Origin of the sequence: Tibeticola sediminis (genome assembly GCF_003843835.1) — a bacterium.
Classification (GTDB): Bacteria; Pseudomonadota; Gammaproteobacteria; order Burkholderiales; family Burkholderiaceae_C; genus Tibeticola; species Tibeticola sediminis.
This window is the reverse complement of the sequence record NZ_RKQL01000004.1, coordinates 172,230-284,329: the sequence shown is the minus strand read 5'-3', so window position 1 is coordinate 284,329 and position 112,100 is coordinate 172,230. Positions and strand designations below refer to the sequence as shown.

Genomic DNA, 112,100 nt, shown 5'->3' with positions numbered 1-112,100 from the left:
CGGCATCGACCAGCGGGCGGATCAGCGCGATCGCCCCCGTCGCGTAGCACCCCGGATTGGCCACGCGCTCGGCTCGCGCAATCGCCTCGCGCTGGCCGGCGCAGAGTTCGGGAAAACCGTAAACCCAACCCGGCTCCGTGCGGTGCGCCGTCGAGGCGTCGATGATGCGCGGGCGCCGGCTGCCGATCGCGTCGATCAGCTCGACCGAGGCACGCGCGGCGTCGTCGTGCAGGCACAGCACGACCAGATCCGCCTCGGCCATGAGCGCCTGCTTGGCTTCGTTGTCCTTGCGCCGGCTCGGGTCGATCTGCAACAACTCGACTCCCGGCACCGACTGCAGCCGCTCACGAATCTGCAAGCCCGTCGTGCCTGCCTCGCCATCGATGAAAACTTTCGCCATGGGCTGGTCCTTTGCAGTGCGTTGCCCTGGCCATTATGCCCGCGGCCCCGGCGCAGGCCACGCTGATGATGCAGTGCAGCATGCTACAGTTCGCCCCGGCGACGTCCCGCTCAGCGATGACCTCGGTGTGTTCCTCGGGCGGCGACGATTCCTCCACCCCCTGAGAGAGACCCATGAAAATACACGAGTACCAAGGCAAGGAAATCTTGCGCAAGTTCGGCGTGCCGGTTCCCCGTGGCATCCCGGCATTCACGGTGCAAGAGGCGGTCGAAGCCGCCCAGAAACTCGGCGGCCCCGTCTGGGTCGTCAAAGCGCAGATCCACGCCGGCGGACGTGGCAAGGGCGGTGGCGTCAAAGTCGCCAAGTCCATCGACGATGTGCGTCGACTTGCCGGGGAGATCCTCGGCATGCGGCTGGTCACGCACCAGACCGGGCCAGAAGGCCAGATCGTCCGACGCCTCTACATCGAAGAAGGCGCCGACATCCAGAAGGAATACTACGTCTCGGTGCTGACCGACCGGGCCACACAGAAGGTCGCGTTCATCGCCTCGAGCGAAGGCGGCATGGACATCGAAGAAGTCGCCCGCGTCTCACCCGAGAAAATCATCAAGGTCTTCGTCGACCCCATCATCGGGCTCACCACCGAGCAAGCGCAGGCGGTCGCCAGCGGCATCGGCCTGCCTGAAGCCTCTGTGGCGCAAGCCGTCGACCTGTTCCAGAAGCTCTACACCTGCTACATGGAAACCGACGCGTCGCTGCTCGAAATCAACCCGCTCAACCGCGACAGCAAGAATCAGCTGATCGCGCTCGACGCCAAATTCAACTTCGACGACAACGCCCTGTTCCGGCATCCCGAGATCGTCGCGCTGCGCGACCTCGACGAGGAAGACCCGGCCGAGGTCGAAGCCAGCAAGTACGACCTCGCCTACATCAGCCTCGACGGCAACATTGGCTGCCTCGTCAACGGCGCGGGCCTCGCGATGGCGACGATGGACACCATCAAACTCTTCGGCGGCGAGCCCGCCAACTTCCTCGACGTCGGGGGCGGCGCGACGCCCGAAAAGGTGACCGAGGCCTTCAAGATCATGCTGCGCAACCCCAAGGTCAAGGCGATCCTCGTCAACATCTTCGGCGGCATCATGCGTTGCGACACCATTGCCACCGGCGTCATCACCGCCTGCAAGGCGGTCAACCTCAGCGTACCACTGGTCGTGCGCATGAAGGGCACCAACGAAGACCTCGGCAAGAAAATGCTCGCCGAATCGGGCCTGCCGATCATCAGTGCCGACACGATGGCCGAGGCGGCTCAAAAAGTGGTCGCCGCCGTCAACGCCGCCTGAGCCCGAGAGGAACCCAACATGTCCATCCTGATCAACAAAGACACCAAAGTCATCACCCAGGGCATCACCGGCAAGACCGGGCAGTTCCACACCGAAAAGTGCCTGGAATACGCCAACGGCCGCAACTGCTTCGTCGCCGGCGTCAATCCGAAAAAGGCCGGTGAGAAGATCTTCGACATTCCGATCTACGCGTCCGTGAAGGAGGCCGCCGCCGACACCGGTGCGACCGTCTCCGTGATCTACGTGCCGCCCGCCGGTGCCGCCGACGCCATCTGGGAAGCCGTCGAAGCCGACCTCGACCTCGTAATCTGCATCACCGAGGGCATTCCCGTGCGCGACATGCTCATGGTGCGCAACAAGATGAAGCACAAGGTCGCCGCCGGTGGCAAGGAAACGCTGCTGCTCGGCCCGAACTGCCCCGGACTCATCACGCCCGATGAAATCAAGATCGGCATCATGCCGGGCCATATCCACCGCAAAGGCCGCATCGGTGTCGTCTCGCGTTCGGGCACGCTCACCTACGAGGCGGTGGCGCAATTGACCGACCTGGGCCTGGGGCAATCGAGTGCGGTTGGCATCGGGGGCGACCCGATCAACGGCCTCAAGCACATCGACGTCATGAAGATGTTCAACGACGATCCCGACACCGACGCCGTGATCATGATCGGCGAGATCGGCGGCCCCGATGAGGCCGACGCTGCCCGCTGGTGCAAAGAGCACTTCAAAAAACCCGTGGTCGGATTCATTGCGGGCGTGACCGCCCCACCCGGAAAGCGCATGGGCCACGCCGGCGCGCTGATTTCGGGCGGCGAAGATACGGCCGAAGCCAAGCTCGCGATCATGGAAGCCTGTGGCTTCAAGGTCACGCGCAACCCGTCCGAAATGGGCAAACTCCTCAAGTCCCTGCTTTGAGCGCGTGACAAGGTCCAAAAAACGGGCTCCCCTGGGGAGCCCGTTTTTTTGCGCGCGAAACCGGCGTTTGCGCGGGAATAGTGGACAAAACGGTCCGGTTGCGCTCAAGGTTCAAGCGCAACGGCCGTTAATATCCTCATCCACAAAAACAAACGTGCCTCGCCGGGTTCGCGCCTTGGGGCCGCACGAATCCTGGAGGAGGCGGTCCATGCACCGAAACCTGGCCCACCCGAAGTCCGCGGCCTGCCATGCGCTATGAATTCGATGGATTGACCGACGTCGGGCGCGTCCGTGCCAACAACGAAGACTCCATCCGCTACGACGGTGCGGCCGGCGTCGCCGTGCTCGCCGACGGCATGGGCGGCTACAACGCCGGCGAGGTCGCCGCGGACATGGCCACCTCGATCATCCTCGCCGACCTCCAGCAGTGCGCACGTTCGCCGGGCGAAGCCGCACCCCCCGCGCGCGAAGCCCTGCAAAACGCCATCGCGCGAGCCAACCTGGAAATCTTCCAATCGGCCGAGCGGGAGGTCACCCACGCCGGCATGGGAACCACCGTCATCGCTGCCTGGTTTCGCGGGCCCAAACTCTGGCTGGGCCATGTCGGCGATTCGCGCTGCTATCGTTGGCGCCGCCACCAACTGGTCCAGATCACCCGTGATCACTCCTTGTTGCAGGAGCAGCTCGATGCTGGCCTGATCTCCCCGGAGGAAGCCGCAGTCGCCGACTATCGCAACCTCGTCACCCGCGCGCTCGGCGTGGGCCCCGAGGTCGAAATCGATATCGCCGAGCACCCCGTCGAAGCGGGCGACCTGTATCTGTTGTGCTCCGATGGCTTGACCGACATGTTGACCGACATGGAGATCGCCCAGATGTTTCGCGCCGGTGCCGAACTGTCGCATTTGGCGCACAAACTCGTCGCAGCCGCCAACGCCCGTGGCGGGCGCGACAACATTTCCGTTATGCTGGTGCGCGCTCGCGCCGAACGACCGCCCCAGGGTCTCGTCGCGCACTTGCGGTAGTACTCCCTCGTCCGCAACCCAACTCCGCGTTGCTTCGCACCCAGAATTTGTGAGAGGAGCCTCGGCCATGCCGAAACTGATCATTTCGATCGACGGCGTCGTGATCAAAGAAGCCGAATTGACCGGCGAGCGCACCACGCTCGGCCGCCGCCCGTACAACGACATCGTGATCGACAACCTCGCCGTCAGCGGTGAACATGCCGTGCTCTACCTGAACGGAGCCGAAGTCTTCATCGAAGACCTCAACAGCACCAACGGCACCTACGTCAACGGCAAGGCGATCAAGCACCAGCTGCTGCAGAACAACGACATCATCGAGGTCGGGAAGTACAAGATCCGTTTCCAGGCAGACCCCGTCGGGGTCGCCGCGGCAGCTCCGGCCAGCCCAGCCCCCCACGCCGCGCCCGTGGGGGCGGCGACAGCGCCATCCGCCGCAAGCGCTCCAGCATCGGCTCCAGCCGCGCCCGCGGGCGCCGCGGTACGGTTGCTCAACGGTGCTGCCGCCGGCCGCGAGGTCCCACTGGTCAAGGTCGTGACCACCATCGGCAAACCCGGAGTGGCGGTGGCAGCCATCACGCGCCGCGCCCAAGGGTTCATGCTCAGCCACGTCGATGGAACCCAGCCCCCGACCGTCAACGGTACGCCGATCGGCAAGGAGCCCGTCAACCTGCACGACGGCGACCTGCTCGAACTCGCCGGCATTCAAATGCAATTCGTCGCGCCATGAGCTCGTGGTCGAGCGCCCCCCGCTGAAACCCCGGCGCCGAGCCGGGCCGTCCCCTCTGACGCCACGGCTGCTCGGCCTTGCGCTCACGGCGCTCGCCTGGCTGCACATCCTCGGCTACTGGACGCTGCCGGGGCTCGACGCCCTGGATCGGGCCCTCGTCGACGCGCACATACGGCTCGCCGCACCCGTCGAGCCCGACCCCCGCATCGTCATCGTCGACATCGACGAAGCCAGCCTCGCAGCGGTCGGGCGCTGGCCGTGGAGCCGCGCCCAGCTCGCCGCCCTGGTCCAGGAACTCTTCGAGCGCCAGCGGGTTTCGGCTCTGGGCTTCGACATGGTGTTTGCCGAACCCCAAGCGCAGGACGACGCCGTCTTCGCCGAAGCGCTCAAGCGAGGGCGCTCGGTGCTCGGCTATTACTTCACCAGCGACCGGCGGGCGCACCGCAGCGGCCAGTTGCCCGAGCCGGTCCTCGATGCGGCCCGCTTGGCGGCCAGCGGCCTGAGCCTCTTGCCATGGGACGGCTTCGGCGCCAATCAACCCGAACTGGCCCAGGCTGCCAGCGCCGCAGGCTTCTTCAACGCCATCGCCGACCCCGATGGACGGGTACGCCGGCTGCCAGTGCTGGCCGAACACAAAGGGCAAGCCTATGAATCGCTGGCGCTCGCCGTCTTCCGCCAGACGCTGGGCCAGCCTGCCGTTCGGGTGGGGGGAGAAACCGATGGGCAGACCGCTCCCAACCACTTCCTGTTGCTGGAGCCGCTCGGCAGCCCCGGCCATCGCGCCCGCCGCATTCCGCTGCAGCGCGACGGCACCGCCTATGTTCCGTTTCGCATCGCAGCAGCCCCAGAGAGCCGTCCATTCGCATCGGTTTCCGCCGCAGCGTTGTTGGCCAGCCGCGTTCCCGCGGCGCAGCTCTCCGGCAAAATTGCGCTGGTCGGATCGACGGCGCCGGGCCTCATGGACATGCGCGCAACGCCCGTGGGTCCGGTCGTGCCCGGTGTGGAAATCCATGCCCACATGCTCAGCGCCTTTCTCGATGGCCGCGCCTTGACGCGCCCCGACTGGGCCAGCGGCCTCGAGTGGCTCCTCGTTTCCACCGTCGGTCTGCTGCTCACCCTTCTGCTGCCAGGCCAAAGTCTCCTCGGCTCCGTGCTGCTGACCACCGGGGTGCTGGGTGGTCTTGCCGCACTCGACCTGGCGCTCTTTTTCCAGGGGCATTGGCTGTCTCCCGTGGCCAGCGCCGCCACCTTGGCACTGGCCCTCTTTTTGGCCATGGTCGGGCATGGATACTTCCGCGAGCGCGTCGCGCTCCAACGGCTCACCCGGCTGTTTGGAACCTATGTGCCCAAGGAGCGCGTCGCTGAAATGGCGCGCGACGACATGGTGGCCGAGACGCGGGAAATGACCGTGCTCTTCTGCGATCTTCGCGGCTTCACGAGCCTGGCCGAGACCCTCCCGCCCGAGGCGGTCCAGGCCCTGCTCAACCGCGTGTTCGACCGCCTCACGGCGGCGATCCAGCGGCATCAGGGCACGGTCGACAAATACATCGGGGATGCGGTCATGGCGTTTTGGGGCGCCCCCCTCGACGACCCCCATCATGCCGCCCACGCGGTTGCCGCCGCACGCGATATGGTCGACGAGATTCGGCAACTCAACGCCGAGCGGGCGGCGCACGCCGAGCCCCCGATTGCGATCGGCATCGGCATCAACACCGGGCCGATGTGCGTGGGTGACATGGGTTCGCCGTTTCGCCGCAGCTACACGGTCATTGGGGATGCCGTGAATATCGCGGCGCGGCTCGAGGCGCTGACGCGCAGCTACGGCGTCGACATCATCGCCAGTGAATCCACCCGGAACCAGACGCCGGACATCGAATGGCTCTTCCTCGGACCGGCGCAACTCAAGGGCCGGCAAGCCAGCGTCAAGCTGTACTGCCCCGCCCCAGCACCCGACAGCGCGCACGCCAACCGTCGCACGCCCGCCGCGGCTGCTGATTCAGCGTAGCCTTGGAATTCAGTGACCTGAGAAATCGACCAGCGTGAAGAGCGGCAGGCCCGACTCCCGCAAGCGCTGCGATCCGCCCAACTCGGGCAAATCCACGATCGCCGCGCCCTCCGACACATGGGCGCCGAGGCGCTCGAGCAAGCGACGCCCAGCCATCATGGTGCCGCCGGTGGCAATGAGGTCATCCACGAGCAACACGCGATCGCCCGGCTGCACCGCATCGGTGTGGAGTTCGACGGTCGCGCTGCCATATTCCAGTTCGTAGGTTTCCGCAACCGTCGTGAAAGGCAGCTTGCCTTTTTTTCGGATGGGCACGAAACCCACCCCGAGTTCAAACGCGAGCACCGCTCCGATGATGAAGCCTCGCGCGTCGAGGCCCGCGATGACATCGGGCCGAAGGTCCCGGTCCATGTAGCGATGAACAAAAGCGTCGATCAGCACGCGAAAGGTCTTGGGCTCCTGCAACAGCGGCGTGATATCCCGGAACTGCACGCCCGGCGTCGGCCAGTCCGGGACCGTCCGTATGCGTTCGCGTAGATACTGGTTGACGTTCAGATCGAGCATGATGGTTTCCGTCTTTCTACACTGGTCATTGTTCGATGGATGGCGGCACAGCGTTTCAGCCTCGCAGCAGCCGCTCCTCGGCGCGCAGCAGCGCGTCGGCCCGACCGCCCAGCACCAGGACGTCGCCAGCGTCCAGAAGCTCCTCGCTGTCTGGACGCTCGGCTCGTCCCCCTGAGCGTCTCCAGCTCACGAGCCTAACCCCGAGTTCCTCGAGAGCCAGTTCGCCCAGAGTTTTGCCGATCGCTGCGGCAGCCGGCGGAAGCACGACCGTCTCAAGCCGCTCCGCCGCCAAGTCCTCCGCCCCGCTGTCATCGGTGCCATGAAAGTAGCCGCGCAGCAGACTGTAGCGGCGGTCACGTTGCTCCTGGACGATGCGAATCACGCGACGCATCGGCACACCCACCAGGGCCAAGGCGTGGCTGGCCAGCATCAACGAACCTTCGATCGCCTCGGGCACCACCTCCGTGGCACCGGCCGCATACAAGCGCTCGAGTTCACGATCGTCCTGAGTCCGCACGATCACCGGCACATGCGGGGCATGCGCACGAACGAGCGCAATGACCTTGAGCGCGCCGGGCAGATCCAGGTAAGTGACGACGACCGCGCTCGCGCGCGACAGCCCCGCTGCAATCAAAGCCTGTGGCCGGCTGGCGTCGCCAAAAACCACCGCATCGCCCGCGGCCGCCGCTTGCCGTACCCGGTCAGGGTCGAGATCGAGTGCGATGAAGTCGATGCCCTCAGGCTCGAGCATCCGCGCCAGGTTCTGGCCGCAACGCCCGAAGCCGCAGATGATCACGTGCTTTTGTACGTTGATGGAGCGCCGTGCGATCGCCGTCATCTGCAGGGCGCTCTGCATCCATTCACTGGAGACGAATCGCAGCACCAGCGCATCGCTGTAGGCGATGATGAACGGCGTCATGAGCATGGACAGAACCATGCCCGCCAAGATGGGATTGAGCAGCGACGCCGGTATCAGGCCCACATCGCTCCCTAAAGACAGAAGCACGAAGCCGAATTCGCCCGCCTGCGCGAGGTAAAGCCCGGTGCGAACCGCCACGCCCGTGGAGGCGCCCAAGACCTTGGCCAGGCCCGTGATGAGAACGATCTTGAACGCGACAGGGACGGTCACCAACAACAAGACCAAGCCCCAGCGCTGGACCACGAGATGCCAGTCGAGCATCATGCCGATGCTGATGAAAAACAGGCCCATGAGCACATCATGGAACGGCCGGATGTCGCTTTCGACCTGAGCCTTGAACTCGGTTTCGGAAATCAGCATCCCGGCGATGAAGGCGCCGAGCGCCAGGCTCAGGCCGAAGTGCTCGGTCAACCATGCCATCCCGAGCGTGATGAGCAGCAGGTTGAGCACGAACAATTCTTCGCTTTTGCGCCGCGCCACCAGCGTGAGCCACCAGCGCATGATCCGCTGCCCGCCCCAGAGCAGCAAAACCACCAAGCCGGCGGCTTTGAGCATGGCCAGGCCCAATGCCTGCATCAGGTGCTCTTCCTTCGACCCGAGCGCCGGCACGAGCACGAGCAAGGGAACGACGGCAAGGTCCTGGAACAACAACACCCCGAGCACCCGTTTTCCATGCTCCGAGTCCAATTCCAGCCGCTCAGCCATCAACTTGCCAACGATCGCCGTGCTGCTCATGGCCAGCGCGCCCGACAGAGTCAAACCGCTGCGCCAGTCGAGCGCCCACCAGCCGGGCGCCCAGCGCCCCAGCAGATGCAGGCCCAAGGTTGCGACCGCCATCGTGACCACCACCTGGGCCAAGCCGAGGCCAAAGACATGACGCCCCATCGCGCGTAATTTGGGCAGACTGAATTCCAGGCCGATGACGAACATCAGAAACACCACCCCGAACTCGGCGAGGCTCGCAATCGCCGAAGTGCTCTGGGCGAGCGCCAGCGCGTGGGGCCCGATCACGACGCCAACCACGAGGTAGCCGAGCATCGGGGGCAGCCGCAAGCTGCGAAAGACCACCACCCCGAACACGGCGGCGCAGAGATAAACCAGGATCAGTTCCAGGGTGGTCATCGGCCGATCCTATCAAGCCTCGTCCATGACCGCCGGTCGATAAAATGCCCCGATGACCTTGGATTCCCATCAGGCCTTGCGCCTCGGCCGCGAGACGCTGGAAATTGAAGCCTCGGCTTTGCTGAACCTGCGTTCGCGCATCGATGAACGCTTCGTCCAGGCCGTCGAACTCATGCTCCATGTGCGCGGGCGGATCGTCGTCATGGGCATGGGCAAGAGCGGCCATGTCGGACGCAAGATCGCGGCCACGCTTTCGTCGACGGGAACGCCGGCGTTCTTCGTCCACCCGGCCGAAGCCAGCCATGGCGACCTCGGCATGGTCAAACCCGTCGACGTGGTTCTGGCGATCTCCAACAGCGGCGAAAGTGAGGAACTCACCGCCATCCTTCCCATCCTCAAGAGGTTGGGCGTCCCGATCATCGCGATGACCGGGAATCTGGGCTCGAGCCTCGCGCGCCATGCAACGGTCTGCCTCGACAGCAGTGTCGACCGCGAAGCCTGCCCGCTCAATCTGGCGCCGACCGCCAGCACGACCGCACAACTCGCGCTTGGCGACGCGTTGGCGGTGGCTTTGCTCGACGCTCGGGGTTTTCGTGCGGAGGACTTCGCGCGCTCTCATCCAGGTGGCGCCTTGGGTCGGCGCCTCCTCACCCATGTTCGCGATGTCATGCGTCAGGGACCCGCAGTTCCCAAGGTCCCCATGAATGCATCGTTCGTCGAACTCATGCGCGAGATGAGTGCGAAAGGACTGGGCGCATCAGCCATCGTCGATGGCGCAGACCATGTCGTCGGGATTTTCACCGACGGGGATCTGCGCCGGCTCGTCGAGCGCGGTGTCGACCTGCGCCCGCTACGCGCCGCCGATGTCATGCATGCTTCGCCCAAAACGATCCCGGACACTGCACTAGCTGCTGAAGCGGCCGCACTCATGGAGCAACACCGGATCAACAGCGTGTTGGTGGTCGACAGCGCAGGCCAGCTGTGCGGCGCGCTCAACAGCCACGACCTGATGCAGGCCAAGGTCATCTGAGAGGCTGACGCCGCCATGAAGCCGATCCTGCCGGTTCTGAACTTCGACCCTTTGCTCTTGCTCAAAGCGCAGCCGGTGCGACTGGCCATCTTTGATGTCGATGGCGTCCTCACGGACGGAAGCATCTATCTTTCGGACCAAGGTGAGACGCTCAAACGTTTTCATACCCACGACGGGCTCGGGATGAAGCTGCTGGCGCGCGCCGGCATCGTGCCCGCTGTCATTTCCGGCCGTGACAGTGCGGCCCTGCGCGCGCGACTGGCGGCGCTGGGCGTCGAACACTTTACCCTGGGGACCGAGGTCAAGCTCGGCGCCGCCGAAACCCTGCTCGACACCCTGGGAATGGACTGGAGTCAAGCGGCCGTCATGGGGGATGACTGGCCGGATCTGCCCCTGATGCAAAGAGCCACGGTCTCGGCCGCCCCGCCGCAAGCCCACCCGCAAGCGCTCGCCTGCGCCGATCACGTCACGCACGCACCGGCGGGATTTGGAGCCGCGCGAGAATTTTGTGACCTGCTGTTGGTCGCCACAGGCCGATACCCCGCGCTGCTCGATGCGCTCGATGGGGGGGCTTCGTCATGAAAGCCTGGCTGGGTCTCATCTGGCAGCGGCTCGGCCCTTACCTACCCATACTGATCATGGCGGTTTTTGCCCTGGCCACCTTCTGGCTGGTCCGCAGCATGCCCACCGAACGCGGCCTTGCACCGGAGGGACCGCCAAGCCACGAACCCGACTATTTTTTGGTTCGCTTCGGTTGGCGCAATTTCGGGCCCGGGGGAGAGCTCGTCCGTGAGGTCATCGGCGACACTTTGCGCCACTATCCCGACACGGGCAGCGTCGAAGTCGATCAAGCCCAATTGGCAACCTGGAGCCCCGAAGGTCTGCGAACCTCCGCGCGCGCGCGGCACGTCGAAGTCAATCAAGACCGCAGCGTGATTCGGATGGAAGGTGCCGTCCATGTGACGCGGGACTCGGCACCCGCGACCGGCCCGCTCGCCCAGCGCGAGCGCGAACCCGCTGCGCCCTGGGAATACTTCAGTGAAGCGCTGGTCATGGAAAGCCAACCCGAACGATGGAGCAGTCCCGTTGCAGTGCTGATTCGGCGTGGCCCACAACAGTTTCGCGCCGACGCGATGGTCTATGAGCGCCCCTCCGGCACGCTCACGCTGTCCGGCCGGGTCCGTGGCGAGCTGTGGCCGAATCGATCCCCGAGGTAGCTCATGTCGCCCCCGCATCCCCCCGTCTCACCTCCACCCTTGGAGACGCCGCTGGCCTTCATCACCGGCGCTTCCAGCGGGATCGGCCTCGCGCTTGCGGAGCACTATTACCGCTGCGGTTGGCGTCTGGCACTGGTTGCCCGACGAACCGACGTCCTCGAAGAGCGGCTGCGGGAACAGCGGTGGTCAACCGACCGCTACCGTATCTACCGTGCCGACGTGTCGGTTCCAAACGAGATCGTCGAAGCCGGCCAACAATGCCTGCGGGAGTTCGGAACGCCGGATCTGGTGATTGCGAGCGCCGGCATCAGCATCGGCATGGACACGCGGATTCGCGAAGACTTGGAAACGCTCCGGCGCACCTTCGAGACGAACAATTTGGGACTCGCTGCGACCTTTCATCCCTTCATCGATGCCATGTGCGAACGCGGCAGCGGTCGCCTTGTGGGCATTGCCAGTGTCGCGGGCATACGAGGAATCCCTGGGCATGGGGCCTACTGCGCGAGTAAAGCAGCCGTCATCGCCTACTGCGAAAGTTTGCGTGGCGAACTTCGCGGTACCGGCGTCTCGGTCGTGACGATCCTGCCGGGTTACATCGACACCCCGCTGACCCAAAAGAATCCTTATTCCATGCCGTTTTTGCTGGCACCCGAGGTCTTTGCGGTGCGCGCCGCCCGCGCCATCGAAAAAGGGGCCAGCTATCGGGTCATCCCCTGGCAAATGGCCCTGGTCGCCAAGATCCTCCGAATCCTGCCCAATGGGCTCTTCGACCGGCTCTTCGCCGGCCGCCCTCGTAAACCTCGCCAGGGCAAGTAACAAGGGGCCAGCAACCACGCCTGGCTTGCGGCCGGGCGCGAAGCAAAAGGGGCGCTCGCGGCGCCCCCTGGGGTTGATCAGTTCCCGTAACCGTCGTTGCGTCGGCCACCCCCCCGCGGCCCCGAGCCATAGGGGCTACGGAAGCCGCCCTCGGAGCCACCGGAACCGTAGCCGCCTTCGCGGCGACCGCCGCCGTACCCTCCACCGCTGCGCGGCGGCCGAGGCTCCATCGGGCGGGCCTCATTGACGACGACATTCCGGCCGCCCATCGACTGACCGTTCATCCCTTCGATCGCGGCTTGAGCCTGCGCATCGTTCCCCATTTCCACGAAGCCAAAACCCTTCGAACGACCGGTTTCACGCTCCATCATGACCTTGGCGCTGTTCACCTGGCCGAAAGGCGAGAAAGCCTGCTCCAGATCCTGATCCCGCACCGAATACGGCAAATTGCCGACATAAAGCTTGTTGCCCACGAAGGACTCCTCTAGACACGTTTACTCAGCGATGGAGTCCCACCAGCGCCAGCGCACCCGCTCAACCGGAGCCAAGCACACGCCGCAAGAGCCTTACACCGCAACCTCCCCCAGCCATTTGCCCGAGGGTTCGCAAATTATGGAGCATGCCCCGAAAAAACGCACCTCTGGCGCGGTGCTCTGCTGTGCGCCTGCGACGCTCTGCCAGCGACCGCCAACCCGCACCCACCCGAGGGCTCTGGGCCCAAGCGGGGATCCGGTCAGCGCAGCGATCCGTGATGTGAGGCAAAAACCCCATCTGACGAATCGGCGAAAGCGTGTGCGCGCTTCGCTCGCCCATGAAAAAAGCCCCCTTCGGGGGCCTCTTTCTATCGTGCCGGGATCTTTCCCAGCATGGATCAGTAACCGCCGCTACGACCGCCGCCGTAACCGCCGCCGCTACGACCACCGCCGTAGCCGCCGCCATTGCCGCCACCGTAGCCACCGCTGCGGGGAGGGCGGGCTTCCATCGGACGGGCCTCGTTGACCACGAGGTCACGACCGCCGACGTTTTGGCCGTTCATGCCTTTGATTGCAGCTTGCGCCTCGGCATCGCTGCCCATTTCGACGAAGCCAAAACCCTTGGAACGACCGGTGTCGCGCTCCATCATGACTTTGGCACTGGCGACATCACCGAACTGGCTGAAAGCCTGTTGCATGTCTTCGTCGCGGAAAGAATAAGGCAGATTGCCGACGTAAAGTTTGTTGCCCATGAGGGACTCCTAAATAACACCAAAACACGCGATGGAGTCCGCTAGCGCAATCCACAAACCATTGAAGAATTTCGAGACGCAAAACTGACCAAATCACCGCAAACCTGCGCCAGCCCTTCCGGGCCAGCGCGACGCCGATTATGGGGCATAAAACGATCGCGTGCGGAATTTATTTTTGGGCAACGCTGAATCCTCTCCCGTGAGGACACACAAGGGCAGGATTCAGCGTTGCCGTTCGAGGGCTTGCGCGAGGCCTACCAGCTCACTTCGCGCTCGGGCGATGCCGTGATCCGGTGGATGCTGAGGTCTGCGCCGTCGTACTCTTCCTCCTGGCTCAGCCGCAGGCCCAGGGTGCGCTTGAGCACGCCATAGACGAGCGCACCGGAGGTGAGCGCCCACAACACGCCGAACCCCGTTCCAATGAGCTGGGCGCCCAGGCTCACACCACCCACGCCGCCCAGCGCCTGCTGACCAAAGATCCCAGCAGCGACACCGCCCCAGGCACCGCAGAGTCCGTGCAGCGGCCACACCCCGAGCACGTCGTCGATCTTCCAGCGGTTCTGCGTGAGCGTGAACATGCCGACGAACAAAGCACCGGCGATGCCGCCGACCGCGAGCGCGCCGAGCGGATGCATGAGGTCGGACCCCGCACACACCGCGACCAGGCCCGCCAGGGGGCCGTTGTGCACAAAGCCCGGGTCATTACGGCCGACCAGCAACGCCGCGAGCGTCCCGCCGACCATAGCCATGAGTGAGTTCACCGCCACCAGCCCCGACATGCCCTCGACGGATTGGGCGCTCATCACGTTGAACCCGAACCAGCCGACGACCAGGATCCAGGCCCCGAGGGCAAGAAACGGAATGTTCGACGGTGGGTGGGCGGAGATGCCACCGTCACGGCGGTAGCGGTTGCTCCGCGGTCCGAGCAACAACACGGCCGGCAGCGCCATCCAGCCGCCCATGGCATGCACGACGACGGAGCCGGCGAAATCGTGAAACTCCTGACCGGTCCATTGCTTGATGGCTTCTTGCACCCCGAAGTGTCGGTTCCAGATGATGCCTTCGAAGACCGGATAGGCGAGGCCAACGAGCACCGCGGTCGCGATCAGCTGTGGACCAAAGCGCGCACGCTCGGCGATGCCTCCCGAGATGATCGCCGGAATGGCCGCAGCGAAGGTCAGCAAGAAGAAAAAGCGCACCAGTTCAACCCCGTTGCGCGCGGCCAGCTCGCCGGCCCCAACGAAGAACGTGGTCCCATAGGCCACCGAATATCCCACCAGGAAATAGGCCAAAGTCGACACGGAAAAATCCGCAAGGATCTTCACCAGGGCATTGACCTGATTCTTTCTGCGCACGGTGCCCAGCTCCAGAAAGGCAAATCCCGCGTGCATCGCAAGCACCATGATGGCGCCCAACAAGAGGAACAGGGCGTCCACGCCCTGTTTGAGTGCATCCATGCGTCGCTCTCCGATCAAAAAAGTCTGTTTTGGTGCAATACGCCCCGAAATCCGGGCCTCGCACCAAAGAAAGCAAGTTCTGCACCAGGAAGTGGCATGGCGCCCTGGGGGACAATCCGGCCCCCCCCCTTGTCCGAATCTCCCCGTTATGGAAGCCTTCCTCGTCTCCACCGGCATCGTCGCCCTCGCCGAGATGGGCGACAAGACGCAGCTGCTCTCGCTCGTCCTCGCCGCGCGCTATCGCAAGCCCTGGCCCATCGTCTGGGGCATCCTGATTGCGACCTTGGCCAACCATGCGCTGGCCGGCGCGCTCGGGGCTTGGGTGACCGCATGGGTCGGGCCGCATACCTTGCGCTGGGTGCTGGGAGGCTCATTTCTGGCCATGGCGGTGTGGATGCTGATTCCCGACCGACTCGATGACGACGAGGGCACCGAAAACGCCCCCCGCTTGGGCGTGTTTGGCACCACCGTGGTGGCTTTCTTCCTGGCGGAAATGGGCGACAAGACGCAGATCGCCACCGTGATGCTGGCCGCGCAGTACCAAAGCTGGACTTGGGTGGTGGCCGGCACCACGCTCGGGATGATGCTCGCCAATGCGCCGGTCGTCTGGATGGGCGAGCGCATCACGCGACGCGCACCCCTGCGCGCCGTGCATCTCATCTCGGCCGCGATCTTTGCAGCGCTGGGCCTGGCCGCGCTGCTGGGCTCAGGCTGAGCGACGCGCGAGGAACTTGTTCGGCGTTGCCCTATACTTGCGCGAGCGCCGATTTGTTCCTGCTTGCGGGCGCCGTGGTCCATCAGGGCTCCGAAACCAGCTAAAGAGGGTACCCGCAACCCGGTTCCGCCTCTTCGGCGCAACCGGGTTTTTTGTTGGCAGACCACCACCATGCGATTGATCGCCACGCCGCAGACGATGTCATTCCAGGCACCCTTGCGCTTGCAGAGCGGCGCCGTGCTGCGGGATTACCAACTCGCCTTTGAAACCTACGGCACGCTCAATGCGGATCGCTCCAATGCGGTGCTGATTTGCCATGCGCTCAACGCGTCGCACCATGTCGCTGGGGTGTACGAAGGCCAGGCCCGCAGCGAAGGCTGGTGGGACAACATGGTGGGCCCCGGCAAGCCGGTGGACACCGATCGCTTCTTTGTCGTCGGCATCAACAACCTCGGCTCGTGCTTTGGCTCCACGGGGCCGATGCATGTCAACCCGGACACGGGGCGCATCTACGGCGCGGATTTTCCGGTGGTGACCGTGGAAGACTGGGTGAACGCGCAGGCGCGCCTGCTCGATGCGCTGGGCATCGAGACGCTCGCCGCCGTGATGGGCGGCAGCCTTGGGGGGATGCAAGCCCTCTCCTGGACGCTGCAATACCCCGAGCGGGTCCGCCACGCCGCGGTAATTGCGAGCGCGCCCAACCTCACGGCCGAGAACATCGCCTTCAACGAGGTGGCGCGACGCGCCATCGTGACCGACCCCGACTTTCACGGCGGGCGCTTCTACGAGCACGGCGTGGTGCCCAAGCGGGGCCTGCGCATCGCGCGCATGATCGGGCACATCACCTACCTCAGCGACGACGTGATGAACGAGAAGTTCGGCCGCACGCTGCGCGAGGCGGTGGCGGGCAGCGCCACCGGATACAAGTATTCGACGCAGGAGGTGGAGTTCCAGATCGAGAGCTACCTGCGCTACCAGGGCGACAAGTTCAGCGACTATTTCGACGCCAACACTTACCTGCTCATCACCCGCGCGCTCGACTACTTCGATCCAGCTGCGGCCTTCGACGGTGATTTGGTGCGTGCGCTCGCGCCGGCCCGTGCTCGTTTCTTACTGGTGAGCTTCACGACCGACTGGCGCTTTTCCCCGGCACGCAGCCGCGAGATCGTCCGCGCGCTGGTCGCCAACCAGCGCGACGTCAGCTATGCCGAAATCGATGCGCCCCACGGCCATGATGCGTTCCTGCTCGACGATGCCCGCTACCATGCGGTGGTGCGTGCGTGGTTCGAGCGGATTGCCCGGGGAGCCCAAGCATGAGTGATCCCGTGCTCATGGAAACCCTCGGCGCCCTGGTACCGAAAGGGGCGCGCGTGCTCGATCTGGGCTGTGGCAACGGCGCCATGCTGGAGTGGCTGCGGGTCCATCGGAACTGCTCGGGCTATGGCGTCGAAATCGACGACACCAACGTGCTCGCCTGCGTCCAGCGCGGGGTCAATGTGCTGCAGCTCAACCTCGAAGAGGGTCTCGCCATGTTTGGCGACCAGTCGTTCGACGTGGTGCTGCAAATCGACACGCTGCAACATTTGCGCAATGCGCAAACCATGCTCCGTGAAACCGCGCGCGTGGGCCGCATCGGCATCGTCGCCTTTCCGAACTTCGCACATTGGCCCAACCGGCTCAGTGTGCTGCGGGGTCGCATGCCCGTGACGAAACGCCTGCCCTACGAGTGGTACGACACGCCCAACATCCGAGTTGGAACCTATGCGGACTTCGAGGTGCTCGCGGAACGCAACAGCCTGCGCATCCTCGACGCCTTCGGCTTGCAAAATGGGCGCAAGATTCGCTTCATGCCCAACCTCTGCGCCTCGACAGCGGTGTTCAAGTTCGAGCGCGGTTGAGGGCGAGCCCCTTCAGCATGGAAACGACGGAAAACGATCGACCGGACTTGGCCGCGTCCCCGTGGCTGGGCCCGTTCGATCTTTGGCTACTGGCCGAGGGCCGACATCTGCGCCCCTGGCAAAAGCTCGGCGCCCATTTGGCCCGCGAGCAGGGCCATGAGGGCACCGTTTTTGCAGTCTGGGCTCCGCACGCGCAGGCCGTCAGCGTGGTCGGGGACTTCAACGCTTGGGACCCGGCGCGCGACCCGATGGGGCGGGTGGGTGAGAGCGGCATTTGGCAGGCGTTCGTCCGCGACGCGGCAGCGGGTGCGCTCTACAAGTTCGCCGTTGTCGATGTCCACGGCCATTTGAGCTTACGAACCGATCCCTATGCGCGAGCGACCGAGGGACCGCCGGGCCTCGCCGCGCGCGTGTGTGCCCCGGCTGCCTGGCGGCCACATCGCTTGCACGCGCGGCCTGAAGGCGGGCGACCCATCGCCATCTACGAGGTCCACGCCGGCTCCTGGAAGCGACCAGGGGGACACATTCCGGATTGGGACTGGCTCGCCCGCGAACTGCCGCCCTACGTCGCCCAGCTCGGATTCACACACATCGAGCTGTTGCCGGTGGCTGAGCATCCGTTCTACGGATCCTGGGGCTATCAATGCACCAACCTCTACGCCCCAGCGGCTCGCTATGGCAGCCCCGACGCTTTGCGGCGCTTCATCGATGCGGCCCATGCGCACGGGCTGGGCGTAATCCTCGACTGGGTTCCGGGCCACTTTCCCAGAGACGGCCACGCGCTGGCTCGTTTCGATGGCACGGCCCTCTATGAGTATGAAGACCCTCGGGAGGGGGTTCACCGCGACTGGGACACGCTGATCTATAACTTTGCACGTCCGCAAGTCCGCAACTTCCTGATCGGCAACGCGCTCTATTGGGTGGAAGAGTTCGGCTTCGACGGTTTGCGTTTCGATGCGGTCGCCTCCATGCTCTACCGGGACTACAGCCGGCCTGCCGGAGAGTGGATCCCCAACGCACGGGGTGGGCGGGAAAACCTCGAAGCCATCTCGTTTTTGCAGGAGGTCAACCGCACGCTGCACGAGCAAGCCCCGGGCGTGCTGACCATTGCGGAAGAATCGACGGCGTTTCCGCATGTCAGCCGCTCGCCCGAGGAGGGTGGCCTGGGCTTCGACGCCAAATGGAACATGGGGTGGATGCACGACACGCTGCGGTATTTCGCGCTCGACCCCGTCCACAGACGCTGGCACCACGACGCCCTGACCTTCGCGATGATGTACGCCTACAGTGAGCGCTTCGTTCTGCCGCTGTCGCACGACGAGGTCGTCCACGGCAAAGGCTCATTGCTCAACAAAATGGCGGGGGATCCCTGGCAGCGGCGAGCCAATCTTCGCGCGCTACTGGGCTTGATGTATGCGTTTCCAGGCCGCAAACTGTTGTTCATGGGCGCGGAGCTGGCAACACCACGGGAGTGGAATCACGACACGGAGCTGGACTGGGGCCTCTTGAATCAGGCCGACCACGCGGGCGTACAGCGGCTGGTGCACGATCTCTGCCACCTGCTGCGCGAACTGCCGGCGCTGTTCGTTCAGGACGACACTCCGGAAGGCTTCGCTTGGATCGAGGCCAATGATGCGGCGCACAGCGTCTACAGCTTTCTGCGTTGGGGCACCCGGCCTGATGAAGTCCTTGCGGTGGTCTGCAACCTCACGCCGGTCGTTCGGCACGACTGGCGGATTGGCGTACCCCTGGCGGGCGCCTGGGTCGAGCGGCTCAACACCGATTCGGCCCACTATGCCGGGAGCAATGTCGGCAACTTCGGACGCCTCGAGGCCGAGCCCATCCCGATGCACGGCCATCCCTGGTCGGTCCAACTGACACTTCCGCCGCTGGGCGTCCTGTGGCTTGATCCCGAGAAGCCACTGCCATCATGAACCCGCGAGCCCTCGACCGCCTGAGCGAGCCTGGAAAGCCCTGGCCGATGGGTGTGACGCCGCGAACCGTGGCCGGGCAGGAAGGCGTCAATGCCGTCGTCTTCGCGCCGCATGCCCATGCCGTCATGGTTTGCGTCTTCGACGCAGAAGGGCATCGCGAGATCGAACGATGGCACTTGCGTTGCCACGGTGACGGGCTGTGGTGCGGTTGGATACCGGGGCATGGCGCGGGCATGCTTTATGGCCTGCGCGCCGACGGCCCGTGGAAGCCCGAGCAAGGCCACCGCTACAACCCGCATCGTTTGCTCATCGACCCTTGGGCCCGGGCCCTCGTCGGCTCGACGAGCGCTTTGGCGCTCGAATGTGACGACCCGCAAGGGCGTGGCTTTCCGCCGCTGCCACGCGACAACGCCGATCGCGTGCCCAAGGCCCGTGTGATCGACCTCGAGCAAGAGCTGTGCCGCGCACGCTCGATCGCCGCGCGACCCTGGGTTCCCTGGTCCCACACGGTCCTCTATGAGGTGCATGTCAAATCGGCCACGGCCTTGCACCCGGATCTCGAGCCCGAGCTTCGCGGCACCTGGCTCGGGCTTGCGAGCAAGCCCATGCTCGAGCACTACCGCAAACTGGGCATCACCAGCTTGTGTCTGCTGCCGGTGCAGCTGCACCTCGATGAACGCCACCTGATCGAGCGGGGCATGAGCAACCTCTGGGGCTACAACACGCTCAACTACTTTGTCCCCGACCCCCGATTCGCTACGCTGCATGCCCGGGGCGAACGTCACGACGATCAGCGGATTCGCGACGAGTTCCGGCAAATGGTCGACGGTTTGCATCGGGAAGGGATCGAGGTCATCCTGGACGTGGTCTACAACCACACGGCCGAAGGCGGCGCGACGGGGCCCACCCTTTCCTGGCGAGGACTCGACCATGCTGCCTGGTACGCGCTGGACGAACACGGACATCCGATGAATTTCAGCGGCTGCGGCAACACGCTGAACCTCGGTGAACCCCACGCCGTCCAACTCGTCATGGACAGCTTGCGCTGGTGGGCGGAAGCATTCGGCGTCGATGGGTTCCGTTTCGACCTTGCGGTGTCCCTCGGCCGCGACCCCAGGCTCGACTGGCGCTTCCATCCGGCACATGCCCTGTTCACGGCGATGGCACAAGACCCCGTCCTGGCGCCCCTCAAGCACATCGCCGAACCCTGGGACCTCGGGCCCGATGGCTACCGCCTCGGGCAGTTCCTGCCCGGCTGGCATGAATGGAACGACCGCTTCCGAGATACCGTGCGCGCCTGGTGGCTCGGACACGAGTGCACCCGCGGCGAGCTCGCGCGGCGCTTGGCGGGCTCGAGCGACCGTTTCGAACATGACGGACGTCTTCCACTCGCCTCCATCAATCTCATCACGGCGCACGATGGCTTCACGCTCGCCGACCTGACCAGCTACCGGCACAAGCACAATGAAGTCAACGGGGAAGACAACCGCGACGGTGCCGATGCCAACTTCAGCGCCAACGCCGGCGTCGAAGGACCGAGCGAAGACCCGACCGTCCTCGAGCGGCGGCAGCAGTGGCGGCGCGCGTTGCTGAGCACCTTGTTCTGCGCCCAGGGCGTACCCCAGCTGCTCGCCGGCGATGAAATCGGCCACAGCCAACGCGGGAACAACAACGCCTACTGCCAGGACAATCCGATCAGTTGGATCGACTGGGCGCGAGGCGACGCCGATCTCTGCAGCTTTGTCGCCGCGCTGACGGCCCTGCGGCGCGAGCTGCCCGCGCTGCGCCATCCACTCTGGTTTTCGGGGCAATGGTCAGAGGCGGATCTGCCGCCAGACATCGAATGGCGAACCGCGCAAGGGTATCCGCCTGGGGTGGACGAATGGGAGCAGCCAGACAGCCGCATCCTGGCCTGTGTCATCACGGTCGGTGAGCCAGGGGGCTTGCCGCGCGAGCGGGTGATGACGATTTTTCACGCCGGTTCGGAGCCGGCTTGCGTGCGGCTGCCCGAAGGCATGTGGCACACGGTGCTCGACAGCCGAATCGGCGCGCGCTTTCCCCGACCGGCAAGCCCCGATGCCCCAACCGCCGGCCCCCCCGGGGAGCGTGGCTGGACCGAGGTGGTTCCGCCCTGCCTGAAAATCCTCGTCCAGCCCCTGCCCAGCGGAGACCCGAGCCCATGACGGCACCCCCAGCGAAGCCACTGCACCGGCGCAGCAGCGGCATCCTGCTGCATCCGACGAGCCTGCCCGGCAGCGCGTCCTGCGGGGATCTGGGCGCCGCGGCGCGGCACTGGGTCGACTGGCTCCAGAGTGCTGCGCAATCCTGGTGGCAGGTTTTGCCCCTCACGCCACCAGGACCCGGCTTCTCACCGTACCAGAGCCTCTCGGCATTTGCCGGCAGCCCCTGGCTCATCGATCTCGGGGCTCTGCGCGAGCGCGGATGGCTGCGCGACGACGAGCCCGTACCGCTTGTCGATGGGCAGAGCTGCGGAACGCCCGAAGGCGTCGCCGCCCGCCAGCGCCTGCTGATGCAGGCTTGGCAGGGGTTTCAGCGCGCAGCCACCGAGCCCGAGCGCAGCGATCTCGAAGCCTTCGTTGCGCGCGAACGGAATTGGCTCGAGGACTATGCGCTGTTCATGGTGCTCGACGCGCGTCATGGGCAGCCCTGGACCCGATGGCCCGAACGACTGGCGCGACGCGACCCGAGCGCGCTGGCCGAGGTCGCGGCAGCCGCGCAAGACGAGCGCGGCTTCTGGTGCTTCACCCAGTGGCTGTTCGAGCGCCAATGGCAGGCGCTTCGGGCCTATGCGCGGGAGCGGGGGATCGGCGTCATTGGCGACCTGCCAATCTTCGTCGCCCATCACAGTGCCGACGTATGGGCTCAGCCGTCGTGGTTCGCGCTCGACCCCTCGGGCGAGCCCGAGGTCATTGCGGGCGTGCCCCCCGACTACTTCAGCCCGCAGGGTCAGCGCTGGGGCAACCCCCTCTACCGCTGGGACCGCATGGCCGAGGACGGCTATGGCTGGTGGAAGCGGCGATTGCAGCGCACGCTCGAGCAGTTCGACGTCGTGCGCATCGACCACTTCCGGGGGTTCGCGTCGTATTGGGAAGTCCCCGCGCAGGCGCCCACCGCGATCGACGGGCGTTGGCGTCCCGGGCCTGGGCTGGCGTTTTTTCAAACGCTCCAAGCGCAGCTGGGGCCGCTGCCCTTGATCGCCGAGGACCTCGGCGCCGATCTCGGCGAAGCGATGGCGCTGCGCGAGGCCTGCGGCTATCCCGGCATGCGGGTGCTGCAATTTGGCTTCGACGGCCATGCCGACAACCCCCACCTGCCCCACAACTACGAGCCCCACACCATGGCCTACCCTGGCACGCACGACAACGACACCGCCGTGGGCTGGTGGCAGTCACTCGAGCCCTCGGCGCAGGCGTTGGTGCGCCGCTACCTCGGCCCGGGCGTGGACGGTGAAGGCATCCACTGGAGCCTGATCCGCGCGCTCTCCCTCTCGGTCGCGCGCACGGTGATCGTGCCGTTTCAAGACGTGCTGGGCCTGGACGGCCGGCACCGCATGAACACACCGGGGCTCGCCGAAGGTTGCTGGCGCTGGCGCTTCGACTGGCCGATGGTGGGCCCCGAGCCCGCGGCGCGCCTGGCCGAAATCGTGCGCGCCCACGGCCGCGCCCCCTGATCCCCCTGCCCCGACGGACCCGCCCCACCCGAGGAGAACTGCCATGCCCCCCAACGATCCCCAGGCCCCGTATCAACTGGCGCGCCAGACGATTGCCCTCGTGCTCGCCGGCGGCCGCGGCTCGCGCCTGGGCGCGCTCACCGATCGACGCGCCAAGCCAGCCGTGTACTTTGGCGGCAAGTTCCGGATCATCGACTTTGCGCTCTCGAATTGCCTGAACTCGGGCGTGCGGCGCATCGGTGTGATCACCCAATACAAGTCCCACAGCCTGCTGCGGCATCTGCAGCGGGGTTGGTCTTTCCTGCGCAGCGAGTTCAACGAGTTCTTGGACCTCTTGCCCGCGCAGCAGCGCATCGACGAAACCTCCTGGTACCAAGGCACGGCCGATGCGGTGTTCCAGAACCTCGACATCCTGCGGCCCAACCGCCCGCGCTACATCTTGGTGCTCGCCGGGGACCATGTCTACAAGATGGATTACGCACGCCTCATCGCCGATCATGCGGCGCGCGGCGCCCCTTGTACCGTGGCTTGCATCGAGGTGCCGCTGGCAGAGGCGAGCGCCTTTGGCGTGATGGCCATCGATGAGGCGCGGCGCATCGTGCGCTTCGACGAGAAGCCCGCGCACCCGGCGCCGATGCCGGGGCGACCCGACCATGCGCTCGCCAGCATGGGGGTGTATGTGTTCGATGCCGACTATCTCTACGCCGCGCTCGAGGCCGACGCCGCCACACCGGGCTCGAGCCGCGACTTCGGCCGCGACCTGATCCCCAAGGCCGTGGCGCGCGGCGAAGCGGTCGCCCATCCTTTCGGGGAGTCCTGCGTCAAGAGCAGCCCGGAGGCACCGGCCTATTGGCGCGATGTCGGCACCGTCGACTCCTATTGGGCTGCCAACCTCGACCTGACGAACACCATCCCCGAGCTGGACATGTACGACCGCAACTGGCCGATCTGGACCTACCAGGAACAGTTGCCTCCGGCGAAGTTCGTGTTCGACGACGAAGACCGGCGCGGCTGTGCGGTCGATTCGCTGGTTTCGGGCGGCTGCATCATCTCCGGCGCGCAGCTGCGCCGCTCGGTGCTGTTCTCGCGGGTGCGGGTCAATTCCTACACCCGGGTCGAGCAATCGGTGCTGCTGCCTGCGGTCGAGGTCGGGCGTCATTGCCGGCTGCGCAAGGTCGTCGTCGATGCCGGCTGCCACATCCCCGAGGGCATGGTGATCGGCGAAGACCCCGCACTCGACGCGCAGCGCTTCGCGCGGACCGATGGCGGCGTCGTGCTGGTGACTCCGGCAATGCTCGCGCGGCTGGGCTTTCCTTCACCCGGCCCTGGGGTTCGTTCATGAAGGTCCTGCATGTCTGCGCCGAGCTGTATCCACTGGTCAAGACCGGGGGGCTCGCCGATGTCTGCGCCGCGCTTCCCGCCGCGCAACGGTCGCTGGGCATCGATGCGCGGGTGTTGCTGCCGGGCTTTGCCGGCGTGAAAGCGGGTGTCGAACCCACAGGCCCGGCGCTGAAGTTGGCGACGCGCAACGCCCCGCCGATCGTGCAGGCCTTGGGACCCGAGGTTTCGATCATCCCCGCCCGATTGCGGGGCGCGGGATTGCCGCTGTGGTTCATCAACGCCCCGGCGTGGTACGAGCGCCCCGGCGGCCCGTATCTGGACGAAAAGGATCGCCCCTGGCCCGACAACGCCGAGCGCTTTGCGCTGCTGGGCTGGGTCGGTGCCCAACTGGGGCTGGGCGGCGACCCGTCCTGGACCCCGGACGTGGTCCACGCCCACGATTGGCATGCGGCGCTCGCTCCGGTTTATCTGGCGACCACACGCCGGGGGCCTAAATCCGCGGGGTCGGTGCTCACGATCCACAACCTGGCGTTCCAGGGACGATTTCCGGGCGAGCTCTGGCCGCGGCTGGGGCTGCCAGCGGCGCTGTTTGGGATCGAAGGGCTCGAGTTTTATGGCGAGGTTTCGTTCCTCAAGGGCGGGATTCTGTTCAGCGACGCCTTGACGACGGTCAGCCCCCGTTACGCGCAGGAAATTCTCACGCCCGAGCAGGGATTTGGCCTCGACGGCGTACTTCGCCGAAGAGCTCAGGCGCTGCACGGCATCCTCAATGGTGTGGACTATTCGGTGTGGAACCCCGCGACCGACGCGTGGCTGGCGCAACCTTACGATCTGGCGCAGCTCGACGGAAAGGCGCGCAACAAGGCCGTGCTTCAGCGAGAACTGGGCCTGGCACCGCGCGCAGATGCCGTGCTGTTCGGCGTGGTCAGCCGGCTCACCGAGCAAAAAGGTGTCGATCTCATCGCGCCCGTGCTCGGCGATCTGGTGGCCCGCGGTGGCCAGCTCGCGGTGCTGGGCCACGGGGACGCGGCGATCGAGCGCGCGCTGGAAGCGGCCTGCGCCGCCCACCCGGGCCAGGCGCGCCTGCGCGACGGCTACGACGAGGGGCTGGCCCATCGCATCATCGCTGCAGCCGACGTGATCCTCGTGCCCTCGCGCTTCGAGCCCTGCGGCCTGACGCAGCTCTACGGTATGCGGTACGGCGCCTTGCCGCTGGTGCGCGCGGTGGGCGGGCTGGCCGACACGGTCGTCGACAGCAGCCTCGAGGCGATCGACGACGGTCGCGCCAGTGGCTTCGTGTTCCATGAGGCCACGCCCGCTGCGCTCGACGCCGCCATTCGGCGCGCCTTCGCGCTGCACCGCCGCGGCGCCGACTGGCAACGGGTCCAGACACACGCCATGAGCCTACGGTTCGACTGGGCGCGCGCCGCGCGGCAATATGGCACGCTGTACGATGGCATTCGTTCTTCTTCCGCAAGGCTGGCCTCATGAACGCCCCTGACGCTGCCCCATCGCCCCTCGCGCCGAGCGCATCGGCGTCGTTCGATTTCGACCGACCCGTCAGCACGGTCGAGGCGCTCAAGCGCTCGATCTCGAACCGGTTGGTGTATTCGGTGGGCAAGGACGTGCGCTCCGCGTGTGCGCGGGATTGGCTGTTTGCGGTCTTCTACGCGGTTCGGGACCGCATCATGGACCGCTGGCGCGAGACGCACCACGCCGCGATCGACCAGGATGCCAAGCGCGTCTATTACCTGTCGATGGAATTTTTGCCCGGGCGCATGCTCACCAATGCGCTCGCCGCGGAAGGCTTGCTCGAAGACATCCGCAAGGCGTGCACGCAACTGGGCGCGGATTTCGACACGCTGGTCGACCTCGAGGCCGATCCGGGACTCGGCAACGGCGGCCTCGGGCGGCTGGCCGCGTGTTTCCTGGACTCGATGGCCACACTCGCGCTGCCGGGCATGGGCTACGGCATCCGTTACGAATACGGCATGTTCGCGCAGCGCATCGTCGATGGCCGTCAGGTGGAGGAGCCCGATCAGTGGTTGCTCAACGGCAACCCCTGGGAATTCATGCGCCCCGAATACAGCTACACGGTGCGCTACCGCGGGCATTTGGTGCCTGACGGCCAGAGGGTGCGCTGGGTGGACACGGAAAACGTCATTGCCGTCGCCTACGACAGCGGCGTGCCGGGCTATGAGCTGAGCTCGGTCGCGACGCTGCGGCTGTGGTCCGCGCGCGCCGAGAGCGCGCTCAACCTCGAGCAGTTCAACCGGGGCGACTACATGCGCGCGGTCGAGGCCAAAAACTGGTCCGAAAACGTCTCGCTGGTGCTCTACCCCGAAGACAAAACCGAGCAGGGCCGGCAGTTGCGTCTGCGTCAGGAGTATTTCTTCGTCAGCGCCTCCTTGCAGGATTTGTTGCGCCGCTACCTCAAGACGCACGGGAGTTTCGAGCAGTTGGCCGACAAGGTGGCCATCCACCTCAATGACACGCACCCGGCGCTGGCGGTGCCCGAACTGATGCGCCTGCTGGTCGACGAGCATCGGGTGCCCTGGGACGAGGCCTGGGCGCTGTGCCAGCGCATCTTCAGCTACACCAATCACACGCTGATGCCCGAGGCGCTGGAGGTCTGGCCGGTGGACCTCTTGGGCTGGCTGCTGCCGCGGCATTTGCAGATCATCTATGACATCAACGCCCGCCACCTCGCCGAGGTGCATGCGCGCTTTCCCGAGGACATGGATCTGCTGCGCCGGGTCTCGCTGATCGAGGAAAACGGGCAGCGCCGGGTGCGCATGGCTTGGTTGTGTGCGCTGGCCAGTCACAAAGTCAATGGCGTTTCGGCGCTGCACAGCGACATCATGGTGCGCACGCTGTTTGCCGACTTCGCACGCCTGTGGCCCGAGAAGTTCTGCAACGTCACCAACGGCATCACGCCGCGGCGCTGGCTCGGGCAGGCCAACCAGGCCCTGTCCGAGCTGATCGACGCGCGCATCGGGCCGCTCTGGCGACGGGAGCTCTCGCATCTCGGCCAACTGCGCGCCCATGCCGACGACGACGCCTTTCTGGCCGCTTTGCGACTGGTCAAGCAACGCAACAAGCGGCGTCTGGCCGATTATGTGGGGCGGGAGCTCGGGATCGAGATCGACCCCGAGAGCCTCTTCGATGTGCAGGTCAAGCGCATCCATGAATACAAGCGGCAGTTGCTCAATGTGCTGCATGTGATCACGCGCTACCACGCGATTCGGGCGAACCCCAAAGGCAACTGGGTGCCGCGCACGGTGATCTTTGGCGGCAAAGCAGCCTCGGCCTATCACATGGCCAAGCTGATCATCCGGCTCATCAACGACGTGGCCCGCACGGTCAACGCCGACCCCTGCGTCAGTCCGCTCCTCAAAGTCGTCTTTGTCCCCAACTACCGCGTCACGCTGGCCGAGCTGATCATCCCCGCGGCCGATCTGTCGGAGCAGATTTCGCTGGCGGGAACCGAAGCTTCCGGCACGGGGAATATGAAATTTGCGCTCAATGGCGCGCTCACGATCGGAACCTGGGACGGCGCGAACATCGAGATTGCGCAAAACGTCGGTGAAGAGCACATGTTCATCTTCGGCAACCGCGCCGAACAGGTCGCCGAGCTGCGCGCGCATGGCTACGTCCCACGCCGCTACTACGCGAGCAATTACGAGCTGAAAATGGCGATCGACCGCATCGCCGACGGCGCGTTTTCACCGGAGGAGCCGCAGCGCTACCAGGACCTCACGCGGTCCTTGCTCGAATCGGACTACTACCAACTGCTGGCCGACTATGCGGATTACATCGCCACGCAAAACCGCGTCGACGAGCGCTACCGCCTGCATCGTGACTGGTCACGTTCGTGTCTGCACAACATCGCGGGCGTGGGCATGTTTTCGTCGGATCGCGCCGTCTCCAACTACGCCGAGGGCATCTGGGGCGTCCGCCCCTTGTTCGAAGGGGGCAGGCCGGCGACACCACCATGGTCGCCCGCCCTGGCAGCAGGAATTTGAACCTAAATCCGGCAGTTGACCGCTACTCGCGAAAAGGTAAGGTGTTGATGTTTCAACAATTTTCGGTTCAGAGGCCGTTCACCGTTTGGGTGAGCGCTGCGCACCCGTTCGAGTCGCCCTCGGGCGCGGGGGCGGCGTTGCAAATCCTCGCCATGGCGCCCGCCATGGCTGTGGTTTGCGCCTTGCCCACGCGCCCGATGACGACCCGCCCGGGTGCGCCCAACTGCCGGATTTAGGTTGAAGCGCTCAAGACCACGAGATGAGCGTCGCAACGATCCGCCCATACACCGCCTCGGACGGCGCGCGCATCGCCTGTTATGACTGGGCGGCTGAGCCCGCGCACGGCGGTCGGGTGCGCGGGGTCGTCCTGCTGGTGCATGGCCTCGGGGAACATGCCGGGCGCTATGACGCGCTGGCCGAAGAACTCAACCGCTGGGGTTTTTCGGTGCGGGGATACGACCAATACGGCCACGGCGACTCGGATGGCCCGCGCGGCACGCTGCCCCACGAGCGCCGCCTGCTGGACGACCTGGCCGACCTGATTGGTTACACGCGGGCGCAGCACGCGCTCGCACCGCTGATCCTGCTCGGGCACAGCCTGGGTGGCCTGGTCGCGGCGCGGCTGCTCGCCGAACAGCCGCGACTCGCCGATGGACTGGTGTTGTCTTCGCCCGCGTTCGATGCGGGTCTGGGGTTCGCGCAGCGCGCGCTCATCGCGCTGCTGCTGCGCCTGGCGCCCGACTGGGCCGTGAGCAACGGTCTGGATCCTGCCGCGCTCTCGCACGACCCGGCGGTCGTGGCAGCCTATCGCCAGGACCCTTGCGTGCATGACCGCATCAGCGCGCGGCTGGCACGTTTCATCGACGCATCCGGCCCCATCGTGCAAGCCGCCGCGGCGCACTGGGCCGTTCCGACCTTGCTGCTGTATGCGGGCGCCGACCGGCTCGTCGACCCCCGCGGGGCGCAGCGCTTCGCCGCAGCCGCACCGCCGGCCCTGGTGGAAGCGCACCGTTTTGAGCCGCTCTACCACGAGACCTTCAACGAAACGCACCGCCAAAGCGTGTTGTTGCAACTGCGACGCTGGCTGGATGCGCGGTTTCCTTGAGTGTCCCCTCGTGCGGCGCCTCATCGTCGCGGCGCTTGCCGTGCCAGCCATAGGATCGCCAATCCCAGCAGGGCGACCGGGATCAACGACCCCCAGTTGAGCAGCGCCCAGCCCTGCGTCGTCACGAGGGCGCCCGAGGCGAAGGAGGTCACCGCCATGGTGCTGAACATGCAAAAGTTGATGAAGGCTTGCGCACGGTCGCGCTCCTCGGGCCGATAGGCTTGCAAAGCGAGCGTGGTGCTGCCGGTGAACAGGAAGTTCCACCCCACACCCAGAAGAAACAAGGCCACCAGGAAGTGCTGCAGCTCCACGCCCGACAACGCCAGCGCCATGCATGTGGCGTTGAGCAAGACGCCCACGCCCATGATGGGCAGCGTGCCGAACCGGCGGATCCAATGCCCGGTGAAGAACCCCGGCGCGTACATGCCGATGACGTGCCACTCGAGCACCAGCGCCGCGTCGTCGAAGGGAAAGCCGCACACATCCATGGCCAGCGGCGTGGCCGCCATCAGCAGGTTCATCACGCCGTAACCGAGCGCGGCACCGGCGGTGGCGACGATGAACACCGGCTGGCGCACGATCTCCGACAACGGTCGGCCCGGGGCATCGCCGTCCGACTTCGGCGGCACCGGCGGAAAGCGCACCCCGGCCATGAGCGCCATGGACAGCAACGCCACGACGGCCAGCGCAAGGTAAGCACCGACGAAAGGCGTCTCGGTCAAGGTGCGCGTGCGCGCGGCCAGGTTTGGGCCGATCACCGCACCCAGCAGACCGCCCGCCAACACGAGCGAGACGGCGCGCTCGCGAAACGCAGGCGCGGCGAGCTCGGCGGCAGCGAACCGGTAGAGCTGCCCGTTGGCGCTGTAGTAGCCCGCCAGCACCGTCGCAGCGACGAGCAAGCCAAAATTCCGGCTCCAGGCGGCATACGCGCACAACAGCGTCGAGACCAGCGCCACCACCAGCCCGAGCTGAAAACTGCGCTGCCGCCCCCAGCGCATCTGCGCGCGCGCCACGAGCCCGGTCGAGAGTGCACCGCCAACCACATAGCCCATCACCGGCAGGGTCGCCATCCATCCCGCCGGCGCCAGTTGGTAGCCCACCAGGCCGTTGATGGCGATGAAGACGACGTTGTTGGTGAGAAACAAACCCTGACACAGGGCCAACAACAGCAAGGAAGCGTTCATTGGGGCAGTCTAGCAGCGGCCTGGCTGCTCAACGTGCACGGGCGGGCGGCGCAGCCCCGCGGAACCCGTGAGCCTAAATCCGGCAGTTGGGCGCGCCCGTACGGGCCGTCATCGGGCGCGCGGGCAAGGCGCAAACCACAGCCATGGCGGGCGCCATGGCGAGGATTTGCAACGCTGCCCCCGGGCCCGAGGGCGGCTCGAACTGGTGCGCAGCGCTCACCCAAGCGGTGAAGGGCCTGCGCACCGAAAATTGTTGAAACATCAACACCTTGCTTTTCGCGAAAAGCGGTCAACTGCCGGATTTAGGGTCAGCCCAGGGTCGCCAGCGCCAGCGCCGCCAGCGGCGCGGTTTCGGCGCGCAGCACGCGCGGCCCCAGCGTCACGGGCACGAAGCCGTAGGCCCGCGCCTGTGCGTCTTCCTCGGCCGACAAGCCGCCTTCGGGGCCGCTGAGCAGCCACACGGGCTGCGTGGGCGTCGCGCTGCGCAGCAGCTCGCCCCACGGCCGCGCGCCCTCGGCGAGCGAGAGCACGCAGCGCAGCGCCGCGGCGGGTGCCTGCGCTTCGGCGCTGCCGAGCCAAGCCGAGAGCGTGCGCACGGGCTCGATCGTGGGCACGCGGTTGCGTCCGCACTGCTCGCAGGCGGCCACCGCCACCTGCTGCCAATGCTGCTGCTTCTTGGCCGCGCGCTCGGCGCTCAGGCGCAGCACGCTGTGCGCGGTGTGCAGCGGCTGCACGCGCACCGCCCCGAGTTCGGTGGCTTTTTCGACCAGCCAGTCCATGCGCTCGTTGGCCGGCATGCCGCAGGCCAGATGCACCGGTCGCGCGGCCTCGCGCTCGAGCGGCTCGAAGCCGCCGATCCGCACCGTCACCTCGCTGCGGCCCATGCGCTCGATCGTGCCCTGCCATTGACCGCCTGCGCCGGTAAACAGGGTGAGCGCATCGCCCGGTTGCGCGCGCAACACCTGAACGTGGCGCGACGCCGCCGCGTCCAGCACCACGAGCGCGCCCTCGGACAGCGGCAGGAAGCAGTAAATGCGCGGCATCAAGCAATCACTTTTTGATAGCAAGAAAAGACCGAAACACGCCGGCGATTGGATCACATTCGGCCCAAAGCCCAGCCGCTGGCCGCCTGCAAGCCCTCGACCTCGTCGATGAGGCGCAAAAGCGGCGTGAATTCCCGATAACGGGCCGCCGTAGCGCGGATGTAGCCGATGAAGCGTGGCGCATCGGCCAGGTACTGCGGCTTGCCGTCGCGCAGCGTGAGTCGCGCAAAAATGCCCGCCACCTTGAGGTGCCGCTGCAGCCCCATCCACTCCACCGCGCGCCAAAACGCGCCAAAGTCGCTGTGCCAATCCTCGAAATCCATCAGCCCGGCCTTGCGCGCCTTTTCCCAATAGCGCACGGTGACGTCGAGCACGAAGGCTTCGTCCCAGCTGATGAAGGCGTCGCGCAGCAAACTGGCGATGTCGTAGGTGATGGGGCCTTCGACCGCATCCTGAAAGTCCAGCACCCCGAGCCGAGGCGCGGGCCCGTCGCCGGACAGCACCATGAGGTTGCGCGGCATGAAGTCGCGGTGCACATAGACCCGCGGCGTGGCCAAGGCCTGACGCACCAGCAGCTCGTCGGTCCGCGCGAGCACCTCGGCCTGCGCCGGTGTGAGTTCGAGGCCCCGATGCCGACGCAAGTACCAGTCGGGGAAGAGCGCGAGTTCGCGCCGCAACAACGCCTCGTCGTAAGGCGGCAGCATGTCGGGGCGGCTCGCGCGCTGCCATTGCACCAGCACATCGGTGGCAGCGGCAAAGAGCGGCGCTGCGGCTTCGGGGCGCGCCGAGTCGAGCTGCGACATCATCGTCGTCGGCCCCAGGTCGCTCAGCAGCAGGAAGCCCTGCGCCTCATCCCATGCCCAGATCTCGGGCGCCACCAAACCCGCCTCGCGCAGCAGCGCGGCCACCCGCACGAAGGGCACGCTGTTCTCGTACTGGGGCGGCGCGTCCATCACGATGCAGCTTCCCCCGCCCCGCCGATCGATGCGGAAATAACGCCGGAAACTCGCGTCGGCCGATGCGGACCGCAGGCTGTCGACGGCCAGGTCATGCACCGGGGCCAGCGCGCCCAGCCAGCGCGCAAACGCCGCGCCCCGTTCGGGGTCGGACCAGAGGATGGGCGAGGGCTGGGGAGTCGCAGGGGTAGGTAGATCGCTCATGGATAATCGATTCTATGCAGACGGGCTCTCCCCTTGTTGCACCGCCGAAACGACCCCTCCATGCTCCCGCGCGCGCCGGCCTCTGGCCCGGAAGAATCCCCTCGATGCTTGACGCCGCTTGCGGCCGAGCGGCTGCGCGCCGCGCTGCTGTGCCTGCTTGCGCTCGGTGCCAGCTGCGCCCGCGCCCAGTCCGAATCTGAGCCCGCGCCCGCCCTGCGTCCGAGCGAGGCGCTGGCCGAGCCGATCAGCGCCGAGGCGCGGCGCCAAGCGCCCACCTTTCTATTCGGTGATGGCCTGCACGGCCAGATCGACGGCGAGAGCGTGCTCGAGGGCGATGCGATGCTGCGCCGCGTCGACACCGTCATTCGCGCCGAACGCCTGCGCTACGACCGCGCCACCAACACGGTCCGCGCCGAAGGCGACGTGCGGCTCAACCGCTACGGCAATGTCTATCGCGGGCCCGAGCTCGAGCTGCACCTCGACGACGGCAGCGGCTTTTTCACCCAGCCCAGCTTTTCCTTCCTGAAGAACGGCGGCTACGGCGAGGCCGCGCGGGCCGAGTTCATCGACGACCATCGCAGCCAGGTCCACGACGTGCGCTACAGCACCTGCCGCCGCAACGGCCCCGAATGGCTGCCCGACTGGGTCTTGCGGGCCGCGCGCATCGACATCGACAACGAAGCCGAAGAAGGCCGCGCGCACGGCGGGGTGCTGGAGTTCAAGGGCGTGCCGATCCTGCCGGTGCCGGGCTTTGCGTTTCCCCTCGGCGACCAGCGCCGCTCGGGCTTTTTGCCGCCCACACTCGACCTCGACAGCGTCGGAGGCTTCACCTACGCGCAGCCCTATTACCTCAACCTCGCCCCGAACTACGACGCCACACTCACGCCGACGCTGATGAGCCGCCGTGGCGTGGCCGTGGGCGGCGAGTTTCGCTACCTGGCGCCCGTCGCGAGCGGTCAGGTCCTGGGCAACCTCATGCCCTCGGACCGGCTGCGCGGCCGCGACCGCTGGGGTCTGTCGACCCAGCATCAGGCCACGCTGGCTGCCGGCACGGGCCTGAGCCTGAACCTCAACCGCGTGAGCGACGCGGACTACTGGCGCGACTTCACGCGCGGCATCCCGGCGCTGACGCCCCGCCTGCTGCCCGCCGACGGCCGGCTCTCGTGGAGTCAGGGCGCTTGGTCTGCGCAGTGGCGCAGCCTCAAATGGCAAACCCTGCAGACACCCGACGCGCCGATCATCCCGCCCTACGATCGCCTGCCCCAACTCACGGCGCGCTATGGCCTAAGCCCCAGCCGCGGCTGGCAGTACACGCTGGACGCCGACTACAGCCGATTCCGCGCCGATGCGACGCGCACGCTGCAACCGAACGCCGAGCGCAGCGTGCTGAGCGCGCAAATCGGCTACACCTGGCTCACGCCCGGCAGCTTTCTCACCCCGACACTGCGCACCAACCACACCCACTACGCGTTCGACGCGCCCTTGGTCGACGGACGCACCCGCGCCACACGCAGCCTGCCGACCTTCAGTCTCGACGGCGGCCTGATCTTCGAGCGCGACACGGCCTACTTCGGCCGCGCCGTGCGCCAGACCCTCGAGCCTCGCGCGCTCTATGTCTACACCCCCTACCGCGACCAGCAGGCGCTGCCGGTCTACGACACCGCCGCCAAGGACTTCAACCTCGACAGCATTTTTTCCGACAACCCCTACGTCGGCTCGGATCGGATCGCCGATGAAAACCTGCTCACGCTGGGCCTGGTCAGCCGTCTGTATGACGCGGACAACGGCGGCGAGCTCGTCCGCCTCGGGCTCGCGCAGCGTTTGCGCTTCTCCAGCCAAAAAGTCACCTTGCCGGGCGAAACCCCGATCGACGAGCGACTCAGCGACATCCTCGTCGGCGGCTCCTTGCAGTGGAGCCCGCGCTGGCGCGCCGACGCCGGTTTGCAATTCAACCCGAAAACCGGCCGCTCGCTGCGCACGACGCTCGGCGCACGTTACTCGCCGGGCAACTATCGGGTGCTCAGCGCCGGCTACCGCCTCAAAAATGGCATCAGCGAACAGCTCGACATGGGCTGGCAGTGGCCGCTCAACGACCTCTGGAACGACCCGGGCCTAGACCTCGGCCCCGGCCGCGGCCTCGGGGCCGGGCGCTGGTACAGCGTCGGGCGGCTCAACTTCAGCGTGATGGAGCACAAGCTGGTCGACGCGATCCTCGGCTTCGAGTACGACGCGGGCTGCTGGATCGGCCGCGTCGTGTTCGACCGGCTCCAAAGCGGTGCGGCGAGCTCGAGCAGCCGCATCATGTTCCAGCTCGAACTCGTGGGCTTCTCGCGTCTGGGCTCCAACCCCCTCAAGACGCTGCGCGATAACATACCCCGCTATCAATACCTCCGCGAGCCGGCGCCCCCGCCGAGCCGATTCAGCAACTATGACTGAGGCCTCCCTCCCACCTTTGCCGCACGCGCGCCGCCTTCCGGCCTTGAGCCAGGCCCTCACGGCGCTGCTGTGCGTCGGCCTGCTCGCGCCGACTTTGGGTACGGCACAGGGCTTACGCCTCAAGCCCGGAACGTCGGCCTCGACCCTGGCCCCGGCAGTGGCGGCGGCCACGCTGCCCCCGGCGGTTCGCGGCCCCCAGCCCGCCGACTTCATCGTGGCCGTGGTCAACGACGAGCCGATCACGAACCGCGAGGTGCAGCGCGCCGTCGAACAGTTGCAGGCCCAACTGGCCGCGCGTGGCGGCCCGCAGCCCGATCGCGCCACCCTCGAGCGCGAGGTGCTCGAGCGCCTCATTTCCGAGCGCGCCCAACTGCAACTGGCCGCCGAGCAAGGCATCAAGGTCGATGACACAGCGGTCGATCAAGCCGAGCAGAACGTCGCGCGGCAAAACGGGCTCAGTGTCGAGCAACTGCACCGCGAACTCGAGCGCCGCGGCGTCAGCCTGCGCGAGTTCCGCGAGAACCTGCGGCGGCAAATCATCCTGACGCGGCTGCGCGAACGCGAAGTCGCCTCCCGCCTGCAGGTGACCGAAGCCGACGTCGACGAGTTCATCGCCTCGCTCCAGGCCGCGCAGGACGGCGCGCCGGAGCTGGTCAACCTGGGCCACATCCTCGTCGCCGTGCCCGAGCAGGCGAGCCAGCAGCAGGTCGGGGCGCTGCGCCAGCGCGCGCTCGAACTGGCGCAGCGCGCTCGGCAGGGCGAGGATTTCGCGGCCCTCGCGCGGCAGTTCTCCCAGTCGCCCGAAGGCCGGGAAAGCGGCGGCATGCTCGGCCTGCGGCCGCTCGACCGCTATCCGGAGCTGTTCGTCGAGGCCATCCGCGGGGCAGCGCCGGGGGCGGTCGTCGGGCCCATCCGCTCCGGCGCGGGCTTCCACATCCTCAAGGTACTCGAGCGGCGCGTGCCCGATGCCCTGCCCACCCAGGTCACGCAAACCCATGCGCGGCACATCCTGCTGCGTCCGGGTCCGAAACTCAGCGAAGCGCAGGCGCGCGAGCGCCTGGCCGAACTGCGGGCCCGGGTGCTGCGCGGCCAGGCCGACTTTGCAGCCCTCGCCCGCGAATACTCGCAAGATGGCAGCGCCCGTGAAGGGGGCGATCTGGGCTGGGCCAGCCCCGGGCAGTTCGTTCCGGAATTCGAAGAGGCGCTGGCGCAGCTCGCGCCGGGCGAAATCAGCCCGCCCGTGGTTTCGCGCTTCGGCGTCCACCTCATCCAGCTGCTCGAGCGGCGCGAAAAGACCCTGACACCCCAGGAACAACGCGAGATCGCGCGCAACCTCGCGCGCGAGAAAAAGCTCGAGGAAGCCTACGAGCGCTGGGCGCGCGACGTGCGGGCCCGTGCCTACGTCGAGTTGCGCGAACCGCCCCAGGCGCCGTGAAGCACATCGCCCGCAAGCGTTTCGGCCAGCATTTCCTGGCCGACCCCGCAATCCTCGACGCCATCGTCGATGCGATCGATCCCAAACCCGGTGAGCCGCTCGTCGAAATCGGCCCTGGGCTTGGCGCGATGACCAACCCGCTCGTGGCGCGCAGCGGGGCTTTGACGGTGATCGAACTCGATCGTGATCTCGCGGCGCGGCTGCGCCAACGCAGCGCACTCGAGGTCATCGAAGCCGACGTACTGCGCGTGGATTTCCGCGCACTCGCCGAGCGCAAAGGTGCGGCGCTGCGCATCGTGGGCAACCTGCCCTACAACATCTCGAGCCCGATCCTCTTCCATTTGCTCGAGGTGGCCGACTGCGTCCGCGATCAGCACTTCATGCTGCAAAAAGAGGTGGTCGACCGCATGGTCGCGGCGCCCGCCACCGCCGCTTATGGCCGGCTTTCGGTGATGCTGCAGTGGCGTTATGCGATGGAGTGGCTGCTCGACGTGCCGCCCGAGTGCTTCAACCCGCCGCCCCGCGTGGACAGCGCGGTGGTGCGGATGCGCCCAATCGAATCCCCGGCGGCCGTCGATGCGGCCTTGCTCTCCGAGCTCGTGCGTGTGGCTTTCAGCCAGCGCCGCAAACTGCTGCGGCACAGCCTCGGCCGCTGGCTCGAAGCGCGGGGCAGCACCAGCAGCTTCGACCTGCACCGCCGCGCCGAGGAAGTGCCCGTGGGCGACTACCTCGCGCTGGCACAGGAACTGGATCCGAAACCGCGCTGAATCGGTTCCCGCGATGGCGCTTCATCGCGGGAACGGGTTCTCAGCGTTGCCTCAGAGGCTGAGAGGGAATTGGGTGTGCCCGAAGGGGCGGGCATGTTCGATCCCCTCTCAGCCTCTCAGGCTGCGTTGAGCCAGTAGCCGGCATTGAAAGGGCTGCTCATGCGCAGCGCCTCGACCGAGACATCCACCAGCAGACTGGCTGCCACGGCGGGGTCGGTCTTGTCTTGGGGGGCATGGATCCCCGGCGCAGCGACACTGGTGTGCTGCGCTTTGGCCTCATCCGCCCGTTCCGCTTGGCCCATGGATGCGGAACGGGCTACTGAAAAGAATAGAAGACCCTGAAGGGAACCTTGCGGTCGGCCCAGTAGTCCGCCGCGTCGCGGAAGATGTCGAGCAACTGTTCGCGCGCTTCCTTGTCGAACTTGCCGTTGGCCGGAATGTGCTCGAGCACCACGACAAAGCCCGGCTGCGGCCCGGACTTGTGCACCGGATCGGTGATCGAATCAAAGAGCGCGTCGAAGTTCTTGCCGAAATGCGTGGGCAACGTGAACTGCTGCGCGATCATGTCGAGCACGTCCTGCTTGCTCTGTGCGTTCGCCAGGTTGGCGTAGAGGAAGTGGTGGCCCAAGGCCTGTGCCGCCTCCTGCAGATCCTGCACACGGTAGGCCCGAATCGACTGCACGATGTTGGGCCTGACGTTACGAAGTGGTGTTTCCATCTCCGCGGCTTTCTAAAAATGTGAAAGAGACTGATCCATCGATGCCGAAACGGCACGGGCCCTCGTCATTCGACGATGCGGCGAAAGCTCGCGTAATGGTCCTCGGTGTAGTAACACACCTCGGGCCGCCGCGGCTCCCCGCCGCAGACGATGCGGCGCGCGCCCCGATCCCGACTTCCAGGCGTTTTCACGGTGTATTCACGGTAATATCCCCGAACGCGCAACGGAAGCTGCCGCTCGCGGTTGCCAAACACCGACCCGTCCTTCTCGAACGGAAACGGTCCGCCCTGAAGGATCAAGCGATAGGTTTCAACCGCTTCGGCGGGCAACTGCTCCAGGCGAACCGTTGCCACGGCTTCGGCCTGGTCTGGCACTGGGGAACGCGCCTGCGCCCAGTCCCCCAAGCCCGCAGCGAACAGCAGCAGGGCCGCCAGTATCCATGCGCCCCAAGGGCTGCGCCGCGGCCGAGTCATGTGTTGCGCGTCCGTCGTTTTGACCGTGAAAACCCCGGGTAAACCCGGAAAGTAGGCGCGTAGTGTGACGGAAACGCGACAAAAACGCAAGCCAAAACACTGGAAAACCCTAGGCCGGGCCGCCGCCTCAGCGGCCGGCGTTCGCGTCGGCGACGGTGAGCGCCGTCATGTTGACGATGCGCCGCACGGTGGTGCTGGGCGTCAGGATATGCACCGGTTTGGCCGCGCCGAGCAAAACGGGGCCAACGGCGATGTTGCCGCCCGCCGAGACCTTGAGCAGGTTGTACGCGATGTTGGCCGCATCGATGTTGGGCAGCACGAGCAGGTTCGCGTCCTCGAGCAGCGTGGTGCGCGGCATGAGGGCGCGGCGAGCGGCGGTGTCGAGCGCCAGGTCGCCGTGCATCTCGCCGTCGATCTCGAGCCAGGGCGCGCGCTGCTGCACGAGGGCCAGCACCTCGCGCATCTTGGCCGCGCTGGGCTGATTGGAAGATCCGAAGTTGGAGTGCGACAGCAGTGCCGCCTTGGGCGTGATGCCAAAGCGCCGCATCTCCTCAGCGGCGAGCACGGTGATTTCCGCGAGCTGTTCCGCGCTCGGGTCGTAGTTGACGTGGGTGTCGACCAGGAACACCTGCCGCCCGGGCAGCATCAGCCCGTTCATCGCCGCATAGACCGAAACGCCCGGCCGGCGACCGATGACCTGATCGATGTACTGCAGATGCATCGCATGGGTGGCCCAGGTGCCGCAGATCAGTCCGTCGACATAGCCTTTGTGCAGCAGCATCGACCCGATGAGCGAGAGGCGGCGACGCATTTCGATTTTGGCCATCTGCACCGTCACGCCCTTGCGTTCGGTCATGCGGTGGTAGGTCTGCCAGAAGTCGCGGTAGCGGTCGTCCTGCTCGACGTTGACCACGTCGTAGTCCCGCCCTTCACGCAGCCGCAGGCCAAATTTCTCGATGCGCTGTGCGATGACGGCCGGCCGGCCGATCAGCGTCGGGCGCGCCAGGCCCTCGTCGACCACGATCTGCGCGGCGCGCAGCACGCGCTCCTCCTCGCCCTCGGCATAAGCGACACGTTTGTGGGTCGCGCGCTTGGCCGCCTCGAAGATGGGCTTCATGATGGTGCCCGAGGCGTAGACGAAGCTCTCGAGCCGCTGCCGGTACGCGGCCATGTCGGCGATCGGCCGCTGCGCGACGCCGCTGTCGGCAGCGGCTTGCGCGACCGCGGGTGCGATCTTCATCATCAGCCGCGGGTCGAAGGGCTTGGGGATCAGATATTCCGGGCCGAAGGCGAGTTTTTCACCCGCATACGCCGCCGCCACGACCTCGTTTTGCTCGGCCTGCGCAAGCTCGGCGATCGCGCGCACCGCGGCGAGCTCCATCTCGACCGTGATGGTGGTCGCGCCCGCGTCGAGCGCGCCGCGGAAGATGTAGGGGAAGCACAGGACGTTGTTGACCTGGTTCGGGTAGTCCGAGCGGCCGGTGGCCATGATGGCGTCGTCGCGCACGGCGCGCACCTCCTCCGGGCGGATCTCCGGGTTGGGGTTGGCCAGCGCAAAAATCAGCGGCCGCGGCGCCATGCGCGCGACCATTTCGGGCTTGAGCACGCCGCCCGCAGACAGGCCCAGAAACACGTCGGCCCCGTCGATGACCTCGGCGAGCGTGCGCGCCTCGGTCTTTTGCGCATAGACGACCTTGTCCGCGTCCATCAGCTCGGTGCGGCCCTCGTAGACCACCCCGGCGAGGTCGGTGACCCAGATGTTCTCGCGTGGGATACCCAGCTTGACGAGCAGGCCCAGGCAGGCGAGCGCCGCGGCGCCGGCGCCGGAGGTGACGAGCTTGATGCGCTTGGGGTCCTTGCCCGCGACCTTGAGGCCGTTGATGATTGCCGCGCCGACGACGATGGCGGTGCCGTGCTGGTCGTCGTGAAAGACCGGGATCTTCATGCGCTCGCGCAGCTTGCGCTCGACGTAGAAGCAGTCGGGCGCCTTGATGTCTTCGAGGTTGATGCCGCCGAAGGTCGGCTCGAGCGCAGCGATGATGTCGACGAGCTTGTCCGGGTCCTTCTCGTTGATTTCGATGTCGAACACGTCGATGCCGGCGAACTTTTTGAACAGCACCGCCTTGCCTTCCATCACCGGCTTGCCCGCGAGCGGCCCGATGTCGCCCAGACCGAGCACCGCCGTGCCGTTGGTCACCACGCCCACCAGGTTGCCCCGGCTGGTGTAGCGAAACGCCGCGGCCGGGTCTTTGACGATTTCCTCGCAGGGGGCGGCCACGCCGGGCGAATAGGCCAGCCCCAGGTCATGCTGGTTGATGAGCTGCTTGGTCGGGGTGATGCCGATCTTGCCGGGCTGGGGAAACTCGTGATAGTCGAGCGCCGCGCGGCGCAACTGCGCCCGTCGTTCTTCGAGTGCTTCGGGCGTCGGGGGGTTGTTTTGCGTCATGAGGTCTCCTGCATCGACCGGACCGCCGTGCGCGGGTCTGCACGGGTACGAGCGCGGGCCGGGAGGGCATTCTAGACCCGGGTCCTGACCTCCTCCGCCGTGATCTGCCCAGGTTCAGGGCGCCGGGGCCGGCAGCAACCACTGCGCCACCAGCGGCTGCAACCAGCCCAGGCCCGAGGCCACCAGCACCAGGACGCCGAAGCCCAGCGGAGCGATGGCCAGCGCGACGAGCCAGCGCTTGGGGCGCGCCCAACGCCGCGGCAGCACGAGAACGATCAAGGCCGCCAGCACCGCCAGCAACACCGCCGAGGCCGCAACGACCCCCGCCACCGCGAGCAACGCTTCCCCAGCGCCAGGTGAGCCCGTGCGCAGCCCCTCGGCTGCCGCCGCACCCGGTGCCGCGTAGACCGCCCAGCGGAGGCGGCGCAAGAAATGCTTCTTCTGGTCCATGGCCGCGATGGTAGCCGCAGGTCCGATGGGGTGCGGGCCCCGAGAGGGAGGCGATTGCGCAGCCTTACCGCCGCCCACCCAACAGCGCCCAAAGGCCGATGGCGCCGAAGGTGGCGGTGCCGATGCCGCCGAGGGCGAAATCGCCGAACTTGAGGGTGAAGTCGCCGGTTCCGAGCACCAGCGTCACGGCCGCGACGATGAGGTTGCGGTTGTCCGAGAAGTCCACGCGGTTGTCGACCCAGATCTTCGCGCCGGCCACCGCAATGAGGCCGAACACCACGATCGAGACACCCCCCATCACCGGCAGCGGAATGGCCTGGATCAGCGCGCCGAACTTCGGTGAAAAACCCAGCAGCACGGCGATGAGCGCCGCGACGAGGAACACCGCGGTGGAATAGATCTTGGTCGCGGCCATGACGCCGATGTTTTCCGCATAGGTGGTCACGCCCGTGCCGCCGACCGCGCCCGAGACCATGGTGGCGATGCCGTCGCCCATGAAGGCGCGGCCCATGTAGGGGTCGAGGTTCTTGCCGGTCATGGCGGTCACGGCCTTGAGGTGGCCGAGGTTTTCGGCGACGAGAATGATCGCCACCGGCGCGATCAACAGCATCGCCGGGCCGCTGAACACCGGCGCGGCGAACTGCGGCGCGCCGAACCAGGCCGCGTTGGCAATGCCCGAGAGGTCCAGCGGCTTGCCCAGCCCCAGGCCGTTGGTGAGCACCGCGTAAAGGATGCTCGCCACGATCAAGCCCACCAAAATCAACAGCCGCTGCACCATGCCGCGCGTGCGCACAGCCACCAACCCCACGCAGACGAAGGTCAGCGCCTGCATCCAGCTGTCGAAGTTCGACGCCGCCATGTTCTTCACCGGGATCCCCGCGAGGTTCAGGCCGATGACGGCCACCACCGCGCCCGTCACCACGGGCGGCATGAGCCGCTCGATCCAGCCCGTGCCGATGGCCTGGACCAGCGCGCCGATGAGGGTGTAGAGCGCGCCGCAGGCGATGATGCCGCCGAGCGCCACCGCGATGTTGGCGTTGGGCCCCTTGCCCGCGTAGCCGGTGGCGGCGATCACCACGCCGATGAAGGCAAAGCTCGAGCCGAGGTAACTCGGCACCTTGCCACCGGTGAGCACGAAGAAGATCAGCGTGCCGATGCCGCTCATCAAAATGGCGACGTTGGGGTCGAAGCCCATGAGGATGGGCGCGAGCACGGTGGCGCCGAACATGGCCACCACATGCTGCAGCCCCATCACGGTGGTCTGCGGCCAGGGCAGGCGCTCATCCGGGCCGATGACGCCGCCGGTGGCAAGCACCTCGGGGCTTTTTTCTTTCCAGTCGAACAGGGGCATTTTCTTCTCCGGGTGATTGAACCGGCGCGATCGTAGTGGCAAAGCCGCCGCTGTCCATCGTGCAGCGCAACAAAAAGGCCCCTCGCCGGCAGGGCGCCGCGCAGCCCTGCTACGCTTGCGCCCCATGGACACACGCATGAAGTGGGGCTTGGGCGCGGCAGCGGTGCTCGTGGTGCTGGCCGCGGTGGCGCTGGGGACCACGCGCGGCGTGCCGGTGCGCACGGTGGCGGTAACGCGCGGCGCGATTGCGCAGTCGGTCGTGGCCACGGGCCGGGTCGAAGCGAGCGCGCGCATCGACCTGGGCTCGGAAGTAACGGCCACGGTGCGCGAGGTGCGGGTGCGCGAGGGCGACCGCGTGCGCGCGGGGCAAGTCCTCGTGCGGCTCTCCGATGACGAGGCCCGCGCGGCGCTGGCGCAGGCCGAAGCGGCGCTGCTCGAGGCACGCGAGCGCGCGCGCGAGCAAAGCGGCGTGACGGCGCCGGTGAGCGCGCAGGCGCTCGCCCAGGCCGAGGCGAACTTGAAAACCGCCGAGCGCGAGGCCGAGCGCGCCCGCGCTTTGGTCGCGCAGGGCTTTTTCGCACCGCAAAAGGCCGATGAAGCCGAACGTGCGCTGGCCAACGCCCGCAGCGCCTTGGAAGCCGCGCGGGTGCAAGCGCGCGCCAACGCACCGGGCGAGGTGGGCGCGCGGCTGGTCCGCACCCGCGTGGAACAGGCCGAATCGGCACTGGCCGCTGCGCGCGCGCGCCTCGCGCGGCTCAACCTCGCCAGCCCCGTCGACGCGATGGTGCTCACGCGCCATGTCGAGCCGGGCTCGATGGCGCAGCCGGGCCGTGCGCTGCTGGGCCTGGCCGCCGAGGGTCCACTGCGCATCGACGCGGCGATCGACGAGAAAAACCTGCGGCTCGTCTCGGTCGGCATGGCCGCGCAGGCGGTGGCGGACGCCTACCCCGGGCAAAGCTTTGCGGCCACCGTGTCATGGATCGCGCCGGCGGTCGATGCGCAGCGCGGCACCGTGCCCGTGCGGCTCGCGGTGCCGCAGCCGCCCGGCTTTTTGCGACCGGACATGACGGTGTCGGTCGAGATCCTGGGCGGCGAGAAGAAAGATGCGCTGGTGCTCTCGGCGGCGGCGGTGCGTGACGCCGACCGCGAGGCCCCGTGGGTGCTGGTCGTGCAGGAAGGCCGGGCTGCGCGCGTGCCGGTCAAGCTCGGCCTGCGCGGGATTGGTGCGGTGGAAATCACCGAGGGGCTGGCCGAGGGCGCGCGCGTGATCCCGCAGACCGAAAAAGCCGCGCCGGGCGACCGCGTGCGCGAAGTCGCCCGCAGTGACGCCCAGCGGCCCATGGACGTGCCGCAGGGCATGATTTCGCGCTGAAACGCCGAGCACCCTCCGCCTTGCCGACCACCGCCATGGCCCCCGCCCGCACCCGTCCCGCGTTGAGCCCTTGGGCACGTCGCCTGCCGTTCGAGGCGCTGGTGGCGCTGCGCTTTCTGCGCGAGGGGCGCATGCAAAGCGCCTTGATCCTGGCGGGCGTGACCGGGGGTGTGGCGGTCATCATCTTTCTGACCCAGCTCATCAACCAGCTGCAAGATTCGATCATCGACCGGGTGCTGGGCTCGCAAGCGCATGTGGTGATCCGTCCGCTCGAAGAGACGACCCAGCGCGTGCTGCAAGCGGACGCGCAGCGCGCCATTGCCGCCATCGTGCAGCCGCGCGAGCAGCGGCTGCGCTCGGTGGATCAGTGGGAGCGCATCGCGCGGCTCGCGGCGGCGCACCCGGGGGTGCTGGCCGTCTCGCCCGTCGTCAGCGGTCCGGCGTTTGCGCTGCGCGGCAACTCGAACAAGAGCGTGGCGCTCATCGGCATGGTGCCCGACGCGTACCGGCGCGTGGTGCGCATGGACGACAAGATGGTGCGCGGCCGTTTCGAAGTCAGCGGCAGCGAGACGCTGATCGGCACCGAGCTCGCGGCCGACCTCGGCGTGACCGTGGGCGACAAGATCCGTGTGACGACGGCCAACGGGCGCAGCGAGACGCTCACCATCACCGGCCTGTTCGACATGGGCAACCGCGATCTCAACCGGCGCTGGGTGTTCGTGCCGCTCAAGCTCGCGCAGACGCTGCTCGACCTCTCGGGCGGGGTCTCGAACCTCGACCTCACCGTGCGTGACCTCTTCGGTGCAGACGCGGTCGCCGATGCGCTGCGCGCGCAGACCGGGCTGACGGTCGAGAGCTGGATGCAGACCAACTCGGGCCTGCTCACGGCGCTGTCGAATCAATCGGTGTCGAACAACCTGATTCGCAGCTTCGTCGTCATCATCGTCGCGCTGGGAATCTCCAGCGTGCTGGTGGTGAGCGTGGTGCAAAAGCAGCGCGAGATCGGCATCCTGCGCGCCATGGGCGCGGGGCAGCGGCAGATCATGGCGGTGTTTCTGCTGCAGGGCGGTATCGTGGGGCTGGCGGGCTCGGCGCTGGGTTCGGGCCTGGCTTACACGCTGCTGGTGGTGTTCTCGCGCGTGTTCAAGAACCCGGGCGACGGCGGGCCGCTGTTCAGCGCCGAACTCGACCCGAGGCTCGTGGTGCTGGCTTCGCTGGTGGCGTGTGGGGTGGGCCTGCTCGCGGCCTGGATTCCCGCCCGACGGGCCGCACGCATGGACCCGGTGCAGGCGATCCGCACATGAGCACAGCCCTGGCCACGAACCCTGCGCGCGAAGACGCGGTGCTGCAGCTCGACGGCGTGCGCAAGAGCTACAACGTCGGCACGCCGGTTGAGACCGAGGTGCTGCACGGCATCGACCTGAGCCTCTCCGCGCACGAGTTCGTGGCGCTGACGGGGCCCTCGGGCTCGGGCAAGAGCACCTTGCTCAACCTCATCGGGCTGCTCGAGCGACCGAGCGCCGGGCGGCTCGTGATCGACGGGCACGACACCGCTGCGCTCGACGATGCGGCACTCACCGCGCTGCGCGGCCACACGATCGGCTTCGTGTTCCAGTACCACCATCTGCTGCCCGCGTTCACGGCGCTCGAGAACGTGTTGCTGCCGTCCATCATCACGCATGGCGTGGCCACGCCGGAGGCCGAGGCCCGCGCGGCCGAGCTGCTTACGCGCGTGGGGCTGGGCGCCGCGATGGCCAAGCGGCCGGGCGAGCTCTCGGGGGGCATGCAGCAGCGCGTGGCGATCGCGCGGGCGCTGTCCTTGCGGCCCCGGCTCATCCTCGCCGACGAGCCCACGGGCAACCTCGACACCGCCAGCGCCGACGCGGTGTTCGAACTGCTGCGCGCCTTCAACCGCGACCACGGCAGCGCCTGTTTGATCGTCACGCACGATCCGCGGCTGGCCGCACGCTGCGACCGCATCATCGAACTCGTGGACGGCCGTATCGTCGGCGAAGCCGAGCGGCGCCCCAACCCCAACACCCCCAACACCCCCGGCAGCCTGCTCACCCCACCCACGGTGCCCCACTGACATGAGTTACCCCACACAACCCGTCGCGCGCATCGCCGTCATCGCCGGCGACGGCATCGGCCGTGAAGTCATGCCCGAAGGCTTGCGCGTGCTCGAAGCGGCCGCGCGGCGCTGGGCGCTGCCGCTGGAATTTCACGCCTTCGACTGGGCGCACTGCGACTATTACCTGGCGCACGGGCAGATGATGCCGAGCGACTGGAAGGCGCAGCTCGCGGGCATGGACGCGATTTATTTCGGCGCCGTCGGTTGGCCCGCCACCGTGCCCGACCATGTGTCGCTCTGGGGTTCGCTCTTGAAGTTCCGCCGCGAGTTCGACCAGTACATCAACCTGCGCCCCGCGCGTCTGTTCGACGGCGTGCCCTGTCCGCTGGCCGGACGCAAGGCCGGCGACATCGACATGCTGATCGTGCGCGAGAACACCGAGGGCGAGTATTCGAGCGTGGGCGGCGTGATGTTCGAGGGCACCGAGCGCGAGTTCGTGGTGCAGGAGTCGGTGTTCACGCGCACCGGCAGCGAGCGGCTGCTGAACTTCGCCTTCGCGCTCGCGCGCAGCCGGCCGCGCAAGACGCTCACGCTCGCCACCAAGAGCAACGGCATTTCGATCTCGATGCCCTGGTGGGACGCGCGCTGCGCCGAAGCCGCGGCGCGCTACCCCGACGTCGCCTGGGACAAGCAGCACATCGACATCCTGTGCGCGCGCTTCGTGCTGCAGCCCGAGCGCTTCGACGTGGTGGCCGCGACCAACCTCTTTGGCGACATCCTCTCCGACCTGGGTCCGGCGTGCTGCGGCACCATCGGCATCGCGCCCTCGGCCAACCTCAACCCCGAGCGGCGCTGGCCGAGCCTGTTCGAGCCGGTGCACGGCTCCGCGCCCGACATCGCGGGCCGCGGCATCGCCAACCCGATCGCGATGATCTGGTCGGGCGCGCTGATGCTCGACTTCCTTGGCGGCCGCAGCAGTTGCGACGCGCGCTGGCGCGCCGCGCACGACGGCATCGTGCGCGCCATCGAAACCGTGCTGCGCGACGGCCCGCGCACACCGGATCTGGGCGGCAAGGCCCGCACCACCGACCTCGGCAGCGCCGTGGCCGCGGCGCTGGCCTGAGAGGCTGAGAGGGAATTGGTCATGCCCGCTCTGACGTCCCAAAACACGCCAGAGGGCGTTGCAAATGCGCGCCGTAGCCCGAGCTACGGCTGTGCTTTGCGCCTACTCGGACGCGCTTTGTGGCGCCTCTTCGGGCACGCCCAATTCCCTCTCAGCCTCTGAGAAGCCGTGAACGGGTGAGAGAAAAATGGCCGTGCCCAAGATGCGCCCCCAGCAAGCAGCGCGGGGGCTCTGCGCACACCTTGAGGAAACCCGCCACGCCCGCGGGGGCTGCGCAAAACGGGGATCTCGAGGTTTTCTGCCGAAATCCCAGCGCCATCTGGTCAGGTATTGCTATGAATATTGAAGCCACTTCAACGCCCACCGCCCGCACCGGCCGGCTTGCCTGCCCGTCCTGCCGCGGCGCGATGCAGGTGCTCGACCTGCACAGCCAGCGCGGCGAGGCCTTGGAGCTCGACCTGTGCTTCGCCTGCCAGCTGCTTTGGTTCGACCCGCGCGAGAACCTGCTGCTGTCGGCTGCGTCGGTGGTGCAGCTGCTGCGCGTGCTGCATGCCCACCGCGACGAAGGCCACCATTCGCTGGCCGCCCGGCTGGCCTGCCCGCGCTGCGCCAGCGCGCTCACCGACGGCTACGACGTGGTCAAGCACGGCCGCTACCTCACCCACCGCTGCCCGCGCGGGCACGGGCGGGCAGCGACCTTCTCCGCGTTCATGGTGGAGAAGGGCTTCGCGCGCCACCTCACGCGGCCGGAGATCGAGGACATCGCGCAGCGTGTGGGCGTCATTCGCTGCGCGAGCTGCGGCGCGCCGGTGGATGTGCGTCGGGAGGATGCCTGCAGCCACTGCCGCTCGCCGCTGGCGCTGCTCGACCCCAAGGCCGTCGAGGCCGCGCTCGGCGGTTACGCCCGCATCGCCGCACAGGCCGGCACAGTGCAGCCGCTGGGCCTGGCCGATGCGCTCATCATGATCGAGCGCGACCGCGAGCGCGTGCTGCGCGAAGAACGCGCAGAGCGCCGCAGCAGCCTGCTCGGCACCACCGGCGACGGCGCCGCCGGCACCGACCTTTTCGCCGCCGGACTGGAGATGGTCTGGCGCTTGCTGACGCGCTGAGCCACCCCAGCGTCGCCCACGCGACGGCGGCTCGGGCCAGCCCCGGTGCACAGCGGGACGCAGCTGCGCTATCGTTTTCCCCGCGCTGCTTCGGCCCCCTTGCCCCCCCCTGCCCCCGCTTGCCCGCATCCGCCATGTCCGCTGCCCTCACCCCGTCGAGCCCACCGCCCTACGTGCCGCAGATTCGTCTCTACCAGCAGTGGCTGGCGCGCGAACGCGGCCTGGCTTTTGCCGACTACCACGCGCTGTGGCGCTGGTCCACCACCGAGCTCGACGCTTTTTGGCAGAGCATCTGGGATTACTTCGATCTTCAGTCGCCCACGCCCCACCACGCGGTGCTGGCCCGGAACGTGATGCCCGGCGCGGTGTGGTTTCCGGGCGCGCAGGTCAACTATGTGCAGCAGGTGTTCCGCCATGTGGCGCCCGCGCATGCCGCGGGTCTGCCGGCCGTCGTCGCGCGCAATGAGCGCGGCCGGCACACGGAACTCTCCTGGCCCGAGCTGCGCCGTCAGGTCGCCTCGCTCGCGCTGGCCCTGCGCGAAGCGGGCGTGCAGCGCGGCGACCGCGTGGCCGCGTATTTGCCCAACGTGCCCGAGGCCATGGTGGCTTTTCTCGCCTGCGCGGCGATCGGCGCGGTCTGGAGCATCTGCGCGCCCGACATGGGTACGGCCGCGGTGCTCGACCGCTTCCGCCAGATCGAGCCGGTGCTGCTGATCGGCTGCGACGGCGTGAGCTACGGCGGCCGCGACCACGACCGCCTCGGCGTGATGGCAGAGCTGCGCGCCGCCCTGCCCAGCGTGCGCCGGGTACTGCTGTGGGACAACCTCGGGACGAGCCAGAGCGCTCCTGATTTTGGATTGCCCTGTGACGACTTCACGCGGGCAACCGGCCGAAACAATGCCGAAGCCGCGGCCTTTGAACCCGAATGGCTGCCGTTCGACCACCCGCTGTGGATCGTCTACAGCAGCGGCACCACCGGCCTGCCCAAGCCGATCGTGCACGGCCACGGCGGCACCGTGCTGGTCGCGCTCGCGCTCAAAGTGCTGCACAACGACGTGGGCTGCAGCTATGCCGCGAACAGCTTTGGCGAGCGCTACCACTGGTACAGCTCCACCGGCTGGGTGATGTGGAACGCGCAGATGAGCGGCCTCCTCAACGGCACCACCTGCGTCATTTACGACGGCAACCCCGGCGGCAGCAAGGAGCGGCCCGACTGGACGACGCTGTGGCGCTTGGCCGCCGACACGGGCGTGAGCTTCTTTGGCGCGGGCGCAGCCTTCTACGCCAACTGCCTCAAGGCTGGGGTCGACCTCTCAACCTGCGGCGACCTCTCGCGCATCCGCGCGCTCGGCACCACCGGCTCGCCCTTATCGGAGGACGCGCAGCGCTGGGGCACCGAGCAGTTCGCGGCGCTGGCCCAGCGACAGCCGCGACCCGACGGCGGCGACATTTGGTGGTGCAACATCAGCGGCGGCACCGACTTTGCCGGCGCCTTCATCGGCGGCCACCGCGAGCTGCCGCAAACGCCCGGGCGCATGCAGTGCCGACTGCTCGGCTGCGCGGTCGAGGCCTGGAACGAGGCCGGCGAGCCCGTCATCGACGCCGTGGGCGAACTGGTCTGCACCCAGCCCATCCCCTCCATGCCGCTGTATTTCTGGGGCGACGCCGACGGCTCGCGCTACCGTGCGAGCTACTTCGAAGCCTACCCCGCTGGACACGGACGCAAACCCGGCGGCGGCGATCTCGACGCCTCGGCCGGCGCCGTCTGGCGGCACGGCGACTGGCTGCGCATCTTCCCCGACGGCTCCTGCGTCATCTACGGCCGCAGCGACGCCACCATCAACCGCCACGGCCTGCGCATGGGCACGAGCGAGATCTACAGCGCCGTCGAAGCCCTGCCCGAAGTGCTCGACTCCATGGTGGTGGACCTCGAATACCTCGGCCGGCCGAGCTTCATGCCACTGTTCGTGGTGCTGCGCGAAGGGCAGGTGCTCGATGAAGCGCTGCGCGCGCGGATCGCCGACGCCATCCGCCGAGCGCTCTCGCCGCGCTTCGTGCCCGACGCCATCGAGCAGGTCGCCGAGATTCCGCGCACCCTCTCGGGCAAGAAGCAGGAACTGCCCATCAAGCGCCTGCTGCTCGGCCAGCCCTTGGACAAAGTCATCAACAAGGAAGCCATGGCCAACCCCGGCTGCCTGGCTTGGTATGTGGACTATGCGCAGCGATACCTGGCGCGCACGAGGGGGGATTGAGGAAACATGAAATGAGTCCCTCGCGCGCCGAACCTCACGGGAACTGATTCAGCGTCGCCCTAGACGCGCCGCCGATTCACCGCAACGATGCCCGCGGCCACCAGGACGAGCGCGGCGAGCAGGCTGGGCGTCACCGGCTCCTGCAGCCACAACGCGCCTGTGAGCAGCGCGAACACCGGCGTGAGGAACACGAACACCGACATCTTCGTCGCCGGGTAGCGCGTCAGCAGCCACATCCACGCGAGGTAGCTCGCGAACGCGCCCACGACGGTTTGCAAAGCCATCGACGTGGCGGCAAACGGGCTCCACGCCCAGCTCCAGCGCTCGCCGAGGGCAAGCGACAACAGCGGCAGGGCCAAGCCGCCCACGCCCAACTGCCACAACAGCACCCGCGGCGCGCTCGCCTGCGCGAGCCGCGTGGCGCGGATCGTCACCGTGGTCAACCCCCAGAGCAGCCCGGCGGCCAGCGCGAGCAGGTCGCCGCGCCAGGTCGCTGCCGCCCCCTGCCCGGCAAAGCCCTCGCGCAGCGCCAGCAGCACGCCGGCAAACGCCAGCGCCATGCCCAGCCACTGCGGCGTGCGCAGCCGCTCGCCGCGCACCCACAGCGGCAGCAAGGCTGCGACCCAGAACGGCGAGGTGTAGAGAAACACCGTCAGACGCGAAGCGGTGGTGTATTGCAAGCCCAGGTAGATGCACGCAAACTCCGCCGCGAACAAGGCGCCCGCGAGCAGCCCGGCCGCAGCCGTACCGTCCGCCGTCCACAGCGCCCAACCGCGCGCCCGCGCCCACAAGAGCAACAGCACCGCCGCCCCCACGAGCCGCAAGCCCGCCTGAAACACCGGCGGCAATTCGGACAGCGTGGCTTTCACCAACACCTGCTGAAAGCCCCAAAACAGGCTGCAGGCCAGCAACACCGCCACCGCGGTGGCGTCGAGATGATCTTTGCGCGGTGCGGTCATGCAACAAGAATAGATGCGGATGCACGGCTCGCCCGTCGGGCAGGCGACAGCGCGCGAGGGACTGGCTCAGCCTTGCCCGAAGCTACAACGGATGCTCGGTGTAGAACCGCCCGCCGTGGTAGAGCAGCGGCGAGGCGCCTGGCCGGTGGCTGCAGCGCTCGACTTCGCCGACGAAGATGACGTGGTCGCCCTCGTCGTAGCGGCTGCGGTTGAAGCATTCGAAATGCGCGGCGGCACCTTCGATCAGCGGCACGCCACTGGCGCCCTCGGTCCAAGCCACGCCGGCAAAGCGGTCCACCCCGCGCGTGGCAAAGCGCTCGGCCAGCGTCTTTTGATCAGCGGCGAGCACATTGATCGCGTAGTGCGTGCCCTGCGCGAATGTGGCCAAAGAACTCGCCGCGTGCGAAAGGCTCCAGAGCACCAGCGGCGGCTGCAGCGAGACGGCGTTGAAGGAGTTGGCCGTCAGCCCGACGAGCGTGCCGTCGCTGCGGCGCGCAGTGACGATGGTGACGCCGGTCGCGAACATGCCCAACGCCGCACGAAACTCGGGCGTGGAAAACGCGGGGCTGCGGGCGTCGGGATGGGGCTCGGTCATAGCGGCGCGGGCGTGGACGGCCGCGCAGTATCGCGCATCGGCGCCGCCCTGCCCCGGCCTGGGGCCAATGCACCCGCTGGCCTCGCCGGCATGCGCGGCGCACCATCGCGGGAACGTATTGCGCGTTGCTTGAGAGGCTGAGAGGGAATTGGGTGCAGAGGCCGTTCACCGTTCGGGGGAGCGCTGCGCCCACGTGCCCGGCTCCGCTATCCTCGGGCGCGTCGCTGGCTGACCCGGGCCTTGCCCCATGTGTTCCTCTGCCCTTCCGGTTTCTTCGGTTCTTCGATGGCTGCTGGTGGCCTGCGGGGCGCTGGTGCTCGCGCACACGGCCCACGCGGGCCCCGCTGCGGTTGCGGCACCCGCGACCTCGACGGCTTCGGCTGCGGGTTTGTCCGCGGGCGCCGACGTGGCGCAGCGCGGCTGTTTGGCGCTGTTGCCGCGGCTGCCGCGCGTGGCGGCCGCGCTGTGCCGCACGCTCGGTCTGACGGCAGCGCCCGTGCGATCGGTGCAGGGCGGTGTGCTGCTGCAGGCGGACGCGCACACCGCCGGCACCGAGGGCGAGGCCCGCGGCGGTGCGCCCGAGCGCGGCCGCGGCGCGGCGCTGCGCGTGCTGGTGGTGGGCGCGATTCACGGCGACGAGCTGTCCTCGGCCTCGGTGGCGCTGCACTGGCTGCATCTGGCCGCGCGCGAGGGCGTGCAGCTCGCACGGCCGGTGCACTGGCGCTTCCTGCCGGTGCTCAACCCCGACGGCCTGGTGGCCACGCCGCCGCGGCGCACCAATGCGCACGGGGTGGACCTCAACCGCAACTTCCCGACGCCTGGCTGGGCGCGCGAGGCGCCGCGCTACTGGGAGCAGCGCACCCGCCGCGACCCGCGGCGCTGGCCTGGCCCGGCCCCGCTGTCCGAACCCGAGAGCCACTACCTGCACGAGCAGATGGAGCAGTTCCGACCGCATCTGATCGTGAGCATCCATGCGCCCTACGGCGTGCTCGATTTCGACGGCCCAAGTGTGCCGCCCTCGCGCCTGGGGCGGCTGTACCTCGACCAGGTGGGCATCTACCCGGGCAGCCTGGGCAACTACGGCGGCGTGCACAAGCGCGTGCCGGTGGTGACCATCGAGCTGCCCAACGCGCTGCGCACGCCGCTGGACGCCGAGATGCGGCAGATGTGGCTCGACCTGCTGCGCTGGATGGGCGAGCGACTCACCCAGGGGCTGGGCGAGAGCTCCTGAGCGTTTTTTTGGAGGTTTCCCCCCGGACCCCAGCGCCAAACGGTCAGGTAGCGCTATCTTTTTTATTCTTGGGATCGGTCGCCGCCGCCAGCCGTGCACTGTTCCAGTACACGTCGTCGCCCACGCTGCCGTCGGGGCGGTGACGATTGAGCACGCGGGCGAGAACGAACAGCAGGTCCGAGAGGCGGTTGAGGTACTGCCGCGGGGCGGGCCGCAGCGCGTCTTGCGCCCCGAGCGCCACCACCGCTCGTTCGGCGCGGCGCGCCACCGTGCGGCACACATGGGCTTGCGCGGCTGCGCGCGTGCCCGCGGGCAGGATGAACTCCTCGAGCTTGGGCAAGGTGGCGTTGTGCTGGGCCAGCGCGGCGTCCAGCCCGGCCACCGCCTCGGGTTTGAGCAGTTCGAAGCCGGGAATGGACAACTCGCCGCCGAGGTTGAACAGCTCGTGCTGGATGCGCACCAGCAGCGCGCGCACGTCGTCGGGCATGGGCTCGCACAGCAAGAGGCCGATGTGCGAATTGAGTTCGTCCACATCGCCCATGGCGTGCACGCGCAGGCTGTTTTTGGAGACGCGCGTGTTGTCGCCCAGGCCGGTGGTGCCGTCGTCCCCGGTGCGGGTCGCGATTTGCGTGAGGCGTTTTCCCATGGTGGTGCTCCTGGCAGGGTTCGGGCCGCGCGGTGCGTCGCGGCCCCGGGGGCGAGTATGCCGCGGCCCGTGCGACGGGCCATGCGAAGGGCCATCGACTCGCCGTAAACTGCCGCCATCGCCGCCGCAAGGCTGAACCGGAGCCCTCGATGAACGCACCCTCCACCCCCACCCATCTGCTGCCCGAAGTTCACCAACGCCCGGTGCCGCCCGCGCTGATCGAAGCGCTGCGCGCGCGCTTCGGTGCGCAGTTGTCCACCGCGCAGGCGGTGCGCGAGCAACACGGGCGCGACGAGTCGCCATTCACCAATGTGCCGCCGCCCGCGGCCGTGGTGTTTGCCGAGAGCACCGCCGACGTGGCCGACACCGTGCGGCTGGCGGCGCAGCATGAGGTGCCGGTGATTCCGTTTGGCGTGGGCTCTTCGCTCGAAGGGCATTTGCTGGCGGTGCAAGGCGGCATCAGCCTCGATGTATCGCGCATGAACCGGGTGCTGGCGGTCAACGGTGAGGATCTCACGGTCACGGTGCAGCCGGGGGTCACGCGCAAGCAACTCAACGAGGCCATCAAAGACCTGGGCCTGTTCTTTCCGATCGACCCTGGCGCAGACGCCAGCCTCGGCGGCATGGCCGCCACGCGCGCCAGCGGCACCAACGCCGTGCGCTACGGCACCATGCGCGAGAACGTGCTCGCGCTCGAGGTCGTCACCGCCAGCGGCGAGGTCATCCGCACCGGCACGCGCGCCAAAAAAAGCAGCGCAGGCTACGACCTCACGCGCTTGTTCGTCGGCAGCGAGGGCACGCTCGGCGTCATCACCGAACTGAGCCTGCGCGTCTACCCGCTGCCCGAGGGCATCTCGGCTGCGATTTGTTCCTTCCCCACCATCGCCGACGCGGTGCAGACCACCATCGAAACCATCCAGCTCGGCGTGCCGATCGCGCGCTGCGAGCTGATCGACGCGAACACCGTGAAGATGGTCAACGCGCACAGCAAGCTCGGGCTGCGCGAGGCGCATCTGCTGCTGATGGAGTTTCACGGCTCGCCCAGCAGCGTGAAGGAACAGGCCGAAACCGTACAGGCCATCGCCCATGAAAACCACGGCCAGGACTTCGAATGGGCAAGCACGCCCGAGGAGCGCACACGGCTGTGGACGGCGCGGCACAACGCCTATTTCGCCGCGGTGCAAAGCCGCCCGGGTTGCCGCGCCATTTCCACCGACACCTGCGTGCCGATCAGCCGGCTGGCCGACTGCCTGCTCGACTCGGTGGCCGAAGCCGACGCGAGCGGCATTCCGTATTTCCTCGTCGGCCATGTGGGCGACGGCAATTTCCACTTCGGCTACCTGATCGACCCCAACAGCGCCGAGGAGCGCGCCCAAGCCGAGGCACTGAACCACCAGCTCGTGCGGCGCGCGCTCACGCTCGGCGGCACCTGCACCGGCGAGCATGGCGTCGGCCTGCACAAGATGGATTTCCTCGTCGAAGAAGCCGGCGCCGGCACCATTGAGGTTATGCGCACCATCAAACGTGCACTCGACCCGAAGAACATCCTCAACCCGGGCAAGATTTTCCAGCTGTAGGAACACGCGGCGCCCCTGGAAGGGCAACGACGCTCAGGCAAGGTGTATGAGTCCTGGGACGGCGCGCCCGGCCGTGGCCTCGAAAGAACTGGGCGACGCGGCTCCTCGCGGCGGACTCAGGCCGCGCGCAACCGCTCGATGAGGCCGTTGAGCTCGTCGAGCGAGGCAAAGTGCAGCACCAGTTCCCCCGCCTCGTCCACCCGACCCGCGCGCTTGACGCGTTTCTTGATGCGCACTTCGACCTCGGCAGCGAAGTGGTCGGACAGTTCCTCTTCGACGCGCTTCAAGTCGCGCGACTTTTCCTTGCGCGCCTTCTGCGGCGCCAGCGCGAATTCGGCGCCGATCTTCTTCACCAGCGCCTCGGCCTCGCGCACCGAGAGCGACTTGGCCACGATCTGGTTCGCGGCCGTGATCTGCGCTGCGCGCTCGAGGGCGAGCAGCGCGCGCGCATGGCCCATGTCGAGGTCGCCCGCCATCAGCATGGTCTGCACCGGTTCGGCCAGATTCAGGAGCCGCAGCAGGTTGGACGCCGCCGAGCGCGAGCGGCCCACCGCCTGCGCGGCCTGCTCGTGGGTGTAGCCAAATTCGCGGATCAGCCGCTGCAAGCCCTGCGCTTCTTCGAGCGGGTTGAGGTCCTCGCGTTGCATGTTCTCGATCAGCGCCATCGCCGCCGCGGCCTGATCGTCCACCTCGCGCACCAGCACCGGCACTTCCGCGAGGCCTGCCAGCGCCGCAGCACGGAAACGCCGCTCACCGGCGATGATTTCATACAGCGGCGTGGCGGCGTTCGCTGCATCGGCAGCGCCGCCCTGCGCGCGCCGCTGCGCAGCGTCCTCGGCGCTGAGGCGGCGCACCAGAATCGGCTGCATGATGCCCTGCGCCTTGATCGACTCGGCGAGTTCATAGAGCGCGCCCTCGTCCATGCGCGTGCGCGGCTGGTAGCGGCCGGGCACGAGCCGTTCGAGCGGCAAGCTCGCGGGCGCCGAATCGGCGGCCGGCGCGGCGGCATCGCTCCCGGAGCGCTCCTGAACGGTCGGCCCAAGCAAGGCTTCGAGCCCGCGTCCGAGCCCTTTGGGTTTTTTGGTGGCCATGGGAAATTCCTTGAAAGTCAATCGGGTGCTGATACCGCAGCTTCGCGCAGCGCCTGCAACAAGGCGACGCCTTCGGGCCAGTCGGCCAGGCCCGAGTCGGCGTTGAGGTGGCCGCGCGCGCCGGCGATGAAAAGGCCGCTGCCCCAGGCCAGCGCCAGCGCCGCGGCGTGTTCGGCCGAGCCATAGGGGTCATCAATGCTGGCCACGACGGTGGACGGAAATGGCAGCCGCGTGCGGGCAATCGGCGCCCAGCCGGGGATCTGCGCCCGCAGGTCCTCGCGCTCCACCTCGGGCGGCGCAACCAGCAGCGCGCCGCGCACGCGGTCGGTGTGGCGCGAGTGCGCGGCCCACCAGGCGACCAGGATGCAGCCCAGGCTGTGCGCGGCCAGCACCACGGGCTCGCGCTGCTCGAGCAGCACCTCGTCGAGCCGCGCGCTCCAGTCGCCGCGCAGCGGGCGCAGCCAGTCGTGCTGCTCCACGCGGGTGAAGCCGTACAGCGCCTCCCAGCGGCTTTGCCAGTGGTCTGGGCCGCTGCCGAGCCAGCCGGGCAGGGTCAGCACGGGGGCGAGCGGGCTCATCGACCACCCCGTGCGTTCACTTTTTGATAGCGCAATCTGACCATTTGGCGCTAGGGTTCCGGCGAAAAGCTTTGAAACCTACTGAAAATCGGGCCGCTGCGCGCGCGCGACCATCTCGCGGGCGAACTCGACGAAGGCCAGGCTGCCACGGGCCGAGGGGTCGAACACCACGCCCGGCAGGCCGTAGCTCGGCGCCTCGGCCAGGCGCACGTTGCGCGGAATCACGGTGTCGAACACCTTGGCGCCGAAATGCGCCTTGAGTTGTTCGCTGACCTGTTGTTGCAAGGTGATGCGCGGGTCGAACATGACGCGCAACAGACCGATGATCTTCAGTTCCGGGTTCAGGTTCGCGTGCACCTGCTTGATGGTGTTGACGAGGTCGGTCAAGCCTTCGAGCGCGAAGTATTCGCACTGCATGGGCACGATCACGCCGTGCGCGGCGCACAAACCGTTGAGCGTGAGCAGGCTCAGGCTCGGCGGGCAGTCGATCAGCACGAAATCATAGTCCGCATCGACGGCGGCGAGCGCCGCTTTGAGGCGCTTCTCGCGCTGGGGCAGCCCGACGAGCTCGACTTCCGCGCCACTGAGTTCACGGTTCGCGCCCAACACGGCGTAGCCTGCGCGCTCCGCAGCCAAGGCGGCCTCGCGGACCTCAGCGGCCCCGAGCAACACGTCATAGACGCTCAGACGCAATTCCCGCTTATCGACGCCCGAGCCCATGGTGGCGTTGCCCTGCGGGTCGAGGTCGACCATGAGCACGCGCTGGCCGACCTTGGCCAGCCCCGCCGCCAGGTTCACGGTGGTGGTGGTCTTGCCGACCCCGCCTTTTTGGTTGGCTACACAGAAAATCCGCGCCACGCGACCCTCCCCCTCTGTTGCGCCCGTCGGGCTTTACTTCGACAAGGCCAGCTTCACGCCAAAGCCGATCAGGAACACCCCGGCGATCTTCTCGAGCGTGCGCCCAAGCACCGGCATCGCGCGCAGCCGCGCGGCCAAAACATGCGCGAGCAGCACGACGACGGCGCCGTAGACGAAGGTCAACCCTGCAATGGTGGCGGCCATGACGCCAAAGGTCAGCAGCCCCTGATGATGCGCGGGGTCGACGAACAAAGGGAAGAAAGCCATGTAAAACACGATGGCCTTGGGGTTGAGCAGCGTAATCGCCGCCGCCTGCCGGAAATAGTGGTGCGGCTCGATGTGCAGCACGGGCTTGGCGCCGGGCTTGGCCATGAGCATCTTCCAGCCCAACCAGGCCAGATACGCCGCGCCCAGCCACTGCACCGCCGCAAACGCCACCGGCCAGGCCGCCAGCAGCGCGGCCACGCCGGCCACCGCCATCCACATCAGCACCTGGTCGCCGGCGATGACGCCCAAAGTCGCCGCCAGCCCACCGCGCACGCCGCCCTTGGCGGTCGAGGTGATGAGCGCAAGATTGCCCGGCCCCGGAATCGCCAGGAACAACACAACCGCGGCAACGAAGGCGCCGTAATCCGCAATGCCGAACATGCTGGGAACTTTCCAAAGAGCGGCCGCCGGGGTCGGTTCGGCCAGAACGCCGAGTTTACGTGAGTGCGGCGTCGTGCAGCGAGGCGGGCCGCATCCAAACGATGCAACGCTCGGCGTCCAAGCCCGGCACGGTGAGACGTTCCACGTGAAACACCGACACCTCGGGCGGCAGCGCGGCGATCTCGTCGTCGGGCACGCGCCCCTTCATCGCCATCCAAAAGCCCCCTTCGGCCAAGGCCGCCCGCGACCAGCGCGTGAAGTCGGAGAGCGACGCAAACGCGCGCGAGGTCACCACGTCATACGCCTGGCCGCGCGCGGCGGACAGCGTCTCGACCCGTGCATGCAGGCCCCGCAGGTTCGGCAAGCGCAAGGCCACCGCCGCCTGTTGGATGAAAGCCGCCTTCTTCGCCACCGTGTCCACACAGCTCACCTCGAGCTCAGGCGCGCACAAGGCCAGCACGACGCCCGGCAGGCCGGCTCCCGAGCCCACATCGAGCACCCGCCGCGGCCCCGCCAGACCCTGCGCCTGAAGCTGCCGCCGCAAGGGCCCGACGACCGCCAGGCTGTCGAGCACATGGTGGGTCAGCATTTCGGCCGGTTCGCGCACCGCCGTGAGGTTGTAGACCCGGTTCCACTTGGCGATCAGCTCGAGGTAATCCAGCAAGGCCTCGAGCTGCGCCTCGGTCAGCGCCCAGCCCAGCGCCTCGGCGCCTGCGCGCAAAGGCCCGCGCAGCGCGGCGACCGCCTGGGTGCGAGGCGTCGCCGTCACGAGGCCGCCACCCCGGGCACGGCCGCGGGCTCAGCCGCATCCTGCGCCAAATCCACCGGCGAAGCCACCTTCGGCCCGCGCGCACCGCCAAAGTCCTTGTAGCCCTTTTTCTTCAAATGGATCAGCAACAACGAGATGGCTGCCGGGGTCACGCCCGAGATGCGCGCGGCCTGGCCCAGCGTTTCCGGGCGGTGTTTTTGCAGCTTTTGCCGCACCTCGATCGACAGCGCGCTGACCTGGGTGTAGTCCAGGTCTTCGGGCAGGCGCAAAGACTCGTGGCCCGCCGCCCGCTCCACCTCGTCCTTCTGCCGCTCGATGTAGCCCGCGTATTTGGCCGCGATCTCCAACTGCTCGACCACGGCCGCGTAAAGCTCGCCCAGTGTTTCACGTGAAACCAGCGGGCGCCCATCCGCATCGTCGGGCTGCGGCGCCGGCGCCCAACGCCCCCCTTCGAGACCCATCAGTTCGGCATAGCCCACACCCGGGCGGCGCATCAATTCGAACAAGGGGTATTCGCGCTCGATGGGTTTGCCCAACACCCGCTCGGCCTCCGCGGCGCTGAGGATGCGCGGGTTCACCCAGGTCGACTTGAGGCGCTCGGTTTCACGTGAAACCGCATCGCGCTTGCGGCAGAACGCCTCCCAGCGCGCGTCGTCGACGAGGCCCAGGCGACGGCCGGTCTCCGTCAGACGCAGGTCGGCATTGTCCTCGCGCAGTTGCAGGCGAAACTCCGCGCGGCTCGTGAACATGCGGTAGGGCTCGGTCACGCCCTGCGTGACCAGGTCGTCGACCAGCACTCCGAGATACGCCTCGTCGCGCGCCGGCACCCAGGGCGCTTCACCCCGGACCTGAAGCGCCGCGTTGATGCCGGCGTACAAGCCCTGGGCCGCGGCCTCCTCATAGCCCGTCGTGCCGTTGATCTGGCCGGCGAAGAACAGACCCGAAATCGCTTTGGTTTCGAAGCTGCGCTTGAGCCCGCGCGGATCGAAGTAGTCGTACTCGATCGCGTAGCCGGGCCGCAGGATGTGGGCGTGCTCCAGCCCCGGCAGGCTGCGAACCATCGCATACTGGATGTCGAAGGGCAGACTGGTGGAAATGCCGTTGGGATAGAACTCGTGGGTGCTCAGCCCCTCGGGCTCGAGGAAGATCTGGTGGCTGTCCTTGCCCGCAAAGCGGTTGATCTTGTCTTCGACGCTCGGGCAATAGCGCGGCCCCACGCCTTCGATCTTGCCGGTGAACATGGGGCTGCGGTCGAAGCCCGAGCGGATGATGTCGTGCGTGCGCTCGTTGGTGTGCGTGATCCAGCACGGCAGTTGCCGCGGGTGCATGTCCGGCCGGCCCATGAAACTGAACACCGGAACCGGCCCGGGCAGGCCACCGGGCATGCCGTCACCCGGCTGCTCCGTGCACTTGGAGAAATCGATGGTGCGGCCGTCGATGCGCGGCGGCGTGCCGGTTTTGAGCCGGCCTTGCGGCAGCTTGAGCTCCTTGAGGCGCGCGGAGAGCGACACCGCCGGCGGGTCGCCCGCGCGGCCCGCGGCGTAGTGCTGCAGCCCCACATGAATCTTGCCGTCGAGAAAAGTCCCCGCCGTCAGCACCACCGCACGCGCCCGAAAACGGATGCCGATTTGCGTGACCGCGCCCGTCACCCGCGCCCCATCCCCATCGCCCTCGACCATCAGGTCGTCGACCGCCTGCTGGAACAGCCACAGGTTCGGCTGGTTCTCGAGCCGCCGCCGGATCGCCGCCTTGTAGAGCACGCGGTCGGCCTGCGCGCGCGTGGCCCGGACCGCCGGGCCTTTGGAGCTGTTGAGGATGCGGAACTGAATGCCCGCCTCGTCGGTGGCCAGCGCCATCGCGCCGCCAAGCGCATCCACCTCCTTGACCAAATGCCCCTTGCCGATGCCGCCGATGCTGGGGTTGCAGCTCATCTGCCCGAGCGTCTCGATGTTGTGCGTGAGCAGCAGCGTGCGGCAACCCATGCGCGCGCTGGCCAGCGCCGCTTCCGTGCCGGCATGGCCGCCGCCGACGACGATGACGTCGAATTCTTCGGGATAAAGCATGTCGAGCACCAAGGGAGAGGGGGGCTGACGCGGCAGCAAGATGGCGCACGCCCTGCCGGATGAGGGGCGCCAATTTTATCGGTTCGCCGGCGTTTGGGGGAACTGTTGGGGAGGGAAAGCTGAAGAGGGAAGGGCCATTGGGCGCGCGCTAAGCACCCCGGGGGAAACCCGCAGGCCCGATTTTTGCGGTCCGAAGCGGATTAAGCTTGCTCGGCGCGACCCGCGCCGAGCGCGCGCACACCCGCGCGAACCCTTCATCCCAAAAGGAAACCCATCGCATGTCACAAGCAGCATCCCACACCCCCGCGCACGCCCTGCCCTCGTATCTGCACAGCGACCGGCTCGGTCCCTGGGGCATCTACCTGCAACAAATCGACCGCGTCACCCCCTACCTCGGCCATCTCGCCCGCTGGGTGGAAACACTCAAGCGGCCCAAGCGCGCGCTGATCGTCGACGTCCCGATCCACCTCGACAACGGCACCGTCGCCCACTTTGAAGGCTACCGGGTGCAGCACAACACCAGCCGCGGGCCCGGCAAAGGGGGCGTGCGCTTCCACCAGGACGTCACCTTGTCCGAAGTCATGGCCCTGGCCGCCTGGATGTCGATCAAGAACGCTGCCGTCAACGTGCCCTTCGGCGGCGCCAAGGGCGGGGTGCGGGTCGACCCCAAGAGCCTCTCCCTCGGCGAGCTCGAACGCGTCACGCGCCGCTACACCAGTGAAATCGGCATCATCATCGGCCCGAGCAAGGACATTCCAGCGCCCGACGTCAACACCAACGAACAAGTCATGGCCTGGATGATGGACACGTACTCGATGAACGAGGGCACGACGGCGACCGGCGTCGTGACCGGCAAACCCATCGACCTCGGCGGCTCCCTCGGGCGCCGCGAAGCGACCGGTCGTGGCGTCTACACGGTGGGCGTCGAAGCCGCCCGCCACCTGGGCCTCGAAGTGGCCGGCGCACGGGTGGCCGTGCAGGGCTTTGGCAACGTGGGCAGCATCGCAGCCAAGCTCTTTGCCGAGGCGGGCGCCCGCGTCGTGGCGGTGCAAGACCACACCGGGACGCTGTACCGCGAGTCGGGCATCGACATCCCCGCGTTGATGTTCCACGTGAAACAGCACGGCAGCATTGCCGGCTATGCCGAGGCCGAGCCGCTGCCGTCGGACGCGTTCTGGGACGTGCCCTGCGACATCCTCATCCCCGCCGCGCTCGAAGGCCAGATCACCACCGCGAACGCCGCGCGGATTTCCGCTCGCCTCGTCATCGAAGGAGCCAACGGACCGACTACACCCGAAGCCGACGACATCCTCGCCGAGCGCGGCACCCTCGTCGTGCCCGACGTCATCGCCAACGCCGGCGGCGTGACCGTGAGTTACTTCGAGTGGGTGCAGGACTTCTCCAGCTTTTTCTGGACCGAGGATGAAATCAACGCACGCCTGGTGCGCATCATGAAAGAGGCCTTCGGCGCCGTGTGGTCGGTGGCCCAAGACAAAAAAGTCAGCCTGCGCACCGCCACCTTCATCGTGGCCTGCACCCGCATCCTCCGTGCGCGAGAGATGCGCGGCCTGTACCCCTGACCCGGACGGAAAATTGAGCCGCGTCAAGTCTGCCGCCCGCCACCCCGGCACAATGCCCCCACGCGCGGCGGCGCCATCCGGCCCGCCGCCCTTCCCCTGAAAGGACCCTGACCATGTTCAAACACATCCTACTGGCCACCGACGGCTCCGAAGCCGCCAGCCACGCCGCCCACCGCGCGGTTGAGCTTGCCCGCATCCACGGCGCCCAACTCACCGCCGTCTTTGTCGTCGACCCCTATCCTTACCTCGGCATCGGCGAAGTCAACCCCATGGGTTTTCAGGCCTATCTTGCCGCAGCGCAGGAAACGGCCACCCGGGCCTTCAATGAAATTGCCGATCTCGCCGAAAAAGCCGGTGTGCAGCTCAAGACCTTGCTCGTCGAAGACGCGCATGTCGCCGCCGGCATCCTCAAAGCCGCCGAGGACGTCGGCGCCGACTTGATCGTCGTGGGCTCGCACGGCCGCAGCCGGCTCGAAAAACTCATGCTCGGCAGCGTCGCCCGCAAGATCGTGGATCAGGCCACGCGCCCGGTGCTCGTCGTGCGCTGAAGTCCGGGGTTTCTCACGCTCTCAGACCTGAGCCAAGGGACGCTGGCGCGTCGCCAGCAAGGCACCCAGCCACAGCGCGCCCGCAGAAAATCCCAGCCCACGCGCCAGCCCGCCGGGCCCGTCGGCGATCCAGCCGACGATGGTCGGCCCCACGATCTGGCCAGCCGCGAACACGATGGTGAACGCGCTGATGCCGCCTGCCCACTGCGCAGGCGGCAGGTTGTGCCGCACGAAAGCGGTCGTCGACGCCACGACCGAGAGAAACACCGCACCAAACAGCAGTCCCGAGGCCAGCACCACCGGCCAGGCCCCGGTGAACACCGGCAAGACCGTCGCCAGACCCAAGAGCGCATTGAGGAGTGCGAGCGCACCGCCGCCGCGGGCACGGTCGAGCAGACCCGCCCAGATGCGCGAAGACGCCATCACCGCGACCCCGAGCAGCGCGTAAAACAGCGTCACCTCGCCCCCGCTGGCACCGCGCTCGCGCAGCAGCGCAATCACGAAGGTCATGTAGCCGATGTAGCCCACGCCAAACAGGCTGTAGCCGGCGAGCGCCGCCGCAAAGTGCCGCCAGGCCATACGCCCTGCCCGCCGGTTTGCGTCCTCAGCAGAACCGGGCCGGCTGGAATCGGCCTTAGGTTGCTCCTGATCGTGTAGCGCTTTGGCCGGCCATCGCAGCCCCACCGTCGCGGCCGCACACACGAGCGCGAGCGCCCACCAGGCCCAGGCCCAAGCGTGCGGCTGCGCCCGCACCGCGTCGAGGACCAGCGGCACCAGCAGCGCCGAAGCCACGATGCCCAAACCCGTGCCGCCGTAGTACAGGCCGAGCAACAAGCCCGCGCGCCGCGGCTGCAACGAGCCGAGCCGCGCCGCCAGCACGCCCCCAGCGATGAACACGAACGCGCTGGCCACGCCGGCGAGCAGCCGCTGCACCAGCAGCAGCGTCGCATCGGTGAAAAAGCCGCTCAGCCCCATGAAGACGCTCGCCGCCACCGAGCCCCAGAGCAGCAACGCCGCCGCGCCCCAGCGCGCCAGGAGCCGCGGCGTCAGCAGCGCACCGAGCAGATAACCCAGCGCGTTGGCGGTGTTCATCGAGCCCGCCAGGGCGTAGCTCCAACCCAGGTCGGCGCGCATCGGGGGCAACAGCAGCGCATACGCAAACCGCGTCACGCCCAGCGACACTGCAGCACCCAAGGACAAAGCCAGCGCCCGCGCCAGCACCACGTGCGTCGGCGGCTCCGGGCTGGGACGCTCCGTGATGGACTCTGCAGGCGCAGCGGCGCGCGCGGTCGAGGCGGGCTTCGATGGCGACATCGCCCGAGTGTGGCGCAATCCGACGCGCGCTGTATGTCGCACAGGCGCTGTCCAAAGCGTCCATCCGCGTTACCCTATGCCCAAATTCACTGACCCGGAGCCGTCATGTCCAAGCTCTTCACCCCCTTTCGCGCCGGCGCCCTGGCGCTGCCCAACCGCATCGTCATGGCGCCGCTGACGCGCAACCGCGCACCAAACGGCACGCCCACGCCGCTCATGGCCGAGTACTACCGCCAGCGTGCCAGCGCGGGCCTGATCGTGAGCGAGGGCACCGCCATCAGCCCGCAGGGGCAGGGCTACGCCGACGTGCCCGGGCTTTACAGCACCGAGCAAATCGACGGCTGGCGGCGCGTGACCCGCGCCGTCCACGAAGCCGGAGGGCGCATCGTCGCCCAGCTCTGGCATGTCGGGCGGGTCTCGCATGTCGACCTGCAGCCGCACCATGCGCTGCCGGTCGCGCCCTCGGCCGTGCGCGCCCACACCAAAACCGTGCTGATCCGCGACGGCGCGCCGGTGTTCGTCGAAACCTCCATCCCCCGCGCGCTCGACGCCGAGGAAATTCCCGGCATCGTGCGCGACTACGCCCATGCCGCGCGCTTTGCCATCGATGCGGGCTTCGACGGCGTGGAAATCCACGGCGCCAACGGCTACCTGATCGACCAGTTCCTCAAAAGCAGCGCCAACCACCGCAGCGACGACTACGGCGGACCGATCCCGAACCGGGCGCGCTTCCTGCTCGAGGTCGTGCGCGCGGTGATCGAGGCGGTCGGGGCAGGGCGCACCGGCATCCGCCTCTCACCGGTCACGCCCGCCAACGACATCGACGAGCCCCATCCACAGCCACTGTTCGAATACGTCGCCCGCCACCTCGGCCCATTGGGACTGGCCTATATCCATGTCATCGAAGGGGCCACCGGCGGCCCGCGCGTGCGCGAGGACCGCCCCTTCGACTACGACGCCATGCGCACCGCCTGGCGCAGCCACGGCGGCGACGGCGCCTGGATGGTCAACAACGGCTACGACCGGGCACTGGCCGAGCAGGCGCTCGAACACGGCGCCGACCTCGTCGCCTTTGGCCGCGCCTACATCGCCAACCCCGACCTCGTCGAACGCCTGCGCCGCGGCGGCCCGTTCAACACGCCCGACCGCAGCACCTTCTACGGCGGCGGCGCGCATGGCTACACCGACTATCCAACCCTGGCGGATGCCGGGGGTCAATAATCCTATATTGATAGCAAAAAATCGCCGTTTGACGCCGGCTTCCAGGCAAAAAGCCTGAAAAACGGTGCTCGATTGCCGGCTCGCGCGGCGCCGCGCCGCCGCGCCGCTCAGTCTTCACCGAGCCCGATCGGCGCGGGCGCTTTCATCACGATGCGCGTGAACAGGCGCTCGTAGGCTGGGTCGGGCGGGTACTTGCCGGTCAGCGGGTCGCGGTTTTGTTCGAAGGCCGCGTCGAGTTCGGCCCAGTCGGCGTCGCTGAACTGCTGCTCGGCCTCGGGCAGGATCACCTGCTCCTCGATCCGCATGTGCTCGAGGTAGAAATCCACGTATTTGCGGAACGCCTCGGTGAACGCTGCGCGCCGCGACTCGCCCAGCAGCTCCCAGGCCAGCAGCAAGTGTTGCAGCTCGCGCACCAGGCGCTCTCCGCTCTGGTGGTCGCGCTCGAGGCGCTCGATCGTCTCGGCCACCGCAGGCGCCTTGCGCGCGACGCGCGGGAACAGCAGCTCCGACTCCTTGGGGTGGTGCAGGCGCTCGGGAAACTCGTCGATGTAGAACAGCATGGCGCGCAGCACGTCGAAGAATCGCTCGGGGTGGTCGCCCGGACCGCGTTCAACCAGAAGCCGCATGGACTGCAGCATGGCCGCGAGCGACGAATGCTCGTCGCGGATGATGGTGAGGCTTGGGTGTTTCATGGTCGCTCAGGGTCGAAACCGCACAGGACTGCGAGGATGCGGATTGACGACCCGGTCCATCCTGATCCATGTCAACTTCCCGCGAATTCGACGCCCAAGCGCCGGCCCGGCGGACGGTGGGCTCACTCACCGCCCGGCGTCCGCCCACACGCTGGGGGAGTGCGCCTCCAGCCGCGCCAACGCCGCTGCCGCATCGACATGCGCGCGCTCGGCCGCCAGCCGCGCCTCGGCCGCCGTGCGTTGCGCCAGCAGCACATCCGACAACGTGCCCTCACCCAGCGTCCAGGCGCGTTCCTGCAACTGGGCGCTGCGCACCAGCGCCTGCGCCGCCACTTGCTGGCGCTGCGCCTGACGCACGCCCTGCAGCGCTTCCCCGAGCATCCGCCACGCCTCGGCCTGCACACGCTGGCGCGTCTGCGCCTGCTCACGCTCGGCGCGATCGGCCTGGGCCAAAGCCGCAGCCACCGCCGCCTGCCGCGCCGCGCCGCCGATCGGCACCGACACATACACGCCCCACACCCGCTCCTGCCCGCCGCGCTCGCGGGCAGTGCGCACGCCCACGGTGGGGTCAGCCAGCCGGTCCTGCTCGGCACGCCTGGCTTCGGTGCGCGCCAGCGCGGTGCGGATCCCAGCAGCCGCCAAGTCGGGGTGCTGGGCCATGAGCTGCTCCACCCAGGCCGCCTGCGCGGCCGCGCTTTCGAGCGGCTTCATGCGCGCGACCAGCGCCTCCAACTCCGGTACCGCCGCGGCGTCGGGCAGCAGCACGCCCGGATAACGGCGCAGCCAGGCAGCCGAGCGTTCGGCAGCCTGGGCCTGCGCGGCTTCGGCCGCGGCCTGCACGCGCGCCAAATCGGCCCGCGCGGCCAAGGTTTCGAGCTTCGCAGCCTCGCCGGCGCGCTCGCGGCGCAGCGCCACCTCCAACTGCCGCTGCGACACCGCCACCAGCTCGGCCTGCACCGCCGCCTCGCGCTGCGCGGCCAGCAGCGCATAGGTCTCGGCCAGCAGCTCGTGCAACACCTCGCGCCGCGCCTGCGCCAAGGCATGCACCTGTTCCTGCACGCCGAGCGCGGCGAGCTGCCCATCCGTCTGCGCCTTTCCAGGCAGGCGCAGCCCGGTTTCCAACGCGATCTCCTGCTCGCTGAGCCGCTGGTCGGCCGCGCGGTCGTCGCGCCGATTCAGCGCGAGCCGCGCCGTCCATTCATACGGCCCCGCCTGCAGCGCCTCGCCGCGGGCCCGAGCGGCGGCCAGCGCGGCCTCGGCCGCCGCGACGCGCGGCTGCGCCTGCACCGCCGCGCGCAACACCTCCACGGGCAGCGGCAGGCCCACTTGCGCCGCGGTCTGCGCCCAGCTGCTGCCCGCCGCCAGACCCCACACGACGGCCAGCGCCCCGCGCCGCACGGCCTCAGCTGCCTTCATACCGTTTCTCCCACATGTCCAAAGTCCAGCAAGGGCACGATCCAGTACGCCATCCGCGCACGCGGCAGCGCCTCGTGCAGCGCGCGCAGCAAGGCATGCGCTTGCGCCCGCGTCAAGGCCACCTGCACGAACACCCGCCGCGCGCGCCCCTGCACCTGCTCCATCGCGCTCGCCAAGGCCACATGCGTGCCCATGCCCTGGCCGTGCAGCACGGTGAACCCACGCGCAAGCTCGAGGTGGCTCATCAAGGTGTCGAGCACTTCTTCCTCGAGTGCACGCGGCAGCGCCAGCGTCAGCAAGCAGTCGGGCGGCGTGGCCGCGGCCTCGGGCCGTGCCTCGGTTGCAGATCCGTTCATGCGGGGTCCTTCCCTGCGGTATCGAAAAAGCGGGCATAGACGATGGGCAGCAACACCAGCGTCAGCAATGTGGAGCTGATCAGCCCGCCGATCACCACCACCGCCAGCGGCCGCTGAATCTCCGAGCCCGGCCCGGTGGCCAGCAGCAGCGGAATCAGCCCCAGCGCGGTGATGCTCGCCGTCATCAGCACCGGCCGCAGCCGCCGCACGGCGCCTTGGCGCACCACCTCGGCGATGGGCAGGCCGCGTGCGCGCAACTGGTTGAAGTGGGTCACCAGCACCAGGCCGTTGAGCACGGCAATACCCATGAGCGCGATGAAGCCCACCGAAGCCGGTACCGAAAGGTATTCCCCGCTCACCGCCAGCGCGGCCACGCCGCCCACCAGCGCCAGCGGTATGTTGGCGAACACCAGCAGCGCTTGCCGGAGCGAGCCCAGCGTGGCAAACAGCACGCCCACGATGAGCGCCAGCGCCACCGGAACCACCAGAGCCAGCCGCTGGGCCGCGCGCTGCTGGTTCTCGAACTGCCCACCCCAGGCGAGGTGGTAGCCCTCGGGCAGCGCCACCTCGCGCGCCACCGCGGCCTGCGCGTCACCGACGAAGCCCACCAGATCGCGGCCGCGCACATTGGCGCGCACCACCGACATGCGCGAGGACTGCTCGCGCTCGACCTTCACCGGCCCGTCGTCCTGCACCAGGCGCGCGATCTGCGCCAGCGCCACCGACTCGCCGCCCGCGAGCGGCAGCCGCAGCTGCGCGAAGCGCTCGGGCGAAAGGCGCAACGGCTCGTCGCCGCGCAGCACCAGCGGCACGCGCCGCGCCTGCTGCATCACCGTGCCCACGCGCTGGCCTTCGACCAGGGTGCGCAAATCGTTTTGCACCTGCTCGACCGTGAGGCCGAAGCGTCCGGCGGCGGCGCGGTCGATCTCCACCCGCAGGTACTGCACGCCATCGTTCTGTGCCGTCACCACGTCTTCCGAACCCGGCAGGCCCTTGAGCACGCCGACGATTCTTTCCGCCAGCGCCGAGAGCTCGGCCGGGTCGGGCCCGAACACCTTGACCGCGAGGTCGCCGCGCACGCCGGAGAGCATTTCCGAGGTGCGCATCTCGATGGGCTGAGTAAAGCTCACGTTCACGCCGGGCATGCCCGCGGCGGCCTCGCGCAGCGCATCGATCAGCGCCTCCTTGGTCTTGAACCGCCATTCGCTGCGCGGCTTGAGCACGAGGAAGGTGTCGGTTTCGTTGAGCCCCATGGGGTCGAGACCCAGCTCGTCGGAGCCCACGCGGGCCACGATGCCCGCCACCTCGGGCACGGCCTTCATGATGCGCTGCTGAATCGCCAGGTCGGTGGCCATGGACTGCGCGAGGTTGATCGACGGCAGCTTCTCGACCTGCATGATGATGTCGCCCTCGTCGAGCGCGGGCATGAAGGACTTGCCTATGCTGCCAAACGCCGCTGCAGCGGCCACCAGCGCCGCTGCGGCCAGCAGCCCCACGGTCTTGGCATGGGCCAGCGCCCAGTCCAGCAGCGGCGCATAAGCGGCCTCGAGCTTGCGCACCACCCACGGCGTGGCATGGTGACCCCGCTTAAGCGCGACCGACGCCAGCACCGGAATGACGGTCAACGACAGCAGCAGCGAAGCCGCCAGCGCGAACACGATGGTCAGCGCCACCGGCGAGAACAGCTTGCCTTCGAGCCCCTGCAAGGTCAACAGCGGCAGGAACACGATCATGATGATGAGCACGCCCGAGGCCACCGGCGTCGCCACCTCCTGCGTGGCCCGGTAGACATTGTGCAAATGCGCCAATTGCGCGCTGCCGCCGGTCTGACCCGCGCGCGCCTCGATGTTTTCCACCACCACCACCGCCGCATCCACCAGCATGCCGATGGCAATGGCCAGCCCGCCGAGCGACATCAGGTTGGCCGACAAGCCCCATTGCTGCATCAGCACGAAGGTGGCCAGCGCCGACAGCGGCAGGATCAGCGCCACCACCAGCGCCGCGCGCAGATTGCCCAGGAACAGCAGCAGCAGCGCGAGCACCAACACGATGGCCTCGGCCAGCGCCTTGCTCACCGTGCCCACCGCGCGCTCGACCAGCGCACCGCGGTCGTAAAACGGCACGATCTGCATGCCCTTGGGCAGGCTGGGCGCGAGTTCGTCGAGCGCGGCCTTCACGTCGCGCACCAAGCTTTGTGCATTCGCGCCGCGCAGGCCCAGCACCAGGCCTTCGACCGCCTCGGCCTCGCCGTTGCGGGTCACCCCGCCGTAGCGCGTGAGGCTGCCCAGGCGCACCGTGGCCACGTCGCCCACGCGCACCACCTGGCCGTCCTTCTGCGCCACGGCGATCGCGCGCACATCGTCGAGCGTGCGGATGCTGCCGTCCGCGCGCACCAGCAACGACTCCTCCCCCGCCGAGAGCCGGCCCGCGCCATCGTTGCGGTTGTTCGTGGCCAGCGCCTCTTGCAGCTGCGCCAGCGACAGCTTGCGCGCCGCGAGCGCCCCCAAATCGGGCGCGACCTCGAAGGTTTCCACCACGCCGCCCAGGGTGTTCACGTCGGCCACGCCGGCGATGCCGCGCAGCCGCGGGCGCACCAGGGTGTCGAGCACGCGCCGCTTCTCCGCCAGCGACTGCGGGCCTTCGAGTGTGAACATGAACATCTCACCCAGCGGCGTGGTGATGGGTGCGAGGCCCCCGGAGAGCCCCGGCGGCAGTTCGCCCATCACGCCGGCGAGCCGCTCGCTGACCTGCTGCCGCGCCCAATAAATATCAGTGCCGTCGGCAAAGTCCAGCGTGATGTCGGCAATCGCATACTTGCTCTGGGAGCGCAGCATCACCTGCTTCGGGATGCCCAGCAGCTCTTGCTCGATGGGCGCGACGATGCGCGTCTCCACCTCCGCGGGCGTCATGCCCGGCGCCTTGAGGATGATCTTGACCTGCGTGGTCGAAACATCGGGGAAGGCGTCGATCGGCAGCGCGCGAAACGCCACCCAGCCCGCGCCCATCAGCGCCAGCGCCAGCACCGCCACCAGCAGCCGCTGCGCAAGCGAAAACGCAATCAGGCGCGCCAGCATCACTGGGCCTCTCCCGCGCCCAGGCCTTGCCAGGCGCCCTTGAGCGCGGCCGTGCCCTGCACCGCCACCTCCTCGTCGCCCCGCAGGCCGGCCGTCACCTGCACCAGGCCTGCGCCCTGGGCCTGCACCTGCACCGGCGTGGGCACGAAGCCCTTGGCGGTGCGCACGAACACATAGGCCTGCGTGCCCTGGCGCACCACCGCCTCGGTCGGAAGCGCCAGCGCCGACGACGCCCGCCCGCCCAGCGCCGTGCGCCGCGCCTGCACGAACTGGTTGGCGCGCAAACACTCGGGCGCCTTGCCTTCCACATCGGCGCGCAGCACCACCGCCTGGTTGCCTGGCATGAGCTGCGGGTTCAGCGCCATGAGGCGGGCCGTCACCGGCGAGCCATCGGCACGGCGGCAGCCGAGGATCTCAAATCGGTCGCCCACGCGCACGCTCGCAGCCTGCTCGGGCTGCGCCTGCAGCTCCAGCGCCAGCGCGCCGGCGCGCGCCAGCCGCGCCACCGGCATGCCCGCGTCAAGCCGCTGGCCGGGGCTGGCCAGCAGCTCGATCACCGTGGCCGCCACCGGCGCGCTCAGTGTCAGCCCGGCCTGCAGTCCCTCGCCCTGCGTGCCGGCGCCCACAACGCTCAACACCGCGCGCCGCTCGGCCAGTGCCAGCCGCGCCAGTTCGGCCTGGCTGCGCGCCTCCTGCACGCGCATTTCGGCAATCAGGCCCTCGGCGAACAGCTTCTCGTCGCGCGAGAGCCGCGCCTCGGCCAGTTGCAACTGGTTCTGCGCGCTCAGCCGCTCGCGCTGCCATTGCAGCAGCTCCGCGCTCTGCAGCCGCGCCACCGGCTGGCCGGCGCGCAGGGCCTGGCCTGGGCTCACCGTCACCTGCTGCACCACGCCCGCCAGCGGCGCACTGAGCACCAGCTGCGCCTGCGGCGGCAGCACCACCGTGCCCGAGAGTTCCAGCGCCTGGGCTGCGGCGGCATCGGTGCGGCTCACCCGCTGGGTGCGGATGCCCGCAGCACTCAACTGCTCGGGGCTCAGCGTGACCGGCGCAGGCGCCGCCTGCGCCCAGACGGCTGCCGCGCTGCACAGCGCGCCGCCGAGCGCCGCCGTGGCCAGCGCCTGAGAAAGTTTCAGCATGTCGTTCTCCCTGCCGGCGCACCGGCTCGTAGCCAAAAAGGGGAAAAAATAGGAAAGGTTGAAGGCCCCATGAAGGCAGCCCGCGCGGGCCGGTGACGCGGCCCGCAAACGCCGACGATTATTGTCGGGCAAAGATGAATCCCAGCTTAAGCCCCTGCCCTCAACCCGCCTTGGACGCGCCGCAGCCGCCGCTGCGCCCGTTGAACGAACCTGAATGGCCTCCGGAGCCTGGGTTCTCGAAAAAACTGCCGAAACCCCAGCGCCGTTTGGTCGATCCATGCTATCTTTTTTGACATTCTGGCCGCCAGCGCCGCAGCAGCAGGGCGTTGGCCATCACGCTGACCGAACTCGCCGCCATCGCGCTGCCGGCGAGCACCGGGCTCAGATAACCCAAGGCCGCCAGCGGGATGCCGACGATGTTGTAGATGAACGCCCAAAACAGGTTTTGCCGGATCTTGCCGACCGTGCGCGCCGAAATGTCGAGCGCTGCAGGCACCAGCGCCAGGTCGCCGCGCATGAGCGTGATGCCCGCGGCGTGCATGGCCACATCGGTGCCGCTGCCCATCGCCAGCCCCACATCGGCGGCCGCGAGCGCAGGCGCGTCATTCACGCCGTCGCCCACCATCGCCACCACGCGCCCGGCGCGGCGCAGCGTGGCAATGTGCCCCGCTTTTTGCTCGGGCATGACCTCGGCCACCACCTCACCGCGCTCGGGATCGAGCCCGAGCGCCTGCGCCACGGCCGCTGCTGCGGCGCGGTGGTCGCCGGTGAGCATCACGACCTGCAAGCCCCGCGCGCGCAAGCGCTCGATCGCCTCGCGCGCCCCCGGCTTCACCGCATCGGCAAAGGCCAGCAGCGCCCGCACCCGCGCCGCGGGGGCTTCCGAGCCCTCACCGCGTCCACATTCCGCCAAGGCCGAAACGGTCGCGCCGCTGGCCAGCAGCCGCCGCGCCTCGCCCTCGAGCGGCCCGAGCGTCGCCCCCATCTCCTCGAGCCAGCGCAGACTCCCCAAGCGCCAGCACACCCCGTCCACCACCCCTTCGGTGCCCCGGCCGGGCACCGCGTGCATCTGTGTCACCGGCTCGAACGCGACCGACCGTGCCTGCGCTGCGGCCACCACCGCGCGTGCCAAGGGGTGCTCGCTGCCGCTTTGCAAACTGGCCGCTAAAGCAAGCCACGCATCCTCCGCCTGCGGCTCGTCGGTCACAAACGCGGTCAGCGTCGGCCGCCCCACGGTCAGGGTGCCTGTTTTGTCGAACACCACCGTGTCGACCGCACGGGCGCGCTCGAGCGCCAGCGGATCCTGAATCAGAATGCCGTGCTGCGCCGCGACGCCCGTGCCCACCATGATCGCCGCCGGCGTCGCCAGCCCCAATGCGCAAGGGCAGGCGATCACCAGCACCGACACCGCATGGATGGCCGCCGCCTCGAAACCCACGCCCGCAGCGAGCCAGCCGGCCAACGTCAGCACCGCTAACCCCAGCACCACGGGCACGAACACCGCAGCCACGCGATCGACCAGCCGCTGGATCGGTGGCTTCGCGGCCTGCGCATCCTCGACGAGCCGGATGATGCGCGAAAGCACCGACTCCGCCCCCACCGCCGTCACCTCCACCATGACGCGGCCCTCGCCGTTGATCGCGCCGCCCGTCACCGCGTCCCCTGGCCCTTTGGGCACGGGCAGCGACTCGCCGGTCAAGAGCGATTCGTCGGCCTGGGTGTGGCCTTCGACCACGCGGCCATCGGCCGGGAAGCGCTCGCCCGGCCGCACCACCACCCGGTCGCCGGGCAAGAGTTCGGCCACCGGCACATCGACCTCCCCATCGGGCCCGAGCCAATGCGCCTGCTCAGGCCGCAAGGCATGCAGCGCCCGGATCGCCGAAGTCGCCCGCCTCTTGGCGCGCGCTTCGAGCCACTTGCCCAGCAGCACCAGCGCAATCACCACCGCCGAGCCCTCGAAATAGAGATGCGGCGTCTCGCCCGCCGGCGCCGTCCACCACAGCCAGACCGACAGCAGCCAGCCCGCGGTCGTCCCGATGGCCACCAGCAAATCCATGTTGCCGCTGCCATGCCGTGCCGCCGACCAGCCCGCCTTGTAGAACCGCGCCCCCAGCACGAACTGCACCGGGGTGGCGAGCAAAAACTGCAGCCAGGGCGGCAGCATCACATGCACCCCGAACACCTGCAGCAGCATGGGCAACACCAGCGGCGCGGACAAGGCCAAGGCCAGCGCCACCGGCCCAAACCCCGCCCAGGGGCCCTCGTCGGCCGCCGCCTGCATCTGCTCGGGCGTGCGCGGCTCATAGCCCGCCTCGCGCACCGCGCGGGCCAGGCGCGCCACCACCTGCGGATCGCCCCCCGCCACCACGACGCGCGCCGACTCGGTCGCCAGATTCACCGTCGCCTGCTGCACGCCGGGCACCTTGCGCAGTGCCCGCTCCACCCGCGCCGAGCATGAGGCGCAAGTCATACCGCCGATGCCGAGGTCGACGCTGCACCGCTCGCCATCGCCCGCTTCCCCAGGATTCACTGCCGGTTCATTCATGTGTTGATTGTCCAACGATTGAACTGTCGCCGTATGCTTCCGGCTTTTGATCCGGAGTTCCGCATGAAACACACCTACACCGTCACCGGCATGACCTGCAGCCATTGCGAAAAAGCGGTCGAGCGCGCGCTCAAACGCGTCGACCCGCAGGCGCAGGTTCAAATCGACCGTGCCCAAAACCGGGTCGAGGTCGAGTCCAGCGCGCCGCGCGAGGCTCTGGCCGCGGCGATCACCGAAGAGGGCTACACCGTTGCCGATTGAGCCCGGCCCCGGTCCCACCCTCGAGCGGGCGCTGGCGCTCTACCCCGTCCTCGCCGCGGTCGACCCGGCGCTGCACGAGCTGCCGGCGACGGTGTTTCTGCGCGTGCCCGAAGGCACCGTGCTGTTCCGCGAGCAAGCCCCGTGTCTTGGCTTTCCGATCGTGCTCGAGGGTGAAGTCAAAGTCTCGCGCCATGCCGCCGACGGACGCTCGCTCGAGCTCTACCGCGTCTCCCCCGGGGAAATCTGCCTGGTGTCGAGCGCCTGCCTGTTTCGCGGCACCCCGCTCGCCGCGCGCGGTGTCGCCACCCGTCCGACCGAGCTGATCCTCGCCGACCCCCGAACCTTCGAGCGCTGGCTGCAGTCCCCCGGCTTTCGCGCGCTCGTACTCGGCCTCTATGCCGAGCGCATGGCCGAACTCACCGAATTGATCGACGCCGTCGCCTTCCAGCGGCTGGACCAAAGGCTCGCCGCCGCGCTGCTCGGGCACGGGCCCGACATCGCCACCACCCATCAGGCACTCGCCGAGGACCTGGGCACGGCGCGCGAAATCGTCTCGCGCCTGCTGCGCCGCTTCGAACGTGACGGCTGGATCGCCTGCGGCCGCGAGCACATCCGCATCCTCGACGCCGCCGCCTTGCGCCGCGCCAGCGGGCCACGGTGAGCTCGCCCGCCCCTCGATTGACTCCGTGACCAAAGTCACAGACCATGCGCACGGCAGCCGGAACAATCCGGCCTTGCTCCCACTCGTTCAACTTGGAAAGGAACGCATCATGAAAACCAACGAAGGCACCATCGACCGCGCGCTGCGCGTCATCGTCGGCCTGGTCCTGCTGGGCCTCACCTACACCGGCACCATCGGCGTCTGGGGCTGGATTGGCGTGGTTCCGCTCGCCACCGGCCTGCTGGGCTGGTGTCCGCTCTACACCCTGCTGGGCATCAACACCTGCCCGATGAAGAAGAGCTGAAGGCCTCAATGCGGTGGGTCGGTCGCGCGGCCGGCCCGCTGATCTTTACAAAACATCATCGGCGCACCAACGCGCCGATACATCGCGCCGCCACACTCGCTTCCTGTCTGCTCCGGTCGTCCCGGCGCAGCATTCCAAGTTCACAGGAAAGGAAGCCTCTCATGCGCACTTCGCAACTTCGTCCCTTCGTCGTAACGGCCGTCCTCTCGGCCGCGGCGCTCGCAGCCAGCGCCCAAATGAGTCCGCCTGCGCAAGGCGGCCCCGGCCCGATGGCTGGCCCCCAAGGCCCGCACGCGCCCATGATGCGCATGCACGGCACCCATGGAGGCCCAGACGCCACCGCGAGGCAAGCCCAGCGTGCCGAGCGCCAAGCCCGTCATCTCGCCGAGCTCAAGACGCGCTTGCAACTGAGCCCTGCGCAAGAGCCCGCTTGGAACACTTTCGCCGAGGCCATGAAGCCCGAGCCGCCGCTGGTCGCCGACCGCGCCGCGCTGCGTGCCGAAATGGAAAAGCTCAGCACGCCCGAGCGCATCGAACGCATGCAGCAGCTGCGCGCGCAGGCCCAGGCTCGCATGGACGCGCGCCTTGCTGCGATCAAGACCTTCTACGCGCAGCTCAACCCGGCACAACAAAAAATCTTTGACCTCGAATCCAAGCGCTGGCTCGAGCACGAAGGGCGACACGCCCACCCCGCCGAATTCGGCCCCGGCATGAAGCACTGAGCGCCCATGGCCAGGCGGATTCGGCCCCCGTGAAGGCACAAAGCGCGGGACGGGTTTAAGGCAACGCTGAATAAGTTCCTGCGATGGCGCGCGCCCGGCCGCGGGATGGGATGCGAGGCGCAAACCGCAGCCATAGCCGAAGCTATGGCGAGGATTTGCAACGAAGCAGACCGCCCGCAGCCGGGATGCGCGGCGCGCAAGGGACTTGTTCAGCGTTGCCTTAAACACCCCCGGGTATTTCCGGCTTTGACGAAACGCAAACAATAGGCACGATCAGCGCTTTAAGCTTTGCGTTTCCTCATCATGCCGACACCCAACGCCTGCCCCGCACCCACGTCCCTGCCCACTGTCCGCATGGTGGGGTTGACGCGGCCTCTGCACTGGCTACGGCTCGGCTGGCGCGATCTTTGGCGCGCCGGGACGATCAGCTTCGTTCAAGGGGCAGCTTTGACCGCCGCCGGGGCGCTGCTGCTGCTGATCGCACACGACCGCTTCTGGTTGCTGGCCAGCGCCGCGTCCGGTTTCCTCGTCGTCGCCCCGCTGTTTGCCACCGGCTTTTATGCGCTCAGCCGCGCGCTCGAGCGCGGTGAGCCTGCCGACGGCCGCTTGCTCGTGGCCACCTGGACCGCCTGGCAGCAGCAACGCAGCGGTGGCAGCGGCGGCTATTGGTGCCTGGTGCGCTTTGGTCTGCTCCTGGCGCTGGCCGGCACCGGTTGGGTGCTGACCTCGGCCGCCTTGATCACGCTGTACGCACCGGCGCCCGTGCAAACCCCCGTCGACTTCCTGCGCTCGGTGGTGCTGGCCGAAGACTCGTGGCTGTTCGAGCTCTGGCTGTTGCTCGGCGGGTTGCTCGCGGCGCCGATTTATGCATCCAGTGTGGTCTCGATGCCGCTGCTGCTCGACCGCGCCGTCTCGGTCCAGCAAGCGGTACTCACGAGCTGGGCCGTCATCGTTACCAATCCACTGCCCATGGCCTTGTGGGCCGGGCTGCTCATGGTCATCACCGCGCTCGGTATGCTCAGCGGCATCGGTCTCATCGTCGCCCTGCCGCTGCTCGGCCATGCAAGCTGGCACGCGTACCGTGAGCTCGTGGACGCAAGCCACCTACCCGAGCGCCTCCCGCCGTCGCAGCGTGCGGCCTAAAAGGTTTCCTCCATGTTTGGCTATTCGGAAGAACAGATCGCGGCCTTCGGCCTGAGCTTCGGCGTCGGTGCCTTCATTCTGTATATGCTGTTCATCATCGGACAGCTCGCGTGGGAATCCAAGGCGGGCAAGTTTGGAACCTTCGTGATGTTCCTGGGCCTGGCCTTTGGCATGGTGGGCTACCTCGCGAAATACATCATCCGCTGGTACCTCGAGCGCTGAGCCTGGCTTTCGAACGACGGGCTACGTGACCCGTATCCGCTGCAAACCCAGAGGCTACGGTCCGTTCTGTCGTTCCCTCTGTTCAGTTGAGCGCCGTCAAAGCGCCCGCTCCCGTCCGTCGATAGCCTCCGCGGGATGAATTACGACATTCTCGTGGTCGGTGCCGGGCCGGCCGGCTTGGCCTTTGCGACCGCCCTGGCCTCGACCGGTTGGCGCATTGCCCTCATCGATCCCTTGCGCGAGGCCGAGCTTCAAGACCCGCCCGAGGACGGCCGCGAGATCGCTCTCACGCAGCAATCGGTTCGAACCTTGCAGCACCTCGGTCTGTGGGCCCGTATCGCCCCCGAGCACCGCGCCCCCTTGCGCCGTGCCTGCATCTTCGACGGCCCCGATCCGAAACCGCTCGTCGTCGACGCGCGAAGCTGCGGTGCCAATGAACTCGGTTTTCTCGTCTCCAACCACCACATCCGTCGCGCCGCCCTTGCGGCCTGCGCGAGCGCCCGCGGCGGGCAACCGGCCGGCGACTTTTACTTCGAGGACCGGGTGGTCCAGGCCCAGGTCGAGCCCGACGTCGCCCACCTCACCCTCGCCAGCGGGCGACAACTGCAGGGCCGACTGCTGATCGCTGCCGACAGCCGCTTTTCCTCGACCCGGCGCATGCTCGGCATCGCCGCCACCCATCGAGATTTCGGCCGCAGCATGCTGGTCTGCGCGATGACCCACGAACGCGACCACGCCCAATCCGCCTGGGAATGGTTCGACCACGGCCAGACGCTCGCCTTGTTGCCGATGAATCCCGACCCCGAAACCGGTCGGCCGCGCGCTTCGGTCGTCATCACCCTGCCCGCAGCCGACATCGAAGCCCTGTGCCACGACACGCCCGAGGCGTTCAACCAAGCCGTCGCCGCACGATTCGCCCACCGGCTTGGTGCGATGCAGCTCCAGGGCCAGCGGCATGTCTACCCCTTGGTTTCGGTGTGGCCCGAGCGCATCGCCGCCCCGCGCTTTGCCTGCATCGGCGACGCCGCGGTCGGCATGCACCCGGTCACGGCCCACGGCTTCAACTTCGGCTTGTTGGGCGTCAGCACGCTCGCGAGTCGCCTACGCCGCGCCGCGGCTCAACAGGCCGACCCCGGAGCCTTCGAGCCGCTGGCTGCTTACGAACGCCGGCATCGCCGCGACACGCGCAGCCTCTATCTCACCACGCAAGCCATCGTCGGTCTCTACACCGACGAACGTCCGGCCGCTCGGACGCTGCGCCGCCTGGCCTTGCGCGCCGCCGCGGCCTTCCCGCCCTTCCAACATCGGATCGCCCGCGCGCTGACGGCGTGAGGCAACGCTGAGCCGGGTCCGTCCGCGCCGCGCCGGCCGGGTGCGGTCGGTCTGCGTCCTTGCACATCCACGCCACGGCTTCGACTCATCGGCCCGAGCCTTGGGCAATGGTTTCCTGGAATAAGTCTGTGGATAACTTCCCGCATAAATCCGGCTTATCCACACGACCCACCCCTGTAGCGAAGTTGTCCCTATACGCGAGACAGCTGCAATCGACCTCGGTTCACAGGGCTGTCCCGGCCTTAAGTCCTTGTCCGCTCAGGAAAAACTCGACTTTCCCCAAAAAACCGGCTTGACCTACTACTACGACTAATTTGAAATAGCCATATCTAGGATAAACATCCAAACCCCTTCCTAGCCCCACCCCTTCCCCCCGCGGGGCGCCGATTGCGGTCCGGATTCACTCGTATCGAAAGCACCTCTTGCTCAGCGGCTTCATTACCCACCCCGATTGCCTGCGCCACGAAATGGGGCCCTCGCACCCCGAAGCGCCGGTACGTCTGCATGCGATCTACGACCACTTACTTGCCAAAGGCCTGCTCGACTACATGCACGCGTTCGACGCGCCGCTGGCCACCGAAGAACAGCTCGCGAGGGCGCACACGGCTCTGTACGTTCGGGAAATCCTGAGCGCCGCCCCCTTGGACGGCTATCGCCCCGTAGACCCCGACACACTGATGAATCCACACACGGTGCGCGCCGCGCTTCGAGCCGCTGGCTCCTGTGTGCTTGCCACCGACCTTGTTTTGGCTGGGGAAATCACCAACGCTTTTTGCTGCGTGCGGCCGCCCGGACATCACGCCGAGCGCGAACGCGCCATGGGTTTTTGCTTTTTCAACAATGCCGCGGTCGGCATCCGTCATGCGCTCGATGTGCATGGGCTCGAGCGCGTCGCCCTGATCGACTTCGACGTGCATCACGGCAACGGCAGCGAGGACATCTTTCGCGATGACGAACGCGTCTTGATGTGCTCGGTATTCGAGCGCGGTCTTTATCCGTTTTGCGGCGAAGACGAACGCCGACCGAACATGGTCAATGTGGCGCTGCCCACGCGCACAGCGTCCGAGGCACTGCGCGCGGCGGTGCTGGAGCATTGGCTGCCGGCCTTGGATCGTTTCGAGCCGCAGCTCATCTTCGTCTCGGCGGGCTTTGACGCGCATCGCGACGACGACATGGGCAATCTGGGCTGGGTTGACCGGGATTACGAGTGGCTCACCCAGCAGCTCCTGGTGGTGGCGCGACGCCATTGCGGCGGCAAGCTCATTTCGACGCTCGAAGGTGGCTATGAGCCCAACGCGCTGGCGCGCAGCGTCGCAGCCCATGTGCGGGTGCTCGTTGGTGCCGATTGAGCCGCCTTTCGGCCGGGGTTCGGCCATGAGCCATGCCGTAAGATGCGCGCAGAAAATTTCGCGCCGTCTCCATGTCTCATTCCGTGTCGGCCCAGTCTCCCCTCAGCTTTGAAATCAAAAGCGCCAACCTGCCGTTGGTGATGCTGCGCCTGAAATCGGGCGATGTCGCCGTGCTCGAGCAAGAGCTGAGGGAGCGCCTGGCCGAAATTCCTGGGTTCTTCGAGGGCGAGCCGCTGCTGCTCGATTTTTCCAGCCTCGATGAGCACACGGTCGTCGCGCTGCCCGCGCTGCTCGATCTGCTGCGCCAGCAAGGGCTGCTACCGGTCGCTTGGCGCGGCGGTGGAGCGGCCCAGGCCGAGGAGGCGCGCTCGGCGGGCTTGGTCCATGCGCCCGATGCCCGAGCCCGTGCCGACGCCGCGCCATCGGCCGCAGCCCCATCCAACCCTGCGCCGCAAGCACGGGGCGAGGTGCTGGCGCCTGTTCCGACCAGCGCGCTCGTGATCGATCGGCCGCTGCGCTCGGGCCAGCAGGTGTATGCGCGGGGTCGCGATCTGGTGGTGTTGGCGATGGTCAACCCCGGCGCGGAGGTCATCGCCGATGGAAACATCCATGTCTACGCGCCGCTGCGGGGCAAGGCGATCGCGGGCGCGCGGGGCGACGCGGACGCGCGGATTTTTTCGCTTTCGTTTGAACCTGAGCTGGTCTCGATCGCCGGTGTCTACCGCACGGCGGAAACGCCTTGGCCGGCGGAGGTGTGGCGTAAGTCCGCTCATGTCAGACTGGAGAGCGGCCCTCAGGGCGACAAACTGATCATGCAGGCTCTGGACATGGCGTCCAGGGCCGCCTAATTTTTGTATCGCAAAGGACTCCGACCCATGGCCAGAATCATCGTCGTCACCTCCGGTAAAGGCGGCGTGGGCAAAACCACGACCAGCGCCAGTTTCGCCAGCGGCCTTGCGCTGCGCGGGCACAAGACGGCCGTCATCGATTTCGACGTCGGCTTGCGCAACCTCGACCTCATCATGGGCTGCGAGCGCCGGGTGGTCTATGACCTCATCAACGTCATCCACGGCGAGGCCAATCTCAACCAGGCCCTGATCAAGGACAAGCAGTGCGACAACCTCTACATCCTCGCGGCCAGCCAGACGCGCGACAAGGATGCGCTGACGCAGGAGGGTGTGGAGAAGGTGCTGACCGATCTGGCCGCGATGGGTTTCGAGTACATCGTGTGCGACTCGCCGGCGGGCATCGAAACCGGCGCGCTCATGGCCATGCACTATGCGGACGAAGCGCTCGTCGTCACCAACCCCGAGGTCTCGAGCGTGCGCGATTCCGACCGCATCCTGGGCATGCTCGGCAGCAAGACCAAACGCGCCATCGAAGGCGGCGAGCCGGTCAAGGAACATCTCTTGATCACGCGCTACAACCCCAACCGCGTGGCCGACGGGCAGATGCTCAGCCTCGAGGACATCCAAGACATACTGCGCATTCCGCTCATCGGCGTGATTCCCGAGAGCGAAACGGTGCTGCAGGCCTCGAACCAGGGCGTGCCCGCCATCCACATGGCCGACAGCGACGTGGCCGAGGCGTACAAGGACGTGGTGGCGCGCTTCCTCGGTGAATCACGACCCATGCGCTTTACCGAAGCCGAGAAGCCAGGCTTCTTCAAGCGGCTGTTCGGGGGGAAGTGAGCCATGTCCTTTCTCTCCTTTTTGCTCGGTGAGAAAAAAAAGACCGCCAGCGTTGCCAAGGAACGGCTGCAGCTCATCATTGCGCGTGAGCGCGTCGGCCGCAGCGCCGCAGAGCCCGACTTTCTGCCCGCGTTGCAGCGCGACCTCGTCGACGTGATTGGCAAGTACATCCGGATCAACCCGGATGACATCAAAGTCAGCCTCGAACGGCAGGACAATCTCGAAGTGCTGGAAGTCAAGATCGAACTGCCCGAAGTGCGTTGACCGGATTTCGGTTCGGGCGCGCAGCTCCCGGCGCACGGGTTGATGCCAAGCGAAGGAGAGCCGCCATGCCCGAAGCCAGAACCGCAGCCGATGTGTTGGTGATCGGCGGTGGCCTTGCCGGTTTGGTCGTCGCCCTGGAATGCCTCGAAGCCGGCCAGAGCGTCATCGTCGTCGACCGCGACACCCCCGAACGCCTCGGTGGCCTGGCCCGCTGGGCCTTCGGCGGCATGGCGCTCGTCGATACGCCGCTGCAGCGGCGCATGCGTATCCCCGACAGCCCTGAACGCGCGCTCGCCGATTGGCTGCGTTTTGGCGAACTGGGTCCGGACGAGGTCTGGCCGCGGCGTTGGGCAGCCTATTACGTCGAGCACTGCCGCGCCGAGGTGTACGACTGGCTGATCGCGCTCGGGCTGAAGTTCATGCCCGCGGTGAACTGGGTCGAGCGCGGGCACTGGGGCGAAGGCAACTCGGTGCCGCGCTACCACATCCTCTGGGGCACGGCCCGGGCGCTGACCTTGCGCCTGATCGAAGCGCTGCGCCGCGCGGGCAGCGGGGGGCGGTTGACGCTGCTCAGCGGCCACCGGGTCCTCGCGCTCGAGACGGCCGCAGGGGCGCTGCGTGGGGCGGTGGCGCGCGACGAAAGCACTGGGCAGGAGTGGCCGCTGCGCGCGGGCGCGGTGGTGCTGGCCACCGGGGGCCTCAACGGCAGCCACGAGCAGGTGCGGGCGAACTGGCCCCAGGATCGGCCCTTGCCCGCGGGTTTTCTCAATGGCGCGCACCCGTTTGCCGACGGATCGATGCATCAGGCGGCCGAAGCGCTGGGTGCGCAGATCACGCACGCGGGCGACATGTGGAACTATGCCGCGGGCATTCCGCATCCGCAGCCGCATTTCCCCGGCCACGGGCTGTCCTTGATTCCGTGCAAATCGGCCTTGTGGCTCGACCATCGGGGGCGGCGGCTCGGGCCCGAGCCTTTGGTGACGGGTTTCGATACGCATGAGCTGTGCCGGCGTGTGGCCGAGCTCGAGCAACCCTGGACCTGGCAGCTGCTCAACTGGCGCATCGCAGCGCGCGAGTTCGCCATTTCCGGCGCGGAGCACAACCCGCGCATCCGCGACCGGCAGTTCCTGCTTTTTTTGAAGGAAACGCTGTTGGGCAACCACCGGCTGGTGCGGCAGATGGTGGCCGAGTGCCCGCAGTTCCTCGTCGACGACACGCTCGCGGGGCTTGCGGCGAAGATGAATGCGCTCACCGGGCGCGACGACGTGCAAGCCGAGGTGCTGCAAGCGACGGTGGACGCGTTCGATGTGAATTTCGCCGCGGGGGCTAAGCTGCACAACGACGACCAGATCCGCCGCATTCTGCATGCGCGCCAGTGGGGCCCGGACCGGCTGCGCACGTGCAAGCCCGCACCGCTGCAGCAACGCGGCGCGGGACCGTACATCGCCATTCAGGTGCAGCTCATCACCCGCAAAAGCCTGGGCGGCCTGCAGACCGATTTGCACAGCCGCGTGCTCGACACTGCGGGCGCGCCCATCCCCGGCCTCTACGCCGTGGGCGAGGCCGCGGGCTTCGGCGGCGGCGGAGCCAGTGGCAAGCGCTCGCTCGAAGGCACCTTTCTCTCGGGCTGCATCCTGACCGCGCGGGCGGCAGCGCGGGACCTTTGTCACTGACCGCGATCCAGCTTGAATTCGGAGACGCCATGAACGGAGCCCAAGCCCTGATGCGCACGCTGGTCGAGGCGGGCGTGGAGGTCTGCTTCACCAATCCCGGCACGAGCGAGATGCACTTCGTCGCGGCGCTCGACCGCGAGCCGCGCCTGCGTGCCGTGCTCACGCTGTTCGAGGGCGTGGCCACCGGGGCGGCCGATGGCTATGCCCGCATGGCCGACAAGCCCGCCGCCACCCTGCTGCACCTGGGCTGCGGTCTGGGCAACGGCCTGGCCAATCTGCACAACGCCCGCAAGGCGCGGGTCCCGGTGGTCAACATCGTGGGCGACCACGCCACGCACCATGCGCGCTACGACGCGCCGCTGCAGTCCGACATCGAAACCGTGGCGCGCAACGTCTCCACCTGGATCCGCCGCAGTCTCAGCCCCGCGCAGATCGGCCAGGATGCGGCCGAGGCGGTCGCCACGAGCTTTGGGCCCCCGGGCCAGGTGGCGACGCTGATCCTGCCGGCCGATGTGTCCTGGAGCGAGGGCGGCGTGCCCGCAGCGCCCCGACCGCGGCGGGCCACAGCCGCGGTCGATGCCGCGCGGGTCGAGGCGATCGCACAGGCGCTGCGCAATGGCGGCGGCCGCGCGGCGCTGCTGCTCGGCGGTCGTGCGCTGCGCGCAGAGACCTTGCGGGCCGCGTCGCAAATTGCGGCGCACACCGGGGCGCGGCTGTTTTCCGAGGTTTTTCCCACGCGGCTCGAGCGTGGCGCGGGCCTGCCGCCGATCGAACGGCTCGCCTATCTGGCCGAACTTGCTTCGGTGCAGCTCTCGGGACTGGAGCATTTGATCCTGGTCGACGCCAAGTCGCCGGTGTCCTTCTTTGCCTATCCGGGCAAGGCCAGCGACCTCGTGCCCGCGGGCTGTCAGGTGCACACGTTGGCCGGGTTCGACGAGGACGTGGTGGCCAGCCTTTCGGCGCTCGTCGCCGCGCTTGGCGCCGAGCGTACGCCGCCTCGGGTGCAGCCCGCGCAGCGCGCGCCGCGGCCGCGCGGCAAGTTCACGGCCGACAAAGTCTGCAAGGCCGTCGGCCACCTGTTGCCCGAAGGTGCCATCGTCGTCGACGAGGCGCAGACCTCGGGCCTGCTGCTGCCGCTCTACACCGCGGGCGCACCGCGCCACGACTTGCTCACACTCACCGGCGGCGCGATCGGGCAGGGCTTGCCCAACGCGGTCGGCGCTGCGCTTGCGTGCCCGGGGCGCAAGGTGATTGCGCTCTCGGGCGACGGCTCGGCGATGTACACGCCGCAAGCCTTGTGGACGATGGCGCGCGAGCGGCTCGATGTGGTGAGCATCGTGTTCAACAACCGCGCTTACGCCATCTTGAACGTGGAGCTGCAGCGCGTGGGTGCGCTCGGCGCGGCCGAGAAGGCGCGCGCGCAGTTCGACCTGCGCCAGCCGCCGATCGATTTCGTGCAGCTCGCGCACGGCATGGGTGTGCCCGCCCAACGCGCCACGAGCACCGAGGGCTTCGTGCGCGCACTCGAGCAGGCGCTGGCCACGCCGGGGCCGCACCTGATCGAGGCGGTCGTGCCGCCCACCCTCACGGGCCTGAAGCTGCGCGTGCTGCCGCATCTGCTCGAGTCCCTGGCCAGCCTGCCACGCCCGCTGGCCCGCGGCCTGAAGCGGGCGATCGCGCCCTGAGTTTTAGGGCAACGTTGAACAAGTCCCTCGCGCGCCGCGCATCCCGGCGGCGGGCGGTCTGCGCCGCCTTAGATAAAAATGGCGCTTCGCCAGCATGAATCGGTCGTTCGTTGCTATCAAAAAAGGATTTTGATAGGCAGGAGCTGTTGCCGGCGTCTATGATCGCTCCATGCTGATCGATACCTTGTTTGCCGCGCGTGACCTGGCCCGGCTCAAAGAAATCGCCTCGGTACTGGTGCGGCACGGTTTCGGTGAGCTCGTCCGGCGCTTGGGCTTGGCGGATCGGCTCGAGCGCGCGGGCCATGCGCTGCACTGGGACCATGCGGCCGACCTCGCGCGCCTGCCGGCGCCGGTGCAGGTGCGGCTCGCGCTGGAGGAACTGGGCCCGACCTTCGTCAAGCTGGGCCAGATCCTCGCGGGGCGGGCCGACCTGTTTGGCCCCGAGTGGATTGCTGAGTTTGAAAAGCTCCACAGCCAGGTTCCGGCGCTGCCGATCGAAGCGCTGCGGCCGCAACTGCGCGAGGACCTGGGCGCCGAGCCCGAGGCGGTGTTTGCGCGCTTCGATGCCCAGCCGCTCGCGGCGGCATCGATTGCGCAGGTGCACGGCGCGCGTCTGCAGGACGGCACCGAAGTGGTGGTCAAAATCCGTCGCCCCGGCATTGAATCCGTCATCGAGGCAGACCTGCGGCTCATGGCGCGGCTTGCGGCGCTGGCCGAAGCGGAATGGCCCGCCCTCAAGCCCTACCGGCCGCAGCAACTGGTGCGGGAATTTGCGCGTTCACTGCGCCGCGAACTCGACCTCGCCAACGAGTGCCGCAACGCCGAGCGGATCGCGGCCAATCTCGCGGCGCTGCCGTACATCGTGATTCCGCGGGTGTATTGGGACTGGACCGGTGCGCGCATCAACGTCCAGCAACGCATCGAGGGCGTGCCCGGCGAACGCATCGACGCGCTCACCCCCGAAGCCGGCTTCGACCGCGAGCGGCTCGCGCGGCGCGGCGCCCACGCGGTGCTCAAGATGATCGTGCAAGACGGCATCTACCACGCCGACCCGCACCCCGGCAATGTCTTCTACTTGAGGGGCAACCGCATCGCCTTCATCGACTTCGGCATGGTCGGCCGCTTGTCGGAGCGTCGGCGCGAGGAACTGCTGAGCCTGCTGCTCGGTCTGGTCGAGCGCGAGCCGCGCGCGGTGGCCGACGTGCTGCTCGAATGGGCGAGCGATGGCCATGGCGCCGATCTCGCGCAGCTCGAGCGCGAAATCGAGGCCTTCGTCGACCAGTACCACGGCGTGCCGCTGGCGCAGCTTCGGCTCGGCCAGATGCTCGCCGACGCGACCGCCATCCTGCGCGAGCACCAGTTGGGGCTGCCCTCGGACCTGGCGCTGCTCGTCAAGGCCTTCATCACGCTCGAAGGCCTCGGGCGCAGCCTCGACCCGAACTTTCACATGGCGGCCGAAGCCACCCCGCTGCTGCGCCAGGTGCTGCGTGCGCGCTACGAGCCGCGGGCGCTTGCTCGGCGCGCCTGGGGCACGCTGCGCCGTGCGCTCGGCGTCGTCGAGCACCTGCCCGACGATGTCGCCCAGATCCTGCGGCAGGCGCGGCGCGGGCAGCTGAACATTGCGCTCGACATCGTGCACCTCAAGCGTGTGGGCGATCAGATCGACCGTGCGGCCAACCGGCTCGCCATGGCGCTCGTCATCGCCGCACTGGTGATTGGCTCGTCCATCGTCATGACCGTGCAGGGCGGCCCGACCCTGCTGGGATTGCCGCTCTTCGGTCTGCTCGGATTCCTCGGCGCGGTGGCGGGTGGCCTGTGGCTGATCCGCGCCATCCGACGCAGCGGCCGCTCGGACGAGGACTGAACCTAAGGCAACGCTGAACAGGGCCCTCGCGCGTCGCGCATCCCGGCGTCCCGGCGTCCCGGCACGAATGTTGCATTTCTGCTACACTGGTCGATTCCCCAGAGCGCTGGGCGGTTTCGGTTGGCATCCGGAGTGGTTTTGGCGTGGGCAACCCAGCATGGGGCGACCCGCCTCCATGCGACTATGAAGGACCACACCATGGCCAAAGAAGAACTGATCGAGATGATGGGCGTTGCCAGTGAGGTGCTGCCCGACTCGCGCTTTCGCGTCACGCTCGACAACGGGCACGAACTGATCGCCTATACCGGCGGCAAGATGCGCAAGAACCACATCCGCATCCTCGCGGGCGATCGCGTCTCGCTCGAACTCTCGCCCTACGACCTCACCAAGGGCCGCATCACCTTCCGCCACATCGAAGGCCGCGGCCCCTCGGCGCCGCGCCGGCCGCGCTAAGGCCACGCTGAATCCGTTCCCGCGATGGCGCGAGCCCACCCGCTGCGGGTGGGGGATTCACGCCGAAGCCGTGTGCGGGTTGCGTTGGCGGCGCAGTTCCACCGCGGCGGCGAGGCCTTCGAGCACCGGCACCGTCTGCTCGAAACTGATGCACGCATCGGTCACCGAGACGCCCCGGCGCAGCGGCTGGCCGGGCACGATGTCCTGGCGGCCTTCCTCGAGGTGGCTTTCGATCATCACACCCATGATGCGTGCTTCGCCCGCCGCCACCTGCGCGGCGACGTCGGCGGCGACGTCGATCTGGCGCGCATGCTGCTTGCTGCTGTTGGCGTGTGAGACGTCCACCATGACCTGCTCGCGCAGACCCGCGGCCTGGAGCACCCCACAGGCGGCGGCGACGCTCGCAGCGTCGTAATTCGGCGTTTTGCCGCCGCGCAGGATGACGTGGCAGTCCGGGTTGCCGCGGGTTTCGAAAATCGCTGCCTGGCCCATCTTCGTCATGCCCATGAACGCGTGGCTGGCCTGCGCGGCGACGAGGGCGTCCACCGCGACCTTCACGCCACCGTCGGTGCCGTTCTTGAAGCCCACCGGGCAGGACAGGCCGCTGGCGAGCTGGCGGTGGCTCTGGCTCTCGGTGGTGCGCGCGCCGATGGCGCCCCAGCTCACCAGGTCGCTGATGAACTGCGGTGAGAGCAGGTCCAAAAACTCCGTGCCCACCGGCAGGCCGAGCGCCAGGATGTCGAGCAGCAGCGCACGCGCGCGCTCCAGTCCCTCGTTGATGGCGAAACTGCCGTCGAGATGCGGGTCGTTGATGTAGCCCTTCCAGCCCACCGTGGTGCGCGGCTTTTCGAAATACACGCGCATCACGATGATCAACTCCTGCGCGAGTGCATCGGCCTCGGCCTTGAGCCTTTGGGCGTATTCCAGCGCCTGGTCGTGGTCGTGAATCGAGCACGGCCCGACCACCACCACCAGCCGGTCATCGGCCCCATGCAACACGCGCGAAATCGCCGCGCGGCTGTGCTCCACCAAGCGAACGGCCGCGCCGGGCGCGGGCAGCCATTCCTGCAGCAGCGCAGGCGTGATGAGCGGACGCACGGAGCGGATGCGCACGTCGTCGGTGCGCGTGTGGTCTTGCGTGTTGAGGGGGCTGGCGACGGGGTGGACGTGAGGGCTCATCCGGGGATTATGGCAACGCCGAATACGTCCCCGGCGCTTGGGCCGAGCGTCGGCGGGTGCGCGTACCGGCGCGGGCGGTCGGGGCGGCATCGGGCAGCAAGGCGCGCAGGATGGCTTCGATTTCCTCGAGGCTCAGCACCCGCGGCACGGGGTAGTTGAAATCGGCCTCATGCGCGGCGGCGCGCGCGAGCGCGGGGATGTCTTCGGCGCGCAGCGCGGCGAGCGTGCGTGGAATGCCCAAGCGCTCGTTCATCGCTTCCACGGCTTTGATGAAAGCCAGGGCGCGGTCTTCGAGCTTGGTTTTGCGCCCGGCCCGTCCGACCCGCTCGGCGAGCACGGCGAGCTTCGGTGCGGCTTGCGGCAGCAGCGCGCGCAGCACATGCGGCAGCACGATGGCGTTGGCCAAGCCGTGGGGCGTGTGGTAGAGGCCGCCAAGCTGGTGCGCGATCGCATGCACGTAGCCGACGTTGGCGCGCGTGAACGCCATGCCGGCGTAGGTCGCGGCCAGCGCCATTTTCTCGCGCGCTTCGAGGTCGTCGCCCCGGTCATAGGCGCGCGGCAAGTACTCGAAGACCATGCTGGTGGCGGAGAGCGCGAGGCGGTCGGTGGTCGGCGTGCCCCACAGTCCGATGAAGGCCTCGACCGCGTGGGTCAAGGCGTCCATGCCGGTTGCTGCGGTGATTTCCGGCGGCAGCCCGATCATCAATTTCGGGTCGAGCGCCGCCATCCGCGGCACGATGCGGGTGTCGGCGACCACGTACTTGCGGTGCTGTTCGGGGTCGGAGATCACGGCTGCGACCGTCACCTCCGAGCCGGTGCCGGCCGTGGTCGGCACGGCATAGAGTGGCGCGGGACCGCGCCGGCCGCGGAAGTAACCCACCAGGTCGCGCGGATGGCGCCCGTTGGCCGCAGCGAGGCCGATGACCTTGGCCGCATCCATGACCGAGCCGCCGCCGAAGGCGACGATGGCGTCGCAGTGCTCGGCCTCGAAGCGCGCAATGCCCTCCTCGATGACGGGGATGGGCGCATCGGGCAAGACCTGGTCGAAAACCGCCACCTTCGAGCCGCGTGCTTCGAGCGCCTCGATCATCGGCCGCGCGAGGCCGAGTTTCGTCACCACCGCATCGGTGACGAACAGGATCTTGCGGTGGCCGAAGTCGCCGATGGCTTCGGCCAGGCGCAGGCTCGAGTCCGGCCCCACGAGCAACGAAGGTTGAGGGATCGGCAGCAGCCGGGTCACGAAGCCCGCGGCCCGCTTGGCGGTCATGAGGCCCAGGGTGCGGGCAGTCTGGACGATGGATACGGTCGACGAAGACATGGGTAACTCCTCGAAACGGATGCGGAAAAACCGTGGGAAACTGGTGGCATCATGCGCGGGGAACCGGGGGCTGTGTAGGCGCAGCACTCCACAGGACAAGAGCAAACAAGAGCAAAAGCCCACAAGGAGACCGACGATGAGCATAAAAACCGTGATCGGGATCAGCCTGGGGTCCTCGGCCCAGGATTTTTCCTTTGAAACCCGCTTTCTCGGCGTTCCGCTCCAGGTGCGGCGTCTGGGCACCGACGGCTCGCTCACGCGGGCAGGCAAGTTGTTGCGGCAGTGGGACAAGAAGGCTGCGGCGATCGGGCTTGGGGTCGTGCGCGATGCCGCGCCCAAGCGCACCACCGCAACCATCGAGCGCGACCGTGCGGCGATGCGCGCGCAGGTGCGGCACGCGCCGGTGACGACCGGCGAACCTCTCGGCACGCTGTTCATGGAGTGGGCCGTGCGCCACACGCAGCAGACGCTGGGCAACTACTTCAACAACGCGCGCGTGCTCGTGCTCTCCGGGCAGGAGCATCTGAAGGTGGCGGCGACGCTGGCCGAATACACACCGAATCTGCAGTTTGCCGACGCGTTGCTGCAGCTGGGTGTGCCCAAGATGCTGACCTCGCTCGATGGGCTACAGCGCTATCTCGCCGGCGCGCATTACGTGACCGACTGGACGCCGCCCGACCTTCTGGCCTCCGGCCCTCTCAAAGACTGGACGCGCTTTGTCTTGCGCCGCGCTCTGGCCAAGGCCCATGTGGTCGTCGCGCCGGTGCATCGTCTCGACGAATTCGGCCTCGAGGAACTCGGCGGCAAGACGATCGTGACGGCCGGCGTGAGTGAGGCGCGGCTCGAAGCCCTGCGCGACAAAGGCGTGCATCTCGTCGTCGACGCGGCGCCCGAGGTGGCGGGCCATGCGGTCGGTCCCGCGCTGCTCGAGGCGATGATGCTCGCCGCCACCGGGCGCGAGCCCGAATCGCTCGGCCCCGACGAGGTGCTCGAAGCGATCGAGCGCGAGCAACTCGCGCCGCGCCTGCTCTACCCCAATGGATTCAAGCGCGTCAACCGCTTTGCCTTCGTGATCCACCCGCTGTCGCAGGAGTACTTCAAAAAGGTCAAGCCGATCGAGGTGCTCTCGCGCGTGGCGCCGCCGGTGGCCATGGACACGCTCGAGAAGATCATGGCGTATGCGCCGCCGTTCGTGTATTCGCGCGTCACGGGCATCCGCTCACCCACGGGTGTCGAGGCCGAAGGCTGGCTGATTTCGGTGGGCGGCACACCGAAGGAGATCATGTCCCACCCGCCCGAGTTCACCTACCGCCGTCTGCTCGACGCGGCTGAACTCGCGCGGCGCCTGGGCGCGCAGATCATGGGCCTGGGGGCCTTTACCAAGGTGGTCGGCGATGCGGGCGTGACCGTCGCGCGTCGCGCGCCCTTGCCCATCACCACCGGCAATTCCTACAGCGCCTCGGGCGCACTGTGGGCCGCGCACGACGCGTTGCTGCGGCTGAACCTGCTGCCCAAGCCCCGCGGCAAGGGCCGGGTGGATTTCAAGGCCATGGTCGTCGGCGCCACCGGCTCCATCGGTTCGGTCTGCGCGCGCCTGCTGGCCAAGGTGGCGCGGGAGGTGGTGCTGGTCGCGCCCGAGCCGGCCAAGCTGCTGGCCCTCAAGGAATCCATCCTCAGCGAAACGCCCGACGCGAAGCTGCGCGTGTCGGCGCAGGCCGAGCGCCTGGCCGGCGACATGGACATGATCGTCACCGCCACCTCGGGCGCGGGCAAGAAGGTGCTCGACATCATGAAGGTCAAGCCCGGCTGCGTCATCACCGACGTGGCGCGGCCGCTGGACCTGCCGCCCGAGGAGGTCGCCAAGCGGCCCGACGTGCTGGTGATCGAGTCTGGCGAGATCGAGCTGCCCGGCGACGTGCAGATGAAGAACATCGGCTTGCCGAAAAACGTCGCCTACGCCTGCGTGGCCGAAACCGTGGTGCTGTGCCTCGAAGGCCGCTTCGAGCCCTTCACCGTCGGCCGCAACATCGAGTGGGAAAAGGTGCGCGAGATCTACAAACTCGGTCTCAAGCACGGCATGAAGCTCGCGGCCATCTCCGGTGTCAACGGCCCGTTCAGCGACGAAGACATCGAGCGCGTACGCGAGCTCGCCCTCATGCGCCGTGCCGAGCAGGCCGCAGCGCGCGCGCGCCGTTCTGCGCGTCCGACTGCGCGCAAGGCTGCGCCGCGCACCAGCACCGCGCCGGCCCCGGCCGAGCGCCCTGCCGCAGTCCGCTCGGCCGTCAAAAAAACTCCGAAAACGAGAACCTGAACACCCATGGCTAGCCCCAGCGATACCGTCAGCATGGCGGTTTTTTGTGATTTCGAGAACGTCGCCCTCGGTGTGCGCGATGCCAAGTACGACCAATTCGACATCAAGCGCGTGCTCGAACGGCTGCTGCTCAAAGGCAGCATCGTCGTCAAGAAAGCCTATTGCGACTGGGACCGCTACAAGACCTTCAAAGCCACCATGCACGAGGCGAATTTCGAGCTGATCGAAATTCCGCATGTGCGCCAGTCGGGCAAGAACTCGGCCGACATCCGGCTCGTCGTCGATGCGCTCGACCTCTGCTACACCAAAGGCCATGTCGACACCTTCGTCATCATCAGCGGCGACTCGGATTTTTCGCCGCTGGTCTCCAAGCTGCGCGAGAACGCCAAACGCGTCATCGGCGTGGGCGTCAAGCAATCGACCTCCGACCTGCTGATTGCCAACTGCGACGAATTCATCTTCTACGACGACCTGGTGCGCGAAGACCAACGCCGCGCCGCCCGCCGTGCACCGCCCGCGACCGAGGCGAGCGGTGCCGCACCGCGAAGCCCCAAGGAAGATCTCGAACGGCGGCGGCAGCAGGCGCTGGAACTGGTCGCCGAGACCTTCGACGCGCTCATGGCCGAACGCGGCGACAGCGGCAAGATCTGGGCTTCGGTGCTGAAGGAAGCGATCAAGCGCCGCCGGCCCGACTTCAGCGAAAGCTATTACGGTTTTCGGACCTTCGGCAACCTGCTCGAAGAAGCGCAGGCACGCGGCCTACTCGAATTCGGCCGCGATGAAAAATCCGGCGCCTACGTGTACCGCAGCGGCGCCGCCAAGCCCGCGGTGGCGGCGGCCGCGACCGTGCCGGCCGAGCCTGCGGCTGTGCCCGCACCCGCGCCTGCACCGAGCCCGCCCGCGCCGGCCGAGGCCAAGCGCGGCACCGCGCGCCGGCGGCGCAGCCCGACCGAGAGCGCGGCCGAGTCCGGCCAGCCCGCTGCCGCGTCTGCGGTCGCTGCGCCCCGCCGTCGTCGCAGCCCCCGGCCCACCGCCGCCACGCCCACGGTCGCGCCCGTGCCCCAGGGCGAAGCCGACTGAAAGCCAGCCCCCATGAGCACACCTCCGCCGGCATCCGCGACGCCCGTGGCTTCCGGCACGGCGATTCCGTCGTGTTCGGCGGCCGAATTGGCCGCGCACATGGCGCAGCAGGAGTTGCCCTCGTTCGGACTCGTCTTGCAGGAGCTGTTGCGCGTCACCAGCAGCCGCACGGCTTCGGGTCACCAGGTCGCTGAAACCATCCTGCATGACCCCGGCCTCACCGCGCGCGTGGTGCGTGCAGCCAATGCGGCTTACCTCGGCTTGTCCAAGGTGTCGACCGTCAGCCGGGCGGTCGCGGTGCTCGGCATCAACGGCGTCCGGACGCTGGCCGTGTCGGCCTTGGTGTTCGAAACGCTCGGCGACGGCCCCGCGCGCCATCGCCCACGGCTGCAGCGCGCGCTGGCCCGCGCCCTGCACATCGCCGTTCAGGCGCGCGACATCGAGTACCGCATGAGCCATGACCGCGAGCGCGCCGAGCAGCGCGCCACCGAGGCCATGCTCGCCGCCGTTGGCGAACTCGCCTTTTGGTCGTTCGGCGGCCTGTGTGCCGAGCGCCTCGAGCAGGCGCTGGCGCGCGGCCTGCCCGCCGAAAGAGCCGAGGTCGAAGTCCTGGGCACCAGCCTGCGCCGTTTGGGCGACTTTTTGCTCGACGAATGGGGCTTGAGCCACTTCACGACGCCCAGCCATCCGGTCGAACTCGCCCAGCAGATCGAGGCTGCGGTGCAGGCTGGTTGGGACAGCGCCGCGGCCCGGCGTGCGGTGGCCGCGGTGGCAGCGGAATTCGATGCCAACGAGGAGGACACGCGCCGCTGCCTCGAACACAACGCCGAAGAGGGCCGCGCGCTGGCCGTCGCGATGGGTACGCCCGAGGTCGCCCAACTCATCCCCATCGCGCCGCCCGAGCCTGCCCGGCCTGAGCCCCCTGAGGCCGAGGTCGCTGCGCCGTCCGAGCCCACGGTCATCGTCTGGCGGGACGTCACACGCGTGCTCACCGAGATGACCACGCTCGCCAGCCAGCGCCAAGACCTGCCGCTGGTGTTCGATGCCTGCCTCGAAGGCTTGCACCGGGCCGCCGGCTTCGACCGCGCCGTGCTGTGTCTCTACACCCCGCAACGCGACCGGCTGCAGGCGCGCATGGCCGTGGGCCGGTCGCTCGGTGACTGGCGCACGCAATGGCAGATGGCGGCCGGCCCCGCGGTCACGGCCCTGCTGCAGCCCGGTGCCATCCATCACTTCGACGATGCGCGCCCGCCGCCCGTGGCCGTGCGAAGTTGCAGCCAGTCGGCCGACGGCCTGCTTGCCGCCTTGACCGTCGACGGCAAGGTCATCGGTTTCATCTACGCCGACAACCAGCCGTCGCGGCGCCGCCTCGACGAAGAAATGGCCGAAGCCTTCCGGTCCTTCGCGCTGCAGGCCGACGTGGTGATCCGCGCGCTGCCCAAGAGCGCGTCGGGCTGATGGGTTGTGAGAATTCAACCTAAATCCGGCAGTTGACCGCTACTCGCGAAAAGCAAGGTGTTGATGTTTCAACCATTTTCGGTGCGCAGGCCCTTCACCGCTTGGGTGAGCGCTGCACACCCGTTCGAGCCGCCCTCGGGCCCGGGGGCGGCGTTGCAAATCCTCGCCATGGCGCCCGCCATGGCCGTGGTTTGCGCCTTGCCCGCGCGTCCGATGACGGCCCGCTCGGGCGCGCCCAACTGCCGGATTTAGGTTCAAAAACAATAGCGCTCGAGGTCCATTTCATGCCGGCAAACCCGCAAAAAGAGGCTGAATTGGCGGCGCCGATAGGCGTTCCCGCCTCGGCCGAGGCGCCCCCATCGCCCGCAGCCTCCGCCTGCCCCTTTTGCGCCGTCGCCCCCGAGCGCATCGTGCGGGCGCGCCCGCACGCGCTGCTGCTGTGGGACGCGCACCCGCTGCATCCCGGCCACGCCCTCGCCGTGCCGCGGCGGCACATCGCATCCTGGTTCGACGCCACCGAGGCCGAACGCGCCGATCTGATCGCGCTCATCGACGAAGCCCGCGCCCTCGTGCTCGCGCAACACGGCGCGGACGGCTTCAACCTCGGCATCAACGACGGCGCCGCCGCCGGTCAGACCGTGCCGCACCTGCATATGCACCTCATCCCGCGCCACCACGGCGACGTGCCCGACCCCCGCGGCGGCCTGCGCTGGGTGCTGCCCGAGCGCGCGGTGTATTGGCGCGGGCCGTGAACCGCGAGCCCTATGGCCAGAACAAAGCCTTTCGATCCCGACCGACCATGCCCGAAACCACCTTCCGCATCCCTGCCCTGCAAACCCAGGCCGACGCCGATGCCGTGATGTTCGAACTGCAAGACCTGCCCTGCGTCGCGCAAGCCGAAGTCGACCTCGTCACCCAAACCGCCTGGGTCCAGCACACCGCGATGATCGCCCCCGAAGACATCCTCGCTGCGCTGGCGGAGGCGGGGTATGAGGCATGGGTGGCGTAAGGGGGCCTCGATGACTCATACAAGCTTGCCGAGGGACGGCGCGGAGCTTGCGTTTCTGCGCTGGTTGTTCAGCGTTGCCCTGACCCTAAATCCGGCAGTTGATCGCTTTGAGCTGAATGCAAGGTGTTGATGTTTCGACCGTTTTTGGTGCAAAAGCCGTTCACCGCTTGGCTGAGCGCTGCGCACCCGTTCGAGCCGCCCTCGGGCGCGGGGGCGGCGTTGCAAATCCTCGCCATGGCAGTCGCCATGGCTGTGGTTTGCGCCTTGCCCGCGCGCCCGATGACGACCCGCCCAGGCGCGCCCAACTGCCGGATTTAGGCTGACTGAAACGCGAGGTAGCTTATCTCGGGCGCTCACACATCAATATTCGCCGCCCTCAGCGCATTCGTCTCGATGAAATCGCGTCGGGGCTCGACTTCGTCGCCCATGAGCATGGTGAAGACGCGGTCGGCTTCGATGGCGTCGTCGATTTGCACGCGCAGCAGGCGGCGCACGGCGGGGTCCATGGTGGTTTCCCACAGCTGCTCGGGGTTCATTTCGCCCAGGCCTTTGTAGCGCTGGCGGCTGGTGGCGGCTTCGGCTTGCGCGATCAGCCAGCGCATGGCGCTGCGGAAGTCGTTCACGCGCTCTTCCTTGCGGCGCTCACCCTCGCCGCGCACCACGCGTGCGCCCTCGCCAAGCAGGCCGCGGAAGGTGTCGGCGGCGTCGGCCAGCGCGGCGTAGTCGGCGCCGTGCACGAAGTCTTGGGTGATGACGCTGCTCTTGACGTTGCCGTGGTGGCGGCGGCTGATGCGCAGGATGGGTTTGTCGCTGCGCACGTCGAATTCAGCGGCCACTTCGGCCGGTGCGCCGGTGGTGGCGAGCTGGCGCAGCGCGGTCTGCAGGGCTTGCGCGCTGGCTTGCGCGTCGTTGAGCGTGTCGAGGTTGAGGCGCACGCCGTCGGCGATGGCGCGCAGCGCCTCGGCGTCCATGAACGCGGACAGACGGGCGATCACGCCCTCGGCGGCTTGGTGTTTGCGCGCGAGCGCTTCGAGCGCCTCGCCCGTGATTTCGGCACCTTCGGGCACGCGGCCGTCGGGTTCGCTGCGGGTGATGAGCCGTGCCTGGTGCAGCGCGACGCGCAGCAAGAAGCGGTCGAGGTCGGCCTGGCCTTGCAGGTAGAGCTCTTCTTTGCCCGCCTTGACCTTGTAGAGCGGCGGCTGCGCAATGTAGATGTGGCCGCGCTCGACGAGCTCGGGCATCTGCCGGTAGAAAAAGGTCAGCAGCAGCGTGCGGATGTGGGCGCCGTCCACGTCCGCATCGGTCATGATGATGATGCGGTGGTAGCGCAGCTTGGCGACGTCGAAGTCATCCTTGCCCTCACCGCCCGAACCCTCGCCCCCGGCCTTGCCGATGCCCGTGCCGAGCGCGGTGATGAGCGTGAGGATTTCGTTGCTGGTGAGCAGCTTCTCGTAGCGCGCTTTTTCGACGTTGAGGATCTTGCCGCGCAGCGGCAGGATGGCCTGGAACTTGCGGTCGCGGCCCTGCTTGGCGCTGCCGCCGGCGGAGTCGCCCTCGACGATGTAGATCTCGCACAGCGCCGGGTCTTTCTCCTGGCAGTCGGCGAGCTTGCCCGGCAGGCCCATGCCGTCGAGCACGCCCTTGCGGCGCGTCATGTCGCGGGCCTTGCGCGCGGCTTCGCGGGCGCGGGCGGCTTCGATGATCTTGCCGCAGATGATCTTGGCGTCGCTCGGGTTCTCTTGCAGGTAGTCGGTGAGCAGCCGCGAGACGATGTCTTCGACCGGGCCGCGGACTTCGCTCGAGACGAGCTTGTCCTTGGTCTGGCTGCTGAATTTCGGCTCGGGCACCTTGACCGAGAGCACGCAGCACAGGCCTTCGCGCATGTCGTCGCCGGTGACTTCGACCTTGGCTTTCTTGGCCAGCTCGTTTTCTTCGATGTATTTGTTGATGACCCGCGTCATCGCCGCGCGCAGACCCGTGAGGTGGGTGCCGCCGTCGCGCTGCGGGATGTTGTTGGTGAAGCAGAGCACTTGCTCGTTGTAGCCGCTGTTCCACTGCATGGCGACTTCCACGCCGATGTTGGTGCCCTGGTCGCTTTGGCGGTCACCGATGGCGTGGAAGATGTGCGGGTGCAGAACCTGCTTACCCTTGTTGATGAACTCGACGAAGCCCTTGACGCCGCCCGCGCCTGAAAAATCATCTTCCTTGCCGCTGCGCTCGTCTTTGAGGCGGATGCGCACGCCGTTGTTGAGGAACGAGAGCTCGCGCAGCCGTTTGGCCAGGATTTCGTAGTGGAACTCGTTGTTTTCCTTGAAGATTTCGGTGTCGGGCAGGAAATGCACCTCGGTGCCGCGCTTTTCCGTCGGGCCGACGACCCGCATGGGCGAAACCTCGACACCGTCGATGACCTCGATGAGCCGGTTGACGACCGCGCCCCGGCTGAACTCGAGCTGGTGCACCTTGCCCTCGCGGCGCACGGTCAGGCGCAGCCACTTCGAGAGCGCATTGACGCAGGAGACGCCCACCCCATGCAGGCCACCCGAAACCTTGTAGCTGTTCTGGTTGAACTTGCCGCCCGCATGCAGCTCGGTGAGCGCGATCTCGGCGGCCGAGCGCTTGGGCTCATGCTTGTCGTCCCACTTGATGCCGGTCGGGATGCCGCGGCCGTTGTCGACCACGCTGATCGAGTTGTCGGTGTGGATGGTGACGACGATGTCGTCGCAATGGCCGGCGAGCGCCTCGTCGATCGAGTTGTCCACCACCTCGAACACCAGGTGATGCAAGCCCGTGCCGTCGGAGGTGTCGCCGATGTACATGCCCGGGCGCTTGCGCACGGCCTCGAGCCCTTCGAGGATCTGGATGGCGCTTTCGCCATAGCCTTCGCTCGCGCCGGCCTGATGGGCGTCGATGGTCGGCTGGAAGTTGGAACTGTCCTGCGTCGCGGGCCCAGTGTGCACGTCGTCCTGGGGCTGGCGGGGGTCGGTCATATCGGTTTTCTCGGTCGTTTGAATGGCCAAAACCCGCCAACGCCGGCGGGTTTTGCTCACTTGTTGCTATCTTTTTCGCTGCATCTCAGATGCGCATGGGCATCACCACGTATTTGAAATCGGGGTGGTCGGGAAGGGTGATCAGCGCCGAGCTGTTGCCGTCCTGCAGCTCGAAACGCACCAGGTCCTGGCTCATGTTCTGCAGCACGTCGATGAGGTAGGTGACGTTGAAGCCGATCTCGATCGCCTCGCCGCCGTAGTCGATGTCGAGCTCGTCCACGGCCTCTTCCTGCTCGGCATTCGTTGCGGCCACGCGCAGCACGCCCGGCTCGATGTTGAGCCGCACCCCCTTGAACTTGTCGCTGGTGAGGATGGCCGCGCGCTGCAGGCTGGCGAGCAGCGCGGTGCGGCCGATCGTGAAGCCATTGCGATGGTTGCGCGGTATCACGCGGTTGTAGTCCGGGAACTTGCCCTCGACGAGTTTGCTGACGAATTCGAGCGCGCCGAAGCTGAACTTCGCCTGGTTGTTCGCGAACTGCATGCGCAGCATGGGCGGCGTCTCGCCGGTCGCGTCGGACAGCAGCCGCTGCAACTCGGTCACGGTCTTGCGCGGCAGGATCACTTCCTGACGCGGCACCTCGTTCGCGAGCGTGGCCGCCGAGTAGGCCAGCCGGTGCCCGTCGGTGGCGACCAGCGCGAGCTTGCTGCCTTCGGCGACGAACAAAATGCCGTTGAGGTAGTAGCGAATGTCATGCACCGCCATCGCAAAGCTCACCTCGGCAAGCAGCTTCTTGAGCGTGCCTTGCGGGACCTCGAAGGCCGGCCCGAAGGTCGGCGACTCCTGCACCAGCGGGAAGTCTTCTGCCGCCAGCGTTTGCAGCGTGAACTTGCTTTTGCCCGCCTTGAGGATCAGCTTGGCCTGCTGCGATTCGAGGCTCACCGTCTGATCGGCCGGCAGCGTGCGCAGGATGTCGATGAGCTTGCGCGCACCCACCGTCGTCGCGTAGGGGCCGGGGTCGCCCCCAAGTTCGGCGTGGGTGCGGATCTGGATTTCGAGGTCGCTCGTCGTCAGCTCGACTTCGCCGCCGTTTTTGCGTATGAGCACATTGGCGAGGATGGGTAGCGTGTGTCGCCGCTCGACGATGCCGGAGACGGCCTGCAGAGCGGCCAGGACGGCATCTTGCCGCGCTTTCAATACGATCATGTCTTCCTCTGGTTGGAGTCGGCGCCGCAGCCGTCTCGGGGCCGCACGGGGGCGCAGGGGCAAACCCAAGCCGCATTTTCCGTCAATTCAGCGTTGCCTTCGGCCACGGCTCCCGTCACGCCGCCGTCATCCCTTGAGCGTCTGCTCGAGCACGTGCAGTTGTTGGTTGAGCTCACTCAGTTGCTGGCGCTCGGCGGCGATCTTGCGCACCGCATGCAGCACCGTGGTGTGGTCGCGGCCGCCAAAGAGCTCGCCGATCTCGGGCAGGCTCTTTTGCGTCAGCTCCTTGGCCAGATACATCGCGATCTGCCGTGGCCGCGCGATGCTCGCCGGGCGCTTCTTGCTGTACATGTCGGCGACCTTGATTTTGTAGAAGTCGGCCACCGTTTTTTGAATGTTCTCGACGCTGATCTGCCGGTTTTGAATCGACAGCAGATCCTTGAGCGCATCGCGCGCGAGCTGAATCGAGATTTCCTTCTGGTTGAAGCGGCTGTAGGCCAGCACCTTGCGCAGCGCGCCTTCGAGTTCGCGCACGTTCGAGCGCACGTTCTTGGCAATGAAGAACGCCACGTCCTCGGGCATTTCGCTGCCTTCGGCGCGCGCCTTGTTGATCAGGATCGCCACCCGCATTTCGAGCTCGGGCGGCTCGATCGCCACCGTCAACCCGGCGTCGAAGCGCGAGACCAGCCGCTCGTGGATGTCGGTCAGTCCCTTGGGATAGGTGTCGCTGGTCATGACGATGTGGCTTTTCTTGGCCAGCAGGGCCTCGAACGCATTGAAGAACTCCTCCTGCGTCCGGTCCTTGTTGGCGAAGAACTGCACATCGTCGATCAAGAGCAAATCCAGCGAGTGGTAGCGCTCCTTGAACTCGTCGAAGGTCTTGCGTTGATAGGCCTTGACCACATCCGAGACGAACTGCTCGGCGTGGATGTAGAGAACTTTGGCCTCGGGCCGGTCGGCCAGCAGCCGGTTGCCCACCGCATGCACCAAATGCGTCTTGCCCAGACCGACGCCGCCGTAGATGAACAGCGGGTTGTACATCTGGCCTGGCATGGTCGCGACATGCAGCGCCGCCGCACGCGCCATGCGGTTGGCCGAACCCTCGACCAAGGTGTCGAATGTCAGCAACGGATTGAGCCGGTGGCGCGCCGCCGCGCGCGGCTCGGGCACCGGCTCCGCCGTGGCCTCTGCGCTGGGCGCCGGCGGCGCTTCGCGCTGCACCAGGCTTGATTTCGCGGGAGCTTCACGCGGAGTGATCGCTAACTCCAGATGCACCGACTGGCCGTAAATCTCGCTCAGCACTTGCGCGATGCGCTGCGCATACTGGGCGCGGATCCAGTCGAGTTTGAAGCGGTTGGCCACGAACACCGTGACCTTGGAAAAATCCTCACTGACCTGCGCCCCGAGCGGCTTGATCCAGGTGTTGAACTGCGGCTCGGGCAGCTCCTGGGCCATGCGCTCCAGGCACTCCTGCCACAGGTCAGGCGCCCCCATCGGTGACGAGCCGTCAGGCAGCAAAGCGGAGGCGGGGGCGGTGGGCATGTTGTGGATAAATCGGATCGCGAGGGCTGCGGATTCTAGTCTACGCAGCGCTTGTCCACATCGCCCGAGAAAACCCTCAGGCCCCCGGTTTGAGGCGGCTTGGCCGAATTTTGCGATAATCGCGCGTTTTCCCTGAGCGACTTTCGTCGCCCGGGTTTGTTTTGCCCTACGTTTTCCCGTCGAGGATACCCCCATGAAACGCACCTATCAGCCATCGAAAACGCGTCGCGCGCGGACCCATGGTTTTCTCGTTCGCATGAAGACCCGCGGTGGCCGTGCCGTGATCAAGGCGCGCCGCGCCAAAGGTCGCAAGCGCCTCGCCGTCTGAGTCACCCCCGATCGTCCGTTGCGCCGTGCGCGTCGCTCAGCCGGCTGCGGTCGATGAGCCCCCGATGCATGGCCCGACGCGGTCCGCATCGGTCGGACGGCTCAAAACCCGTGCGCAGTTCCAGCAGGTTTTGGCGGCCGGTGTGTGGGTGCGCAGCGCCCATTTCGCACTGCACCGGCTCGACGCCGCGCAAGGTCATGCCTTGGGCGCGGTCGTGCCCAAGCGCTGGGCGCGCCGCGCGGTGACGCGCAACGCGATCCGACGGCAGATGCTCGAGCTCGGCGAACGTGCGCTGCCGCTGGCGCCGGCCGGTGCTTATGTCTTGCGCTTATGCGCACCGTTCGACCCCAAAGTTTTCGAGAGCGCGACCTCCGAGCCGCTGCGGCGCGCCGTGCGCAGCGAACTCGAAGCCTTGCTGCGTCTGGCGCTGCACCGCGCAGCCGCTGCAGGAGGCCAGCCCTCATGACGACCGCTTGGCGTTCGCTCCAGCGCTTGCCCCAGCGCGTGCTCCTGGGGCTGATTCGGGCCTACCGCTTCATGCTCAGTCCTTGGCTGGGCAATGCCTGCCGCTTCGAGCCGAGTTGTTCGCGCTATGCGCTCGAGGCGATCGAGCGCCACGGCGCGCTCACGGGCAGCTATCTCATGACGCGGCGGCTGCTGCGCTGCCATCCTTGGTGTGCCGGCGGCTGTGACCCCGTGCCCGCCGAGCCGCCGCGCCTATTTTCCCGCTTGATTTCGCCCGAGTCCGCCGTTTCGGTGGGTCCAGAGGGCGATGCCGCTTCGGCACGAACGGACGCGGTCGTGCCACAACCCTATCCCCCGCGAGAAACGAAACGCTCATGAACGATATTCGGCGCGCCATCCTGTGGGTGGTCTTTGGCTTTTCGATGGTGATGTTGTGGGACCAATGGCAGGTCTACAACGGACAGAAGGCGACGTTTTTCCCCACGCCCGCGACCCCCGCGGCCTCGGGTGCGGCTTCCGGGGCCGCTTCGGGCGCGGTGCCGGTGCCTTCGGCGACGCCCGCTGCTGCGGTCGCGGCGGCCGAGCCTGCGGTGCGCACCGCGCCGCGGGAGCGTATCGACGTGCGCACCGATGTGCTCGAACTGAGCTTCGACACCGAGGGCGGCTCGATCGTCGGCTCGGCCTTTTTGAAATACCCCGACCGCACCGACCCGAGCCGGCCGCAGCGGCTGTTTGAACTCAGCCCCGAGCGGGTTTACGTGGCGCAGACAGGCCTGGTCGGCGCCCATGGGCCGAATCACCAGACGCCGATGCGTTTCAGCGGCGAGCGGGTGCTGGCCGATGGGGCCCATGAGCTGGTGCTGCGCTTCGAGTCCGACCCCAAGGACGGTGTGCAACTCGTCAAGACCTACCGGCTGCGGCGCGGTTCGTACGCGATCGACGTCACGCACGAGGTGCTCAACGTCGGCTCGGCCGCCGTGGCGCCCAAGGTTTATCTGCAACTCGTGCGCGACGGCAACAAGCTCGAGGGTGAATCGAAGTTTTACTCGACGTTCACCGGGCCCGCGGTCTACACGGAACAGGGCAAGTATCAAAAAATCGATTTCGACGCGATCGCCAAAGGCAAAGCCGATTTCGTCCGCGAGGCCAAGGACGGCTATGTGGCGATGGTGCAGCACTATTTCGCCAGTGCCTGGATCCTGCCCGCCGGCACGCCGCGTGAGAACTTCGTCCGCAAGGTCGGCGACAACCTCTACGCGGTGGGCATGATCACGCCGCTGGCCGAGCTGGCGCCGGGCGCTTCCGCGCGGGCCCAGGCCCAGTTGTTCGTCGGTCCGCAGGAAGAAAAAGTGCTCGAAGCGTTGGCCCCGGGCCTCGAGCTGGTCAAGGACTATGGCTGGCTGACGATACTGGCCAAGCCGCTCTACTGGCTGCTCGACAAGCTCCATGCGGTGCTGGGCAACTGGGGCTGGTCGATTGTGGCGCTCGTGGTGCTGCTCAAGATCGCCTTCTACTGGCTCAACGCCAAGGCCTATGCGTCGATGGCGAAGATGAAGTCGATCAACCCGCGCATCATGGAGCTGCGCGAGCGCTACAAGGACAATCCGCAGCAGATGCAGCAGGAGATGATGCGCATCTACCGCGAGGAGAAGGTCAATCCGATGGGCGGCTGCCTGCCGATCATGATCCAGATCCCGGTGTTCATCGCGCTCTACTGGGTGTTGCTCTCGAGCGTGGAAATGCGCGGCGCGCCCTGGATTCTGTGGATCAAGGACCTCTCGGCACCCGATCCGTATTTCATCCTGCCACTCTTGATGACGGCGAGCACGCTGTTGCAAACGGCGCTCAACCCTGCGCCGCCCGACCCCATGCAGGCCAAGATGATGTGGTTCATGCCGCTGATCTTCAGCGTCATGTTCTTCTTCTTCCCCTCGGGCCTGGTGCTCTATTGGTTCACCAACAACGTGCTCTCGATCGTGCAGCAATGGATCATCAACGTGCGCATGGGCGTGCCGCCGAAGCTGCACCTGCCCAAGTTCCGTTGATGGCCGGGCGCTGCAGTTCCGCACCGCTGCATCATGGGTCGCGTGCATAATTCGTTACAGACCATGAACCGCCTCGCATCCATTCTTCCGCCGTCGCAGGTGCTCGTCGGGGTTGACGCGACCAGCAAAAAGCGCGCTTTCGAGGAAGTCGGGCTGCTCTTCGAGTCGCTCTACGGCATGAACCGCGCGGCGGTCACGGACAGCCTATTTGCCCGCGAGCGGCTGGGCTCGACGGGTTTGGGGCACGGCGTGGCGATTCCGCATGGCCGGGTCAAAGGGCTCAAGACGCCGATGGCTGCGGTGTTCCGGCTCGAGCGTCCCATCGGTTTCGACGCGCCCGACGAGCAGCCCGTCGAGCTGCTCATTTTTTTGCTCGTCCCCGAAGCGGCGACGCAAAAGCATCTCGAAATCCTCTCCGAGATTGCCGAGCTGCTCAGCGACGCCACGCTGCGCGAGCGGCTCAAGCACAGCTTGAGTGCCCAAGAGCTGCACGGGCTGATCGCGTCTTGGCATTCGGCCCACGCGGCATGAAACCGACGGTCATCAGCGCCGACCTTCTGTTCGAGGATCACCGATCCTCGCTGCGCTGGGAGTGGATTGCGGGTCTGGGGGCTTCGGAGCGCAAGTTCGACGAAGTGGCGATCCGGCAGGCGCGTTCGGGCGCCGATCTGGTCGGCTATCTCAATTACATTCACCCCTACCGGGTGCAAATCCTGGGCGAGCGCGAGATCGCCTACCTCAGCAACGCCACGCCCGAGGATTGCGCGCGGCGCATCGCGCGCATCGTGACGCTCGAGCCGCCGGTGCTGGTGCTCTGCGATGGGCAGACCGCGCCCGAGGCGCTGATTTCGATGTGCGAGCGGGCGCAGATTCCGCTGTTTGCGACGAAGGAATCGTCGGCCTTCGTGATCGACGTGCTGCGCGCGTATTTGTCCAAGCATTTTGCCGACCGCATCACCATGCACGGCGTGTTCATGGACATCCTGGGGCTGGGCGTGCTCATCACGGGAGAATCGGGCCTGGGCAAGAGCGAGCTGGGGCTGGAGCTGATCTCACGCGGCAACGGACTCGTCGCCGACGACGCGGTGGATCTCTACCGCATCAACCAGACCACCATCGAGGGCCGCTGCCCGGAGTTGTTGCAGAACCTGCTGGAGGTGCGCGGCATCGGCTTGCTCGACATCCGCGCCATCTTTGGCGAGACGGCGGTGCGCCGCAAGATGCGGCTCAAACTCATCGTGCACCTGGTGCGCCGCGAGACGCTCGAGCGGGATTACGAGCGCCTGCCCTACGAGCCGCTGACGCAGGACGTGCTGGGCGTGCCGGTGCGCAAAGTCGTGATCCAGGTCGTGGCCGGCCGCAACATCGCGGTGCTGGTCGAAGCGGCGGTGCGCAGCACCATTTTGCAGCTGCGCGGCATCGACACGTATCAAGAGTTCGTCGAGCGTCACCGGCGCGCGATGGAATCGGGCCGCTGAGGCGGCCGCAGAGTTTCAGCGCTCCGTCCGTCCGCGGCTGTTGCTGCCGCGGGCTTCGGCGACGGGTCGATCGGGGCAGTTTTCGCGCGTGCAATGGGCGTAGAGGCTCAGTGCGTGGTCGGCGAGGCGAAAGCCCTTGCTGAGGGCGATGTCGTTTTGCCGCTGCTCGATGTGCGCGTCGTAGAACTCTTCGACGCGGCCGCAGTCCAGGCAGACGAGATGGTCGTGATGCTCGCCTTCGTTGAGTTCGAACACTGCCTTGCCGGACTCGAAGTGGCTGCGGCACAGAATGCCGGCCTGCTCGAACTGCGTGAGCACGCGATACACGGTCGCCAAACCCACGTCGGCGTTTTCGAGCAGCAAGGCGCGGTAGACGTCCTCGGCCGTCAGGTGGCGCTGCGCGCTGCGCTGAAACACCTCGAGCACCTTCAGGCGCGGCAAGGTGGCTTTGAGTCCGGTGCTCTTGATGTCTTCGGCGCGGGCCATGGCGGTTTTCCGGGGCGGCTTACAATGTTCCATCATATCTGCATGCCCCGCTCCTCCATGACGTTCCCCCTCGACCGTCGCCCTGCGCGACTGCTGGCGCTGGCCCTCGTCGCTGCTGCTTCGATCTCGACGCTGGCGGCCTGCAGTGGTTTGAAGCGCATCGACACGGTGGTGCGACCTTACCGTGCGGAGCTGGTGCAAGGCAACTTCGTGTCCAAGGAGCAGGCCGCTGCACTGCAGCCCGGCATGAGCCGCGAGCAGGTGCGTGACCTGCTGGGCTCGCCGCTGGTGACGAGCCTGTTCCACGACCACCGCTGGGATTATGTGTTTTACCTGCGGCGCCCGGGTGAGGCGGCGCAGGAATTCCGGCTGACGGTCTTTTTCAAAGACGGCTTGCTCGAACGCTTCGAGGGCGATGAGCTGCCCAGCGAGTCCGAATTCGTGGCTCGGCTCTACCCGGAGCCCCCGAAGCCCGCCCAGCCGCCGCGCCTGCGCATCCCGGAGGAGGCGCTGCCGGCGCCCCGCCCCGCCGCGTCCGAGCCGGCGCCGAGCGCCCCCCTGCCGGAGCGCTATCCGCCGCTCGAGCCGACGTCGTAGTCCCACCCGTACCAGCGCCTGGCGCCGGGTTTCTTTCGGCCTGGTTCCGCCGCCAACCTCTTTGCCCATGTCGACTGCCCCTACCCCCTCGAACCGCCTGCCCATCGCCATTGCCGGAGCGACCGGCCGCATGGGGCAGATGCTCATCGAAGCCGTGCTCGACGCGCCCGACTGTGTGCTCGTCGGCGCGCTCGAGCGCAGCGGCCATGCCCGCCTCGGCGAGGATGCGGCTCAGCTGGTCGGGCGCAGCGGCGGGTGTGGCCTCACGGATGACCTCGATGCCGCGCTGCGCGACGCGCGGGTCTTGATCGACTTCACGCGCCCGATCGCGACCCTGCAGCATCTCGAAGCCTGCCGCGCGCGCGGCGTGGCCATGGTCATCGGAACGACCGGGTTCACCGAAGACGAGCGCGCCCGCATCGACGAGGCCGCTCGGGACATTCCGATCGTGCTGGCGCCCAACATGAGTGTGGGCGTCAACGTCACGCTCAAATTGCTCGAATTCGCGGCCAAGGCGCTCTCGGAGGGTTACGACATCGAAATCATCGAGGCGCACCACCGCCACAAGGTCGATGCGCCGTCGGGCACGGCGCTCAAAATGGGCGAGGTGATCGCGGCCGCGACCGGTCGCGATCTCAAGGCGTGTGCGGTGTTCGAGCGGCACGGCCACACCGGTGAGCGTCGCACCGGGACGATCGGTTTTGCGACCATCCGCGGCGGCGACATCGTTGGCGACCACACGGTGCTCTTTGCGGGCACGGGCGAGCGCATCGAAATCAGCCACAAAAGCAGCAGCCGAGCGACCTACGCCGAAGGCAGCCTGCGCGCGGCGCGTTTTTTGGCCACGCGCACCAGCGGCCTCTACGACATGAGCGACGTGCTGGGCCTCGAGCGCCTCGCGCCGAGCGTCTGAGAGGCTGAGAGGCTGAGAGGGAATTGGTCATGCCCGCTTTGACGCCCCAAAACACGCCAGAGGGCGTTGCAAATGCGCGCCGTAGCCCGAGCTACGGCTGTGCTTTGCGCCTACTCGGGCGCGTTTTGGGGCGCCCCTTCGGGCACGCCCAATTCCCTCTCAGCCTCTGAACGGGTCGAGGCCGCGCATGGCACTGCTTGCCTGGTGGAACCAAGCCGACTTCATCGCCCGCGCGGTGGCTGTGTTGCTGCTGTCGATGTCGGTGGCGAGCTGGGTGCTGATCGTCTGGCGGCTGTCGGTGTTGCCGCGCGCCGGGGCGGCGCTGACGCTGGGCACCGCGGCGTTCTGGCAGTCGCCCGATGCGCGCGCAGGGCGCGAGGCGGCGCGCCGCTACGACACGCTCGGGGTGCTCGTGCCCATGATCGACGCGGCGCTCGCACCAGAGCCCAGCGGCAGCTTGGCCGCCGAAGCCGATCCCGCGCTGCGGGTGACCCGCGCACTGCGCGAGGCTTTGCATCGATCCTTGGCGAACCTGCAGCGCGGGCAGGTGGTGCTCGCCACCATCGGGGCGACGGCGCCTTTCGTGGGCCTGCTCGGGACGGTGTGGGGCATTCATCAGGCGCTGCTGGCGCTGGGGGCTGGTGGGGCGGTGACGATCGAGCGCGTGGCCGCGCCCGTGGGCGAGGCCTTGGTCATGACCGCTGCCGGTCTGGCGGTGGCGATTCCGGCGGTGCTGGCCTACAACGCGCTCGGCCGGCGCATCGCGGAGCTCGAAGGCGCCCTCGAAGGCTTCGCGCACGACTTGCGCGAGTTGCTCACACACTGACCCGCGCCGATGTTCGGACGTTTCGAATCTCGCCCGGTGGCGGCCCCGTTTTCGGAGATCAACGTCACGCCGATGGTCGACGTGATGCTGGTGTTGGTGGTGATTCTCATCGTCACCGCGCCGCTGCTGGGCAGCGCCTTGCAGCTCGAGCTGCCCAAAGCCGAAGGCACGCGCACGCATGCCGCGACGGCGTCGGCGCTGGCGGTGTCGATCGACCCCTTGGGGCAGCTCTATCTCGACGACCTGCCGGTCGAGGCCGATGCGCTGCGCGCGCGGCTGGCGGCGAAGGCCGCGCAAGACCCGGCGACCGAACTGCGGCTGCGCGCCGATGGTGCGGTGCCCTATGCCCGTGTGGCCGAGGTGATCGGGATCGCGCAGGCCGCGGGCCTCAGCCGGATCGCCTTCGTCGCGTCGCCTGCGGGCGAGGTCGCGCCGCCGCCCACGCGTTGAGCCGCGCAGCCCGCACCGCCCGGCACGAGCGGTTTTGAGAGCTTTTTTGTCTGTTTGCCGGCGTGAAATGGTCTTTGGTTGCTCTTATTTTTGAAGTTCCTGGCCCAGCGGTCGGCCCTGGATGAACGCCTACAATTTCGCCATGCAAGACAAGTACCAACCCCAAGAGGTCGAGCGTGCGGCCCACGCGCACTGGACCGTGCGCGATGCCTACCGCGTGACGGAGAACGCCACCGACGCCCAGGGCCGGCCCCGCCCCAAGTTTTACGCCTGCTCCATGCTGCCCTACCCGAGCGGCAAGCTGCACATGGGGCATGTGCGCAACTACACCATCAACGACATGCTCACGCGCTACCTGCGCATGAACGGGTACAACGTGCTCATGCCGATGGGCTGGGACGCCTTCGGCCTGCCGGCCGAGAACGCGGCGCTGAAAAACGGCTTGCCGCCGGCGAAGTGGACCTACGAGAACATCGCCTACATGAAGCGGCAGATGCAGGCCATGGGGCTGGCGATCGACTGGAGCCGCGAAGTCGCGACCTGTTCGCCCGACTATTACAAGTGGAACCAGTGGTTGTTCCTCAAGATGCTGGAAAAAGGCATCGCCTATCGCAAGACGCAGGTCGTCAACTGGGACCCGGTGGACCAGACCGTGCTCGCCAACGAGCAGGTCATCGACGGCCGCGGCTGGCGCACCGGCGCGCTGGTCGAAAAGCGCGAGATCCCGGGCTACTACCTCAACATCACCGCCTACGCGCAGGAGCTGCTCGACCATGTGCAGATCGGCAATCCCAAAGCCACGCTGACCGGATGGCCCGACAAGGTTCGGCTGATGCAGGAGAACTGGATCGGCAAGAGCGAAGGCGTGCGCTTTGCCTTCCCGCACGACATCCGCGGCGCGGACGGAGCGCTCATCGGCGACGGCCGGCTGTATGTGTTCACCACCCGCGCCGACACCATCATGGGCGTGACCTTCTGCGCCGTGGCGCCGGAGCATCCGCTGGCGGCTCATGCGGCGGCGTCCAACCCGGCGCTCGCGGCCTTCATC

At 67.6% G+C, this 112,100-nt stretch carries 104 protein-coding genes and 1 pseudogene (2 of these 105 cut by a window edge); 67 read left to right on the top strand and 38 right to left on the bottom strand.

The window, feature by feature from the left end:
• Positions 1-400: the beginning of an N-acetyl-gamma-glutamyl-phosphate reductase gene (argC, locus tag EDC62_RS09940; RefSeq protein WP_124223191.1), read on the bottom strand. 524 nt of this gene lie to the left of the window's left edge; 400 of the gene's 924 nt are visible here — the first part of the coding sequence; it begins with the start codon at positions 398-400; its stop codon lies beyond the left edge, outside the window.
• Positions 401-573: 173 nt separating this feature from the next.
• On the opposite strand from argC, the gene sucC reads away from it, so the two are divergent.
• The 5 genes from sucC to EDC62_RS09915 all read left to right on the top strand — a co-directional run bounded on the left by sucC (position 574) and on the right by EDC62_RS09915 (position 6,406).
• A complete protein-coding gene (gene sucC / locus EDC62_RS09935; protein WP_124223189.1) occupies positions 574-1,740 on the top strand; it encodes an ADP-forming succinate--CoA ligase subunit beta in 1,167 nt (388 codons plus the stop codon).
• Positions 1,741-1,758: 18 nt separating this feature from the next.
• Complete coding sequence (gene sucD, locus EDC62_RS09930) at positions 1,759-2,652, top strand: succinate--CoA ligase subunit alpha (RefSeq protein WP_124223187.1); 894 nt, start codon at positions 1,759-1,761, stop codon at positions 2,650-2,652.
• A gap of 248 nt (positions 2,653-2,900) precedes the next feature.
• Entirely contained in the window at positions 2,901-3,674 is a 774-nt protein-coding gene (locus EDC62_RS09925; protein ID WP_124223185.1) for a Stp1/IreP family PP2C-type Ser/Thr phosphatase, read from the top strand.
• A gap of 67 nt (positions 3,675-3,741) precedes the next feature.
• Positions 3,742-4,401 carry an FHA domain-containing protein gene (locus EDC62_RS09920; protein ID WP_124223183.1) on the top strand — a complete coding sequence of 220 codons (660 nt, stop codon included), beginning with the start codon at positions 3,742-3,744 and terminating at the stop codon, positions 4,399-4,401.
• 4 nt (positions 4,402-4,405) lie between these two features.
• A complete protein-coding gene (locus EDC62_RS09915) occupies positions 4,406-6,406 on the top strand; it encodes a CHASE2 domain-containing protein (protein WP_170159050.1) in 2,001 nt (666 codons plus the stop codon).
• Positions 6,407-6,415: 9 nt separating this feature from the next.
• Here EDC62_RS09915 and EDC62_RS09910 read toward each other — a convergent pair whose 3' ends face one another.
• Entirely contained in the window at positions 6,416-6,970 is a 555-nt protein-coding gene (locus tag EDC62_RS09910) for an adenine phosphoribosyltransferase (protein WP_124223179.1), read from the bottom strand.
• A gap of 55 nt (positions 6,971-7,025) precedes the next feature.
• Positions 7,026-9,011 (bottom strand): monovalent cation:proton antiporter family protein, encoded by a 1,986-nt coding sequence (locus EDC62_RS09905; protein WP_124223177.1) that lies wholly within the window; start codon positions 9,009-9,011, stop codon positions 7,026-7,028.
• A gap of 52 nt (positions 9,012-9,063) precedes the next feature.
• Between EDC62_RS09905 and EDC62_RS13095 the strand changes: the two genes are divergently transcribed.
• Genes EDC62_RS13095 through EDC62_RS09890 form a run of 4 tightly spaced genes read left to right on the top strand, consistent with a single transcriptional unit; the run spans position 9,064 to position 12,074 of the window.
• The gene (locus EDC62_RS13095) at positions 9,064-10,041 is read left to right on the top strand and encodes a KpsF/GutQ family sugar-phosphate isomerase (RefSeq protein WP_211330981.1); all 978 of its coding nucleotides are present in this window, start codon (positions 9,064-9,066) and stop codon (positions 10,039-10,041) included.
• A gap of 15 nt (positions 10,042-10,056) precedes the next feature.
• Complete coding sequence (locus EDC62_RS13090; protein ID WP_211330979.1) at positions 10,057-10,623, top strand: KdsC family phosphatase; 567 nt, start codon at positions 10,057-10,059, stop codon at positions 10,621-10,623.
• Positions 10,620-11,258 (top strand): LPS export ABC transporter periplasmic protein LptC, encoded by a 639-nt coding sequence (lptC, locus tag EDC62_RS09895; RefSeq protein WP_124223175.1) that lies wholly within the window; start codon positions 10,620-10,622, stop codon positions 11,256-11,258. Before EDC62_RS13090 ends, lptC begins: the two co-directional genes overlap by 4 nt.
• Positions 11,259-11,297: 39 nt before the next feature.
• Positions 11,298-12,074, top strand: coding sequence for an SDR family oxidoreductase (locus EDC62_RS09890; RefSeq protein WP_245968833.1), 777 nt, complete (start codon positions 11,298-11,300; stop codon positions 12,072-12,074).
• Positions 12,075-12,151: 77 nt separating this feature from the next.
• On the opposite strand, the gene EDC62_RS09885 is transcribed toward EDC62_RS09890, so the two are convergent.
• From EDC62_RS09885 to EDC62_RS09875, 3 genes are all read right to left on the bottom strand, one after another.
• Positions 12,152-12,547 carry an RNA recognition motif domain-containing protein gene (locus EDC62_RS09885; RefSeq protein WP_124223171.1) on the bottom strand — a complete coding sequence of 132 codons (396 nt, stop codon included), beginning with the start codon at positions 12,545-12,547 and terminating at the stop codon, positions 12,152-12,154.
• Between the two features lie 398 nt (positions 12,548-12,945).
• A complete protein-coding gene (locus EDC62_RS09880) occupies positions 12,946-13,299 on the bottom strand; it encodes an RNA recognition motif domain-containing protein (protein ID WP_124223169.1) in 354 nt (117 codons plus the stop codon).
• 254 nt (positions 13,300-13,553) lie between these two features.
• A complete protein-coding gene (locus EDC62_RS09875; RefSeq protein WP_124223167.1) occupies positions 13,554-14,756 on the bottom strand; it encodes an ammonium transporter in 1,203 nt (400 codons plus the stop codon).
• Positions 14,757-14,904: 148 nt separating this feature from the next.
• Here EDC62_RS09875 and EDC62_RS09870 point away from each other — a divergent pair, with 148 nt between their 5' ends.
• The 11 genes from EDC62_RS09870 to EDC62_RS09820 all read left to right on the top strand — a co-directional run bounded on the left by EDC62_RS09870 (position 14,905) and on the right by EDC62_RS09820 (position 29,465).
• Positions 14,905-15,471: a TMEM165/GDT1 family protein gene (locus EDC62_RS09870; RefSeq protein ID WP_124223165.1), complete on the top strand. Its 567-nt coding sequence runs from the start codon at positions 14,905-14,907 to the stop codon at positions 15,469-15,471.
• A 171-nt stretch (positions 15,472-15,642) separates the two neighbouring features.
• A complete protein-coding gene (gene metX / locus EDC62_RS09865; protein ID WP_124223164.1) occupies positions 15,643-16,788 on the top strand; it encodes a homoserine O-succinyltransferase MetX in 1,146 nt (381 codons plus the stop codon).
• A complete protein-coding gene (gene metW, locus EDC62_RS09860) occupies positions 16,785-17,369 on the top strand; it encodes a methionine biosynthesis protein MetW (RefSeq protein WP_124223162.1) in 585 nt (194 codons plus the stop codon). The genes metX and metW overlap by 4 nt, the downstream gene beginning before the upstream one ends.
• Positions 17,370-17,386: 17 nt before the next feature.
• Complete coding sequence (gene glgB / locus EDC62_RS09855; RefSeq protein ID WP_124223160.1) at positions 17,387-19,303, top strand: 1,4-alpha-glucan branching protein GlgB; 1,917 nt, start codon at positions 17,387-17,389, stop codon at positions 19,301-19,303.
• Complete coding sequence (gene glgX, locus EDC62_RS09850) at positions 19,300-21,486, top strand: glycogen debranching protein GlgX (RefSeq protein ID WP_124223158.1); 2,187 nt, start codon at positions 19,300-19,302, stop codon at positions 21,484-21,486. The genes glgB and glgX overlap by 4 nt, the downstream gene beginning before the upstream one ends.
• The gene (gene malQ, locus EDC62_RS09845) at positions 21,483-22,994 is read left to right on the top strand and encodes a 4-alpha-glucanotransferase (RefSeq protein ID WP_124223156.1); all 1,512 of its coding nucleotides are present in this window, start codon (positions 21,483-21,485) and stop codon (positions 22,992-22,994) included. Before glgX ends, malQ begins: the two co-directional genes overlap by 4 nt.
• A gap of 43 nt (positions 22,995-23,037) precedes the next feature.
• A complete protein-coding gene (gene glgC, locus EDC62_RS09840) occupies positions 23,038-24,336 on the top strand; it encodes a glucose-1-phosphate adenylyltransferase (RefSeq protein ID WP_124223154.1) in 1,299 nt (432 codons plus the stop codon).
• Complete coding sequence (glgA, locus tag EDC62_RS09835; protein ID WP_124223152.1) at positions 24,333-25,826, top strand: glycogen synthase GlgA; 1,494 nt, start codon at positions 24,333-24,335, stop codon at positions 25,824-25,826. Before glgC ends, glgA begins: the two co-directional genes overlap by 4 nt.
• A complete protein-coding gene (locus EDC62_RS09830) occupies positions 25,823-28,360 on the top strand; it encodes a glycogen/starch/alpha-glucan phosphorylase (RefSeq protein WP_124223151.1) in 2,538 nt (845 codons plus the stop codon). Before glgA ends, EDC62_RS09830 begins: the two co-directional genes overlap by 4 nt.
• 47 nt (positions 28,361-28,407) lie before the next feature.
• Positions 28,408-28,596: a hypothetical protein gene (locus EDC62_RS09825; RefSeq protein WP_124223149.1), complete on the top strand. Its 189-nt coding sequence runs from the start codon at positions 28,408-28,410 to the stop codon at positions 28,594-28,596.
• 23 nt (positions 28,597-28,619) lie between these two features.
• The gene (locus EDC62_RS09820) at positions 28,620-29,465 is read left to right on the top strand and encodes an alpha/beta hydrolase (RefSeq protein WP_124223147.1); all 846 of its coding nucleotides are present in this window, start codon (positions 28,620-28,622) and stop codon (positions 29,463-29,465) included.
• 20 nt (positions 29,466-29,485) lie between these two features.
• Here EDC62_RS09820 and EDC62_RS09815 read toward each other — a convergent pair whose 3' ends face one another.
• The 4 genes from EDC62_RS09815 to EDC62_RS09800 form a co-directional block, all read right to left on the bottom strand.
• On the bottom strand, positions 29,486-30,649 hold the full coding sequence (locus tag EDC62_RS09815) for an MFS transporter (RefSeq protein WP_124223145.1): 1,164 nt from the start codon (positions 30,647-30,649) through the stop codon (positions 29,486-29,488).
• A gap of 73 nt (positions 30,650-30,722) precedes the next feature.
• Entirely contained in the window at positions 30,723-30,911 is a 189-nt protein-coding gene (locus EDC62_RS09810; RefSeq protein WP_124223143.1) for a hypothetical protein, read from the bottom strand.
• Between the two features lie 46 nt (positions 30,912-30,957).
• Complete coding sequence (locus EDC62_RS09805) at positions 30,958-31,692, bottom strand: 16S rRNA (uracil(1498)-N(3))-methyltransferase (RefSeq protein ID WP_124223141.1); 735 nt, start codon at positions 31,690-31,692, stop codon at positions 30,958-30,960.
• 53 nt (positions 31,693-31,745) lie between these two features.
• Positions 31,746-32,852, bottom strand: a complete 1,107-nt coding sequence (locus EDC62_RS09800; RefSeq protein ID WP_124223139.1) for an aminoglycoside phosphotransferase family protein — start codon at positions 32,850-32,852, stop codon at positions 31,746-31,748.
• Between the two features lie 108 nt (positions 32,853-32,960).
• Between EDC62_RS09800 and EDC62_RS09795 the strand changes: the two genes are divergently transcribed.
• From EDC62_RS09795 to rsmA, 3 genes are read left to right on the top strand one after another with little or no spacing between them, the layout of a single operon-like run.
• Positions 32,961-35,288 carry an LPS-assembly protein LptD gene (locus EDC62_RS09795; RefSeq protein ID WP_245968832.1) on the top strand — a complete coding sequence of 776 codons (2,328 nt, stop codon included), beginning with the start codon at positions 32,961-32,963 and terminating at the stop codon, positions 35,286-35,288.
• Entirely contained in the window at positions 35,281-36,723 is a 1,443-nt protein-coding gene (locus tag EDC62_RS09790; protein ID WP_124223135.1) for a peptidylprolyl isomerase, read from the top strand. The genes EDC62_RS09795 and EDC62_RS09790 overlap by 8 nt, the downstream gene beginning before the upstream one ends.
• Positions 36,720-37,490, top strand: coding sequence for a 16S rRNA (adenine(1518)-N(6)/adenine(1519)-N(6))-dimethyltransferase RsmA (gene rsmA, locus EDC62_RS09785; RefSeq protein WP_124223133.1), 771 nt, complete (start codon positions 36,720-36,722; stop codon positions 37,488-37,490). Before EDC62_RS09790 ends, rsmA begins: the two co-directional genes overlap by 4 nt.
• A gap of 116 nt (positions 37,491-37,606) precedes the next feature.
• On the opposite strand, the gene EDC62_RS09780 is transcribed toward rsmA, so the two are convergent.
• The 6 genes from EDC62_RS09780 to EDC62_RS09755 form a co-directional block, all read right to left on the bottom strand.
• Positions 37,607-37,792 carry a hypothetical protein gene (locus EDC62_RS09780; RefSeq protein WP_124223131.1) on the bottom strand — a complete coding sequence of 62 codons (186 nt, stop codon included), beginning with the start codon at positions 37,790-37,792 and terminating at the stop codon, positions 37,607-37,609.
• Positions 37,793-37,806: 14 nt separating this feature from the next.
• Entirely contained in the window at positions 37,807-38,208 is a 402-nt protein-coding gene (locus EDC62_RS09775) for a barstar family protein (RefSeq protein WP_124223129.1), read from the bottom strand.
• 65 nt (positions 38,209-38,273) lie between these two features.
• On the bottom strand, positions 38,274-38,681 hold the full coding sequence (locus tag EDC62_RS09770) for a guanyl-specific ribonuclease (RefSeq protein WP_124223127.1): 408 nt from the start codon (positions 38,679-38,681) through the stop codon (positions 38,274-38,276).
• A gap of 127 nt (positions 38,682-38,808) precedes the next feature.
• Positions 38,809-41,127 (bottom strand): NADP-dependent malic enzyme, encoded by a 2,319-nt coding sequence (locus EDC62_RS09765; RefSeq protein WP_124223125.1) that lies wholly within the window; start codon positions 41,125-41,127, stop codon positions 38,809-38,811.
• A 114-nt stretch (positions 41,128-41,241) separates the two neighbouring features.
• Positions 41,242-41,577: a hypothetical protein gene (locus tag EDC62_RS09760; protein ID WP_124223123.1), complete on the bottom strand. Its 336-nt coding sequence runs from the start codon at positions 41,575-41,577 to the stop codon at positions 41,242-41,244.
• A 64-nt stretch (positions 41,578-41,641) separates the two neighbouring features.
• A complete protein-coding gene (locus tag EDC62_RS09755; RefSeq protein WP_124223121.1) occupies positions 41,642-42,928 on the bottom strand; it encodes a solute carrier family 23 protein in 1,287 nt (428 codons plus the stop codon).
• Positions 42,929-43,052: 124 nt separating this feature from the next.
• On the opposite strand from EDC62_RS09755, the gene EDC62_RS09750 reads away from it, so the two are divergent.
• The 6 genes from EDC62_RS09750 (at position 43,053) to EDC62_RS09725 (ending at position 50,855) form a co-directional block, all read left to right on the top strand.
• A complete protein-coding gene (locus tag EDC62_RS09750; protein WP_124223119.1) occupies positions 43,053-44,300 on the top strand; it encodes an efflux RND transporter periplasmic adaptor subunit in 1,248 nt (415 codons plus the stop codon).
• Between the two features lie 35 nt (positions 44,301-44,335).
• Entirely contained in the window at positions 44,336-45,604 is a 1,269-nt protein-coding gene (locus EDC62_RS09745; RefSeq protein WP_124223117.1) for an ABC transporter permease, read from the top strand.
• A complete protein-coding gene (locus EDC62_RS09740) occupies positions 45,601-46,389 on the top strand; it encodes an ABC transporter ATP-binding protein (protein WP_124223114.1) in 789 nt (262 codons plus the stop codon). Before EDC62_RS09745 ends, EDC62_RS09740 begins: the two co-directional genes overlap by 4 nt.
• 1 nt (position 46,390) lies before the next feature.
• Positions 46,391-47,494: a tartrate dehydrogenase gene (locus EDC62_RS09735; protein ID WP_124223112.1), complete on the top strand. Its 1,104-nt coding sequence runs from the start codon at positions 46,391-46,393 to the stop codon at positions 47,492-47,494.
• Between the two features lie 335 nt (positions 47,495-47,829).
• Positions 47,830-48,603 carry a TFIIB-type zinc ribbon-containing protein gene (locus tag EDC62_RS09730; RefSeq protein ID WP_124223110.1) on the top strand — a complete coding sequence of 258 codons (774 nt, stop codon included), beginning with the start codon at positions 47,830-47,832 and terminating at the stop codon, positions 48,601-48,603.
• Positions 48,604-48,737: 134 nt separating this feature from the next.
• Positions 48,738-50,855 (top strand): acetoacetate--CoA ligase, encoded by a 2,118-nt coding sequence (locus tag EDC62_RS09725; RefSeq protein ID WP_124223108.1) that lies wholly within the window; start codon positions 48,738-48,740, stop codon positions 50,853-50,855.
• 59 nt (positions 50,856-50,914) lie between these two features.
• Here EDC62_RS09725 and EDC62_RS09720 read toward each other — a convergent pair whose 3' ends face one another.
• On the bottom strand, positions 50,915-51,814 hold the full coding sequence (locus tag EDC62_RS09720) for a DMT family transporter (protein ID WP_124223106.1): 900 nt from the start codon (positions 51,812-51,814) through the stop codon (positions 50,915-50,917).
• A gap of 82 nt (positions 51,815-51,896) precedes the next feature.
• Positions 51,897-52,409, bottom strand: coding sequence for a flavin reductase family protein (locus EDC62_RS09715; RefSeq protein ID WP_124223105.1), 513 nt, complete (start codon positions 52,407-52,409; stop codon positions 51,897-51,899).
• A gap of 247 nt (positions 52,410-52,656) precedes the next feature.
• On the opposite strand from EDC62_RS09715, the gene EDC62_RS09710 reads away from it, so the two are divergent.
• Positions 52,657-53,640 (top strand): M14 family zinc carboxypeptidase, encoded by a 984-nt coding sequence (locus EDC62_RS09710; RefSeq protein WP_124223103.1) that lies wholly within the window; start codon positions 52,657-52,659, stop codon positions 53,638-53,640.
• Between the two features lie 43 nt (positions 53,641-53,683).
• Here the strand turns inward: EDC62_RS09710 and EDC62_RS09705 are convergent, their stop codons facing one another.
• Positions 53,684-54,286, bottom strand: coding sequence for a cob(I)yrinic acid a,c-diamide adenosyltransferase (locus EDC62_RS09705; protein ID WP_124223101.1), 603 nt, complete (start codon positions 54,284-54,286; stop codon positions 53,684-53,686).
• A 149-nt stretch (positions 54,287-54,435) separates the two neighbouring features.
• Between EDC62_RS09705 and EDC62_RS09700 the strand changes: the two genes are divergently transcribed.
• Positions 54,436-55,863, top strand: coding sequence for an FAD-binding oxidoreductase (locus tag EDC62_RS09700; RefSeq protein ID WP_124223099.1), 1,428 nt, complete (start codon positions 54,436-54,438; stop codon positions 55,861-55,863).
• 116 nt (positions 55,864-55,979) lie between these two features.
• On the opposite strand, the gene EDC62_RS09695 is transcribed toward EDC62_RS09700, so the two are convergent.
• The 6 genes from EDC62_RS09695 to mnmG form a co-directional block, all read right to left on the bottom strand.
• Positions 55,980-56,954: a ParB/RepB/Spo0J family partition protein gene (locus EDC62_RS09695; protein WP_124223097.1), complete on the bottom strand. Its 975-nt coding sequence runs from the start codon at positions 56,952-56,954 to the stop codon at positions 55,980-55,982.
• Between the two features lie 17 nt (positions 56,955-56,971).
• The gene (locus EDC62_RS09690; RefSeq protein WP_124223095.1) at positions 56,972-57,532 is read right to left on the bottom strand and encodes an RBBP9/YdeN family alpha/beta hydrolase; all 561 of its coding nucleotides are present in this window, start codon (positions 57,530-57,532) and stop codon (positions 56,972-56,974) included.
• A 78-nt stretch (positions 57,533-57,610) separates the two neighbouring features.
• The gene (locus tag EDC62_RS09685; RefSeq protein WP_124223093.1) at positions 57,611-58,390 is read right to left on the bottom strand and encodes a ParA family protein; all 780 of its coding nucleotides are present in this window, start codon (positions 58,388-58,390) and stop codon (positions 57,611-57,613) included.
• A gap of 33 nt (positions 58,391-58,423) precedes the next feature.
• A complete protein-coding gene (locus tag EDC62_RS09680; protein ID WP_124223091.1) occupies positions 58,424-59,038 on the bottom strand; it encodes a LysE family transporter in 615 nt (204 codons plus the stop codon).
• A gap of 55 nt (positions 59,039-59,093) precedes the next feature.
• Complete coding sequence (rsmG, locus tag EDC62_RS09675; protein WP_245968830.1) at positions 59,094-59,807, bottom strand: 16S rRNA (guanine(527)-N(7))-methyltransferase RsmG; 714 nt, start codon at positions 59,805-59,807, stop codon at positions 59,094-59,096.
• Positions 59,804-61,870, bottom strand: coding sequence for a tRNA uridine-5-carboxymethylaminomethyl(34) synthesis enzyme MnmG (gene mnmG, locus EDC62_RS09670; protein ID WP_124223089.1), 2,067 nt, complete (start codon positions 61,868-61,870; stop codon positions 59,804-59,806). The genes rsmG and mnmG overlap by 4 nt, the downstream gene beginning before the upstream one ends.
• A gap of 278 nt (positions 61,871-62,148) precedes the next feature.
• Here mnmG and EDC62_RS09665 point away from each other — a divergent pair, with 278 nt between their 5' ends.
• Together EDC62_RS09665 and EDC62_RS09660 are read left to right on the top strand one after the other, a co-directional pair.
• Complete coding sequence (locus EDC62_RS09665; protein ID WP_124223087.1) at positions 62,149-63,450, top strand: Glu/Leu/Phe/Val family dehydrogenase; 1,302 nt, start codon at positions 62,149-62,151, stop codon at positions 63,448-63,450.
• A gap of 113 nt (positions 63,451-63,563) precedes the next feature.
• The gene (locus EDC62_RS09660) at positions 63,564-63,998 is read left to right on the top strand and encodes a universal stress protein (RefSeq protein WP_124223085.1); all 435 of its coding nucleotides are present in this window, start codon (positions 63,564-63,566) and stop codon (positions 63,996-63,998) included.
• A 21-nt stretch (positions 63,999-64,019) separates the two neighbouring features.
• Here EDC62_RS09660 and EDC62_RS09655 read toward each other — a convergent pair whose 3' ends face one another.
• Entirely contained in the window at positions 64,020-65,312 is a 1,293-nt protein-coding gene (locus EDC62_RS09655; RefSeq protein ID WP_124223083.1) for a YbfB/YjiJ family MFS transporter, read from the bottom strand.
• Between the two features lie 105 nt (positions 65,313-65,417).
• On the opposite strand from EDC62_RS09655, the gene EDC62_RS09650 reads away from it, so the two are divergent.
• Complete coding sequence (locus tag EDC62_RS09650) at positions 65,418-66,533, top strand: alkene reductase (protein WP_124223081.1); 1,116 nt, start codon at positions 65,418-65,420, stop codon at positions 66,531-66,533.
• 107 nt (positions 66,534-66,640) lie between these two features.
• On the opposite strand, the gene EDC62_RS09645 is transcribed toward EDC62_RS09650, so the two are convergent.
• The 6 genes from EDC62_RS09645 to EDC62_RS09620 form a co-directional block, all read right to left on the bottom strand.
• Positions 66,641-67,225 carry a hemerythrin domain-containing protein gene (locus tag EDC62_RS09645; protein ID WP_124223079.1) on the bottom strand — a complete coding sequence of 195 codons (585 nt, stop codon included), beginning with the start codon at positions 67,223-67,225 and terminating at the stop codon, positions 66,641-66,643.
• A 126-nt stretch (positions 67,226-67,351) separates the two neighbouring features.
• Positions 67,352-68,641: a TolC family protein gene (locus EDC62_RS09640; protein WP_124223077.1), complete on the bottom strand. Its 1,290-nt coding sequence runs from the start codon at positions 68,639-68,641 to the stop codon at positions 67,352-67,354.
• Positions 68,638-68,997: a DUF3240 family protein gene (locus EDC62_RS09635; protein WP_124223075.1), complete on the bottom strand. Its 360-nt coding sequence runs from the start codon at positions 68,995-68,997 to the stop codon at positions 68,638-68,640. Before EDC62_RS09635 ends, EDC62_RS09640 begins: the two co-directional genes overlap by 4 nt.
• Positions 68,994-72,071 (bottom strand): efflux RND transporter permease subunit, encoded by a 3,078-nt coding sequence (locus tag EDC62_RS09630; protein ID WP_124223073.1) that lies wholly within the window; start codon positions 72,069-72,071, stop codon positions 68,994-68,996. The genes EDC62_RS09635 and EDC62_RS09630 overlap by 4 nt, the downstream gene beginning before the upstream one ends.
• Positions 72,071-73,207: an efflux RND transporter periplasmic adaptor subunit gene (locus EDC62_RS09625; RefSeq protein WP_124223071.1), complete on the bottom strand. Its 1,137-nt coding sequence runs from the start codon at positions 73,205-73,207 to the stop codon at positions 72,071-72,073. The genes EDC62_RS09630 and EDC62_RS09625 overlap by 1 nt, the downstream gene beginning before the upstream one ends.
• Before the next feature lie 280 nt (positions 73,208-73,487).
• Positions 73,488-75,752 (bottom strand): heavy metal translocating P-type ATPase, encoded by a 2,265-nt coding sequence (locus EDC62_RS09620; RefSeq protein ID WP_124223069.1) that lies wholly within the window; start codon positions 75,750-75,752, stop codon positions 73,488-73,490.
• 63 nt (positions 75,753-75,815) lie between these two features.
• Between EDC62_RS09620 and EDC62_RS09615 the strand changes: the two genes are divergently transcribed.
• The 15 genes from EDC62_RS09615 to infA all read left to right on the top strand — a co-directional run bounded on the left by EDC62_RS09615 (position 75,816) and on the right by infA (position 89,376).
• Positions 75,816-76,013 carry a heavy-metal-associated domain-containing protein gene (locus EDC62_RS09615; protein WP_124223067.1) on the top strand — a complete coding sequence of 66 codons (198 nt, stop codon included), beginning with the start codon at positions 75,816-75,818 and terminating at the stop codon, positions 76,011-76,013.
• Positions 76,003-76,674: a Crp/Fnr family transcriptional regulator gene (locus EDC62_RS09610; RefSeq protein ID WP_245968829.1), complete on the top strand. Its 672-nt coding sequence runs from the start codon at positions 76,003-76,005 to the stop codon at positions 76,672-76,674. The genes EDC62_RS09615 and EDC62_RS09610 overlap by 11 nt, the downstream gene beginning before the upstream one ends.
• Positions 76,675-76,783: 109 nt before the next feature.
• Positions 76,784-76,978, top strand: a complete 195-nt coding sequence (locus EDC62_RS09605) for a YgaP family membrane protein (protein WP_124223065.1) — start codon at positions 76,784-76,786, stop codon at positions 76,976-76,978.
• Positions 76,979-77,139: 161 nt separating this feature from the next.
• Positions 77,140-77,700 carry a Spy/CpxP family protein refolding chaperone gene (locus EDC62_RS09600; RefSeq protein ID WP_170159049.1) on the top strand — a complete coding sequence of 187 codons (561 nt, stop codon included), beginning with the start codon at positions 77,140-77,142 and terminating at the stop codon, positions 77,698-77,700.
• A gap of 303 nt (positions 77,701-78,003) precedes the next feature.
• Complete coding sequence (locus tag EDC62_RS09595) at positions 78,004-78,843, top strand: DUF2189 domain-containing protein (protein WP_124223061.1); 840 nt, start codon at positions 78,004-78,006, stop codon at positions 78,841-78,843.
• 12 nt (positions 78,844-78,855) lie between these two features.
• Complete coding sequence (locus EDC62_RS09590; protein ID WP_124223060.1) at positions 78,856-79,065, top strand: DUF2788 domain-containing protein; 210 nt, start codon at positions 78,856-78,858, stop codon at positions 79,063-79,065.
• A 135-nt stretch (positions 79,066-79,200) separates the two neighbouring features.
• Positions 79,201-80,397: a 5-demethoxyubiquinol-8 5-hydroxylase UbiM gene (ubiM, locus tag EDC62_RS09585; protein ID WP_124223058.1), complete on the top strand. Its 1,197-nt coding sequence runs from the start codon at positions 79,201-79,203 to the stop codon at positions 80,395-80,397.
• Positions 80,398-80,819: 422 nt separating this feature from the next.
• A complete protein-coding gene (locus EDC62_RS09580) occupies positions 80,820-81,746 on the top strand; it encodes a histone deacetylase family protein (RefSeq protein WP_124223056.1) in 927 nt (308 codons plus the stop codon).
• A 71-nt stretch (positions 81,747-81,817) separates the two neighbouring features.
• Complete coding sequence (minC, locus tag EDC62_RS09575) at positions 81,818-82,594, top strand: septum site-determining protein MinC (protein WP_124223054.1); 777 nt, start codon at positions 81,818-81,820, stop codon at positions 82,592-82,594.
• A 27-nt stretch (positions 82,595-82,621) separates the two neighbouring features.
• On the top strand, positions 82,622-83,437 hold the full coding sequence (gene minD / locus EDC62_RS09570; protein ID WP_124223052.1) for a septum site-determining protein MinD: 816 nt from the start codon (positions 82,622-82,624) through the stop codon (positions 83,435-83,437).
• 3 nt (positions 83,438-83,440) lie between these two features.
• Complete coding sequence (gene minE / locus EDC62_RS09565; protein WP_124223050.1) at positions 83,441-83,701, top strand: cell division topological specificity factor MinE; 261 nt, start codon at positions 83,441-83,443, stop codon at positions 83,699-83,701.
• Positions 83,702-83,766: 65 nt separating this feature from the next.
• Positions 83,767-85,374 (top strand): FAD-dependent oxidoreductase, encoded by a 1,608-nt coding sequence (locus EDC62_RS09560; protein WP_124223048.1) that lies wholly within the window; start codon positions 83,767-83,769, stop codon positions 85,372-85,374.
• A gap of 29 nt (positions 85,375-85,403) precedes the next feature.
• Positions 85,404-87,059: an acetolactate synthase large subunit gene (locus EDC62_RS09555; protein ID WP_124223046.1), complete on the top strand. Its 1,656-nt coding sequence runs from the start codon at positions 85,404-85,406 to the stop codon at positions 87,057-87,059.
• 169 nt (positions 87,060-87,228) lie between these two features.
• Positions 87,229-88,923 (top strand): ABC1 kinase family protein, encoded by a 1,695-nt coding sequence (locus EDC62_RS09550; protein WP_124223044.1) that lies wholly within the window; start codon positions 87,229-87,231, stop codon positions 88,921-88,923.
• A gap of 198 nt (positions 88,924-89,121) precedes the next feature.
• A complete protein-coding gene (gene infA, locus EDC62_RS09545; protein ID WP_124223042.1) occupies positions 89,122-89,376 on the top strand; it encodes a translation initiation factor IF-1 in 255 nt (84 codons plus the stop codon).
• Between the two features lie 57 nt (positions 89,377-89,433).
• Here the strand turns inward: infA and EDC62_RS09540 are convergent, their stop codons facing one another.
• Both EDC62_RS09540 and EDC62_RS09535 read right to left on the bottom strand, forming a co-directional pair.
• Positions 89,434-90,555: a 3-deoxy-7-phosphoheptulonate synthase gene (locus tag EDC62_RS09540; RefSeq protein WP_124223040.1), complete on the bottom strand. Its 1,122-nt coding sequence runs from the start codon at positions 90,553-90,555 to the stop codon at positions 89,434-89,436.
• A gap of 7 nt (positions 90,556-90,562) precedes the next feature.
• The gene (locus EDC62_RS09535; RefSeq protein WP_124223038.1) at positions 90,563-91,873 is read right to left on the bottom strand and encodes an iron-containing alcohol dehydrogenase; all 1,311 of its coding nucleotides are present in this window, start codon (positions 91,871-91,873) and stop codon (positions 90,563-90,565) included.
• Between the two features lie 136 nt (positions 91,874-92,009).
• On the opposite strand from EDC62_RS09535, the gene EDC62_RS09530 reads away from it, so the two are divergent.
• The 7 genes and pseudogenes from EDC62_RS09530 (at position 92,010) to EDC62_RS09500 (ending at position 98,049) form a co-directional block, all read left to right on the top strand.
• Positions 92,010-94,184: a dehydrogenase gene (locus EDC62_RS09530; protein WP_211330977.1), complete on the top strand. Its 2,175-nt coding sequence runs from the start codon at positions 92,010-92,012 to the stop codon at positions 94,182-94,184.
• A gap of 6 nt (positions 94,185-94,190) precedes the next feature.
• Positions 94,191-95,004 (top strand): annotated as a pseudogene (locus EDC62_RS09525) (NYN domain-containing protein); the annotation flags it as partial.
• Between the two features lie 272 nt (positions 95,005-95,276).
• A complete protein-coding gene (locus tag EDC62_RS09520; RefSeq protein WP_124223034.1) occupies positions 95,277-96,722 on the top strand; it encodes an HDOD domain-containing protein in 1,446 nt (481 codons plus the stop codon).
• 63 nt (positions 96,723-96,785) lie between these two features.
• Entirely contained in the window at positions 96,786-96,974 is a 189-nt protein-coding gene (locus tag EDC62_RS09515) for a hypothetical protein (protein WP_124223031.1), read from the top strand.
• A gap of 62 nt (positions 96,975-97,036) precedes the next feature.
• On the top strand, positions 97,037-97,474 hold the full coding sequence (locus EDC62_RS09510; RefSeq protein ID WP_245968828.1) for an HIT family protein: 438 nt from the start codon (positions 97,037-97,039) through the stop codon (positions 97,472-97,474).
• A 47-nt stretch (positions 97,475-97,521) separates the two neighbouring features.
• A complete protein-coding gene (locus tag EDC62_RS09505; RefSeq protein ID WP_124223027.1) occupies positions 97,522-97,731 on the top strand; it encodes a heavy-metal-associated domain-containing protein in 210 nt (69 codons plus the stop codon).
• Positions 97,732-97,860: 129 nt separating this feature from the next.
• A complete protein-coding gene (locus tag EDC62_RS09500; RefSeq protein WP_124223025.1) occupies positions 97,861-98,049 on the top strand; it encodes a hypothetical protein in 189 nt (62 codons plus the stop codon).
• 35 nt (positions 98,050-98,084) lie between these two features.
• On the opposite strand, the gene gyrB is transcribed toward EDC62_RS09500, so the two are convergent.
• From gyrB to dnaA, 3 genes are all read right to left on the bottom strand, one after another.
• Positions 98,085-100,718, bottom strand: a complete 2,634-nt coding sequence (gene gyrB, locus EDC62_RS09495) for a DNA topoisomerase (ATP-hydrolyzing) subunit B (protein ID WP_124223023.1) — start codon at positions 100,716-100,718, stop codon at positions 98,085-98,087.
• A gap of 85 nt (positions 100,719-100,803) precedes the next feature.
• On the bottom strand, positions 100,804-101,922 hold the full coding sequence (gene dnaN, locus EDC62_RS09490) for a DNA polymerase III subunit beta (RefSeq protein WP_124223021.1): 1,119 nt from the start codon (positions 101,920-101,922) through the stop codon (positions 100,804-100,806).
• A gap of 126 nt (positions 101,923-102,048) precedes the next feature.
• On the bottom strand, positions 102,049-103,416 hold the full coding sequence (gene dnaA, locus EDC62_RS09485) for a chromosomal replication initiator protein DnaA (protein WP_124223265.1): 1,368 nt from the start codon (positions 103,414-103,416) through the stop codon (positions 102,049-102,051).
• A 241-nt stretch (positions 103,417-103,657) separates the two neighbouring features.
• Here dnaA and rpmH point away from each other — a divergent pair, with 241 nt between their 5' ends.
• From rpmH to hprK, 6 genes are all read left to right on the top strand, one after another.
• Complete coding sequence (gene rpmH, locus EDC62_RS09480; RefSeq protein WP_124223019.1) at positions 103,658-103,792, top strand: 50S ribosomal protein L34; 135 nt, start codon at positions 103,658-103,660, stop codon at positions 103,790-103,792.
• 64 nt (positions 103,793-103,856) lie between these two features.
• A complete protein-coding gene (locus tag EDC62_RS09475) occupies positions 103,857-104,258 on the top strand; it encodes a ribonuclease P protein component (protein WP_124223017.1) in 402 nt (133 codons plus the stop codon).
• Positions 104,255-104,635 (top strand): membrane protein insertion efficiency factor YidD, encoded by a 381-nt coding sequence (gene yidD, locus EDC62_RS09470; protein ID WP_124223015.1) that lies wholly within the window; start codon positions 104,255-104,257, stop codon positions 104,633-104,635. Before EDC62_RS09475 ends, yidD begins: the two co-directional genes overlap by 4 nt.
• Entirely contained in the window at positions 104,632-106,302 is a 1,671-nt protein-coding gene (gene yidC / locus EDC62_RS09465; RefSeq protein ID WP_124223014.1) for a membrane protein insertase YidC, read from the top strand. The genes yidD and yidC overlap by 4 nt, the downstream gene beginning before the upstream one ends.
• A 63-nt stretch (positions 106,303-106,365) precedes the next feature.
• Positions 106,366-106,833, top strand: coding sequence for a PTS IIA-like nitrogen regulatory protein PtsN (gene ptsN, locus EDC62_RS09460; RefSeq protein ID WP_124223012.1), 468 nt, complete (start codon positions 106,366-106,368; stop codon positions 106,831-106,833).
• A complete protein-coding gene (gene hprK / locus EDC62_RS09455; RefSeq protein ID WP_124223010.1) occupies positions 106,830-107,780 on the top strand; it encodes an HPr(Ser) kinase/phosphatase in 951 nt (316 codons plus the stop codon). Before ptsN ends, hprK begins: the two co-directional genes overlap by 4 nt.
• 15 nt (positions 107,781-107,795) lie before the next feature.
• Here the strand turns inward: hprK and fur are convergent, their stop codons facing one another.
• Positions 107,796-108,266 (bottom strand): ferric iron uptake transcriptional regulator, encoded by a 471-nt coding sequence (gene fur, locus EDC62_RS09450; RefSeq protein ID WP_124223008.1) that lies wholly within the window; start codon positions 108,264-108,266, stop codon positions 107,796-107,798.
• 57 nt (positions 108,267-108,323) lie between these two features.
• Here fur and EDC62_RS09445 point away from each other — a divergent pair, with 57 nt between their 5' ends.
• From EDC62_RS09445 to leuS, 5 genes are all read left to right on the top strand, one after another.
• On the top strand, positions 108,324-108,863 hold the full coding sequence (locus EDC62_RS09445; RefSeq protein ID WP_124223006.1) for an outer membrane protein assembly factor BamE: 540 nt from the start codon (positions 108,324-108,326) through the stop codon (positions 108,861-108,863).
• Between the two features lie 67 nt (positions 108,864-108,930).
• Positions 108,931-109,776 carry a 4-hydroxy-tetrahydrodipicolinate reductase gene (gene dapB / locus EDC62_RS09440; RefSeq protein WP_124223004.1) on the top strand — a complete coding sequence of 282 codons (846 nt, stop codon included), beginning with the start codon at positions 108,931-108,933 and terminating at the stop codon, positions 109,774-109,776.
• A gap of 187 nt (positions 109,777-109,963) precedes the next feature.
• Positions 109,964-110,602, top strand: coding sequence for a MotA/TolQ/ExbB proton channel family protein (locus EDC62_RS09435; RefSeq protein WP_124223002.1), 639 nt, complete (start codon positions 109,964-109,966; stop codon positions 110,600-110,602).
• Between the two features lie 9 nt (positions 110,603-110,611).
• Positions 110,612-111,052 carry an ExbD/TolR family protein gene (locus tag EDC62_RS09430; RefSeq protein WP_124223000.1) on the top strand — a complete coding sequence of 147 codons (441 nt, stop codon included), beginning with the start codon at positions 110,612-110,614 and terminating at the stop codon, positions 111,050-111,052.
• A gap of 121 nt (positions 111,053-111,173) precedes the next feature.
• A protein-coding gene (gene leuS, locus EDC62_RS09425) for a leucine--tRNA ligase (RefSeq protein WP_425469994.1) crosses the window boundary here: on the top strand, positions 111,174-112,100 show its start. 1,806 nt of this gene lie beyond the right edge of the window; the window shows 927 of its 2,733 coding nt (coding positions 1-927); its start codon is at positions 111,174-111,176; the stop codon falls past the right edge of the window.

What these genes read in the sequence shown, in the direction of transcription:
- EDC62_RS09435 (WP_124223002.1), top strand. Translation starts at nt 109,964, where the DNA reads ATGGCACTGCTTGCCTGGTGGAACCAAGCCGACTTCATCGCCCGCGCG.
- EDC62_RS09815 (WP_124223145.1), bottom strand. Translation starts at nt 30,649, where the DNA reads ATGAACGCTTCCTTGCTGTTGTTGGCCCTGTGTCAGGGTTTGTTTCTC.
- infA (WP_124223042.1), top strand. Translation starts at nt 89,122, where the DNA reads ATGGCCAAAGAAGAACTGATCGAGATGATGGGCGTTGCCAGTGAGGTG.
- malQ (WP_124223156.1), top strand. Translation starts at nt 21,483, where the DNA reads ATGACGGCACCCCCAGCGAAGCCACTGCACCGGCGCAGCAGCGGCATC.
- yidC (WP_124223014.1), top strand. Translation starts at nt 104,632, where the DNA reads ATGAACGATATTCGGCGCGCCATCCTGTGGGTGGTCTTTGGCTTTTCG.
- EDC62_RS09780 (WP_124223131.1), bottom strand. Translation starts at nt 37,792, where the DNA reads ATGGGCCAAGCGGAACGGGCGGATGAGGCCAAAGCGCAGCACACCAGT.
- mnmG (WP_124223089.1), bottom strand. Translation starts at nt 61,870, where the DNA reads ATGCTTTATCCCGAAGAATTCGACGTCATCGTCGTCGGCGGCGGCCAT.
- EDC62_RS09775 (WP_124223129.1), bottom strand. Translation starts at nt 38,208, where the DNA reads ATGGAAACACCACTTCGTAACGTCAGGCCCAACATCGTGCAGTCGATT.
- sucD (WP_124223187.1), top strand. Translation starts at nt 1,759, where the DNA reads ATGTCCATCCTGATCAACAAAGACACCAAAGTCATCACCCAGGGCATC.
- EDC62_RS09500 (WP_124223025.1), top strand. Translation starts at nt 97,861, where the DNA reads ATGTTTCGACCGTTTTTGGTGCAAAAGCCGTTCACCGCTTGGCTGAGC.
- EDC62_RS13095 (WP_211330981.1), top strand. Translation starts at nt 9,064, where the DNA reads ATGACCTTGGATTCCCATCAGGCCTTGCGCCTCGGCCGCGAGACGCTG.
- EDC62_RS09725 (WP_124223108.1), top strand. Translation starts at nt 48,738, where the DNA reads ATGTCCGCTGCCCTCACCCCGTCGAGCCCACCGCCCTACGTGCCGCAG.
- EDC62_RS09745 (WP_124223117.1), top strand. Translation starts at nt 44,336, where the DNA reads ATGGCCCCCGCCCGCACCCGTCCCGCGTTGAGCCCTTGGGCACGTCGC.
- EDC62_RS09600 (WP_170159049.1), top strand. Translation starts at nt 77,140, where the DNA reads ATGCGCACTTCGCAACTTCGTCCCTTCGTCGTAACGGCCGTCCTCTCG.
- EDC62_RS09700 (WP_124223099.1), top strand. Translation starts at nt 54,436, where the DNA reads ATGAACGCACCCTCCACCCCCACCCATCTGCTGCCCGAAGTTCACCAA.
- EDC62_RS09620 (WP_124223069.1), bottom strand. Translation starts at nt 75,752, where the DNA reads ATGAATGAACCGGCAGTGAATCCTGGGGAAGCGGGCGATGGCGAGCGG.
- EDC62_RS13090 (WP_211330979.1), top strand. Translation starts at nt 10,057, where the DNA reads ATGAAGCCGATCCTGCCGGTTCTGAACTTCGACCCTTTGCTCTTGCTC.
- EDC62_RS09550 (WP_124223044.1), top strand. Translation starts at nt 87,229, where the DNA reads ATGCTGATCGATACCTTGTTTGCCGCGCGTGACCTGGCCCGGCTCAAA.
- metW (WP_124223162.1), top strand. Translation starts at nt 16,785, where the DNA reads ATGAGTGATCCCGTGCTCATGGAAACCCTCGGCGCCCTGGTACCGAAA.
- EDC62_RS09515 (WP_124223031.1), top strand. Translation starts at nt 96,786, where the DNA reads ATGTTTCAACCATTTTCGGTGCGCAGGCCCTTCACCGCTTGGGTGAGC.
- EDC62_RS09560 (WP_124223048.1), top strand. Translation starts at nt 83,767, where the DNA reads ATGCCCGAAGCCAGAACCGCAGCCGATGTGTTGGTGATCGGCGGTGGC.
- EDC62_RS09690 (WP_124223095.1), bottom strand. Translation starts at nt 57,532, where the DNA reads ATGAGCCCGCTCGCCCCCGTGCTGACCCTGCCCGGCTGGCTCGGCAGC.
- EDC62_RS09735 (WP_124223112.1), top strand. Translation starts at nt 46,391, where the DNA reads ATGAGTTACCCCACACAACCCGTCGCGCGCATCGCCGTCATCGCCGGC.
- EDC62_RS09505 (WP_124223027.1), top strand. Translation starts at nt 97,522, where the DNA reads ATGCCCGAAACCACCTTCCGCATCCCTGCCCTGCAAACCCAGGCCGAC.
- EDC62_RS09920 (WP_124223183.1), top strand. Translation starts at nt 3,742, where the DNA reads ATGCCGAAACTGATCATTTCGATCGACGGCGTCGTGATCAAAGAAGCC.
- lptC (WP_124223175.1), top strand. Translation starts at nt 10,620, where the DNA reads ATGAAAGCCTGGCTGGGTCTCATCTGGCAGCGGCTCGGCCCTTACCTA.
- ubiM (WP_124223058.1), top strand. Translation starts at nt 79,201, where the DNA reads ATGAATTACGACATTCTCGTGGTCGGTGCCGGGCCGGCCGGCTTGGCC.
- EDC62_RS09805 (WP_124223141.1), bottom strand. Translation starts at nt 31,692, where the DNA reads ATGCCGCGCATTTACTGCTTCCTGCCGCTGTCCGAGGGCGCGCTCGTG.
- EDC62_RS09910 (WP_124223179.1), bottom strand. Translation starts at nt 6,970, where the DNA reads ATGCTCGATCTGAACGTCAACCAGTATCTACGCGAACGCATACGGACG.
- EDC62_RS09445 (WP_124223006.1), top strand. Translation starts at nt 108,324, where the DNA reads ATGACGTTCCCCCTCGACCGTCGCCCTGCGCGACTGCTGGCGCTGGCC.
- EDC62_RS09430 (WP_124223000.1), top strand. Translation starts at nt 110,612, where the DNA reads ATGTTCGGACGTTTCGAATCTCGCCCGGTGGCGGCCCCGTTTTCGGAG.
- EDC62_RS09800 (WP_124223139.1), bottom strand. Translation starts at nt 32,852, where the DNA reads ATGAGCGATCTACCTACCCCTGCGACTCCCCAGCCCTCGCCCATCCTC.
- glgA (WP_124223152.1), top strand. Translation starts at nt 24,333, where the DNA reads ATGAAGGTCCTGCATGTCTGCGCCGAGCTGTATCCACTGGTCAAGACC.
- EDC62_RS09615 (WP_124223067.1), top strand. Translation starts at nt 75,816, where the DNA reads ATGAAACACACCTACACCGTCACCGGCATGACCTGCAGCCATTGCGAA.
- EDC62_RS09605 (WP_124223065.1), top strand. Translation starts at nt 76,784, where the DNA reads ATGAAAACCAACGAAGGCACCATCGACCGCGCGCTGCGCGTCATCGTC.
- sucC (WP_124223189.1), top strand. Translation starts at nt 574, where the DNA reads ATGAAAATACACGAGTACCAAGGCAAGGAAATCTTGCGCAAGTTCGGC.
- EDC62_RS09905 (WP_124223177.1), bottom strand. Translation starts at nt 9,011, where the DNA reads ATGACCACCCTGGAACTGATCCTGGTTTATCTCTGCGCCGCCGTGTTC.
- EDC62_RS09770 (WP_124223127.1), bottom strand. Translation starts at nt 38,681, where the DNA reads ATGACTCGGCCGCGGCGCAGCCCTTGGGGCGCATGGATACTGGCGGCC.
- EDC62_RS09695 (WP_124223097.1), bottom strand. Translation starts at nt 56,954, where the DNA reads ATGGCCACCAAAAAACCCAAAGGGCTCGGACGCGGGCTCGAAGCCTTG.
- EDC62_RS09870 (WP_124223165.1), top strand. Translation starts at nt 14,905, where the DNA reads ATGGAAGCCTTCCTCGTCTCCACCGGCATCGTCGCCCTCGCCGAGATG.
- EDC62_RS09475 (WP_124223017.1), top strand. Translation starts at nt 103,857, where the DNA reads ATGCATGGCCCGACGCGGTCCGCATCGGTCGGACGGCTCAAAACCCGT.
- EDC62_RS09715 (WP_124223105.1), bottom strand. Translation starts at nt 52,409, where the DNA reads ATGACCGAGCCCCATCCCGACGCCCGCAGCCCCGCGTTTTCCACGCCC.
- EDC62_RS09645 (WP_124223079.1), bottom strand. Translation starts at nt 67,225, where the DNA reads ATGAAACACCCAAGCCTCACCATCATCCGCGACGAGCATTCGTCGCTC.
- gyrB (WP_124223023.1), bottom strand. Translation starts at nt 100,718, where the DNA reads ATGACCGACCCCCGCCAGCCCCAGGACGACGTGCACACTGGGCCCGCG.
- metX (WP_124223164.1), top strand. Translation starts at nt 15,643, where the DNA reads ATGCGATTGATCGCCACGCCGCAGACGATGTCATTCCAGGCACCCTTG.
- minD (WP_124223052.1), top strand. Translation starts at nt 82,622, where the DNA reads ATGGCCAGAATCATCGTCGTCACCTCCGGTAAAGGCGGCGTGGGCAAA.
- EDC62_RS09825 (WP_124223149.1), top strand. Translation starts at nt 28,408, where the DNA reads ATGTTTCAACAATTTTCGGTTCAGAGGCCGTTCACCGTTTGGGTGAGC.
- EDC62_RS09790 (WP_124223135.1), top strand. Translation starts at nt 35,281, where the DNA reads ATGACTGAGGCCTCCCTCCCACCTTTGCCGCACGCGCGCCGCCTTCCG.
- EDC62_RS09625 (WP_124223071.1), bottom strand. Translation starts at nt 73,207, where the DNA reads ATGCTGAAACTTTCTCAGGCGCTGGCCACGGCGGCGCTCGGCGGCGCG.
- EDC62_RS09530 (WP_211330977.1), top strand. Translation starts at nt 92,010, where the DNA reads ATGAGCATAAAAACCGTGATCGGGATCAGCCTGGGGTCCTCGGCCCAG.
- minE (WP_124223050.1), top strand. Translation starts at nt 83,441, where the DNA reads ATGTCCTTTCTCTCCTTTTTGCTCGGTGAGAAAAAAAAGACCGCCAGC.
- glgX (WP_124223158.1), top strand. Translation starts at nt 19,300, where the DNA reads ATGAACCCGCGAGCCCTCGACCGCCTGAGCGAGCCTGGAAAGCCCTGG.
- glgB (WP_124223160.1), top strand. Translation starts at nt 17,387, where the DNA reads ATGGAAACGACGGAAAACGATCGACCGGACTTGGCCGCGTCCCCGTGG.
- EDC62_RS09640 (WP_124223077.1), bottom strand. Translation starts at nt 68,641, where the DNA reads ATGAAGGCAGCTGAGGCCGTGCGGCGCGGGGCGCTGGCCGTCGTGTGG.
- EDC62_RS09595 (WP_124223061.1), top strand. Translation starts at nt 78,004, where the DNA reads ATGCCGACACCCAACGCCTGCCCCGCACCCACGTCCCTGCCCACTGTC.
- EDC62_RS09535 (WP_124223038.1), bottom strand. Translation starts at nt 91,873, where the DNA reads ATGTCTTCGTCGACCGTATCCATCGTCCAGACTGCCCGCACCCTGGGC.
- EDC62_RS09880 (WP_124223169.1), bottom strand. Translation starts at nt 13,299, where the DNA reads ATGGGCAACAAACTTTACGTCGGCAATCTGCCTTATTCTTTCCGCGAC.
- EDC62_RS09660 (WP_124223085.1), top strand. Translation starts at nt 63,564, where the DNA reads ATGTTCAAACACATCCTACTGGCCACCGACGGCTCCGAAGCCGCCAGC.
- minC (WP_124223054.1), top strand. Translation starts at nt 81,818, where the DNA reads ATGTCTCATTCCGTGTCGGCCCAGTCTCCCCTCAGCTTTGAAATCAAA.
- dapB (WP_124223004.1), top strand. Translation starts at nt 108,931, where the DNA reads ATGTCGACTGCCCCTACCCCCTCGAACCGCCTGCCCATCGCCATTGCC.
- EDC62_RS09520 (WP_124223034.1), top strand. Translation starts at nt 95,277, where the DNA reads ATGAGCACACCTCCGCCGGCATCCGCGACGCCCGTGGCTTCCGGCACG.
- EDC62_RS09750 (WP_124223119.1), top strand. Translation starts at nt 43,053, where the DNA reads ATGGACACACGCATGAAGTGGGGCTTGGGCGCGGCAGCGGTGCTCGTG.
- EDC62_RS09630 (WP_124223073.1), bottom strand. Translation starts at nt 72,071, where the DNA reads ATGCTGGCGCGCCTGATTGCGTTTTCGCTTGCGCAGCGGCTGCTGGTG.
- EDC62_RS09655 (WP_124223083.1), bottom strand. Translation starts at nt 65,312, where the DNA reads ATGTCGCCATCGAAGCCCGCCTCGACCGCGCGCGCCGCTGCGCCTGCA.
- EDC62_RS09740 (WP_124223114.1), top strand. Translation starts at nt 45,601, where the DNA reads ATGAGCACAGCCCTGGCCACGAACCCTGCGCGCGAAGACGCGGTGCTG.
- hprK (WP_124223010.1), top strand. Translation starts at nt 106,830, where the DNA reads ATGAAACCGACGGTCATCAGCGCCGACCTTCTGTTCGAGGATCACCGA.
- EDC62_RS09720 (WP_124223106.1), bottom strand. Translation starts at nt 51,814, where the DNA reads ATGACCGCACCGCGCAAAGATCATCTCGACGCCACCGCGGTGGCGGTG.
- EDC62_RS09765 (WP_124223125.1), bottom strand. Translation starts at nt 41,127, where the DNA reads ATGACGCAAAACAACCCCCCGACGCCCGAAGCACTCGAAGAACGACGG.
- EDC62_RS09665 (WP_124223087.1), top strand. Translation starts at nt 62,149, where the DNA reads ATGTCACAAGCAGCATCCCACACCCCCGCGCACGCCCTGCCCTCGTAT.
- EDC62_RS09755 (WP_124223121.1), bottom strand. Translation starts at nt 42,928, where the DNA reads ATGCCCCTGTTCGACTGGAAAGAAAAAAGCCCCGAGGTGCTTGCCACC.
- EDC62_RS09705 (WP_124223101.1), bottom strand. Translation starts at nt 54,286, where the DNA reads ATGGGAAAACGCCTCACGCAAATCGCGACCCGCACCGGGGACGACGGC.
- EDC62_RS09540 (WP_124223040.1), bottom strand. Translation starts at nt 90,555, where the DNA reads ATGAGCCCTCACGTCCACCCCGTCGCCAGCCCCCTCAACACGCAAGAC.
- EDC62_RS09730 (WP_124223110.1), top strand. Translation starts at nt 47,830, where the DNA reads ATGAATATTGAAGCCACTTCAACGCCCACCGCCCGCACCGGCCGGCTT.
- EDC62_RS09710 (WP_124223103.1), top strand. Translation starts at nt 52,657, where the DNA reads ATGTGTTCCTCTGCCCTTCCGGTTTCTTCGGTTCTTCGATGGCTGCTG.
- EDC62_RS09830 (WP_124223151.1), top strand. Translation starts at nt 25,823, where the DNA reads ATGAACGCCCCTGACGCTGCCCCATCGCCCCTCGCGCCGAGCGCATCG.
- fur (WP_124223008.1), bottom strand. Translation starts at nt 108,266, where the DNA reads ATGGCCCGCGCCGAAGACATCAAGAGCACCGGACTCAAAGCCACCTTG.
- EDC62_RS09635 (WP_124223075.1), bottom strand. Translation starts at nt 68,997, where the DNA reads ATGAACGGATCTGCAACCGAGGCACGGCCCGAGGCCGCGGCCACGCCG.
- EDC62_RS09820 (WP_124223147.1), top strand. Translation starts at nt 28,620, where the DNA reads ATGAGCGTCGCAACGATCCGCCCATACACCGCCTCGGACGGCGCGCGC.
- yidD (WP_124223015.1), top strand. Translation starts at nt 104,255, where the DNA reads ATGACGACCGCTTGGCGTTCGCTCCAGCGCTTGCCCCAGCGCGTGCTC.
- EDC62_RS09875 (WP_124223167.1), bottom strand. Translation starts at nt 14,756, where the DNA reads ATGGATGCACTCAAACAGGGCGTGGACGCCCTGTTCCTCTTGTTGGGC.
- EDC62_RS09590 (WP_124223060.1), top strand. Translation starts at nt 78,856, where the DNA reads ATGTTTGGCTATTCGGAAGAACAGATCGCGGCCTTCGGCCTGAGCTTC.
- EDC62_RS09650 (WP_124223081.1), top strand. Translation starts at nt 65,418, where the DNA reads ATGTCCAAGCTCTTCACCCCCTTTCGCGCCGGCGCCCTGGCGCTGCCC.
- glgC (WP_124223154.1), top strand. Translation starts at nt 23,038, where the DNA reads ATGCCCCCCAACGATCCCCAGGCCCCGTATCAACTGGCGCGCCAGACG.
- EDC62_RS09555 (WP_124223046.1), top strand. Translation starts at nt 85,404, where the DNA reads ATGAACGGAGCCCAAGCCCTGATGCGCACGCTGGTCGAGGCGGGCGTG.
- EDC62_RS09810 (WP_124223143.1), bottom strand. Translation starts at nt 30,911, where the DNA reads ATGTTTCAACAATTTTCGGTGCGCAGGCCCTTCACCGCTTGGGTGAGC.
- dnaA (WP_124223265.1), bottom strand. Translation starts at nt 103,416, where the DNA reads ATGGGGGCGCCTGACCTGTGGCAGGAGTGCCTGGAGCGCATGGCCCAG.
- dnaN (WP_124223021.1), bottom strand. Translation starts at nt 101,922, where the DNA reads ATGATCGTATTGAAAGCGCGGCAAGATGCCGTCCTGGCCGCTCTGCAG.
- EDC62_RS09925 (WP_124223185.1), top strand. Translation starts at nt 2,901, where the DNA reads ATGCGCTATGAATTCGATGGATTGACCGACGTCGGGCGCGTCCGTGCC.
- EDC62_RS09760 (WP_124223123.1), bottom strand. Translation starts at nt 41,577, where the DNA reads ATGGACCAGAAGAAGCATTTCTTGCGCCGCCTCCGCTGGGCGGTCTAC.
- ptsN (WP_124223012.1), top strand. Translation starts at nt 106,366, where the DNA reads ATGAACCGCCTCGCATCCATTCTTCCGCCGTCGCAGGTGCTCGTCGGG.
- rpmH (WP_124223019.1), top strand. Translation starts at nt 103,658, where the DNA reads ATGAAACGCACCTATCAGCCATCGAAAACGCGTCGCGCGCGGACCCAT.
- EDC62_RS09680 (WP_124223091.1), bottom strand. Translation starts at nt 59,038, where the DNA reads ATGTTCGGCATTGCGGATTACGGCGCCTTCGTTGCCGCGGTTGTGTTG.